Raw genomic sequence first — 88,577 nt, 5'->3', positions numbered from 1 at the left:
GCCACAGGCGAGCATGAGCGTGACCAAAGCCCCGCCCTCGTTCTCACCCTGGCCCAACCTGTGCCGCAGCACCGCGCGAGGGGCACGGTAGCTGCGCAGCATATCGGTGACGACACCCATGGTTAGCCCCGACGCCGGGCAAGCCAGCCCTCAAGACGGTTGAGAATATCGGCACTGATGGCCTCGTCCTCGATCTCGTCAATCGCTTCGGCCAAAAACGCCAGCGTCAAAAGATCGGTGGCCTCGGCATGAGGCACGCCACGCGATTGCAGGTAAAACAGCGCATCCTCATTGATCGCCCCCACAGTCGAGCCATGCGAACAGGCCACATCATCGGCGTAAATCTCAAGCTCAGGCTTGGCAAGGAATTGGCTGTCGTCATCAAGCAAAAGCCCCTGAGAGATTTGATAGCCATCGGTTTTCTGCGCCGCTTGTTTGACCAAAATCTTGCCTTGGAACACGCCTTTGGCGCCGTTGCGCAGCACCTTTTTAAACACCTGACGCGATTCACAGCGCAGGCCCGCATGGGTGATGAACACCGTGTCATCATGCAGGAAATCACCATCCCCCATCGCCGCCCCCGCGACATGGGCCACCGAGTCGTCGCCCACGATGTCGATGAAGACCTCGTTGCGGGTCAAGACGCCGTTGGCAGTCATGGTGAAGGATTTAAACGCCGCATCCGAGCCGACGGAGGCAAAGAGATGAGTCACAGCCCGGCGTTCATGGTCGCGGCCTTGGGCACGGACATGATGGAAGCGCGCGCCATCGGCGACCTCGATTTCCATCACCTTGTTGAACCGCGCCGCCGCCGGACCGTTTTCCAACAGCGTCAGCTCCGCGCCCGCATCGAGTTTGATCACATGGTGCAGGATCGCGTCCGAGCTCTCATCTTTGTGCAGATAAATCAGCGACACCGGGCGGCTCACCGGCCCCGTGGCGCGGATCACGATACCGTCGGTTGCAAAAGCGGTGTTGAGCGTGGCCAACGGCCGATCGACCGGATCTTGGGCACGCTTTTCAAGTGCGCCATACGCGTCTTTGACCCAATGGATGTCGCTGGACAGCGCATCGGTCAGTCGCATGACCTCAAGGTTCTCGCCTTCAAGCGCATCCGAGGCGGCTGCGTCAAACACACCATCGACAAAGACCAGTTTCAACCGCTCAAGTGCGGAGAAAATCGGTGTGTCATCGGAGTGGAACACCGCCGCTTGGGCCGGAGTTTCCGCCGTCAGACTGTCGGGTTTGGTCCAGCGCCAATATTCATCGCGGCCCTGCGGCAAGCCCATGGAGAGCAAGCGGTTCAAAGCGTCCTGACGCAGGTCATTGGCCCAAGGCGCGCCCTGCGGCATCACCATGCCCAAGACCCGCTCGGACGTGGCGTCGAGTTTGCGTTGTTTCATCTCTGCGCGTGTCATCAGGCTTGCTCCTGCTCCGCCAACAAATCGGCATAGCCATTATGTTCGACCTCAAGCGCCAATTCCGGCCCACCGGATTTGATGATGCGGCCTGCGGACATGATGTGAACGACATCGGGTTTGATGTGGTCCAAAAGACGTTGATAGTGGGTGATCACGACGAAAGACCGTTTGCCGTCGCGCAGCGCGTTGACGCCCTCGGAAACCAATTTCATCGCATCCACATCAAGACCGGAATCGGTTTCGTCCAGAATGCAAAGTTTTGGCTCAAGCATCGCCATCTGAAGGATTTCGTTGCGCTTTTTCTCGCCGCCGGAAAAACCGACATTGACCGGACGTTTCAACATATCGGCGTCGATTTTCAACGACTTGGCCTTTTCGCGTACGACTTTGAGAAACTCTGTGGCGGACAATTCATCTTCGCCGCGGGCTTTACGTTGGGCGTTTACGGCGGTGCGCAGGAAGGTCATGTTGCCCACGCCCGGAATTTCGACCGGGTATTGAAAAGCCAAAAACAGACCGGCAGCCGCGCGTTCTTCCGGCTCCATGTCCAGCAGGTTTTGCCCGTTCAAAAGTGCCTCACCTTCGGTGACCTCATAGCCATCGCGCCCCGCAAGCACATAGGAGGTGGTCGATTTGCCCGAGCCATTCGGCCCCATGATGGCATGCACTTCGCCTTCGCCGACCGTCAGGTTGACGCCTTTGAGAATTTGTTTGTCTTCTTCTTCAAGTTTGACGTGGAGGTTTTTGATTTCCAACATTTTATTGTCCTTTCACGAGGAATGACCCGCGCGCGGCAGAACCGCGGCAGGCACCAGTGTTTTATATGTGCGTTGTTGTGGTTTACCCCCCGAGCGCATCACAGAAGAGCACGCTTTGGGGAGGAATTGAGAGGCGGCTTTTACAGGCCGACGTAGCGCAGATAGAGCAGTAAAAACAGCCCGAGCGCTGCGGTTTGCATCAGCCCCGATTTGAGGCCCGCGCGCATCAAAACCCGCACCGAGGGACGGTCCGGGTCTGGCCGCGCCAGATGGGTGACACCAGAGACTTTTGCGCCCTTGGGCGTGTCTACGTCTTGCAGTCCGGTGTACACCGTCGAAAACGTATTGGGTCCGCCCCGTTCGATCCGACTGATCCGTGAGGCGAATTGCGCGTGCTGTGCATGCTGCATCTGATCCCTGCCCTTTTTTGTCTGCCTGCTTGTTGTAAGCCTCAGATTGGTTCGGGAATTGGATCAGATCATGGCATTCCTGCGGTAATCCTGCGCCTTTTGCGGCGGACGCAGGGTCATCTTGACAGGGTTCTCCGCAGTGGGTTTCCCCGACTAGATTTTGTAGCTTTGTCCACGGAAATTGAGCGTACCGGGTTCGGTGGTTTGCATCACATGCTCGACCCATTGCGTCGAGAACAGCCGCGCAAACATGTCCGGCATGTGATGGACGACATTGTGCATCGTCGCCATCGCCAAAAGAATCCCAGCACACTGTGCGCCCATCCGTTTGACCGCCGACAAAGACACCGCCTCGCGCAAAACAAAGGCGATCACGATGGCGAAAATCACGTCGAGCGCCAAATCGAAATCCGCGTTGGGGGTCACTGTGCCAGAGATTTGGCCGGAAATTTGATAGCGTAGCGCGCGCGCGATCACTGCCGCCATCCCGCCCATACCAAAGGCAATCACATAGGAGATCACTTGCGTGGCCATCAGCCGTGGCTCGCCCATCGGACGGCCGTGAACGCCCAGATTTTTGTGCCGTTGAAGCATCTGCGTCAGACGGTGATTGCGGCCAACATTTTGCGATTGCGCTGGCCCGATCATACTCACCCCGTTTTGCGGCGCGCGTGCGACACGGCCCAAACGATTGAGAAACTCCTGATGCTGATACGTCATAACCAAACCCTTCGATACGCCCCATACGCGTTCCGTTTACCACGCTAAAATGGCGAAATTCGGGCATATCCTGCGAAGCCGGAAACACTGTGTTTCGAAAAACATCGCTATGGTCACGCGCATACATCACAGTTTCACCTGAAAGGTTTTCAGCAGGGTATAAAGTTGGGCGGCGGGCAGCGTGTTGATCGGCTCAAGATCAAACTGCGCCATCCGGCCATGCAGGGCTGTGATCGTGGCAAAGTCCAAAATGGCACTGTATTTCTCTTCGCGCCCGACATAATCGTCCAAAAGCACGGTGGTCGGCTTTTGGATCGACGTCAGCGTGGCCAAGAAACACCCGGCCCGGAACCGTCCGTCGATCAGCACCAAATCCGGCGCAATCAAATCGTCGCGCTGCCACACACCGAAACAATAATCCGGGTAGCGGTGCCATTTGGCGTTGTTTTTCGGCCAGCTCCAATCGCCGGTGGGACCGATGTCGGCATAGATCAAATTCACCTCGGCCTTGGGCGGGTGCGCCGCAAAATGCGCCTGCATCGCGCCGTGCCAGTCCTTTGATCCCTCGACCGAATAGATCACCTTGCCGGGCTGCGCCGCCGCATAGGCGGTTGAGCCGCCGGAGCCGTATTCAAGGATCACGCCCGCCTGATCATATTGCCCACAGACAAAGCTCATGACCTCCAAAGGAAAGGTCAGCTCTGGCCCTTTTGGGTCAAATACATATGTCGGCGTGCTGCTCATCTCAGCCCTTGAACGTGATCAAACGGATCAGTGTCATCGCCGCAAAGGCCAGCATCGAAGCGAGAAAGGCGGTGGCATAGACGCTGTCTTTGTAAAGCCCCTTGGTGCCCGCACGTTTGGCGCGCACGGACAGGCCGATGATCGCCCCGATAAAGACACCGACGGCCACGCCGAGGCTTTGCTTGGCAAAGAGAGGAAGGAGTTCAAGGTGCATATCAGGTCCTATTCGAAAGAACGTGGAGGATGTGAGCGGGGAGGCGCGGCGTCATTTCTGGGACCGTTTCGCAAGGATCAGGCCAATAATCCGCCCAATCCCCCAATAGACGGCGGCGAAAAACACCATCGGCGTGAGAATTTCGGCGCGCGGCCAATCAAAGACCAACACCATGCCAAGGCCCCACAGGACCGTGGCAATCAGCGTTTGAATCAGAAGCCCGCGCGTCGACATCAGCCTACAGACCCCTCAAGCGAAATCGCCACCAATTGCTGCGCTTCCATGGCGAATTCCATCGGCAGAGCTTGCAACACGTCTTTGCAGAACCCGTTGACGACCAAGGCCACGGCCTCCTCTTCGTCCATGCCGCGTTGACGGCAGTAGAACAGTTGATCGTCATCGACTTTCGAGGTGGTGGCCTCATGTTCGACCCGCGACGAGTTGTTTTTGACCTCGATGTAAGGCACCGTATGAGCGCCACAGTTCGAACCGATCAACAAACTGTCGCATTGGGTGTAATTGCGCGAGTTTTTCGCTTTTGGGTGCATCGTCACCTGACCGCGATAGGTGTTTTGCGCCTTGCCCGCAGAGATGCCTTTCGACACGATCCGGCTCTTGGTGTTTTTGCCAAGGTGGATCATTTTCGTGCCAGTATCAGCCTGCTGCATGTTGTTGGTGATGGCGATGGAATAGAATTCGCCTTGAGAGTCATCGCCGCGCAGGATGCAAGATGGGTATTTCCACGTCACCGCCGAGCCGGTTTCGACCTGTGTCCACATCACTTTCGCCCGATCGCCACGGCAATCAGCACGTTTGGTCACAAAGTTGTAAATCCCGCCCTTGCCGTTCTCATCGCCCGGGAACCAGTTTTGCACGGTGGAATATTTCACCTCGGCGTCGTCCAGAATCACAATCTCGACCACGGCGGCGTGAAGTTGGGCCACGTCGCGTTGTGGTGCTGTGCAGCCTTCGAGGTAGGACACGTAGGAGCCCTTGTCGGCGATGATCAGCGTGCGCTCAAACTGGCCGGTGTTTTCGGCGTTGATGCGGAAATAGGTCGAGAGTTCCATCGGGCAACGGGTGTTTGGCGGGATGTAGACAAAGGACCCGTCCGAGAAGACCGCAGAATTCAAGGTGGCGTAATAGTTGTCCGAGACGGGCACCACGGAGGCCAGATATTTCTGAACCAACTCCGGGTGTTCCTTGATCGCTTCCGAGATCGAACAGAAAATCACCCCGGCTTTTTCAAGCTCTTTTTTAAAGGTCGTGCCGACAGAAACCGAGTCAAACACCGCGTCCACCGCCACTTTGCGCTCGGAATTGGCGCCGTCGGCAGGCACCTCGCCCGCGCCTTCGACACCGGCCAAAATCATCTGTTCTTTCAAAGAGATGCCGAGCTTTTCATAGGTCGCCAAAAGTTTCGGATCGACGTCGTCCAAAGACTTCGGCTTGTCTTCCATGCTTTTCGGGCGGGCGTAATAATACTGATCCTGAAAGTCGATTTCAGGATACTCGACCATGGCCCAATTCGGCTCTTCCATGGTCAGCCAACGACGATAGGCCTCAAGCCGCCAGTCCAGCATCCATTCCGGCTCTTCGTTTTTGGCCGAAATCAAACGCACGATGTCCTCGGACAGACCTTTGGGGGCGTAGTCCATTTCGATATCGGTGTCCCAGCCGTATTTATAGGTGCCAGCCAGCGCCTGAACGGCATCAACAGTGTCCTGTTCCACCCCGTCCTTGACTTGAACCGCGTCTTTAACCTGAACGTCATCCGTCATCGGATCACTCCTTCGTCTGTGCCAAATGGCATGTGCGTCTTATGGGGCTCTCGTGTCGGCCCCTCTTAATATAGGGTTAGGCCGCTCGTTTTTTCCAACGGCCATAGGCGGCAAGCCATGCTGTGGCAAACCGCTCAATCTCTTGTGTTGTCGTCTCGGGGCCGATGGACACGCGCAGCGCGCTCATCGCCTCAGTCTCATCATATCCCATGGCGCGCAGCACCTTTGAGGCTTTGACCTTGCCGCTCGAACAGGCCGATCCGGCACTCACCGCAAACCCCGCCAAATCCATTTGCATCACCTGTGTCTCGCCCTTCCAACCGGGCGTGATCAGGCACATCGTATTGGGCAGGCGCGCGTGCGGTTTGCCAACGAACATCGGCGTGTCAATCTCTTGTGCCAACAGATCTTCCAACAGATCGCGCTTTTGCGCCACCTCGTCCCAAACCCCGTTTGCCAGGGCCTTGGCCGCCGCTTGTGCCGCCGCCCCAAAGCCCGCAATGCCGATCAGGTTTTCCGTGCCCGAGCGACGTCCCATCTCTTGCCCGCCGCCGCGAATGCCCGCCACAACGTCCAACCCCTGACGCAGCACCAAAGCGCCGACACCTTTCGGCCCGCCGATCTTATGGCCCGAGATCAGCGCCATATCGCAGCCGATCCAATTGAACGCCACCGGCAGTTTGCCAAACCCCTGAGTCGCATCGCAAAGTGCCAATCCGTCCGGCAGCTCCTGCACGATGCCGGTCTCTGAATTCGCCAGTTGCAGCGCCGACATCGCAGGTTTCAAACAGATCACCGCACCGTCTGAGGTCACCGGAATCGACCCGCCCGACCAGGATGACACCGCCTCATGTTCCACATCGGCACAGTGCAACCCCCGTCCGGCCATCGCCAAAGCCGCCGCCTCAGTCGCCCCCGAGGTGAACACGATATCCGCGCCATCGGCCCCGAAAGCCTCGGCCACCTGCGCCCGCGCCCGCTCCATCAGGCCTTTGGCCGCACGGCCCTCGGCATGGACCGAAGACGGATTGCCGACCACATCCATCGCCGCCATCATCGCCTTTCGCGCCGCCGCACCAAGCGGTGCCGTTGCGTTGTAATCGAGATATGTGCGGCTCATGATGCCCCCTTGGCCGCGCCACGTTTGCCCGCCCACTTGAGAAGCGCCTTGCGCTGATCTTCGGAGGTGTTGCGCAGCGATCCAATCAGGCGCACCTTGGCCTTCATGCCGGTGAATTCAAGGATCGTGCGCTTCATCCGGTTGGGTCCGGCATTGCGGTTCATAATGCGGTAATACAGTGCGGGCGTGTCCATGGTGGTGATCGCCTCCGCGGTACGGCCTTTGAGGAGCTTGTCCCAAAACGGATCGTTTTCGTGATACTTAAACGCCGTTCCGGGCAAGAATGTGCGTTCAAAAAAGCCCTGCAACAGGGCGGGATGCCCGCCCCACCATGTGGGATAAAACAGGGCAAAATGATCGCACCATTCAATCGCCTCAAACGCGGCTTCAAGATCCGGCTCAAGGGGTTGCACCTGAGCGTACCCATTGTGCAAGATCGGGTCGAATGCCATGTCACGCAGCACAATCCGTCTGATGTCGGCCCCGGCCTCTTGTGCCGCGGTGGCATAGCTGTCCGCCAGCGCAGTACAAAACCGCCCCGCCCCCGGATGCGCATCAAGAATGGCGATACGTGGCATTGCCTTAGTCCTCATCCACAACGGCAAACAGGGTCGGCACCGCCGGACAGGGCCGCAATTCGTTGCGGATCACGTCCGAAAGCCGGGTTTGATGCAAGAACACATAGACATGCGCCGACAGGCCCTCCCACAACCGGTTGGTCATGCTCTGCGCCCGTGACCCGGAGACACCGCCCGAGGCCCCGGCCCCGGTGTGCATCGCCGACACGGTTTCATCCACCGCGCCCATGATGTCAGACACACGAATTTCCGAGGCCGGTCGCGCCAATTTATAACCGCCGCCCGGACCCCGCACCGAAATCACCAAATCGGCCCGGCGCAGCTTGACAAACAGTTGCTCCAGATAGGGCAACGAGATGTCCTGGCGTTTGGAAATCTCCGCCAGCGACAATAGCGCATTGTCCGGCTGCAACGCCAAATCCGCGAGCGCCACCATTGCATAACGTCCTTTGGTCGACAACTTCATGTCAGAGTCCCTCTTGATGCGATCCGAAACCATTTTGGCCCGATCATCGCGGCGTAATCCGCTTCTTAAACGCTCCAAACACCGCATCAATGACGACACGAGCGGTCACAGGGGCCGTTTTGGCGCATTTCCGCGCGTTTCCCCTTCGTAATGAGGCGAAAAACGGCGCAAATACATTGACGTATGCGGCGTGGAGCCTTACCTCCATACCACTCCCGCGCGGTCGCTCACGCAGATTTAGAATGTTTCTAAATTGCCCGAGAGATTTCGTCAACTATAAAGGCAGCGCGGTGGAAAAACGAGAGCAAAAGCGACAGCCCGACAGGGCTCGTTCCGCTCGGGCCCTCCTTGCGCGCCACATAATTCGGTGTGTGCAACGTAAGCTGGCCCGCGGAACGGAACAGGAGACAGGGACCCAATGCCCGAAGTGATTTTTCCCGGCCCAGAAGGCCGGCTTGAAGGCCGCTACCATCCGCAACGCGCTAAAGACGCCCCCATCGCCATCATTCTTCATCCCCATCCGCAATTCGGCGGCACGATGAACAATCGCGTGGTCTATAATCTGCATTATGCCTTCCACCAAATGGGCTTTACCGTTTTGCGGTTTAACTTCCGTGGCGTGGGCCGGTCGCAGGGCGAATATGATCAAGGTGTGGGTGAGTTGTCAGATGCCGCCTCCGCGCTCGATTATCTGCAATCCATGAACCCCAATGCCAAACATTGCTGGGTCGCGGGCTTTAGCTTTGGGGCCTGGATCGGGATGCAGCTTTTGATGCGCCGCCCGGAAATCTCCGGCTTTATCTCGGTCGCCCCGCCCGCCAATATGTATGATTTCTCCTTCCTCGCGCCCTGCCCGGCCTCGGGTCTGGTGATCAACGGCACGGCCGACCGCGTCGCCCCGCCAAAAGACACCCAGTCCCTGGTCGCCAAGTTGCATGAGCAAAAGGGCATTACCATCACCCATGAAGAGGTCGAAGGTGCGGGTCACTTCTTTGAAGATCCGCATATGGAACATATGATCAGCTCGGTCGACGCCTATGTCCGCCGCCGTCTGACCGAAACCAGCCGCTAATCCGCCGCCTTCAGAGGGTCCTACGATGAGCATCATGGAAGATCTGGCCGACGCCTTGGCCAAGGACACAATCGACGCCTTGGATATTGTCGGCACGGACGAACTTATTCAGGATGTGGCCCGCGTCATCGGCGCCTCCTCTGTCACCACACAGGAGGCGTTTTTGACCTCTGCCCGCGTGCGCCTGTCGGAAAAACGGGCGCGCGTTTACCTTGAAAAACGCATTGAAGAGGCGAAAAAGGGACTGGCTGCCTCCGTGCCCCCGCCCAGTGCCGAGGATGACATTGAATATTGACGCCACCCTGCCCGCTTTGCCCGAATTGACGGTGCAAGAGTCCACCCGACTGAATGCCCAATATGCATTTTTGCGGGAGGCGGATCGGCTTAAAACCGTGTTGCGCGCCAATCAATTGATGGATCGCTCGCGGTTTGAAAACTCCGCCGAACATTCCTGGCACGCCGCCCTTTTGGCGCTCCTGTGCGCGCCCATGGCCGGGCCGGATGTTGATATGTCCCGCGCCATCGAAATGCTGATGCTGCATGATATTGTTGAGGTCGATGCGGGCGATCATCCGATCCACATCACCCACAACCCCGCCTCTGTCGCCGCGTTGGAAGAGGCTGCCGCGGATCGCATTTACGGCCTTCTGCCCGAGGATCTGCGCCGCCGCTTTCGCGCCACCTGGGAAGAGTTCGAAGCGATGCAAAGCCCGACCGCGCGCTATGCCAAGGCAATTGATTTCCTCGCCCCCGCGTTACAATCCATCGGCGCGCCGGAACAGCAAGACGACGAACGTCACATCGTCGCGACCAACCTGACCCAAGGCCGCGCCACCAAGACCAAAGACATCCTGCCCGACCTGTTCGAATTCACCCGCGCCGGGTTTTATGGCGCGCCGGTGGACCCCGCCCTCGCCGCCCGCTTTGCCTTTTGGTGTGAGGCGGATCGGCTGAAATCGGTCTACCGCGCCACCCCCATCGCCGATGGCTCGCGCAAGGAAAACACCGGTGAACATTCGTGGCACATCATGCTCTACGCCCTGACGCTTGCGGATCAGGCGCAGGACGGCGTGGACATTGCTCTGGCGCTCAAGATGTTGTTGCTGCACGATATTGTCGAGATTGATGCAGGCGACACGCCGATCCATGGCGCGGTGACGCCCGAGGCGCAAAAGGCACAAGAGGAGGCCGAGATCAAAGCCGCAGACCGCCTGTTTGGCCTGTTGCCACCTGAGCAAGACGCCGAATTCCGCGCCATTTGGGAAGACTTCGAAGCCGCCCAAACCCCGACCGCGATCTTTGCCAAATCCATCGACCGGGTCCAACCCGTGCTGCACAATCTGGCCGATGACGGCGGCTCATGGCGCACCTATGACGTGAAACTGCACCAACTCGATGCCCGCGTCGGCGTCAAAATCGCCAAAGGCTGCCCCAAACTCTGGCCCTACATCCGCAGCCAATGCGAACCCTGGTTCGTGGCGCGGGGGGCGCTTTGAGGAGCATAACTGGGGGATTTCGTGCTGGGTGTGAAGGTCGGACGAAGCGGGCATTGGGGCTTAGGCTTGCCAAGTCCGCCTACGGCCCAAATGGACCATCCACCTGATGGCAGCAGGTGCCAGCTCCCAAGGTTGCCGCTGCTAACCTTCCCGACCAACCGTCTCAGATTCCAGCCCACGTTCGATATGCTCTGCGCATGGATCGATTATGTCGAGGAGAGGAACCCATTTAAAAAATGGACCAGGCTTCACTTCTCGCCTCTTTCCGTCAAACCAAGACTGGCTTTCTTGGTCAAAGGTCCATGAAACATCAATTACAACTTGATTTCCCCAGTGGGATGCCCCGGACCAATACCACAACCAACGGTCTATAGGTTCTGAAGCGACGCCTTTGGAGCTGGGAACATCTTCGTCCTTATTTCTTCTCACTGCATGCTTGGTTGCATTCGACGCCTGTCGGATGAGGCGAAATTTCCATGCATCATCATGTAGGTCATCTTGCAGCCGATCTTTAAATCTCTCTTCGATTTTGCCGCGTTGGGATTGAGTGAGTTTTTGCATATCACGACATTGGAATGCGCAGTGTGACGCGTAGGAATCCAGCGACCAAATGGCGCAAAACCCTTTGTGGAGCGAGTGGGGTTGTTCCCTAAACTCAGTAAGTATCGGCTCAAGAATTTCCGCTTTGAACGTAAGCGCATCAAGCATTCCTGAATTTCCTTTTGAACATAACAGGGGGGACGGTGACAGGTGCCTACACATAGCGGACATTTGTTGAACTTGCAGCATCCGTCAACTTGGCCTCAAACCGGACATTCTGCCCTCCAGAAACCAATCCCTCGCCCCCAACTCCACCTCACGCCCTGTTCGGCGGAATGGCATAGGTCAGTGACGCCTGCGCCAAGACCGCGTCCGAGCCGGGGTTGCGAATTGCAACCTGTCCCACGGCCAAGGTTCTGCCGAGTTTCAACAACCGCGCTTCGCCCAAAAGCGGCAGATCGGCGGCGGGTTTGCGCATGAAATCAATGTGGGCATTGGTGGTCACGGCCAAGGCGACCGGGCCGATTTTGGCGAGGATGGCAAAGTAAAGCGCCACGTCGGCCAGGAGGAACATCGTCGGCCCGGACAGTGTGCCGCCGGGCCGGACATGGCGCGCGTCGGGGGTGAGGCGCAGGGTCACGGCGTCGTCCGTGACGGTCTCGACGCTCAACACATCGCCCACTTCGGTGAACTCCCGCGCCAGAAAGGCCTCCAGCGCGGGTTTGTCCATCACATTCGCCATCAGAAACCGTAAATCCCGGCAAACTTTGCCTCAAGATAGTCCAAAAGCGGCGCTTCGGTCGGCTCAAAGCCACAGGCATGCACGATGGTGTCGCGCGGCTCGCGCAGACCGCCGAACTGTTGCAGATGCTCGGCCAACCACGCGGTCGCGGGCGCGGTGTCGCCTTTGACCAAGGCGCTGTCCAAATCCGGCACGTCGGCGCGCAGAGCTTGGTGCAGACAGCCGGCGTAGACATTGCCCAGCGAATAGGTCGGAAAATAGCCAAACAGGCCCACCGGCCAATGCACATCCTGAAGACAGCCATTTGATATTTTATCGACTTTGACGCCAAAATCCGCCTCAAATCGCGCATCCCATGCTGCGGGCAGATCGGCAATCTCCAAATCGCCACCGATGATCTGACGCTCCAAATCAAAGCGCAAAAGCACATGCAGGTTGTATTGCACCTCGTCGGATTCCGTGCGGATATAGCCCGGCAGGACGCGGTTGACGGCGGCATAGAACCCTTCGGCGCTGTCGATGCCGATGTCGCCAAAGCTGTCGCGCATCTGGCCATAAAGGTATTCGGTAAAGGCACGCGAACGGCCGAGTTGGTTCTCGTAAATCCGCGACTGGCTTTCGTGGACGCCCATAGAGACGCCCTCGCCCAGAGGCGTCAAAAGATAGTCGCCATTGATGTTTTGCTCATAGCACGCGTGGCCGACCTCGTGGATGGTTGAGTAGATCGAATTGAACGGGTCTTCGGGGTTGGTGCGGGTGGTGATGCGCACATCCTGGCCCGACCCCGACGAGAACGGATGCACCGCCTTATCAATCCGTCCGCGCGCGAAATCATAGCCAAAATTCACCGCCAGCGCCGTGGTCAGCGCCATTTGTTTGGCCTCATCAAAGGTCCCGGTGAGACCCTTGGGCTGATCCGCCCCCATGATTTTATCGCGCAGCGCCACCAATCGGGGCCGCAGCGCGCCGAACATGGCGTCCAATTCCGCCCCCGACGAGCCGGGTTCGTAATCTTGGTGCAACGCGTCCCAAAGATCATGATCCGTGCCCTGCTGCAACGCCGCCGCCTCTTCGCGGCGCAGCGCCACGACCTGTTCAAACATCGGGGCGAAATGGGCGAAATCATCGCGGGCGCGGGCCTCGGCCCAGACCCCTTGGGCCATGGACGTGACCTTGGCCAATTCCGCCGCCAAACGCGCCGGAATTTTGACCGCGCGCTCGTAAGACCGGCGGATGTGACGCAACTGCGCCTGAGACACCGCGTCCAAAGAGCTTGGATCAATCGAGGACAGCCAATCGCCCAAACGGGGATCGGATTTGCGGGTATGAAGCACGTTCTCTAGCGCTTCGAACTCCTCACCACGCTGCTCGGCGGCTCCTTTGGGCATCATGGTTTCCTGATCCCAATTCAACCGGCCCATAATGGCGCCAAGCGCACGGGTTTCACGGGTAAAACCCATCAGATCATCAAATGCGGACATGATTAAAGGCCCTCCCGGACCGATTGAGGTTTGGGATAAAAGCTCAGGAACCGGGCGCGCAAAATGGCGACAAACAGCGCCACCGCACCGATCTGATGCGCGATACCAAGGTGCAAAGGTGCGCCGTTGAGAACGGTCACGATGCCCAAGACCAATTGCAAAAACAGCACCGCTGCCATTAGGTTAAACGCCCCTGCCGTGGTGCGATTGGCGGATTTTCGGCCCTTGGACCACAAGACGATGCCGTAGATCACCAATAGATAGCCCATGACACGGTGGACAAATTGCACCAAAGCCGGGTTTTCAAAGAAATTGCGCCAGATCGGCGTGATGTAAAACGGGTCCGGTGGCAAGACCTGCCCGCCCATCAGCGGCCAATCGGTATAGCCTCGGCCCGCATCAATCCCGGCCACCAAAGCGCCCAGAATGATCTGAAGAAAGGCGAAATGCAGCATGCCGGTGGACATGCCAAAAAGCTTTTTATCGGTGGCGCGCCGGGCCTGCATCAAGTCGGGTTCGGTGCGCCCCAACAGGAAAACAAACCACGCGATAAAGCCCAGGATGATAAAGGCCAGCCCCAGATGGGTGGCGAGGCGATAAGAGGCGACATCAAGCCGCGTGCCCTCAAGCCCTGATGAGACCATCCACCAGCCAATCGCGCCCTGAAGCCCGCCCAAAGCGCCGATGAAAATCAGGCGTTTGTGCCATCCGGTCGGCACTTTGCGCGCCAAGGCAAAGCCCGCGTAGCCCAGAAACCAGACCATGCCGATCACCCGGCCAAGCTGACGATGGCCCCATTCCCACCAATAGATGCTCTTGAACTCGGACAGGCTCATGCCCTCGTTTTGCAACTGGTATTCGGGGATTTGTTGGTATTTTTCAAACTCGGCGGTCCAGGCGGCATCCCCCATCGGCGGCACAGCCCCGGTCACGGGTTTCCATTCGGTGATCGAGAGGCCGGAATCGGTCAGCCGGGTCAGCCCGCCGACCGCGATCATCATCATCACCAGCGCGAAAATCACCATGAGCCACGCTCGGATGCCTTTGCGTGCGCCCCGGCCCCGTTTTTCGATCAGCCCGGTTTTCGGGGCGGCTTTTGGTGTGTCATCAGAGGCCACCTCTTCGAAAATGCTGCGTTTTTGCGCCATGGTTTTCCCTTATCTTTGCGTGCACGAAACCTAGGAGCGTGGGCCACGAAGGGCAAGCGGTCTTGGCGAGGAAAATCATCGGGGTTTCTGGATTTTTTACTGAAATCGCGACGGAAAAACCGAGGAGCACCGTAGAATGATCAGATGCCCAAGAGGTGAGACAGGCCGACGGGCATGATAGGAGGTTCCGATGAAACACGGTCGCCATATTCTTTCAACATCCCTTTTGATCGCCGCCATGGTCGCCGCACCCTTTGCCGCAGTGGCTCAAAGTGCGCCGCGCCCGATCCAACAACAGCAGCAATTGAAGGTTCAAATCCAAGATCAGGTTTATGTCCGCAAAGGCGTGACCCTGAACGGACGCGCAGGACCGGGTACGCAGTATCACAAACTGCTGGCGTTGAAGTCTGGCACTCAACTCAAATTGCTCAATCAACAAGGCGGCTGGGCCGAGGTCCAAACCCCGCAAGGTCAAAAGGCTTGGGTCTCGAGCCGGTATTTGATGTGTGACGGCACATGTGGGTTGCACCTTGGCATGCAAACTGGCCCACAAACGGGCATGGGTCCGGGTGCCATGCGCTAAACCCGCCCGAAGAGCACCTAAGAACACCAAAGGCCCCCAATTTGGGGGCCTCTTCGTTGGGCGTTCTTTGCTGTTTACCCGCGCTCTTTCCACCGTTTCATTTGCCGCATCACCCCGTGCAACATCTGCACATCGGCACGCGTCATCGGCATCCGCGACCACAGGTTGCGCAGGTTGAGTTTCATGCTGTGGGCTTTGTCTTCGGGAAAAAAGAACCCGGAGGTCTCAAGAATCTCCTCATAGTGATCCCCGAGTTTTTCAACCTCAAGATGGCCCGCCCAGACCGTTTTGGCCAAATCGACCACTTCGGGGGCGACCTCGGTGGTTTGGCGGCCCCATTCATAGGCGTTGAGCAACACCGCCTGTGCGAGGTTGATCGAGGGAAAATCCGGGTTCACCGGCACGGTGATGATGGCATTGGCCTCCACCACGTCCTCATTTTCCAAACCCGCGCGCTCCGGCCCAAACATCACGCCAACCTTACCGCCGGATGCGGTGATGGCGCGGGCGTGTTCCATGGCGCGTTCGGGGGTCATCACCGGTTTGGTGATGCCGCGCATCCGCGCCGTGGTGGCAAAGACATAATCGCAATCGGCCAGCGCCTCACGCACCGTGCCAAACAGCTCCGCCTCATCCAAAAGCCGCCCCGCGCCCGAGGCCATGGCGACGGCATTGGGGTTAGGCCAGCCATCGCGCGGAGCGACGATGCGCATCCGGTCCAACCCGAAATTCCACATCGCCCGCGCCGCCGCCCCAATGTTTTCGCCCATCTGCGGACGCACAAGGACAAAGGCGGGGGTCGGCCCGCTTTGTGCGGCTTGCGGCGCATCTGACATGGGTGCATCTGACATGGAGGACCTCTAAATCTTGGATTTGGCGCGTGATAAGCGCATTTGCCCCCGCTCGCAAGACTTCCGCCCGCGCAAAGCTTGCGCTATAGGAGGCGAAACCCATTTTCGGAGACCAATATGTCCGACCCCGTCCAAGAGCGCCCGCAAATCTACCTGTTGACCCCGCCCGCCTTTGATCTCGACACCTTCCCGGCGCGTTTGGCCGCGGTGTTGGATACCCATGCGGTGGCCTGTGTGCGTTTGGCTTTGGCGTCCAAGGACGAGGATGTGTTGGGCCGGGCTGCGGATGCCTGTCGCGAAGTCTGTCATGCCCGCGATGTGGCGATCGTGATTGAGGCGCATGTCGCCTTGGCCGAACGTCACGGGTTGGACGGCGTGCATTTGACCGACGGATCGCGTTCCGTGCGCAAGGTCCGCAAGCTGTTGGGCGATGAAGCCATTGTCGGGGCCTTCTGTGGTGCCTCGCGCCATGACGGTTTGAACGCGGGCGAAAGCGGCGCGGATTACATCGCCTTTGGTCCGGTTGGTGACACCGATCTGGGCGACGGGACACAGGCCGAAAAAGACACGTTTCAGTGGTGGTCCGAAGTGGTCGAAGTGCCGGTGGTGGCCGAAGGCGCATTGACGGTTGAGATCGTCAAGGAGTTTGCCAAAATCACCGATTTCTTTGCCATTGGCGAAGAGATTTGGAACACCGAAGACCCGATCAAGAGCTTGGGGGCCTTCATCGCGGCGATGGACGACGGCCTAAGCGCCTAAATAGGCCTCAGGAACAGGCGGTAGCCCCGAACGCACCGCCTCTTCGCACAGGCGCGCCATCTCTTTGCGGTCTTTCACGTCTTTGACCGCAATCGGCGCGTGGAACATGACCTCGACCCGGCCTTGTGGCGAGGCTTTGAGCACCTGCACCAGTGAGGGGCCAAATTCCATATCGCCCCACCAGCCATAAAACCGCACATCTTGGCCCTCGGGCGCAATATAGCGGGCGGTGACGGGCTGAATCCAAACCTCATCACGCAGTTCAGGCGTAAAAAACGCCGCAAACAGCGTCGGCTTGAACGGCAAGACCCGCAGGCTGTCGCTCGACGTGCCCTCGGGGAAAAACAGAAGCTTATGCCCCATATGCAGCCGCTCTTCGAAGATCTGTTTTTGCAGCGCCGCCTCTGTGCGGTCGCGGTTGATAAACACCGTGCCCGTGGCCTTGGCCATGGTGCCGATGCCGGGCCAATTGGCCACTTCTGCCTTGGAGACAAAGAAAATCCGCTGCACCGCGTTGAGCACGAAAATATCAAGCCAAGTGGAATGATTGGCAACCACAGCGCCATGGTGGCGCATCGGCGTGCCGCGCACCGTCAAAGAGAGGCCCATCAGGCGCAGCGCCGTGCGTGACACGAAACGGGGGAATTGCGAGGACCACGGGCGGCGTTTGCCCTTGATCAGGCGCTCCACGCCGCGTGTGGCCAGCATCAGGACCATACAGATCGTGATCAGGCCAATCACCGGCGCGCCACGGCGCACCATCCGCCACGTTCCGCCCTGAACGGTCGCAGGCTTGGACGGCGGAATGCGGCTATCCCAAAGTGGCGCACTCACCCGCTGAGGCCCTTGGTGTACATCTCGCGTTGGCGTGGTGAAATTTCGGCGACATCCAGGATCAACAACACATCCACCGTGTCAAAGGCCAGATCGACATAGGCGCCCTCGCCGACTTTGCCGCCCATGCGCAGATAGGCTTTGATCAGCGGCGGGATCGCCAACATCGCGCGTTTGCGGTCGATCTGATCTTCGGGCACCAAATCCATCGTCTGAAAATGGGCGTCCACCGTGCGCGCGCGCAACTCAGACGGGGCCAGATGGCGGTGATGCAACAGAGACAGAGATTCGGCATGGCGCGCCACATCGGCATCAAAGAAAGAGGCCGTGCCAAACAGCACATCAAACCCTTCTTCGATCACATATTTCGCCAAGCCGGCCCACATGTGAAACAGCGCCGTGCCGCCGCGATACTCCTTGGCCACGCAGGAGCGCCCCAGTTCCAAAAGCCGCTTTCCCGTGACTTTCAACGGGGACAGATCATATTCGTCTTCGGAGTAAAACCGACCCAAAAGCGCCGCCTTTTCCCCGGACAAAAGCCGATACACCGCCACGCATTGCTCCAACGGATCGTCAGAACGGGTCACGTCGATCAACATCAAGTGGTCATAATCGGGATCAAACCGGTCGGCCTCAAGCATGGCCACATGGTCCACCATCGGCCCGTTTGAACCAAGCTCTTCGACAAATACGCGATAGCGCAGGCGTTGCGCTGCGCGTAGATCCGCCTCATTTCGGGCAAATCTCAATTGAAATCGCGGCTTTTGGGCGCTCATACGGGGGGGTGATCCTGCTCTCATCGGTGGACGGGTTTTAGGGTTTTGTTGGTTTCAATGCAACAGACGAGCGAAACAGGCGAAAAATCACTCTCTCTAAGGTTGATTAAACCTCAAGTCTCAGCGACCATAGCGGGAACAAGCCGTCAAATAAAGACGGGCAAATCGCATCTTATCACCCGTAGACAGGGAAAAGCGCCACATGTCGGCTGTCGATCACAACCTTACCCGCATGTTGAAACATGACGGTGACCTTGCCACCGATGTTCGATTGCACCTGACCGATGCCCCAGTCCGTTTGCACCGGGTGGCGCACCATTTGACCCGGTTCCAACATCGCATTGAGATCTTCCATTGCTGACGCGCTCCTCGCACAGACTGCCCCTAAAGGATAAAACATGACCCAAGACCTCGCCCGCGACATTGCCGCCATGATCGGTTCCCGCATTTGTCACGATATGATCAGCCCGGTGGGCGCGATCTCAAATGGCGTGGAACTTTTGAACATGTCGGGCGTCGGTGCAGGCCCTGAACTCAGCCTTATCTCTGAAAGTGTGGAAAATGCAAATGCTCGGGTGAAATTCTTTCGCGTGGCCTTTGGCGTGGCCTCCGCCGGCCAAATGTCCTCGCGCGCCGAAATGGTCACCATTCTCAAAGGCATTTCAACCACACGCCTCACCTATCATTGGGACGCGTCTGAGGACATGCCGCGCGAGGAGGTCAAACTCGCCTGTCTGATGATGATGTGCCTGGAAACCGCCCTGCCCCGTGGCGGCGAAATCCGCCTGTCCTGCTCCGGTGGACAATGGAGCGTGCGCGCCCGCGCAGATCGGCTTGAACCCGCACCCGACCTTTGGGCCCGCCTGGGCGCGCTGTCCAAGGCCGAGGGGCTAAAACCCTCCGATGTGCAATTCCTTTTGGCCCCGATGCAGGCCGCCGCTCTTGGTCGCCGCATCACCCATTCTTCCGGCGATGGGGTGATCACCCTAAACGCCTAACCACACTCCCAGCCGCCCCATGTGATCCTCGGGGTGGCACCTTGAAGGCGCGGGCCCCCTCTGACCCGCGCCTTCCTTTTGTCTTCCCGGCTCCTCAACGAAAAACGCGCGAAAGGCTCCCCTCCGCGCGTTTTTACCGTGATAAAACACTCAAATATCCGCGCGGTTACGCCCGCACAGACCCTTCAGAGGTCACCAGATATTTGAACGAGGTCAATTGCTCGGCCCCCACCGGCCCACGCGCATGCATTTTGCCCGTGGCGATGCCAATCTCGGCGCCCATGCCAAATTCGCCGCCATCGGCAAATTGGGTCGAGCTGTTGTGCATCAGGATCGCACTGTCGATCTCGGCAAAGAACCGCGCCACATGTTCAGGCGTCTCGGACAGGATGCAATCGGTGTGGTTCGACGAATACTGGTGAATGTGATCAATCGCGCCGTCGATCCCGTCCACCACTTTGGCGGCGACAATGCTGTCGAGATATTCGTGGCCCCAATCGTCTTCGGTCGCCGGGATCACCGCGCTGTTCATCGCCTGAACCGCCGCGTCTCCACGCACCTCAACGCCTTTGCCGATCAGTGCCGCAATCACATCCGCGCCCAAGCTGTCGGCCACTTGACGGTCAATCAACAGGCATTCCACCGAGCCGCAAATCCCGGTGCGCCGGGTTTTGGCGTTGATCACCACATTCATCGCTTTGACCGGATCAGCGGAGGCGTCGATAAAGATATGCACGATGCCTTCAAGATGGGCAAACACCGGCACCCGCGCCTCGCGTTGCACCAGCCCAACCAAGCCCTTGCCACCACGCGGCACGATCACGTCGATATAATCGGTCATGGTCAACATCTCGCTGACCGCTGCCCGGTCCCGCGTCGGCACACGCTGGATCGCATCTTCGGGCAGGCCCGCGGCCTTGAGCCCATCGACCAAACAGGCGTGGATCGCGCCGGAGCTGTGGAAACTCTCCGAACCACCGCGCAGGATCACCGCATTGCCCGCCTTAAGGCACAAAGCCCCGGCATCCGCGGTCACATTCGGGCGGCTCTCATAGATCACGCCAATGACGCCCAAAGGCGTGCGCACCCGTTTGATATGCAGGCCGGTGGGCTGGTCCCATTCGGCCATCACATCGCCAACCGGATCTTTTTGACCCGCAACCGCGCTCAAGCCCTCCACCATGCCCTGAATACGCGTCTCGTCCAGCATCAGCCGGTCCATCATCGCGTCGGTCAGACCCTTTTCGCGGCCAAAGGCCATGTCTTTTTCATTCGCCGCAATGATCTCCGCCCGTCGCGCCCAAATGGCATCGGCGGCCGCGTTCAATGCGGCCTGTTTTTGCGCGGATGTGGCCACGGCCAGCTTGGCACTCGCGGCTTTCGCGCGCGCGCCCAAATCCTGCATCATCGTCTTTACGTCTAACTCTGTCATAGCACCAAATCATCTCTGTGGATCAAAGCGGCCCGACCGGAATAGCCGAGGATCGCCTGTATGTCTTCGGAATGCGCGCCTTTGATCGCCTCGGATTCCTCTGAGGTATAGCGGGACAGGCCCAACCCAATGCGCGCGCCATTGGGTCCAAGGACCACCACTGGTTCGCCGCGGCCAAAATGGCCAACAACCTCCGAGACGCCGACGGGCAACAGGGAATTTCCATGCGCGAGCGCTCGTGCCGCCCCCGCATCAATGATGATTTCACCTTTCGGCTTCATCGCGCCGATCCAGCGTTTGCGGGCACGTTCCGGATCTTCATGCGCGATAAACCATGTGGCCCGCGCCCCCGCCTCAAGTGCCTGAATCGGCCGGTCTTTAAATCCTTCGGTGATTGCCATGGTGCAGCCACCGGCAATGGCGGTTTTGGCAGCCATGATTTTGGTTTTCATTCCGCCCTTGGACAGACCAGACACCGGATCACCAGCCATGGCTTCAATTTCTGGCGTGATGTGTTCGACAGTGGCGATATGGCGAGCGGAGGCGTCGATATTTGGGTTTGCGGTGTAAAGCCCGTCAATATCGGAGAGCAACACCAAGCGATCCGCGCCGACCGTGACCGCAATTTGCGCCGCCAGACGGTCGTTGTCGCCATAACGGATTTCATCGGTGGCCACCGTGTCGTTTTCATTGACGATCGGCACCGCGCCAAGGCCCAACAGCGCGTCCAAAGTGGCGCGCGAATTAAGATACCGGCGACGATCGGCGCTGTCTTCCAGCGTCAATAGAATCTGCGATGTGGTGATGCCGAGCGGCTCCAACACCTCTTGATAGGCCCGCGCCAGACGGATTTGCCCGACAGAGGCCGCTGCTTGTGAGTGCTCAAGCGGCAATTCTCCCGCGGGCAGGTGCAAAATCCCCCGCCCCAGCGCAATGGAGCCCGACGAGACCAAAATCACCGCCGCACCGCGGGCTTTGAGCATCGCCACGTCTTCGGCCAGGCCCTTGAGCCAGTCCGCGCGCAATTCCCCGCGCTCGACCAAGAGCGCCGAGCCGATTTTGATCACAACACGTTTTGCGCCGCTTAGGGTTGCCAATTCTGGTCTTCCTCTTCGTCCGATGCCTCGGCCTGTTTGGTCCGCAGACGGTCCATCGAAATCTCGGCCTTGAGCGCGCGCAACACGGTCTCAACCCCGGCCTTGGTCGCGCCGGACATGGTGTAAACCCGCCCGCCGGACGCCTCTTGCAGCGCCGCCAGTTTTTCCTCGATCTCCTCATCCATCAGGCTGTCAACCTTGTTGAGGACGGTGATCCGCGGCTTGTCGCCCAACACATCGGAATAGTTTTCGATCTCGGTGATAATGGTCTGATAATCCTTGACCACATCCTCGGCAGTGCCATCAACCAGATGCAACAACACAGCGCAGCGTTCGACGTGGCCCAAGAACAAATCGCCCAGGCCCCGGCCCTCAGACGCGCCTTCGATCAAGCCAGGAATATCAGCGACGACAAATTCGGCGCCATCAATGCCCACCACCCCGAGGTTCGGGTGCAGCGTGGTAAACGGATAGTCCGCGATTTTAGGCCGCGCATTCGAGGTCACACTCAAAAACGTCGATTTCCCGGCGTTGGGCAGGCCCAAAAGCCCGGCATCGGCGATCAGTTTCAGTCGCAGCCAAATCGTGCGATCAATCCCCGGCTGACCCGGATTGGCCGAGCGCGGCGCTTGGTTGGTCGAGCTTTTGAACCGCAGGTTGCCCCAGCCGCCATTGCCGCCCTTGGCCAAAACAAACCGCTGCCCGACCTCGGTCAGATCGGCGATCACCGTCTCTTCGTCTTCGTCCAGAATTTCAGTACCCGCCGGTACGCGCAACACGATGTCCTCGCCATCCTTGCCGGTGCGATTGTTGCCCATACCGCCTTGGCCGTTTTGAGCAAAAAAGTGCTGTTGATAGCGGAAATCAATCAGCGTGTTGAGCCCGTCCACCGTCTCGATGATCACAGAGCCGCCGCGCCCACCGTCGCCGCCGTTCGGGCCGCCGTATTCGATAAACTTTTCACGCCGAAACGACACGCAGCCGTTCCCGCCGGAGCCCGATCGAATGTAAACTTTGGCCAGATCGAGAAATTTCATGTCTTTGTCCTTCTGTGCCCCATGATCCTAGGGCTTTGGGCAGATGTATCGCGGCTCGCCGCCAAACTCAATGTGCGTTGTTATGTGCGGTGTTGTGGGGGGGCTGTGTCAGAGGATTTGCGCGACGCCCACACCTCTCGCGTCAAACTCATCGCTTGCGCCGCAACGGTTTGACCACGCGCCATACTATACTGTTGCAGAGGCTCGGTATCCTCAAACCCCAGCCCTTTCAAAATGGCCCGCGATTTGGCATTCGCAACAAAGTGGTATGAGGCAAGGCTCAGACCATCATGGGCAAACCAATGATCCACCACCGCCTGCGCCGCCTCCGACATATAGCCATGCCCCCAATAAGGCTGGCCAAGCCAATAGCCGAGATGTTCGGCGATACCGATCACCCCCATGATATGACCGCTGTCTTTATGAACAATCCCAAAGCGATAGGGGCTATTGAGCCGGGCAATGAACCACTGCATCTCAATGACGCCATAGGGGTATCTGATCCGGCTGAGCCATTTCGACACCTCAAAATCATTCAATAACCGCGTCAAAGGCGCCGCGTCCGCTTGGCTCAGCGGCCGCAGGATCAAACGGTCTGTTTCAAGAGAGAAGCTTTGGGAGTCTGTGGTCATCGGGGTCTGTCCTGGTGTGGGCGACCCCGATTTGGGGTCAGTCGAGTTTGCGCAGATAGGTCCAGGTCGGGACCAAGGTGTTGCGCGCAACCGAGAAGGTTTCCGCATCGCCGATATATTCAAAGCCCGCGGCGGTCACGACCCGGGCCGAAGCTGGGTTGTCCTGAAAAATCTCGGCAAACATGGTTTTAGAGCCCAACGGATTGGCCGCCACCATGGCGCCCAACGCCATGCGGGCCAATCCGGTGCCCCAAAACGAGGGCGCGACCCAAAAGGCCACTTCGCATTGATCGCGATCGAGCGGTTTCAGGGAAATCACCCCCAAAACCTCGGACAGCTCATGGTTGGAGCCATCGAGCACCCAAACTTTTTCCTCAGTGCCGGGTTTGAGTGCGCGGGCCACGAAAGCCTCGGTCGCGCCGGGAGGCAGGGGATGCGGCAAAGAACGCGAATTGCGCGCCACGCGCACATCGCCCGCATACATCGACAACAGCCCCGCATCCGAGCGGCGCGGTGGGCGCAGGACAAACCGTTCCGTTTCAATCACTGCCTGTGTGTTCGTCTCAACCGCGTTTTTCACGATCTCCATATTCATCTCTCTTCCTCCTGAAAGAGTTGGATTCTTATTGAATCCGATATAAGCACCTTTTCCTCCCCGAAAAGGTCCCTTCGAAAACCCCATCTCGGGGAAGCGACAAGATACACAGCACATACGACAGCAATGTTAACGTAGCCTTAGCCAAACTGTCCCGGTATCACGTTCCGTGCCGCTGATTCCGCCAAATCGCGCGGCATCATGCAAAAGGGGACCGGCTGCGCCGATCCCCTTGATTTTTTCAAACCCGTATCGGACGGCTTATTCAGCGGCCTCCGCCACTGGAAGAACCGATACAAAAGTGCGTTTTTTCAGGCCCTTGTGAAAGGTCACTTTGCCATCGGTGGTTGCAAAGATGGTGTGATCTTTGCCAAGACCCACGCCTTCGCCCGGCCAGAATTTGGTGCCGCGCTGACGCACGATGATGTTGCCCGAAATGGCCTCTTGGCCACCGTAAAGTTTGACGCCGAGACGGCGGCCAGCTGAGTCGCGACCGTTACGGGACGAACCGCCTGCTTTTTTATGTGCCATGGTGTTCTCTCCTTAACTACGCTTACTTCGCCAGTTCTTTGGCTTGTTCAACCCACTCGGGTTTGACTTTCACGGCGTCGAAAGTTTCGACGTCAACGGAAGCCAACTGAGCGAAAGTGGTGATGCCTGCTTCGACCAATTTCTTGGCAGCAGCGGGGCCAACACCGGTGATGGTGGTCAGATCGTCAGCGCCAGCAGCTGCAACCGGAGCCGCAGCTTTCGCGGCTTTCTTCGGAGCAGCAGCTTCGACAGCGGTTTTCGGAGCGGAACCCGCGCCGATCGCAGCTTTGACGCCGGTTGCATCCGCACCCGCTTCCAAAATGTCGGTGATGCGCAGCAGAGTCAGTTGCTGACGGTGGCCTTTTTTACGCTGCGACGAGTGCTTACGACGACGCTTGACGTAGTGGATGAGTTTCTCACCCTTGATTTGGTCGATGACTTCGGCTTGCACGCCGGCGCCGGCCACGAGGGGCGCGCCGATGGTGGAGCCAACCATCAAAATCTCGTTGAACTGGATTTTTTCACCAGCTGCGGCCGCAAGTTTCTCAACGCGCAAAACGTCACCGCTTTGCACTTTGTATTGCTTGCCACCAGTCTTCAGAACCGCAAACATGCAGTTATCCTTTCGATATACCCGCGTTTTGTGGCCCCGGAGCAAATCCCCGATGTTCATGCCGTCAAACAGCGCGCCCCTTGTTGGGGTCGAGATTGTCATTTTGCCAATTTGGACCTGTTTCACACCGTTTAAAAAAGACGTGAGGCCCAAAAGACATCACCCGGTCGCACCTTTGGGTCCGCCGGGTGGCGCGTGTATCGGGAATCGTGGGTGAAAAGTCAAGGCCGGATTATGGGACTCGCCGCCAAAACGGGGACATCCCACGCCGAACCTTAGAGTTGTTCCCCATCATACATTTGCATCAGCATCGAGGTCCCTGCCCCAAGCCCACGCGACAGGTCCGCATAAACCGCATCAAAGGCGGCGAACAGGGCAAAATTCAACTGCCGCCCGGCCTCACTGCGCGAAAACTCCACATAGCGTGCGAATTCTTCGTCGCTCAATGTATCATAGGCCAGCGTCGAAAACCCGTAGACCCATTCGGACACATCGGCGCGCACTTCGGGTTCCGTGGACCAAATCTCGCGCATCAGGTCGCCTTCGCTCATCGCGTCGGAACCCGCAACCGTCCAAAGCCCGCGGTAATAGGCGATGTCGCTGTTCATCGCGCCCACCACGTTCATTTCGACCAAGTCATTGGCCTGCACATAGTCTTCGATCAACTTGGCACGCCGGGAGTCGGGGTCGAGCGCCGCCCAAGCCTCGCCCGCGGCCGCCTGCGCCGCCTCCCCCGTCATCGCTTTGCGCGTGTCGAGTTCAAGCCGGGCGATGCGTTGCCCCAAATCGGTGGTGAAAAACGCCACCATTGGTGCAACATCCGCATCCTCAAGCGCCTTACCCATTTCAGACCGAAATGCATGTGCCATCGCCTCCGGATCATAGAGCCGATCAAGCATGTTTTGCCACGCGGGCTTTGGCACACCATAGCCCGCCTCAACGAAATCATCGGCCATCGCGCGGCCTTCGTCGGACAAGACTTCCGAGACATCGCGAAACAACAGGGCCTGCAACAGCGCATCAAGATCCTCGCCCTGCACCGCGCCAGTCCCCGCCTTGGCCGCGTAAGGTACAGACAGAGCCATTGTGACCGCCATCACCGTGACCGCGACAAAAGACATCGCTCGTGTCAGCCAAGCCCTACGAAAGCTGTGTGCATGTTCGATCATCAAAACCCTTTCCAAAACGGTCTATGGCCACGCCTCGCAGCCGCGGACATACCCGCCATGCCCCATGGCTATACGGCCAATTCAGTTACCGAATGGTAAGCAGAGACAAAGGTTTTTGCCAAGTCACCAAAGCGTTTTTGACAACAAAGGCGGAATTTGGCGCAGCTTTGCCAAAAAGAATGTCACGAAAGGGCTTGCGCCGCCCTCATAGCCCCGCTAAATCACCCGCCACCAGACCCCCGCGGAGAGGTGCCGGAGTGGTCGAACGGGGCGGTCTCGAAAACCGTTGTCCCTTTACGGGGACCCAGGGTTCGAATCCCTGTCTCTCCGCCACTTTACCATTTCTATTGATCCATATAGAACCGCTTAGTAGCGTATAAGTCACTGAACTTATGCGCTCATCTGCGTTCGTTGATCTTATTGGCTTCGTTTCGATTTCGCTCAGTTCTGTTCAATTGATGGTACGAAATGTTGTATTCTAAATGGCCTATACTTCTGGAAAGCTGACGAAGAATCTGGTCCGAACGCTTGGACCAGGACGACACTGCGATGGCCACGTGCCCTATCTGGTGGTTGATCCATCCTGCGCGCAGCGCTGGATTGTCCGCGCAAAGGTCAAAGGACAGCGAAATCGGCAGGGCAACCCGCTACGTACCGATTTTGGCCTCGGAGGCGTGGATGTCGTGACACTCAACGTGGCTCGCGGACGTGCCTTGTTTCGAAGAGTCGCTCGGCAGGTCCATATCGAACGCCTGCAGACTATGCTTTTCCCAAGATCGTTCGAATGCCGGTTTCGGATATCGACCAGCCTGAAATCTTCCATCTATCGCAGCGTTTTCTGCCTTTGCGTTGATCCTAACGCACACCCCGTCAATACATCACTGGCCGCTGGTCTTCCCATTCAGCGGCAGTGAATATCTCCGGCAGGGTGAGGCGCGAGCAGGCGAGGATGTCGTCTTCCGGCTTCGGCAGGCTCTGCGAAAACGGCCAATGCAGGGGGATACCTTCGGGCGTGTCTTCCGTGACGATCAATCCTGCCTCGTTCACCGTCCCACCGCCTGCACGGATCAGGTCAGCGATACACAGGTCTGCAACGTCGCTGCGCAGAATGTCGATCAGCGTGCCGAATTGCCCGGCGAACGCGCCATCGGTACACCAATAGACGTGGCCCGGCGTGACCTTGGAGCCGTGGAAGTCGAGGATCATGGTGGCGTCGATGAGCTTGGTGCGGGTCACCTTGCCCGGGACCAATTCGCCCTGCTCGTCGAAGGACAGCACCATGTCGCCGGGGAGGATATCTTCGATGGGCTTTTTGCTGCCGTCCGCCATGGTGATCAGGGTGCCGGGGAGGAAGCAACGGTCAGTAATTAGCGTCGATGTGGCGTCATCGGTTTTGAATACATAGTACGAATTGTATCCCGGATCCAATGGATAGCTCGCCGCCTCCAGAAAGGGCTTACCTTCAATTGGTGTTAAGCGATTTCCTTCGAGGTCCGTCGCATAACTGATCACCACCGTGTACCCAGATTCATTCCCCGAAATTTCAGAAACGATGATAACGCCATCGCCCTCAAACGAGCGGTCATATCTCGTTACGGAAAAATCTGTTTCAAATTCGCTACTGGCAGCTTCGTAAGAAAACCCTACTTCTAGGACGTCACTGTCTCCTCCACCCACAGTCACCATCATGTCGCCGGTTTGCATGTTTCTCTGCCCCGTCACCTGAAGAGGCAGACCAATGGGGGTCCCACCGCCGATGTATGTAGCACCAGAAGTATCAATAACAAATTCATCGTTTACATCAAAAAGATCGAAGCTAATGGTCGATGAAGCAGATCCTGCAGCCCCCATCGACGCGCCTGTGAAGAATGTCAGAGTCACGCCAGATTTATCATCGTATCCAACTCCGACTCCAAAACCGGCGACCTTCCCATATACTTGACTACTTGCCATCTATTCATCGTCCCCTTTGTATAGATCACTATAAAGCTTTATCGAACTGTTCCCGAATATTCGGTTCCTTGTTCTATTAATGGGTGTCAAAACATACTGCACAAACGACCATCCCAACCCCAAGACGGCAGCAATGCCAGTTGAAATCATCAGAAATTGGCCGGCATCGTTTTTTTGCACCCAGTAATTGAGCAGAACTCCAATGACAAAGAGTGCCAATGGAACAAGTTTCATAGACGTTTCTCCTTGTGAACTTGAAATGGGCCCGGGTTTAGGGCGGTTCGGCCGCTGTTCCATGACTGTATCCAAGTAAATCTCATGCCGCTCGTGTCTATCCTCGACTGGTCCAGCAGGTGTCCGTTGGCGTTCGAGCAATAGCTCCCAAACCCACACATATATTTGTATATTATGTATATATTGTCCGTCGTCAAAATATGGGGCTTCAGGACGGTTTGAGAATTTGAGGCCTTGGCTCGTTTGTGTGATTGATTGTGATGCCTGTTTTTGATGTTGCAAGCTGTGTCGGCCATACAGCCGATCGAGGATGGCACCGCCGACTACATGCGCCGCTTCATCCACAAAAGGATCGGCGTCCGACAGGAAATCGTTGCCGACGCGCTCGACGGGTTGAGCTATACAAGCAGCCCTATGCCTTTAACATCTGGCTCACCTTGCCGGATGGCATGAGCCGTGCGGACATCGTCGCGCATATGGCAGGTCGTAAGCTTGGCCTCATGCCTCAGACGCCTTTACCGGCCCCCTCCGCCCGAAGAGAAACTTTGTACCTGCCTTAGCGGCACAATCACCCGAGAGACCCTTAGGGAAAACCTCTAGTTCCTCACCAACACGCTCATCCCGAACGCCATCATGGGCTGATACTCTGGCCCGCAGCACGGTCAGGGCGCGTGAGGCTGGCGCGGGCCGTTCTGGTGCAGGCCTACGTTAAAACATTTCGTGTTAGACGTGGAGATTTGATGCCAAACGCTTTATTCTGTCGTTATGTCAACGCCGTCCAATTGACTTCAACACCCCCACCACAACACCCCGCCACGTCACACATCGAGCAAATTCATCTTTGCGGCAATTGCCACCGCTTCTGATGTGGTCAAGGCCGACAGTTTTTGCCGCAGGTTGCGACAGTGCATATCAACGGTCGGCAAAGAAATATTCAGCTCGTACGCAATCCGATCCCGCCGCTGGCCAGAGGCGGCCAGTCGCAACACCGACGTTTCCCGCGATGTGAGTTTTGGCAAGGCCACAGGCGTGGCCTCGCCCACCGCCTGTGGCAAAAACAAAACGATGCGGATGAGCTCGGGTTGGAACGGCAGAATGTTGATTTGCACCGGTGCCTGTCCCTCTACCCGCAAAATCGACGCCCTCGGCGGCATCTCTTTACAGGCCGCTCTCAAGGCATTTGAAAATCGCTTGGCGGGTTGGGCAGTGAAATATTCCTGCCTCTGCCCCCTCACAAAGCGCGGGTTTGCCTTGAGAAATCGCGCAGCGGCGTGATCGCGGCTCACGATCCGCGCGCTGGGAGTGACATCCAGACAGGCAAGCGCCGTTGTCTCTGCACCGGGGATCATCCGCGTGATGTAAGAGCTGTGCCTGTCCTGTGACATCTGCGCCGCCGGTCCCTGTAGGTGCATGGTCTGACGGAGGTGTCAGATCTTTAGCCAAAGATACGCGGCAGGGATTGGCGCAATCGCCCCCCTTTGGGGGGGCATGATCAAAAAAGACGCGCCATGTGCAAAAAAAACGACTTTTACCGTTTGTGAGGCCCGGTAGGTTTGAAATTTGAGGTCAGAAATGCTACGCAACCTCATATGGTTGGCTGGTTTTAGAGGCTGTGTGTTTGTGCACAACACCCTCACTCTCGAAGACACAGGACGGCACCAACACTGAACCTTGGAGAGATATCGTAGACGATGAGCCACGTATCGCAATTCATTGAAACCTTGGAGGCGGCGCTGCACACAGAGCGCAAGGTGGCCTTGCCCTCTGAGGATGCGATCTTGCTTCAGACGCAGGACAAGCCCGGCAGCGAACGGTTCTTTTTCCGCAATTTTGCCCGGTGCAGCTTCCCGGCCAATCTCTACGACCAACAAGGAATGTGCCAAATCGACACGTTTGGCGCCGCTCCCAAAGACGCCTTTCCCGCCCGGATGCGGATGCCACAAGAGGCGTCAACGGGATGTGCGTTTGTGGTGGCCGATGACCACCTCTATTTCCTCTATGATCGCATTGATCGGTGGAGCGACGCCCCGGATCATCTGGCCTTTGTCGCGGTGCGCATTGACGCGGAGCGGATTGCGGCGCTGGCGGATGACGCGCCCGATCTACGGCTGACCAAATCCGAATATCTGTTGCTGGCGCATTTGATGACCGGGCTGGATTTGAAAAACGCGGCAACGCTTTTGGGCGCGTCTTATGACACCAAACGCAAACAGGTGCAGGTCATTCAGGACAAGCTCGGGGTCAAAACCCAAACCGCCCTGCTCCGCGCCCTGTCGGTCGATCTCACCGCGCGTATTCTGGACGAGATTCTCCCCACCCAGCAGCGCAATTTTGAGACCGCTTTGGTCAAACGCCAATTCGGCAAAGACGTGATCGTCAATATGGTCACAATCGGCGAAGGGCTTGAGGTGCCGGTGTGGGAATTTGGCGCGCGCCGGGGCCGTCCGGTGTTGTATTTCCACTCGATGTTGGCACCCATCGCTTTTCACCCGGAGATGAGTTCCTGCCTGAACAAGCTTGGTTTGCGCCTGATGATTGTACCACGGCATTTCATGGGCTTTGACGGCCTTTTGGATGCCGAAACCCGCCTCAGAAAACTGACCCGAGCGCTGGCTGATACGATGGACTACCTGACCGATGAGCCGCTGATCTGTCTTGGCGAAAGCGCCGGAGTGCCGTGGCTGGCGCATTTTGCCCGGCACAATCCCGATCTGGTGTCGCATGTCATTTTGGCCGCCACGCCGCAACCCGCCGCCGCCCATCCGATGCCTGAACCAGACCACGCGCCCACGCTTTTCGTCGAAATCTCCAACCGTCTGCGCCGCGATGCGCGGGTGATTGCGGGACTGACGCGGGTCTATAACGCGATCAGCCGGGTGCCGATGTTTGCGCAAAAGGCGCTGGCGCATATGTACCGCAAATCTCCCGCAGATCTGGCCTGTCTTGAGGATTTGTTTCGCCACCCGCATCTGTGCGACTGGCTGCGTCTGATTGCCAATCATGCGACCTTGGCCTCTGTCGATGAATTGACCAACCTGCAACGCAATTGGCCAAAGGATTTGCGCGCATTGCAATGTGGCGTGACATTTGTACACGGCCTTGAGGACCCGATCAGCCCGATTGACGACATCCGGTCTGTTGCGCAAGCGCTGCCTGACGCCGCATTTCATGCGGTTGAGAATGCGGGGCACCTCATTTTCACTCAGCATTTTAAAGAATTCGTGGACCATATCGCCACACTGGCGCGCCCTGCCCCGTCCTCGTCGCCGGGCCGCGTCTGAGCGCCGCGCGGCCGCCACAGGTGGGTTAAAACCGATAGGACCATCCAAGGCGGCAATCCGTCGTGGAGCTGGTGTAAAGTGCAATATTTGAGGACTGCACCTTATAGCCGCAGGACAGTTTCGGCGTGCTGCCCAGCAGTTTGATCCGACTGTCCGAAAGAGAGACGCCAAAGCGGTAAATCTCATCGTGGCGGGCGTAATCCACCGCCGCGAAATCAACATCATAGAGTTTCAGCGTGGCACTCATCGTCACCCCGCCGCGCAGCGTATCGGTGAGGTTTTGCGCATAGCCGACGCGCGCCGACGCGCCCCAATAGCGGTGATAGTCAAGGCTGGGTTTTGAACGCTCCACCGATCCGCCCCAGGACAGGGTTGCCCCCTGCGGCGCACTTGGGCCAAGCGCTTTCGACCATCCCGCGCCAAGGGAGGCATAGGGGCCAGACAGGCTGTCCTTGTCCAAATAGTCGCGATATTCCGCCAAGGCCGACAGGGTGAGACGCGTGGTGTCATTCATCGAGTGCGACCAGGTCCCGTGTGCCCCCAAAGCGATCCGATCCGAGCTCTGGCCTGTGAGGGCGTCATAATAGATCCGATCCGCATGAATCCCACCGCGCCACTCCGCCGACGGATCGACCCCCACGACATCCGCCGTCACCCGCCCCCGCCAATAGCGCAACTCAGGGGCCTCATACCAAATCCGGTTCAGCCCGGCGCCGATCTCCAAAGACAGGCCCTCGCTTAGGGGCGTCCGATAAGTGCCGCGCGCGCCAAACTCGACCCCGACGCCAGTGGTTTCCTCGCCACCCCCGTCGATCTCAAACCGGCCCAACAGCGTATCAAACACCGTCTCCGACGAGGAATTTGCAATGTTGGTGCTCGGCAACAGCGCGACACTGGCCGAGGCGACGAAAGGGTAGCGTCGTTGCAGCTTGGACAGGGCTTTGAGATAGGCGTCAACATGGTCGCCCTGCGCCGGGTCTCGCAGCAAATGCTTGAGAAACGCCTCGGATCGGCCCACTTGCCCTTGCCGAGCATAGGCTTCGGCGAGCGACAACTGCGCGCGCAGGTCCGTGGGGGCAAATCTGCGCGCACGGGCAAACGCGCGCGCGGCTTTTTGCGGCGCATCCCTGACCAAGGCCACCTGCCCCAGATGCATGAGTTTACGATAGGCCTCGGCTGCGTTCGATACCGTGCGCGCCTCGTCTGCCTGTGCAGCTGCGCCCGATCCCAACAAGATCACAGCCAACACGCACAGCCGGATCAGCCGCGAAAAGAATAAAGACCGCCCCATGCTCACACCGATGTCATTGAAATTCAGGACTTGGACATTCAGGACGTACTGCGAGGTCCCCCCGCAGCACGTTTGAAACGATCACTCGTTACGGGAAATCAGTCGGCAATGGCACCATAGCCACCTTCTTCGTAGTCGCCATCAATCGTCCCGGTCACGTCGCCATAGACCGCAAGGTCGCCCTCGTAGTCATAGAAAGTGCCGTCCATGACGAGATCGACCAGGTGATCTTCGCCATCATTCAACGTCCCATCGGCATCTGCCGTCATGCCAGTGCCCGTGATCGAGCCGTTGATCGTCAGTGACCCGCTCAACTCTGCCTCTACGGCCTGCGTATCTTGATCGTAGAGTGCGAAATTATCTGCCGTTCCTGTGACTGTCCCGCCGGTGAAATCGGCGGTCAGGGCCAGATCGCCAAGGGCTTCAAGATTTCCATCATCCCCAAGATCGCCAACGCCCAATGCCCCCGACATTGTCGCGGTGCCCGTCATCATCGCCCCGGATGCCGGATCGAGATCCCCCGCTTCTGCACTGGCAACAAGGCCTTCGAGGCTGTCATATTTTGTCGGCAAGTCGGTGTCCGACATATCGCCATCGACGGAGGAGCCGCCACATGCGGCCAAGGAAAGAGAAGCCGCCGAAAGGGCCGCCAGTGTGAAGAGTTTCATGTGATTTGTCCTGTCTGTGTCTATGTTCTGAAGACGATCCCGCAAGATCTTGGACAAAGGTTCCACCGATGCAAAATCCAAACAACCTATAGGAAGTCATAGGTTTACAGCCCTGTGTCCGCCCTGTGTCATCCTCACTTTGGGGCCATAGGGGAGCCATAGGGGGCCATAGGCGGCACGATGCTATGCCCCTTTGCCCGCGAGACGCCATTGCACCAGCGCGTCGCCCGCTGATCCCACGCGATCATGACGACCATGCATGGGCCCGACCTCCTCAACTCGAATGGATCAAAACAGCACTGGTTATGCGGCAGATCGCTCAGCTGTCGCCCAAACAGACGGCGTTTATTCGCTTTTTCCGTCAAGATCACCGTCAAGATCACCGTGCCCCTTGCGCAGAGGCTGCCATCTGGTGCGAAATGGATGGGTATAAAAATAACAAACGATGAGAAACCTGATGACCCATATAAGCTCTGGCTCAACGCCAGTGCTGTCGGTGCGCGATCTCTCGATTGCGCTGCCCGGCAGCCACGACCGCCCCTTTGCGGTGCAAAATATCTCCTTCGATCTGAGGCCTGGCGAAATCCTGTGCATCATTGGCGAATCCGGCTCCGGTAAATCCGTGACCGCCAGTGCCGTGATGGGCCTTTTGCCCGCCGCGATGAAGATCGCGCGCGGCTCGATCCTGTTTCAGGACCGCGACATCACCACGCTCAGTGAACCCGAGATGCGCAAACTGCGCGGGCGCGCGGTGTCGATCATCTTTCAGGACCCGCTTTCGGCACTTAACCCGTTGATGACCATCGGCGATCAGATCCGCGAGGTTTTGGACACGCATTCGGTCGGCGAACCGGCCTCGCGCGCGGCCCGTGTGGTCGAAATGTTGACCGAGGTCGGCCTGCCCGACCCGTTGCTGATTCAATATCAATATCCGTTCCGCCTGTCCGGCGGCCAACGTCAGCGGGTGATGATCGCCATGGCTCTGGCCCTTGATCCCGACATTTTGATTGCCGACGAACCCACCACCGCGCTCGACGTAACGACACAGGCGCAAATCCTTGATCTGATAAGAAAAGTTCAAGAACGCAAAGGCATGAGCGTGATGTTCATCACCCATGATTTCGGCGTTGTTGCCGAGATTGCGGATCGGGTGATCGTGATGGAACAGGGCCATGTGGTCGAACAAGGTGACGCCAAACAGGTCCTGCGCGCACCTGAACACCCCTACACCCAAAAACTGATCGCCGCCGTGCCGAAAATGCGCCAAAAAGACCGTGTGCGCGACACCGAAAAGCCGGTGGTGATGCAGGTCCGTGGGTTGCAAAAAACCTATCGCACCCGCAGTGGCTTTCTGGGGCGGATGCGCGAGATCAAAGCGGTGAACAACATCAGCTTTACCCTACGCCGCGGAGAAACCCTTGGAATTGTGGGTGAATCTGGCTCTGGAAAATCCTCCATGGGCAAGGCTTTGATGAAATTGACCGAGGCCGACGGCGGCGAAATTCATTTTCAGGGCGAAGACACGCTAAAACTGAACGAGGAAAATTTTCGCCCGCTGCGCCCGCGCATTCAGATGATTTTCCAAGACCCCTATGCCTCGCTCAACCCGCGTTTCACCATCGGGCAGGCCCTGACTGTTGGCCCGATTGCCCATCGTTTGATGACTCATCGCGACGCCCGCACCCGCGCCGAAGACATCCTGCGCATGGTCGGCCTCGACGCCTCCGCCTATGATCGCTACCCGCATGAATTCTCCGGCGGCCAACGGCAACGCGTCGGCATTGCGCGCGCTTTGATGTTTGATCCCGAGGTGATCGTGGCCGACGAAGCCGTCTCTGCCCTCGATGTCTCGATCCAGGCGCAGGTGCTTGAACTGCTCGACAGCATTCGCAAAGAGCGCAAACTGGCCATGGTGTTCATCACCCATGATCTACGGGTCGCCAGTCAGATTTGCGATGAAATTCTGGTGATGCACCGGGGCGACATGGTGGAATTTGGCCCACCGTCACAGATTTTCCAAAACCCGCAACATGCCTACACGCGGGCGCTGGTGGAGGCGATCCCCGGCAGAAACGCCGCCTGACGTTCATGTTAAATCACCAAAGGTCAACACGGGGCGGCGCAAGTCGCCCCTTTTTATGATGCGCCATCTGACGCCAGTCACCGCATATCTTCCGTGAAAATTGATGAGAAATTGGGCATTAATTGTGTTTCACAATTATTTTGGTTGTTTTTCACAACTTTATTCTTGCCCAAGGCCCAATCCGGCAAAAAGCTACCCTCATACCCTTGGAAAAGCGCCTCATATGACTGACACACACCCCCACTCAAACGACCAGGACCCGCCGATCATGATCGGAGGTCTTCAGATCGACGTGCTCGAAGGGGCGTTCAGTTGGTACATCCGAACGCTTGACTCCTTCGTGTCGCGCGACCTCGACAGACGGATGAAAAATCTCGAAATCGCCCGCGGCAAAGGCAAAATCACCGCGCTGTTTTTGATCGACGATTATCCCGGCATCCGCCCCTCGCAAATTTCCGAAGTCCTGATGCGCGATCGTCCGGCCACCGGGCGGATCATCGACACTTTGGTCAACGCAGGCTTGGTGCAACGCGACATCGACCCCGACGATCAACGCGCCCAAGCGCTCTCGATCACCGAAAAAGGTCATGACGTGTCGCAACAGGTGCGCGAGATCATCCGCGCCCAAGAGGCTGAATTTTTTGACTTTATCGCGCCAGAAGACCGTGCGGACTTCATGCGGATGCTCAAACGCGCCTATCTGAACATGAGGAAAAAATGGGACTGACATCGACGAAAGTTGCGCTGATTTCCGGCGCCAGTCGCGGCATCGGGGCGGCCGTGGCCAAGCGGCTGTTTGACGCCGGTTGGGCCGTCTCCTTGGGGATGCGCCAGCCAAATCTGCCCGATTGGGCCACCTCAAACCCCGAGCGTGTGCATCTTTTTGCCTATGAGGCCGCCTCCCCCGACAGCGGCACAGAATGGTCCAGCGCTGTGATGACACAATTTGGCCGGATCGACGCGGTGGTGGCCAATGCCGGCATTTCCATCCCCAAAAGCGCGGTCGAGATCACGGATGCGGAGATGGCCGAAATGTTGGAGATCAACGTGCAAGCCCCGCGCCGTCTTGTCGCCGGATGTTGGGACGCCCTGGCCCAGTCCGGCCGTGGACGCGTGATCCTTTTGGCCTCGCTGTCGGGTCAGCGGGTCAAATCGGCGCGCTCGGGCGCCTATTCCGTGTCGAAATTCGCCGTCGTCGGACTGGCCCATGCCTTTCGCCACGCGGGCTTTGATCAGGGCATCCGCGCCACCGCGATCTGTCCCGGATTTGTCGCCACCGACATGGCCATCAGCCTTTCGGATCGCGCCCCCGATACGATGACCCAACCCGAAGATCTGGCGCGGGTGATCGACATGCTGATCGACCTGCCCAATGAGGCCAGCGTCGCGGAATTTTGTGTGAATTGCCAACTGGAGGAGTCATTTTAATGCCCGGTCCCTATGTTGTGCCCGTTTTTGGCGATGCGGCGTTGCCCAAGAAAGTCGATGTCGTCGTCATCGGCGGTGGGATCATCGGTTGTTCCACAGCCCTTGAATTGGTTGAGCGCGGCCTATCGGTGGCGCTGTGCGAAAAGGGCGGGATCGGCCATGAACAATCCAGCCGCAATTGGGGCTGGGTGCGCATCACCCGGCGCGATCCACGCGAAGTGCCGCTGATGGCGGAGGCGCTGCGGATCTGGTCGGGATTGGGAGAACGGACAGGCCGTGATCTGGGCTATACCCAATCGGGCATCGCTTTCGCCTGTGCCACGGATAAGGAATACAACGACCACGAGCGCTGGCTCGATGCGCTCAAGGATTACCAAATCGACAGCAGGATGCTGTCAGCGGCGGAATTTGCCCGGATGACGCCGGGCGGGCGGATGGACGTCAAAGGCGCGCTTTACACCTCTGTTGACGGTCGGGCCGAGCCGCAAAAAGCTGCCCCAGCCATTGCCGAGGCGGCGCGGGACCGGGGCGCGCATATCCTGACCGAATGCGCGGTGCGCGGGATTGAAACCTCCGGCGGGGCGGTGTCTGGCGTGGTGACGGAACGCGGTGAGATCGCGTGTGAACAGGTGGTTTTGGCGGGCGGCGCATGGTCGAGCCTGTTTGCCCGCAACACCGGGTTGCGCCTGCCACAGCTCAAGGTGAAAAACTCGGTGATCCGCACCAAACCACTTGAGGGCGGACCGGACTGTGCGATTTGGTCAGAGCATTTTTCCATCCGCAAACGTCAGGATGGCGGCTACACCATCGCTGACGGGTTCCGCAATATCGTCGATATCGTGCCCGACAGTTTTCGCTATATGCGCGACTTCCTGCCCGCACTTGGAGCAGAATGGAAATCCTTGATGCTGCGCTTTGGTGGCCGGTTTTACGACGAGGCCCGCATCCCCAACCGCTGGCGGATGGATGAGGCCAGCCCGTTTGAATATTGCCGCGTTTTGGACCCAAAACCGGCATTCTCCCTGCAAGACAAGGCGTTGGACAATCTGCGCCGGGCATTTCCGGTGTTTGAAAAGGCCGAAATCGCGCAACGCTGGGCCGGCGCGATTGATGTGACCCCCGATGCGATCCCGGTGATTTCCGGCGTCGATACCATCGCGGGATTCTACCTCGCCACCGGGTTTTCGGGCCATGGCTTTGGCATTGGACCTGCGGCGGGCAAACTGGCCGCCGATCTGGTCACGGGCCGCACCCCGGTGGTCGATCCGACCCCCTACCGTTTCAACCGTTTCACCGATGGCACCAAAATCGAGATCATCAGCGGTTTCTGATCTGTCCTGGCCTCTTCTGCCGGGGCCAGGGCCAAATGGGCGATGTGACAGACGCAAGGGCGCGTCGCCTTTATCAAACCTTGCGACACACACAGGGAAATTCACCATGACAGACACAGAGAAGACCACGTCTCATCTCACGCGCCGCCAAGCGCTCATGTTGATGGGAGCTGCCGGAGCAACAGGCCTGATGGGACCGATGGCGATTGGCCGCGACCGCGCCTTTGCCGCCAATGCCGATCCAAGCGGCCAACTGGTCCTGGCTTTTTCGCAAGAACCCACTGTTTTCAACCCGTTGATGCCGCATATTGAGGTGGACGAAGGCGTCTATTACGCCGTCTATGACCCGCTGTTCGATTTCGACCCAAGCGGTGAATTCTTTGCCATTCTGGCCGCCGACGTGCCCACCGTGGCCAATGGTGGCATCTCCGCCGATGGTCTCAACTGGGCCTTGACGCTCAAAGAGGGCGTGACATGGCATGACGGCACGCCGTTCACCGCCGAGGATGTGAAATTCTCGCTCGAACTGACCATGGACCCGGAATTCCGTTCTTTCCGCTCCACCGGCTATAAATTGATGAAAAACATCACCGTGGTGTCCGACACCGAGTTGACATGGGAGATGAGCGAACCCTTCGCGCCCATGGCCGCAATCCTGGCTTCGACCTATATCATCCCAAAACATGTGTTTGATGGCGTTGCTGACAAAAACGACAGCCCGCTCAACACCGCGCCCATCGGCACCGGCCCGTTCAAGTTCAAAAACCGCATGGCGGGCGATCACATCGAGCTTGAGGCCAATACCGATTACCACATGGATGGTCCCTATCTCAAAACGCTGATCATCAAATATGTGCCAGATCTCAATGTGATGTATACACAGTTCAAATCCGGCGACATCGACGTGATCGGCCTGCAATACATCACCCCGGACCATCTGGCCGAGGCGGAAACGCTGGAGGGTAAAGTCGTCAAAATCTCGGGTCAGGCGACATTTGAATCCATCGGCCTCAACACGACCCGACCGCAGTTTCAGGAACTGGCGGTGCGTCAGGCGCTCTACGCCGCGATCGACAAAACTTCGATCATCGACGCGCTCTATTACGGCGTGCCAACCCCGACCGAAACCTACATGCCGCAGCAGTCCTACTATTATAACCCGGACCTGCCCAAGCATGAGTTCAACATCGACAAAGCCAACGCTTTGCTGGATGAGGCCGGTTGGGTGCGCGGGGCCGATGGCATCCGCGAAAAAGACGGCGTGAAACTGGCCTTTTCCAACTCCACCACCGCGGGCAACCACCTGCGCGAACAGGCGCAGCAGTTCATCCAACAGACCTTCCTTGAAATCGGTGTGGCGATGGAGATCAAAAACCTGCCCCCCGCTGTCATGTGGGGCGATTACTGGATGAATTCCGAATTCGATTCCGTGGTTGTGGGTCTCAACACGCTCGCAGGGGCCGACCCGGACACATCGGATTACTTCATGTCCACCGCCTCTCCGGTGCTTGGTGGTGCGGGCCAAAACACCTTTGCCTATAACAGTGCCAAAGTGGATGAGCTGCTCACCAAGGGCGCTTTGAGCTTTGTCCCCGAAGACCGCAAAGCCATCTACCAGGAGATGCAGGCCGTGATCCGCCATGATCTGCCCTTCCTGCCTATGTTCCAATATTCGGTGATCAAAGGCTGGAAAGACGATGTGACCGGCCCGGCACCGAACGTGAACAACCGCATCGACAGTTGGAACGTGCGCGACTGGAAACGCAGCTAAACGCGCGTTCCCTTGGGCGCGGCAGTCCTCCCCCTGCCGCGCCCTCATCGGAACCGGCCCCACGCGAAAGAGGCCGGACCTCAACCCAAACCTCGCACAAAGAGGGCGCCCGCCATGCTGCGCTACATCTTATCCCGGCTCGGCCAGAGCCTTATTTTGTTGCTGATCGTGTCTTTCATTGGCTTTGCCGTTCTGACTCTGGCCCCCGGCGGGCCGTTGTCGCAATTCGCGCTCAGTCCCGGCATGACCCAAGAGCAGATCGACAAGATCGCCGAACAAATGGGCCTCAACCGCCCGCTTTGGGTGCAGTATATCGACTGGTTCACCCATATGATCACCGGCGATTGGGGCACCTCCTATCGCGATGGCCAACCCGTTTTGCATGTGATCGGCAGTCACCTTTTTGCCACGCTGTTGTTGATGGGCACCGCCACAACGCTTTCGGTCAGCATCGGCAGTTCCATCGGCATCCTCAGCGCGATCCGGCGCGGGTCCCTCTTTGACACCACAATGACCATTGCCGCGATGATCGCCCTCTCGATCCCGACCTTTTGGTTTGGCCTGATCGCCATCTATATTTTTTCGCTCAACCTCGGTTGGTTGCCAGCGGGAAATATGTACAACATCGGCGATCAATCGGTGCTCGATTACCTGCGCCACCTGATCCTGCCTGCCAGTGTTCTGGCCCTTGTCGATGTGGCGATCTGGAGCCGCTACATGCGCACCTCCACCCTCAATGTGATCAATCAGGATTTCGTCCGCACCGCCCGCGCCAAAGGCCTGAGCTCGCGCCGGGTTTTGCTCAAACACATCGTTGGCAACTCCTTGGTGCCGATGATCACCTTGGCCGGGCTTCAGGTGCCGATGGTCTTGGGCGGCGCTTTGGTGACGGAAACCGTGTTCACATGGCCCGGCATGGGGCGGCTGTTCCTCGATAGTCTGGGCTATTCCGATTACCCGGTGGTGATGGGGCTGCTGATGGCCTCCGCCTTGCTCGTTCTCATCGGCAATCTCGCCGCCGACCTCCTGATCGCCCAGATCGACCCGCGTGTCCGGCTGGACTAAGAAAGGCCACTCTCATGACCTCTGCCCCGCTCACGTCTCCCGTCCGCCGCCCGCTCATCCAATCGCGCGCGCTGCGTCGGTTTCTCTCGCATCGTCTGGCCCTGATCGGGGTGATCATGGTGCTGTCGCTGACACTGGCCTGTTTCATCGGGCCGCATCTGTTGCCCTATGACGAACTGCACATCGACCTGCGCGCCCGCTTCGCGCCGCCCGGCACCGGCGGCCATATTTTTGGCACCGATCCGCTGGGCCGCGACATTGCCGCGCGGCTGTTTCACGCGGGCCAGATCTCCATGGCCGTGGGGTTTGCGGTGATGATCATCGCCACTGCGTTCGGCTCCGTCGTTGGGGTGATCTCCGGCTATTACGGCGGGCGGGTCAGCGCGGTGCTGATGCGCATTGTTGATGCCTTCCTGTCTTTCCCTTCGGTGTTTTTGCTCTTGGCTCTGGCCGCGTTCATCCAACCCAGCCCGGTGATGATCGCCCTGATCATATCGGCGACAAGTTGGATGGAGGTCGCCCGGATCGTCGAGGCCGAGGTCAAATCCCTGCGCAATCAGGACTTTGTGCAGGCCGCGCATATGTTGGGCCTGTCCGGGCGCTGGATCATGTTCCGCGAGCTTTTGCCCAATGCCATCGGCCCGATCATTGTCGCCGCCAGTCTGACCGTGGCCCGCGCGATCTTGCTTGAGGCCTATATCAGCTTTCTCGGCTACGGCATCCAACCGCCGCTGCCAAGCTGGGGCAATATGCTCAACGGCGCGCAGCAATATCTGGCCTCCGCACCCTGGCTCGCCATCGTGCCGGGGGTGGCGATCACCATCGCTGTGACCGGGTTCAACTTTATCGGCGACGGGCTGCGCGATGCCTTTGACAGTCGCAGTGGTGGACGTTGAGATGAGCCGCAGATTTTCAAAATTCGAAGACACTCTATGGCATGCGACCGCGAGCGCCGCGCCCAAAACCGCGCCGCTTGCGGGCACGGTCACGGCCGATGTCTGCATCGTGGGGGCGGGATATTCCGGGTTGAGCACCGCCTTGGAACTGGCGCGGCAAGGCGTGTCTGTGGTGGTGCTGGAGCGCAAGGAGATCGGCTTTGGCGGCTCCGGGCGCAACGCCGGGCATTGCACCCCGACCTTCACCCATTACAGCCTGCCCGAGCTGCGCCGCGTGTTGGGCGCGCCTTGGGCCGAGCGCCTGATCCACCGCCAAACCCGCGCCAATGACAAGGTGAGCGAGATGATCGCGCGCTACGGCATCGACTGCGAATGGGAGCAAAACGGCTACGTTCAGGGCGCGCTCTATCCCAGTCATTTGAAAACACTGGAAAAACGCGCGCAGGAGTATAACAGCATCGGCGCGCGCACCCGGATGTTGGACCGCGATGAGACTCGCGCGATCACCGGATCGTCGCGGTTCTATGGCGGCTGGCTTCACGAGGAGGCGGGCGGGCTGAATGCACTTGGCTATGCCCGCGGCCTTGGCCGCGCGGTCCAAACAGAGGGCGGGTGCATTTTCACGGACACCGAAGTCACTGGCTGCGTGCGCGACAATGGCGCATGGGTCGTGCACACACCGCATGGCGCGGTGCGGGCCGAAAAAGTGATCTACACCACCGGCGCTTACACCGTGGCAGGCTGGCCGAAACTCGACCAGACCTTTCGCATCATGCGAGTGTTCGTGGCTGCAACCCAACCCCTGTCCGAGGCCGCTCAGGCGGTGGTTTTGCCCAAACGCACCACCATCCAGGACGGGCGCGGTGACATTTACGTCTATAAATACAATGCCCAAAACCGCATCGTCGCCTCGATGTTCCCGATGGGACAGCGCGGCCGCGATCCCAAATTCACCCGCCAAGTGCTCTCGGATCGGCTAAAATGGCTACACCCGGAGCTGCGCGAAGACCTCAGGTGGGAGTTCTTTTGGTATGGCGAATTGGACATGCAGCGCAAAACCATCCCCCGGCTTTACAGCCTCGCCCCCGGTGTCGTCGCCATGACCGGACTGTCCGGGCGCGGTGTGCCGACCGGGTCGATGATCGGCGGCATCCTGTCCGACTGGGCCATGGGCGTGGCGGAGGCCAATCTGGACCTCAAAATCGAACCGCTCCATGCCCAACCGCGGTATATGTCCATCGCCCCGCAGGCGGCGCTGCGCGGATACCGTTTGCGCGATTGGGCGCGCGCGAAAACACAAGGGGCGCCTTTGCCGCCTCATGCCTAGACCCCCGTTCAACTCAACCGAAATATCGCGGTGCCCGAGTGTACCGCAACAGGAGTGAAGACCCATGCCAGGACCTAAACTGGACCCCGTCGCCAGTGATCTAAGCCTCCCCGGAGCCGTTGATGTTGTGATCATCGGCGGTGGCATCGTTGGGGTCTGTACCGCGCTTGAGCTGGTTGAACGCGGTCTCAAGGTGGCGATTTGTGAAAAGGGCGAGATCGGCTGTGAGCAGTCGAGCCGCAATTGGGGTTGGGTCCGGCTGACCCATCGCGACCTGCGCGAAATGCCGTTGATGGTGGAATCGGTGCGGCTTTGGAAAGGCCTTGATGCGCGCATCGAAGGCGACACCGGCTATCGCCAATGCGGCGTCACTTTCACCTGTGCCACCGATGCGGCACTGGCCGAAGAACGCATCTGGCTTGAGCATCTCAAAGACTATCAAATCCCCGCCAAACTTCTCACCCGCGACGAGGCTTTGGCGCAATTTGACGGGCTCGACCTCGACATCAAAGGCGCGCTTTACAATCCGCATGATGGCCGCGCCGAGCCGCAAAAAGCCGCCCCTGCGATTGCCCGCGCGGTTCAGGCCCGTGGCGGCACGGTGCATCAAAACTGTGCCGTGCGTGTGGTTGAAACCGACGGGGGCAAGATCAGCGGCGTCGTCACCGAACAGGGCCGCATTGCCTGTTCCAAAGTCTTGGTGGCGGGCGGCGTCTGGTCGCGGCTGTTCCTTGGCAATCTGGGCATTGAGTTACCGCAACTGCGCACCAAAAGTACGGTTTTGGCGACAGAGCCGGTGCCAAATGGCCCCGATGGCACGGTCAAATTCAAAGATTTCGCCCTGCGCAAACGCCGCGATGGCGGCTATACTGTTGCCTCCGCCCTGCCCAGCAAATATCAATTGACGCCCGACAGTTTCCGCCTGTTCTCCGCCTTTCTGCCAACGCTGAAAAACGAATGGCGCAACATCAATCTGGGCATCGGCCCGGCATTTCTGGACGCGTTGCGCACCCGTCGCCATTGGGGGCCAAAGGATCGCACACCGTTTGAAGACACCCGCGTGCTCGACCCTGCCCCCGACCCCGCCGCAATTGACAAGGTGTTCGACATCATCAAAGCCGCCTACCCGCTGTTTCGCAACGTTGGCGTGGCACAGCGCTGGGCCGGGTATATCGACGTATTGCCCGACATCATCCCGGTGATTTCCCCCACCGAAGGTGTCAAAAACGGCCTGCCCGGCCTGTTTGTCGCCACCGGATTTTCCGGTCATGGCTTTGGCCTAGGCACCGGGGCGGGGCGTTTGGCGGCGGATTTGATCACCGATCACCCGCCCGTGGTCGACCCCACACCGTTTCGGTTGCATCGCTTCTCGGATGGCTCGAAAATCACCCCTCTGAGTGGTGTGACCAGCCGATAAGACAGACCCCGGTCAAACAGGACAACCGCATGACGCTTTTGCTCAACACCCGTGACACCGACCGCATCGACGCCTTTCGCGCGACCTTTGCCCGCGACCTGCCCGATGTCACGCTGGTGACCCCGGAGGAGGCCTTTGATCCGGCTCAGGTGCGCTATGTGTTTACATGGCTGCCGCTGCCGGATTGGTCGATGTTCCCGGCGCTTGAGATCGTCTTTTCGGTCAGCGCCGGAGTCGATCAATTCGCCACCCTGCCGCCGGACTTGGCCTTGATCAAAATGAGCGATCCAAACAACACGCGGATGGTGGTCGAATATGTGCTGAGCGGCTGTCTGGCCTGTCTGCGCGATCTGCCGTCATATGCTTGGGCACAGCGGCATCAGGACTGGAAGGCCGCCCCGGTGCGCTGCGCCGCCGACACCCATGTGGCCGTTCTCGGACTGGGCGAAATCGGCTGTCTGGCGGCCGAGGCGCTCAGGGATATCGGGTTTCAGGTCTCTGGCTGGTCGCGCTCACAAAAGTATCTGCCCGGTGTGACCTGTGTCACCGGAAACGAGGCGCGCGACCATCTGCTCTCGCAGGCGGATATCCTGGTCTGCCTGTTGCCTCTGACGCCTGAGACGCGCGGGATTTTGAACTGCGAGACCTTTGCCAGAATGAAACCCGGTGCCAACCTTGTCCATGTCGGGCGCGGCGCGCACTGTGACTTTGGCGATCTGGCTGAGGCGCTGGGGCGCGGCCATCTGCGCAATGCGGTGATTGATGTGTTTGACACCGAACCCCTGCCCGAGGGCGATGCAGTCTGGGCGCTGCCCCGAACCTTTCTGACCCCGCATATTGCCGGGCGCACCGATGCGCAGACCGGGGCGCAAAACGTTGCCACCAATATTGCCCGCCACAAGGGTGGGCTTGATCTGTTGTGGCAGGTGGACCGCCGCAAAGGCTACTGAAAACACAATACAAAAACCCCCGCAAGCGGAACGCAGCTTGCGGGGGGATTGGCATCACGGGAGGAGGATGTGATGCGGGAGGAGAGGTTTGATTTAAAGCCTTTTGCATTTTTCCTGAATCAGGACATGTGGCAAACGCTCACGAGCCGTCGATGGTGTGGGCGTTTCGCCTATGATCTGGCTCAGATCAAAGGCAAAACGCTTTAGACGCGGCGTCCCGCCTCGGCGGCGATGTCACGGATTGAGTGGCGGGAAATCCCGAGGTCGGTCAATTCATACTCCGTCATCATCGAGAGTTCGCGAAACACGCGATCTGCTTCGGCGCGTTGGGCACGGCGGTGGGAAAATTCGGCACGCAACGCAGCAAAACGATCCATAAACGGCTGCGTGACGGCGAGGTTTTGGGTCATATAGGCCATGGTAATCGCTCCTTTGGTCTGTCGCTCTGTTTTGGGATACATTGGCTTTCAAAGCGCTTCGATCCCCTGTCTTGCACCCTATATGCGCCTGTTAGCGCCCTCACACCAGAGACAAGGCGCGAAGGCCGTCATGCACAAGACGCATAGCAAACGCCGAAAGCCATGCATCAAACGAAGATACCCCCTGTCTCGCCCACACTTGCAAGACGCGCCCCCTTTATGATCTATGGGCACAGGCTTATCTATGGATCAGACAGGCCACGATCAAAGACATCAGGCCACGCACAAAGACATAAGGACCGCTCATGCCCCTCGCCCAAACGCTCGCCAAATCCGTCTCCGTCGGCCCAGAGGGGTTGAGCCGTCCGGTCACCCTGTCCAACGCCCTGCCCTTTGGACTGATCGCGGGCCCGTGCCAGTTGGAAAGCCTCGATCACGCCCGCATGTTGGCCGAACGGATCGCCGAGGCCTGTGATGCGACGGGCACGCCGTTCATTTTCAAAGGCTCCTATGACAAGGCCAACCGCAGTTCTCTGTCGGGCAAACGCGGCCTTGGCGCCGAGACGGGTCTCTCTATCCTGTCCAAGATCCGCGACGAATTTGGCTGCCCGGTGCTGACCGACGTGCATGAAACCCACCATTGCGCCATGGCCGCCGAGGCGGTGGATGTGTTGCAAATCCCGGCGTTTCTGTGCCGTCAGACCGATCTGTTGCTGGCCGCTGGCGAAACCGGCAAAACCATCAACATCAAAAAGGGGCAATTTCTGGCTCCTTGGGACATGGACAATGTGGCGGCGAAAATCGCCTCGACCGGCAATGACAAGATCATGCTCTGTGATCGCGGCACCTCCTTTGGCTACAACACGCTGGTGAGCGATTTCCGCGGCCTGCCCCGCATGGCCGAAACCGGCTATCCGGTCTGTTTTGACGCCACCCATTCGGTGCAACAACCGGGTGGCAATGGCACCTCGACGGGCGGCGATCGCACCATGGTGCCGCCTTTGGCACGCGCCGCCGTGGCTGTGGGCGTGGCTTGTTTGTTCATCGAGACCCACGAAGACCCGGACAATGCGCCCTCGGACGGGCCAAATATGGTGCGGATCGAAGACCTGGCCGGGCTGTTGTCCACCCTGCGCGCCTTGGATCAGGTCGTAAAACCCGGCACCTAAACCCGGACTGGTTAAGCGCGGGTGAAAGCTCAAATTTTCAGATAAGCGCCGCGCCCGTGCCGCAATTTGGTGCCGGACGTGGCCGCATTTGAAAACAATTCTGATGAGACCAACCATCAGGATGTTCCAAAGGGGTTTTCCAAATGCAAACAGTGCCACAAAAACCGCAAGCCAATCCGAAGCCGCAACAGGTGCCGCAGCCACAAGCCCGCGCGCCGCTGCCGTTTATTGTCAAACGCACCGTCAGCTACACCGATTGGGCCGCATTGTAACGCGAGGTAACGCGCGCCCAAAGAGACCATCAGATCGCTTGACGCCCGTAGCGTTGCCTTGGCACACTCACAGAACCGTTCCCTCCTGCTGTGCCAAGGCCCGTCATGCCCTCTCCCGTCTCTTCCATCCGCAACCTCGGCCCGACCTCGGACGCCTCATATGCCCGCGCCGGGATCACCTCCGCCGAGGCCCTGCGCGACCTCGGCCCGGATGCCGCCTATGCCCGGCTTTTGGCCCATGGCAGCCGGCCCCATTTCATCGGCTATTACGCATGGTGATGGGGCTTCAGGGGCGGCCTTGGAATGATTGCAAAGGGGCGGAGAAAACCGCCCTGCGCGCCCGGTTTGATGCGATTGTCAGTGCCGCCTTGGCCGATGACACGGCGCCGCCCATCGGGATCGAGGTGATTTTGGACACCATCGGCACAGGACTTAGACGTTGATCAGCCCCTGTTTTTACCGCGACCAAATCCGGATCAAACAAAAAGGCCGCCCCGAATGGAGCGGCCTTTCATAGTGTCAAATCAGAACGGTCTTAGCCAACCAGTTCGAGACCGGAGAAGAAATAAGCGATTTCTGCCGCGGCGGTTTCCGGAGCGTCGGAGCCGTGCACGGAGTTTTCGCCAACGGAAAGCGCGAATTCGGCGCGGATGGTGCCGGGAGCGGCGTCTGCCGGGTTGGTGGCGCCCATGATTTCGCGGTTTTTCGCGATGGCGTTTTCACCTTCGAGAACCTGAACCACAACCGGCTCGGAGATCATGAAGTCACACAGTTCGCCAAAGAAAGGCCGGTCTTTGTGCACGCCGTAGAACACCTGCGCCTGAGCCAGGGTCATTTGAATGCGCTTGGATGCGATCACGCGCAGGCCAGCTTCTTCGAATTTCGCGACGATGGCGCCGGTCAGGTTGCGTTTGGTGGCGTCGGGTTTGATGATGGAGAAGGTGCGCTGGATAGCCATGGGAGGAACCTCTTGGATCGGTTTTTAAGGAAACCGGGCACAAGCGAACCCGCACCCGAAGATTGCGCGCCGGATAGCACGGGTGGGCGGCTTTGAAAAGCAGAGTTTGAAAAGCGGTGATTGACCTTCGCCGCAGTCTCAGGCATGGCTCGCCACATGTTGAAAATTCGCGATATCACCTATTCCGTTGACGGCCGCACTCTGATCGAGAATGCCTCCGCCACCATTCCCACCGGCCACAAGGTCGGGATTGTCGGTCGCAATGGCGCCGGCAAGACCACCCTGTTTCGCATCATTCGGGGCGAATTGGTCCTTGAAGGTGGCGTGATCGAAATGCCCGCTCGCGCCCGCATCGGTGGCGTGGCCCAAGAGGTGCCGGGCAATGAGGTCTCACTGGTGAACACGGTGTTGGCGGCCGATGCCGAACGCGAAAGCCTGATGGCCGAATCCGAGACCGCAACCGACCCGCATCGGATTGCCGAAATTCAGACCCGTTTGGCCGATATTGACGCCTGGTCTGCCGAAGGCCGCGCCTCCAGCATTCTCAAAGGTCTGGGATTCACCGAAGAAGAAATTCACATGCCCTGCTCCGCCTTTTCCGGCGGCTGGCGGATGCGTGTGGCGCTGGCGGGCGTGTTGTTCTCACAGCCCGACCTTCTGCTTCTTGATGAGCCGACCAACTACCTCGATCTTGAGGGCGCTTTGTGGCTGGAAAGCTACCTTGGCCGCTACCCACATACGGTGTTGTTGATCTCCCACGACCGCGCACTTTTGAACCGCGCCGTGGGCGGCATTTTGCACCTCGAGAGCAAAAAACTGACGCTTTATACGGGCGGCTATGATGATTTCGCCAAAACCCGCGCCGCACAGCGCGCGGTTCAGGCGGCGGCGGCGAAAAAACAAGACGCGGCGCGTGAGCACCTGCAAAGTTTTGTCGATCGGTTCAAAGCCAAGGCCTCGAAAGCAAAACAGGCGCAGTCCCGCGTTAAGATGCTGGAAAAAATGGAGAAAATCACAGCACCCGAAGATGCGGCGCGGGTGGTGTTTTCCTTCCCTGAGCCCGAAGAACTGTCGCCGCCGATCATCAACATGGAAAACGCATCCGTGGGTTACGATGGCAAACAAATCCTCGGCAAGCTCGATCTGCGCATCGACCAAGACGACCGGATCGCGCTTTTGGGCCGCAACGGCGAGGGCAAATCGACGCTCTCGAAACTGCTGTCCAACCGCCTCGCGCCGATGGGCGGCAAGATGGTGCAGCACAACAAATTGCGCATCGGTTTCTTTGCACAGCATCAGGTCGATGAGCTCTATCTCGATGAGACGCCGCTGCAGCACCTTCAAAGCGCTATCCCCGGCATGTTGGGGCCAAAACTGCGCGCCAAACTGGCCGGATTTGGCCTTGGCGCGGATCAGGCGGACACCGAAGTCGGGCGCTTGTCCGGTGGGCAAAAAGCGCGTTTGTCGCTGCTTCTGGCCACGCTTGATGCGCCGCATTTGTTGATCCTCGATGAGCCGACCAACCACCTCGACATCGAAAGCCGCGAGGCGCTGGTTGAGGCGCTGACGGCCTATACGGGCGCGGTTGTCTTGGTCAGCCACGACATGCATTTGCTGTCGCTGGTGGCGGATCGGCTGTGGCTGGTGAAAGACGGTCGGGTCGCCCCCTATGAGGACGATCTGGACGCCTATCGCCGCCTGTTGTTGACGGGTGATGACAAACCGAAAGAGGCCAAAGCCAAGGCTGCCAAACAGGCCGCCCCGGCGAAAAAGGCCAGCCGCGAGGACATCCAAGCCTTTAAGGCCGAGATTCGCAAATGCGAAGAGCGCGTTGGCAAGCTCAACGACATGAGCAAGAAATTGCAGATCAAACTGGCCAACCCGGCGCTTTACGAAGACAAAGAGGCGGCGGTGATCTGGCAAAAGAAATATTCCGAAGTTGTGGACGCGCTGGAACGCGCGGAATCTCTTTGGATGGATGCGCTTGAAAAGCTAGAAAAAGCAACCAGTTAAGACAGGCCTTTGATGGAGCTTCAAACCCTCATCACCGCGTTTTTGACCCTGTTCGTGATCATTGATCCGATCGGGCTTGCACCGCTATTTGTCGCGCTCACCCCCGGCGCTTCTGCCGCGCATCGGCGGGCCGTCGGCCTGCGCGCGGTGACGATTGCCTTTGTGATCCTGACGGTGTTTGGCCTGTTTGGCGACCACGTCCTGACCTTTGTTGGCATCTCCATGCCGGCCTTTCGCATCGCGGGCGGGCTTTTGTTGTTTTTGACCGCCCTTGAGATGTTGTTTGAAAAACGTTCGAAACGGCGCGAAGAACATGCGCAGCACCCCGAACATCAACCGGTCGAAGACCCGTCGGTCTTTCCGCTGGCCACACCGCTTTTGGCGGGTCCGGGGGCGATCACGTCGATGATCTTGCTGATTGATCAATCCGAGGGTGTCAGTGGCGTGTTTTTCGTCCTTGGCGTCTTGTTGGCCGTGCTTTTGGTGGTGCTGTTTTTCTTTGTGATGAGCACCGCGATGGAGCGGATTTTGGGCGCGACGGGCATCAATGTGGTGACGCGGTTGATGGGGATGCTCTTGGCTGCGCTCTCCGTACAATTCGTCATTGACGGGCTCAAAGCGGTGTTTTTCTAACATTTACCTGATAGTTGCGTGACTGGCGCCTGTGTCACGCTGACAAATCCGAAAACACACCCTATCTATACCCCATGGACAGCTTTGACACCGCCCGCATTCTTTACCTGTCGCTCCTTCTGGGGGCGGTTGGATTTTATTACATCGTCGCCAACCGTCGCAATCTGGGGCAGCTGTTGCGCCATGCCGCGCTTTGGGCGCTGATTTTTATCGGCGCTTTGGCGGCGGTGGGACTGTGGCAAGACGTGCGACCGCGCCTTGCCCCGGCGCAAATCATCCGAGGCGATGGCGTGATTCAGGTCGATCGCGATCAAAGCGGGCATTTTTCACTCACCGCTATCGTCAACGGCGCACCCGTTGAGTTTTTGGTCGATACCGGCGCGTCCAATGTGGTGCTCTCGCTCAAAGACGCCGAACGCGCCGGGATCAATGTCGACGATCTGACCTTTACTGGCCGCGCTCAGACCGCCAATGGCACCGTGCGCACCGCCCCGGTCAAGATTGACACATTGAGTTTGGGCGGCATTCAGGACGACCGGGTCCGCGCCTATGTCACCGATGGCGATCTGTTTGGATCGCTCTTGGGGATGGATTACCTGCGCCGCTATGATCGCATTGAAATCAAACAGGATAAGTTGATTTTGACCCGCTGATTGGGACCGCGCAAACCGGTCAGGCGCTTTCGGCCTTCTTTTCCCATCTGCCGCTTTCCTCGGACCAGTATTGCGCCTGTGCCCCCGCGCCTGTCAGCGATTTCCATTGCACCCGCGCCTGTTGCACCGCCTCCGGGTCGTGACCGTCAAACAGGATACAGACCCGATCCGCGCGGGCGACCTCGTCGGCACTGATCTCGGCACCACCGACACTCATGATGCAGGAGGCCCGATTGGTCCCCGGCGCGAGCGTCAACAGAATGGGTTGATCGGCATCATGCGGCCCATTTGCCAAACCATGCGGTAAAAACCCGTCGCGCGCCCAAAGCGCGGTATCAAGCGCCGCAAGCGTCTGTTCCGAGCGCCCCCGGACCTCAACCCGCCAGCCTGCCGCGAGAGATTTCTCCGACAGGCTGGCCAGGGTCACGGCCAGAGGCGCTTGGGTCAAGTGATAGAAAAAGGCAGCGCCCATAAGGGATTAAGCCTCTTTATTCATGTCATCGACAAGGCGGTTGAGCGCCAAAACGCCCCAACCTGTCGCGCCTTTCGGGGCCAGAGTGGTCGGAGTTTTCGTCAAAGCCACGCCCGCGATGTCGAGGTGAATCCAAAGGGTTTCGTCTTTGACAAAGCGTTTGAGAAATTGCGCCGCAGTGATCGACCCGGCCGCCCGGTCGCCGACGTTTTTCATATCCGCAACATCGGATTTGAGCATCTTGTCGTAATTCGCGCCCATCGGCATCCGCCATGCGCCCTCGCCCTCCGCGCTGGCCGCTTTGAGAAACGCGTTGCAGAACGGATCATCGTTGGAGAAGACGCCCGCGTTCTCATGGCCGAGACCGATGATGATGGCGCCGGTGAGCGTGGCCAAATTGACCATGGCGCGGGGCGCAAAACGGTCTTGGGCATACCACAACACATCGGCCAGAACCAAACGGCCCTCGGCGTCGGTGTTGATGATCTCAACCGTGTCGCCTTTCATCGAACGGACCACATCGCCCGGACGGGTCGCGTTGCCATCGGGCATATTTTCAACGATGCCGACAATGCCCACCACATTGGCGGCGGCTTTGCGCAGGGCCAGCGACTTCATCACGCCCGCGACAACACCCGCGCCGCCCATGTCCATGGTCATGTCTTCCATGCCAGCCGCCGGTTTGATCGAAATCCCGCCAGTGTCAAACACCACGCCCTTGCCGACAAGAGCCAATGGAGCTTCGTCCTTGCCGCCCTTCCATTGCATCACAACCACTTTCGACGGGCTGGTCGACCCTTGGCCCACGGCCAAAAGCGTGCGCATCCCCAAGGCTTCGAGATCGGCCTCTTCCAGCACTTCAACCTCAAGACCCAAGGCCTCCAAGGCTTTGAGACGGTTGGCGAATTCGGTGGTATTGAGGATGTTGGATGGCTCCATCACCAGATCGCGGGTGAAGAACACGCCTTCGCTCAGCGCCTCGATGGTGGAGAGATCGACGGTCTCGGGTTTGGTCACGGCAATCGTCACCTCGGGGATGTCCTTGGCCGGGCCGTCGCCCATGTGATCGGAGAATTTGTAATGCTTGAGCGCCACGCCCAACGCCAGCTCTTCGACGCGTTTGACACTACCGGGCAGCACCAAAGCGCCCGCTTTTGTGACCGCATCCCCAATCGCAGCACCCGCCTTGCGCGCCAATTCAACAGAGGCCTGATTGGACAGTTTCACCACCTGAATCGCCTCGGCCGCCATGCCCGCCGGATAGGCCAAATCTTTGCCCTCGCCTTCGGCCATCTCCTCAAACGTATCGCTTTCCACGAACCGCGCCAGCGCGCCTTTGCTCAAACGGTTGATGCGGCGGGCGGCTTGGCTCAGCGTGCCCTCCGGGCTCACCACAACGGCGACACGCCCGCTTGCGGTGGCGATGGCATCAAGATCAAGGGCAGCAACTGTCGGCTTAACGGGTTGGGTCATCGGGAATCCTTTGTCGAATGTGTCGCGTCTGTGCCGATGGGACAGCTCACCGTCCCTTTGGCGCTCGCACTATAGGTAGACCTCAAAGGCGGTGGTGACCAGAGCGAGATTACGGGTTTCTCCCGTCCTCACGGCACGATAAAGTCCGCGCAATCTGTCAGTGGCCTTGGGGAACGCGTTTGGGAAGATTCGACAAATACATGCTTCAGCAATTGCTGATGCTGTTCGGGTTTTTCTCGCTCGTTCTGGCTTTGGTGTTCTGGGTCAACAAGGCGGTGAGCCTTTTGGATTGGCTGATGGGCGATGGTCAATCGGCCTCGGTGTTTTTGCAACTCACGCTGTTGTCCCTGCCAACGATCCTGGTCAATCTGTTACCGATCGCGGCCTTTGCCGCCACGGTCTACGTCACCAACCGTTTGTCGGCAGAATCGGAGTTGGTGGTAGTTCAGGCGGCGGGCTATTCGCCTTATCGCCTCGCGCGCCCGGTGTTTTTCTTTAGCCTTATCGTGGCCGCGATGGTGGCGATCTTGGCCCATGTGTTGGTGCCGCTTTCCGTGCAAGAACTGGACATGCGCCGCAGCGAGATTGCCCGCGATGTCACCGCGCGGCTGTTGACCGAGGGCACATTTGTCCACCCGACCAAGGGCATCACCTTTTATGTGCGCAACATTTCGGCGGCGGGCGAATTGGAAGATATCTACCTGTCCAACAGCCGTGATGCGAGCCAGCGCCAAAGCTTTATGGCGTCGCGCGCCCTGATCGTCAAAGGCGATGGCAGCACCGAAAACGGCGCGCCGATGTTGTTGATGTTTGATGGCATGGCGCAGACCTATGAGTTCAGCGGCAAACGTCTGTCCGTCACCCGTTTTGACAGTTTCGCCTATGGGCTTGGTGGCCTGATAAACACCGATGTGGCCGGGACACGTTCGATCCGCGCGACCACCACATTTGATCTGTTGCGCGCAAACCCCGCGCTTCAGGCCGACACCGGAGTCAGCAAAGATGGCATGATCGCCGAGGCCAATATGCGTATGAACAAAGCCCTTCAGAGCATAGCGATCAGCCTGATCGGCTTTGGCACGCTGATCGTCGGCGGATTTTCGCGCTTTGGCCTGTGGCGACAGATTTTGGTCGCCATCGTGCTTTTGGTGGTGGTCAAGTCCATCGACAACACGCTCGAAGGGATGATTGACAATGACGCGCGGCTTTGGCCGTTTCGATATTTCGCCACGCTTTTGGGACTTGGCATGTCATGGGCCTTGCTGTGGAAAGCCGCCCATCCGCGCCTGCGCCGCGCGCCCGGTTTGGGGAGCGCATCATGAGGCTTGATCTCTATTTCGCCCGCCGGTTTTTGCGGGCTTTGCTGATCGTCATGGCGATTTTCGCCGGGCTGATCGTGATGGTCGAAAGCCTCGATCAAATCCGCAATTTCTCTGGCCTCGACATTGGATCTATGGCGATTTTTTCCATGGCTTTGCTGCGCCTGCCGCGCACGATCTATGATATACTGCCAATCATCGTGGTGATTGCGACGCTGGTGTTGTTTCTCGGGCTGGCGCGCTCCTCGGAACTGGTCGTCTCTCGGGCCTCCGGGCGCTCGGCGTTGCGGTCCTTGCTGCCACTGGTGGTGGTGGTCTTTCTGTTTGGTCTCTTGTCGGTTGCGGTGTTGAACCCGGTGGCGTCGACCACCGCGCGCAGCTTTGAAACCCGCTCAGCGCTTTATCTCAAAGGCGAGCGTCAGGTGTTTTCGGTCTCGGACGAAGGGCTCTGGCTGCGGGAAGGCTCGCAAGACGGCCAAATGGTGATCCGCGCCACGCGGTCCAATCTGGATGGCTCCGAATTGTTCGACGTCAGCTTTATCGGCTTTGCCAAAGCGGGCCTGCCGCTCTATCGGATCGAGGCGGAAGAGGCGCGCATCAAAGGCGGACAATGGCAGCTTGTGAACGCCAAACGCTGGCCGCTTTTGGGGGCCGCCAACCCAGAGGCGGCGGCGACCTATCACGACACACTGACACTCAACACCACGCTGACCCTTGCGGAAATCCAGGACCGCTTTGGCACCCCGCAAGCCGTGTCGATCTGGGATATGTCGGGCTATATCAAAAAGTTGGAAACCGCAGGTTTTTCGGCGCGCAGCTATAAAATGTGGCTGCAAAGCGAATTGGCCCTGCCCTTTACCTTTGTCGCCATGCTGTTGATCGGGGCCGGGTTCACCATGCGTCACACCCGGCTGGGGCGGACCTCGACCTTGGTGGTGACAGCGATCATCCTGGCCTTTGCCTTTTTCTTTCTACGCTCTTTCGCAATCATTTTGGGGCAAAACGGGCTTTTGCCGATCTCTTTGGCGGCATGGGGCCCGCCGATGGCGGTGATTTTTGCCTCTCTTGCGCTGCTGCTGCATTTGGAGGATGGATAGGCCATGACTGTCTCACCTCTTCCTCCCGAGCGCCCGCTGCGCCCTGCCCGTTTGGCTCTGGCCTTGGCCCTGAGCTTTGGCTTTGGTCTGGCCCTGCCGGACGCGCAAATCGGCGCCGCCTTGGCCCAAGACAGTCAAGAGGACCAAGCCCTGCCCACAGCACTTTTGGCCGACAGCGTCAGCTTCGATGGCACTGTGCTGATCGCCACGGGCGCGGTCGAAGTGATCCAAGGCAACGTGCGTCTGACCGCCAGCCGGATCACCTTTAACCAAAGCACCGGGCAATTGCAGATCGACGGCCCGATCCGTCTGACTGAAAGCGGCGGTGACACGGTGATCTTGGCCTCAAGCGCCGATCTCGATACCGGGCTTAAAAACGGCATCATGACCTCGGCGCGGATGGTCGTCGACCGCCAATTGCAACTCGCCGCCGCCCGGCTTGATGTCGTGGACGGGCGCTATCTGCGGCTCTCAAAGACGGTCGCCTCGACCTGTGAAGTGTGCGCCGCCCATCCTGTGCCCTTGTGGGCAATCCGCGCCAGCGAGGTGATCCACGACAGTGAGGCGCATCAGCTTTATTTCACCAACGCGCAATTGCGCATCGCCGATGTCCCGGTGTTGTGGTTGCCACATCTGCGCGTTCCCGATCCCACTCTCAAACGCGCGCGCGGTTTTTTGATCCCAGAGCTGCGCACGGATTCCACCTTGGGCACCGGGATTGAAACCCCCTATTTCATCCCACTGGGCGACAGCCGCGATCTGACGATTTCGCCCTATATCGCCACCAAAACCACCACGCTGGGCCTGCGCTATCGCCAAGCCTTTGCCCGCGGCGAGATCGAAGTGAACGGCGCGGTGAGTGCGGACGACACCCGCGATGGCACCCGCGCCTATCTCTTTGCCGAAGGCACATGGCATCTGGGCAATGGGTTTGAATTCGGGGCCGATCTGCGCGCCGCCTCCGACATTGCCTATCTGGTGGATTACGGCATTTATGACGGCGATTTTTTGCCCTCCAAACTGACCCTCACGCGCTATTCCAAAGGCGAGGCCTTTGATGCGCAGTTGATCCATATGCGCACTTTGCGCGCTGCCGATTTGGGGATCGAAGACACGTTGCCGTTCTTTTTGGGCGAGGTCATGTATGAACGCCGGGTCGATCCGGGCGCCATTCCCGGTGCCTTGACCTTTGGCCTCTCCGCCTCCTCCTCCTATCGCGATTCAGAGGTCGATATTGACGGCTATGACGTCTTGCGCCTGGGTGCCGAGGCGGCCTGGATCACCAGCGCAGTGTTCGGGCCGGGGCTGAAATGGGACAGCACCGCCGCCGCCTATGTCGATGCCTATGCCATGCATCAAAATTCAACCTATGAAGACACCGTCGCGCGATTCACCGGGTCGTTTGAGAGCAAACTGAGCTGGCCCTTGACCCGCACCACGGCGACAGGGGCCTCCGAACTGATCGAACCGATGATCCAACTCGGGTGGTCTGACAGCATCGGCGGCGACGTCCCAAACACCGATTCGACCCTTGTGGAATTTGACGAGGGCAATCTGATGACCCTCGCCCGCTTTCCCGGCGCGGATCGCCGCGCCACCGGGGTTACGGCGGCGGCGGGTCTGCATTTTGCCCATTACGCCGAGACCACCCAATATGAGATCACCCTCGGTCGGGTGCTCTATCTCGATGACAGTGCCGAATATTCCGACGCCTCGGGGCTGTCCACCACGCAATCGGATTGGCTTTTGGGTGCCTCTATCGCCTTTGACGCGGGCTTTGATACCCGCCTCGCCTTTCAAACCCGGTCCTTGTTTGATGATGCGTTTGATTTGGCCAAATGGGAAACCCGTCTCGATTACATGCGGCCCCGCTACACTCTCGGCGCGTCTTACGCCTATGTGGTGGCCGATGCGATGGAACATCGCGACACGGCGCTCAATGAGTTCGGCTTCGATGGCTCCTTCCGATTGGCGAAAAACTGGTCCGCCAACCTCGAATATCTTTACGATTTCACCGAGGATGAGGCGACGCGCACCGGGCTTGGTCTTCAATTCGAAAATGAATGCGCCCGTGTCCGTTTCAAGGTCTCGCGGCGCTATTCCGACACCGAAGCCCTTGATCCCACCACCAGCTATTCCCTCTCCATCGGCTTTGGGGCCTATGGCGCGAACGGTAAAAAAGACACGAGCTGTGGCTTTGGGGCGCTCTAAATCCGCACGCATGGGCAGGCAGCGGCGGGCATATGCCACCGGGAGAAATGCCCGGGCAAAAGGGTGGGACAAACTGGGCCGCGCAATCCGCTTGGCCCGCGCGTCGAAACCTCTTAGAAAGAGGTCAGACGCCATAAGCAGGCAACACACGAGGGTGGGCATGAGACGTAAATTCGGGGCACTCGACACATCGCAGAGCAGAGCAATCAAGCGCCACGGCGCGCGTCGGATGTCTGCCGCGTTCCGCAGCATGGCGCGCGGCATGGTGCAGATGGCAGCCCTTGCGGCGCTGTCGCTTTCGGCCCTGTCTGTGACCCTCTCTCCCGTGCTGGCGCAAAACATGTTTGCCCCTGTCGCCTATGTGAATGACAAGGTGGTGACCCGCTATGAACTGACCCAACGCGTGGCACTTTTGCGCGTTTTGGGTGGGGCGGCCTCGGAAAAAGACGCGCTTGATGCGCTGATCGACGAACGTCTCAAGGCCGAAGCCGCAGCCCGCGTGGGGTTGCGCATCACCGACGAACAAATCGCCCAAGGCATTCAGGAATTCGCGGCGCGTGGCCAATTGAAGCCCGAACAATTCCTCAGCCTGATGGCCAAAAACGGCGTTTCGGCCCAGACCGTGCGTGATTTCCTCTCGACCGGGTTGATCTGGCGCGACTATGCCCGTGGCCGTTTTGGTGCCAAGGCACAGGTCTCAGACTCCGAGATCGACCGTGCCCTGCAAAACAATGGCCCCTCCGGCGGCCTGCGCGTGTTGTTGTCCGAACTGTTCCTGCCGGCGCGCACCCCGGAAGAGACGGCAAAATCGGAAGCTTTGGTCAAAGAAATCGCCGCCAACCCGACGATTTCAAACTTTGCCGCGGCGGCCGCAAAATATTCCGTTGCCCCGAGCCGTGAAAAATCCGGTCGCATGGATTGGGTCGCAGTTGGCGATTTGCCGCCCCCCCTGCGCGCCGCTGTGATCACGCTCAAACCGGGCGAAATGACCGCGCCCTTGTCAACAGGCAACGCCATTGGCGTGTTCCAACTGCGCCAAATCGCGGAGACCGATGTGGCAACGCCCAACGCCGACGCCATCGAATATGCCGCTTATTACATTGCCGGGGGCCGCTCTGAGGCGGCGCTCAAACGTGCGGCTCAGGTCAAGGCTTCAGTAGACACCTGTGATGATCTCTACGGCATCGCCAAAGACGAACCCGAAACTGTGTTGCAGATCGACACCCTGCCCGTCAAAGACATCCCCAATGATGTGGCGATTGAACTCTCAAAACTCGATCCGGGCGAAGTGTCCACCGCGCTGACCCGCGCGGATGGGCAAACTTTGGTGTTTTTGATGATGTGTGGCCGCAGCTATGAGGCCAACGACAGCGCCGACCGCGACCAAATCCGCCAACAGCTTTTGTCGCAACGCATCGGCGCCTTGGCCGACAGTTTCGTGGCCGAATTGCGCGCAGATGCGACGATTGTGATCCCATGAGCAAATCCGCCTCCACCGCACCAATCGTCCTGTCCTGTGGCGAACCTGCGGGGGTGGGGCCTGAGATTGCGGTGAAAGCGGCGCAGGCTTTGGACGGATCTGTGCCGTTTTTCTGGCTCGGCGATCCGCGCCATTTGCCCCATGGTGCCCGCTTTGCCGAAATTTCCGATCCCGCCGAGGCGCATCATGTTGCCAGTGGCAGTTTGGCGGTGTTGCGCCATGAGTTTCATGCCCTCGCCACGCCGGGGGTGCCCGATTTTGCCAATGCCCAAGGGGTGATCGACGTGCTGCGCCATGCTGTGGCTTTGGTGCAAACCGGCCAGGCTTCGGCGTTGTGCACCGCGCCGATCCATAAAAAAGTACTCAAAGACGGGGCCGGGTTTGCCTATCCGGGCCATACCGAATTTCTGGCCCATCTGGCCGGCGTCGAGCGGGTGGTGATGATGCTGGCCTGCCCCGAACTACGGGTGGTTCCGGTGACGATCCACATCGCGCTGCGCGATGTGCCTGAGGCGTTCACGCCCGAGCTTTTGGAAGAAACAATCCGCATCACTGCCGCCGATCTGGCCACATTTTGGGGCATTTCCGCCCCACGCATTGCCATTGCCGGGCTGAACCCCCATGCCGGCGAAGGCGGGGCGATGGGCGATGAGGAGCTTGAGTGGATGATCCCGCTGATCACCCGCCTCAAGGGCGAAGGCTTTGATCTCAAAGGCCCGATGCCGCCCGACACGATGTTTCACGCCGCTGCGCGGGCAAACTATGATGTGGCGCTCTGTGCCTATCACGATCAGGCGCTGATCCCGATCAAGACCATTGATTTCGCTGGTGGCGTCAATGTCACGCTGGGCCTGCCGTTTATCCGTACCTCGCCGGATCATGGCACCGCCTTTGACATCGCGGGCCGGGACAAAGCCGACCCAACCAGCCTGATTGCGGCGCTCAAGATGGCGCATGAAATGAGCCATGCCAAAAGGCAAAAGGACCACGGATGACAAGTTTTGATGGGCTGCCACCGCTGCGCGATGTGATCGAGCGGCACGGGTTGGTGGCTAAAAAGTCTTTGGGCCAAAACTTTTTGCTCGACCTCAACCTGACCTCGAAAATCGCCCGTTTGGCGGGGGATTTGTCAAAATGCGATGTCTTGGAGGTCGGCCCCGGCCCCGGCGGTTTGACCCGCGGGCTTTTGGCCGAAGGCGCGCGCAAAGTCTTGGCGGTGGAAAAAGACAGCCGCGCCATTGCAGCCCTCGATGAAATTTCCGCGATCTACCCCGGACGGTTGGAGGTTTTGAACGCCGATGCGCTTGAGATCGACCCGCTGGAGCGGCTGACGCCGCCGGTGCGCATCATCGCCAACCTGCCCTATAACATCGGCACCGAACTTTTGGTGCGCTGGCTGACCCCGCCAAGCTGGCCGCCCTATTGGTCCTCGCTGACCCTGATGTTTCAACGCGAAGTGGCCGAACGCATCGTGGCACAGCCAGGCAGCAAGAAATACGGACGCCTCGCAATCTTAAGCCAATGGCGCACGCGGGCCAATATCGTGATGGAATTGCCGCCCGAGGCCTTTACACCGCCGCCGAAAATCCATTCCGCCGTGGTGCATTTCGAAGCCCTGCCCAAAGCGCGGTTCGAGGCCGATCCGAAAGTCTTGGAACGCATCGTTGCCGCCGGGTTCAACCAGCGTCGCAAAATGCTGCGCGCCTCGTTGAAAGGCGCAGCCCCCGAGATCGAAGATCGCCTGAATGCCGCCGGGATCAAACCCACCGACCGCGCCGAACAAATCTCGGTCGAGGGGTGGTGTGCCTTGGCGCGCGAAGTGGCCAAGACCTAGACCGGAGAGCGCCATGTTTTCGCATGTGACAGTTGGAGCCGATGATTTGCCCCAAGCGGCGGCATTTTATGACGCGGTTTTGGGCGAAATCGGCATGACACAGCGGATGGTTGAGCCGGATGGCGGGCCTGACGCGCGCTGTTGGGTCCGGCCAGAGGCGCCCTATCCCCGGTTTTACGTCTATCAGCCGTTTGACGGTGCCCCCGCGCACGGCGGCAATGGCGCAATGTTGGCCTTTATCGCACCGTCACGCGTGGCGGTGGACGCGGCCCATGCCCAAGGACTTTTGCACGGCGGCACAGATGCTGGCGCGCCGGGGCCACGCCCACATTATGCGCCGGATTATTACGGTGCCTATCTGCGTGATCCTTCGGGCAATAAAATCCATATCGTGCATCGCGCCGAGTTTTGGGACGATCTGACGGATCGTTCAACCCGATAAGGCCCCGATACGCCTCCCGCCAAACGTTGCGCCTAAAGTGTTCCGCCATAAACCTGTTTCACGGGTTTATGGCAAAACGCCCACAACATTGATATGTCTGGCGGCGTCACCTCTTCCCCTCGAAAGGACCCGCCATGGCGCGTTTCACTTCGGCCAAAGCCCCGGCGGCGATGATCGCCCTGATTGCGATCCAGACCTTTTGTGCGGTTTTCTTTGTCTTCGATGTCTTCACCGATCTGCAAGAGGCCGGTGGCAAACCGACCACGCATCTCTTGATCGAAGCGGTGGCGGCGGCGGCCTTGGTTTTGGCGATCCTGCTGGAACTGGGCTATCTGATCGACCTGCAACAGCGCAAAGATCGGTTGGAACACAGCCTGCATGAGGCGTCACAGGCGGTGTTCGATGTGATCGAAAGCCATTTTGACTTGTGGAAACTGTCACCCTCTGAGCGCGATGTGGCGCGGTTTTTGGTCAAAGGCTTTACCATTGGTGAAATCGCCGCATTTCGCGGCAACAAAGAGGGCACGATCAAGGCCCATCTCAATGCGATTTATCGCAAATCCGCGACCCGCAACCGGGCCGAGATGATGTCGGCGTTGATTGATACGCTGATCGACACGGCCCCGCCCTCACACGCCCTCTCTGATCGGGCCTGATCGGCTTCGGACCGCACCAACCTCAAAGATAAAACCCGCACCACCAAGTGCGGGTTTTATCTTTGGTCATAAGCACCGCGCCCAAAGGCCCGTCACCTTATGCAATCACTCTGCGGCCTCGGAACTGTCGCCTGTGTCGGCACTGGCCGCCTCAGCTTTGCCCTTGCCAGTATCACCACCAGCATCACCGCCTGCATTGCCAGACGTCTCGTCCGTCGTTTTGGGTTTGCGCGGCGCGCGCGGTTTGCGCGGGGCACGGGGCTTTTTCGGCGCAGGTGCGGCACTTTCCGGTGTTTCCACCAGTCCGGTGTCATCGCTTGCAGGCTGATCTTGTGTGCTGTGATCGACAAAGACCACATCGGGCTGATCGCCCTCGCCGGCCACCGAAGAGGGCTGGGACGCCGGTTGCGGTGCGGTCTCTGCGGCCTGCTCTTCGCGTTTGCGATGACGCTCGGCACGTTCTGCACGCTCAAGACGTTCCGATTCCTGACGGTCCCGGCGCTCTTGTTGCTCGCGCTCTTGCTGTTCTCGCTGCGCATCCATTTCTTTTTGCGCCACGCTCAACAAGCGCAGGTAATGTTCCGCGTGTTGCTGAAAGTTTTCAGCCGCCACCCGGTCATTGGACAGCTGTGCGTCCCGCGCCAGCTGATTGTATTTGTCGATGATCTGTTGCGGCGTACCGCGCACCTTGCCCTCCGGGCCGGAACTGTCAAACACACGGTTGACGATATTGCCGACGGTACGGGGGCGATTGTTGGTCTTGGACCGCGAACGGTTTTTAGAGGATCTCATACAGTATTCTCTCGAGCCTTTGTCTTCCGGGTTCTTCGGACCGGCTTATGCTAGATCGGGCTTGTCTGTCCCATGCGCTCCCCGAAATGGGAGCCCTCAACGTCTAAGCTGTGTTGGGTAACGGCGCTGGGGACAGAAGTCCTGCCAAACGCTGTCCTCAGTAATCATGTCCCACCCCTGTTGACAAGCAGTTTTTGCGCTCTTCACGGGCTAAATGCGTCCGATGGCCCCTTTGCCGATGCTCCAGCGTCAGGTCAATGTCACAAGATCACGCCCCAGGATCACATCACAAGATCACGTCACAGCATGGCAACGTGGCACCACACTGCAAAGCCCGCGACAGATTTCCTGCGGGCATCATGGCGCATAAGAGTTACGACTTTCCTGACGCATGTCCGAAAGCATCGGCCCATGCTCGGCTCATGGATCGACCCCGGTGTCACTTACCCACGTTGCGCGGATGCGGATTGGGCCCTTGCCCGCACACCACGCGGTCCCGGCCATCGAGATCGGCAATCACCCGCACCGCCTTGAACCCTTGCGCCAGCAACAAATCGGACACGGCAGCGCCCTGCGTCGGGCCGATCTCCAACAGGATACGTCCGCGCGGAGCCAAATGCGCCCGCGCCTCGGCCACAATCGCACGGTAGGCCGTCAATCCATCCGCCTCATCGGTCAACGCCATGCGCGGCTCATAGGCCAGTTCCGGCGACAGATCCGGCATTTCAGAGGCGGCAATATAAGGCGGGTTGGAGACAATCAGATCAAAAGTCCCTTCGACCCCCTGCCACCAATTGGCCAGTTGAAACCGCGCCCGATTGCCAAGACCCAAGGCGGCGCAATTTTGACGCGCCACCGCCAAAGCCGCCTCGGACAAATCCGTGCCAATCCCTTTAGATATAGGGCTTTCCGCAAGCAATGTCAAAAGGATAGCACCCGATCCTGTGCCAAGATCAAGGGCCGAGGCAAAGGGCTGTGTCAGCGCCTCTTGGATCAATATCTCCGTCTCGGGACGCGGGTCCAACACATCGGCACTGACCAGAAACTCCCGACCATAAAAGGCACGGCGGCCCAGAATATGCGACACGGGTTCGCGCGCCACGCGCCGGGCAATGGCGGCGTCAAACGCGGCCTGTGCCCCAGGAGAAATCGCATCGGGCAGCACCAAAGTCAGCCGATCCAAAGCGATCCCCAGCACATGTGCCATCAACAGCCGCGCATCGCGTCCTGCGCCGTCAATCTCGGCCCTCGCCAGCGTGCGGGTGCCGATGACAAGCGCCTGCTGAACGGTAGTCGCCGTGCTCACACCCGATGTCACTGGCCCATCTCCGCCATCAACTGCGCCTGATGATCGGAAATCAGCGCATCAATCACCTCGTCCAAATCTCCGTTCATCACCGCGTCGAGCTTATACAGCGTCAGGTTGATGCGGTGGTCGGTCATCCGGCCTTGCGGAAAATTATAGGTGCGGATGCGCTCGGAGCGATCGCCGGAGCCGACCTGCGATTTGCGCTCGCTTGAGCGCGCATCATGCAGTTTTTGCCGTTCTGCGTCATAGAGCCGCGCGCGCAGCACATTCATCGCGATCTCTCGGTTGCGGTGTTGCGATTTTTCTGAGGAGGTGACGACGATCCCGGTTGGAATGTGGGTGATGCGCACGGCAGAATCGGTGGTGTTGACGTGTTGTCCGCCCGCGCCAGAGGATCGCATCGTGTCGATCCGGATGTCATTGGCGTTGATTTCGATGTCCACGTCCTGCGCTTCGGGCAGAACGGCGACGGTGGCCGCCGACGTATGCACCCGCCCGCCCGATTCCGTGGTCGGCACGCGCTGCACCCGGTGCACGCCGCTCTCGAATTTCATCCGGGCAAAGACGCCCTGCCCCGCGATATTGGCGATGACTTCTTTGACACCGCCCAATTCGCTTTCCTGCAGTTCGATGATCTCAAACCGCCAACCGCGCGCCTCGGCGTAGCGTTGATACATCCGCAACAAATCACCCGCGAACAGCGCGGCTTCATCCCCGCCGGTGCCGGGGCGAATTTCGACGATGGCCGAACCGGTGTCGGCGGAATCTTTCGGCAAAAGCGCGATTTGCAGCGCCTCTTCGGCCAGAGGAAGCCTGGCTTTGAGCACAGGGATTTCCTCAAGCGCCAAAGCCCGCATATCCGGGTCCAAGAGCATCTCTTCGGCCTCTGAGAGATCGGACAACAGGCTTTGATAGGCGTGGATTTGATCCACCACGGGTTTCAAATCGGAATATTCCCGCCCCAAAGCCGCAATATCGCCCGTTCCTTGCGCCATGGAGGCCTCAAGGAATTCAAAACGCTCAACGATCTGGTGCAAACGGTCCTGTGGTATCATGGGGTGATCTGTTGCCCTGCAAATGTCGCAGGGTCAAGAGAGGGCGGCACAGCGCGCCTCAAAATCCTGCAGCCGCCCGCCATGCTGCCACCCGGCGGCCATTGACGCCCATGTCGGAGCGGCCAAAGCGCAGCCGCGCCAAAATCGCCACCTCTGCCCCGGTCTCCGTGGATCGCGCGGCGATGGTGGTGAAATCCGGGAAGCCCCAAAACGCGCTCCGAGTGCGATAGGTCAACCGCCCCTCCTCCACCGATCCGGCCACATGGCGGGTGCGCAGTTCGGTTTCGGCGATGGCGGCAAGGCGCGCGAGGGCCTCATCCGCCTCCATCGGCACGGTAAAGATCGCCAACACCCCGCCCGGCGCCGGGTCTGTCGCCGCAAACGGGTCGATATGCCACCGCGACGGCACCGTCGGCACCAAACGCACCACGGCTTGCAACAGGGCAAAAAGGCCAATGAGGAGGAGGAGCGCGATTTTCACGTCAAACGCCCTTTCGCCGGGTCCAACCAAACAGGCTGATGATCTCCATCGCGACATGAGCGCCCGCGATCGCCGTGGCCCCGGTGGTGTCATAGGGCGGTGAGACTTCGACCACATCGCCGCCGGTTAGGGTCACGCCTGCGAGGTCGCGCAGTATGGCGGCCGCCTCCCAGGAACTCAAACCGCCCCACACCGGCGTACCGGTGCCCGGCGCAAAGGCCGGGTCCAGACAGTCGATGTCAAAGGTCAGATAACAGGCGCGCTCTCCGACGATCTTTTTGACCTCGGCGGCAACCCAGGCCGCCCCGCGTTCATGCACCATCCGCGCGTCGATGATATTAACGCCCATCGTATCCGGGTTGTCGGTGCGAATGCCGATTTGCACCGAGGTTTTCGGGTCAATCAATCCGGTTTTCACCGCCTTGTAGAACATCGTGCCGTGATCAATCCGGGTCAGGTCGTCATCGGCCCAGGTGTCGGAATGAGCATCGAAATGAATGAGGCTGAGGGGGCCGAATTTTTCCGCATGGGCTTTGAGGATCGGGTAGCTGATGTAATGATCGCCGCCCAAAACCAGACTGCCAGCCCCAGAGGCCAAAATCGTGCGGATGTGGTCGGTCAGCGCGTCGGGAAAATCGGAGACTTTGGCATAATCAAAGGCCAGATCGCCGTAATCCACCACGTTGAACTCATCAAAGGGCGAATAGCCCCAACCATAGGGCGCATCAAAGGCCTGCAACGCCGAAGCCTCACGAATCGCGCGCGGGCCAAGGCGGGTGCCGGGACGGTTGGTCACGGCCTGATCAAACGGCACGCCGGTGATGGCCAAATCCACCCCGCTCAGATCCTTGGTATAACGGCGGCGAAAGGCGGACAGCGCGCCGCCAAAGGCGTTTTCAAACGCCAGCCCGCGCCCGGAACCGGTGAAGGCCATGTCAATCTGAGTTTTTGCGTCTTCCAATGCCATTTTGCACGGGCCTCCCTTTGCTTTGCCCCACTGTAGCGTGGCGCGCGGGCTTGGCAATCGGATGCGACGAAATTCTGATCCGCCACAATAAAACCCCCGCCCTGAGATCGGGACGGGGGCTGTGACGAGAACAAGCGCGGGGAACACCTCTCGTCACTGGGGGAACTCTGGGGCCGCCCGAAAGCCGCCCCTCAATCCGAGGTTTAGAAACGGAACGAGACGCGTGCACCAAGCGTGGTGGCAGAAAGATCAGAGCCGCTGTCGTCGAACTCGTTGAAGTCGTTTTGCAACAGCTCGACACCGGCGTTCATGTTGTCGGTCACGGCGTAATCAACACCGACACCGTAGGTCACGCCCGTGTCGGAATAGGAGGTCCCGCCGATGTCAGCGTTGGCATAGGCCGCACCGACCACACCGTAGACAAGGGTAGACCCCAAGTCATAGCCGGCCCGCAATTTCAGACGGGTCATGTCGTCAAGCTTGGTGGTGCCATCTTCCATTTCGGATTTGAGATATTCAAGCTCGCCACCCAAAACGAACTGACCGAAGTCGTAATCGTAACCGCCAAACAGACCGTAGGTCATGTCATCGGCGTTATCGAGCACATCATTGCCCCAGCCGTAGCCGAGCGTACCACCGGCATAAGCGCCCGTCCAATCGGCCCCAACCGGAACAATCGGTGCCGGGGTATAAACAGTGGGCTCGGGGGTGGGGGCTGTCATGCCACCTGCAAATGCAGGGGCGGAAAGAGCCATGCTCGCGAGCACCAGAACGGAAGTTGTCATACGTTTCATAATAGTCTCCTTAACTGCCTCAGGATCGTCCAAAGGTGATGTCGTTTGCGACACCTCGATCAGGGAGATAATGGTTTTTTCCTAAACAAACAGAGGGGTTAAGGTCACGCCCGCGTGATGACTCTGTGATGGGACAAAAGACGCCGAAAAATTTGGGCGTTCTGGCAGGAAGCCGCCGAAATTGGCCCTTTCAAAGAAGAATCCCGACTTAAGCGCCGGAATTTTTCTCCTCAAGCGTAAGCCATTCTTCCTCAGCCAGCGCGAGCGCCTCCTGGCGTTCGGTCAGCATATCCGTGGCCTTTTTGAACTTCACCGGCTCGCGGGTGAACAGCTCGGGATCGGCCAAAAGCTCGGACAATTTGCCAATCTGCGCTTCGATCTGCGCCATCTCGTCGGGCAAAACCTCAAGACGGTGTTTTTCGGTGAAAGTCAGCGCGGTTTTCGCCTTGGCAGGCGCTTGCGATGCCGCTGCGGGCTTGGCATCCGCCGGTTTGCTCGCGGCGCGCTCCGCCGGTTTGGCGCTGTCGCGTTCCCGCGCCTTGGCCACAGCCCCGCGTTGCGATTGATAATCCGACCAGCCGCCGGGATAAGACGTGGCCCAGCCATCGCCCTCCATCGCCACGGTTTGCGTCGCCACCCGGTCAATGAAATCACGGTCGTGCGACACCAACAGAACCGTGCCCTCGAAATCGGTCAAAAGCTCCTGCAATAGGTCGAGCGTTTCGATATCGAGATCATTGGTCGGCTCATCGAGCACCAAAAGGTTCGAGGGGTGCGCCATGATTTTGGCCAGCAACAACCGCGCCTTTTCGCCGCCAGACAGCGAGCGCACGGGCGCGCGCGCTTGTGCATCGGTGAAGAGGAATTCTTTGAGATAGCCGACCACATGTTTCGGCACGCCGCGCACCATGACCTGATCGGCCTTGCCCGACACCCGCATGTCTTTGTCCGACGTCATCGCCTCCCAAAGGGTCAGGTCTTCGCGGATGTTGGAGCGGTTTTGGTCAAACACCGCCATGTCCAATTTTGTGCCAAGTTTGATCGTGCCGCTGTCCGGTTCCATCTCGCCGGTCAGCATTTTCAACAGCGTGGTTTTGCCCGCGCCATTGGGGCCGACAAAGGCAATCCGGTCGCCGCGGGCCACTTTGATCGAGAAATCGCGCAGGATCACCTTGTCGCCAAAGCTTTTGGAAATGCCTTCGGCCTCGACCACGCGTTTGCCGGATTTCTCCGCCACTTCAAGATCCATCGCCGCCGTGCCCTGACGGCGGATCTGGCTGGAACGTTCGGCGCGCAGGTCTTGCAAGGCCCGCACCCGGCCCTGATTGCGTTTGCGCCGGGCTGAAATGCCCTCAACCGCCCACCGCGCCTCGGCCTTGATCTTGCGATCCAACTTGTGGCGCTGCATGTCCTCGTCGTCCCAAATCTTGTCGCGCCATTCTTCAAAGGCTTCAAACCCTTGCTCTTGGCGCCGCACCTCACCCCGGTCGATCCAAAGCGTCGCGCGGGTCAGGTGATTGAGAAACGCCCGGTCGTGCGAAATCAGCACAAAGGCGGTTTTGGTGGATTTCAACTCGTCTTCAAGCCAGGCGATGGCCTCAATGTCCAAATGGTTGGTCGGCTCGTCGAGCAACATCAACCCCGGCGCTTCGGCCAATAGTTTGGCCAAGGCGGCGCGGCGTTTTTCGCCCCCCGAGGCGGTGTCCACCGGCGTCTCGGGATTAAATTTTAGGCCCTCTGCGACCATATCGACTTTATAGGTCTCGGCCGGATCAAGCTGTGAGGCGGCAAAGTCGCCCAAGGTGGCAAAACCCGACAGGTCCGGGTCCTGCTCCATATAGCCGACCGTGATCCCCGGCCCCAAAACCCGTGATCCCCGATCCGGCTCAACCAGCCCGGCCATGACCTTGAGCAAAGTCGATTTCCCCGACCCGTTGCGCCCCACAAGGGCGACACGGTCACCCTCCTGAACCACAAGGCCAAGGCCATCAAATACGGGATCTCCCCCAAAAGTGAGGGAAATGTCGGAGAGCTGTAAGACGGGTGCGCGTGCCATGCCGCACCGCTACTGTGCGCCGCACGAAAGGTCAACGGGGAACGGAGGGGATGGGGATGTGGCGCGGCGACTTAGGGCCGAAGTGAGTAACGAGCAGGCGTTGCAAACTGTGACCGTCGCACCAAAGCCGCCCTTGGGCAAAGGTGCGGCGTCTGGCCGTTGAGTGTCCATGTATCCGATGCTGCAAGGCGCGAGCGGCAGCTCCAGTTTGCAGACCATAAGCCGACCCGTTTCTTGCGATTTCGATTCAGTTGGCTCAACACGCGCAAGAAACGGGTCGAGTTGGCGGCACCTCTTTCCCTATTTGTTTGGCATGCAAATATAGAAAGGCATGACCATGGAACTGAAAGACAAGACAATTATCATCACAGGGGCGAGTAGCGGCATAGGTGCTGCTGCAGCGCTTTTGTTTGCCGCAGAGGGGGCAAATGTTGTGCTGGGCGCTCGCCGTGAGCCCGAACTGAATACACTCGTCGAACAAATTGCACAAAGCAATGGACGTGCCGTTTGCCTTGCGGGCGATGTGACGGACGAAACCTATTCCAGAGATCTTGTCGACCTGGCCGAAAAGCAGTTTGGCGGTCTTGATGGCGCATTTAACAATGCCGGCATTATGGGCGATATGGGGCCAATTCCAAAAATGGATTCAGGTACTTGGCAATCAGTTCTTGCGACAAACCTAACCAGCGCGTTCTTCGCGGCAAAGGCTCAGATTCCGGCAATTGAGAAACGTGGAGGAGGATCTATCGTATTCACGGGCACTTTTGTTGGTTTCAGCAATGGGGGTATGCCCGGCATGGGAGCCTATGCCGCTTCGAAGGCAGGCTTGATTGGGCTCATGCAATCTTTGGCATCAGATCATGCGGCAAATGGTGTTCGCATCAACACCATTCTACCGGGTGGCACAAAAACCGATATGGCTGGTGATAATCCTGAAACGCACGATTTCATCGCCAGTTTACACCCCATGAAACGTATGGCTCAACCTAAGGAAATTGCTCAATCTGCTTTATTCTTATTGTCCGACAGAGCCAGCTTTGTAACGGGCTCCCCGTTGGCCGTTGACGGCGGCATGGCGACCCGTTTGCTTTGAAAAGCTGCCGTTGGTTGCATCGTGACCAACGGCAACAAAATCTGCATTGCCGTCATCAAAGCGCAACACTGTGAAGCTCCGCTATCACTCTCTGATCGTAACGCCGTAACGCAAAGGGCTAAAATCAGCCCTTCAAACCGTCCCCCTCACCCCGCCACAGCCCGTAACAACTTCTTGCGCGCGGGTGGGATGGCGTTGATTTCCACCCCAGTGAACACATGCATCGTGCCAAGGTCACGGTCCACGACGGCGTGATCTGACACCCAGCCGCCCATCATCAGATAGGTTTTCAGCAAGGGCGGCATTTTCAACATGGCGCGGCGGGCGTCGGGTTTGCGGCGCAGGCGGGCGGCGAATTTGAACACGTTGGGGGCTTTGACCTTGGGCAGGAACCGTTTCGGCCCCAAATGGCGGTGTTTGAGCATGGCCAAAGCGTCGGCATGGTCCTTCCATTCGGTGCCGTGAAAGGACGAACAGCCAAACAGCAATGCGATCTCTTGTTCATCGACATAGCGGGTCATCGCCCCCCAGGCGACGCGCAAAATATCCGGGTCGCGCGCTTCTGGATGGATGCAGAACCGGCCCATCTCCAACATCCGGCCTTCGAAATCGGCCAGACCGTCGAGGCCGTAAAACTGCGCCGAATAGCTGCGGGCGATCTCGGCTCCTCCGGCCAGATCGAGGAAGCGATAGGTACAGACAAGCCGCCCGGTCTTGCGCTCTTCGATCAAGACGTGGCGACAGAGCGCATCGAAATCATCGGCCTCAAGCCCATCTTCGCGCAGACCCGCGCCCTGCGCACCCGATCCAACGATAAAGGCAAGGTAACGCAGGCGCTGTGCCGCTTCGATGTCGGGACGGGTCTCAGCAAAACGGGCGGTGTAACGGCCCTTGAGCAACGGGATCATGGCACTGGTCCTTTTTCAGCCTCACCATCGGCATAAGCCCCGAACAAGGGACCCTATAGACTATGGTGTCTCCCCTTCTTGCCCGCAAGACATGACGATTTTTTGAAACCCGGTTTGGCTTGCTTCACGCGGGCAATCCCCTATCTGCTATACCAAAGAGCAAAAGGAGTGCGCCAATGGCGAAGATTCAAAAAACAGAGGCCGAATGGCGCGACTCATTGGACCCGGAGACCTTTCGCGTGACGCGACTTGCGGGCACAGAGCGGCCATTTTCGCATCCCGGCTTTCCGAAATCGGCCGGGTCGTTTAAATGCGCCTGTTGCGGGGCCGAGCTGTTCACCCAAGAGACCAAATATGAAAGTCACTGCGGCTGGCCTGCGTTTTACGCCACCAAAGAGGGCGCGCCCGTGGCCGAAACCCGCGATCTGTCGCATGGCATGGTGCGGGTCGAGGTGCATTGCGACGATTGTGGCGCGCATCTGGGCCATGTGTTTCCCGACGGGCCTCAGGACAAAACCGGGATGCGCTATTGCATCAACGGCGTGTCGATCCGGTTTGAACCGAATGAGGGCGCCGAGGGATAAGGCAGGATAAGGCGAAAACGCCCGAACAGTCCGCCAAACAAAAAGCCGCCCAGAAGGCGGCTTTTTCATGCGGGATACGACAGCCCGTTATTGCAACAATTGATCGGCGGAAATCTGCCCCAAATTGCCAAACAACTGTTTGATAAAGGTGGTGCCCTTGGTGTTGGCCACGGTCACACGACGCGACAAGACCACGACGCGGCCCTGTTCCAACCCGAACCGTTCGATGTTGCTGACCGTACCACGCGAATCAAAGGAGATGGCAACGACCTGACGGTCCACCTCTTTGGGCTCAAACGCCCCCATGTGACGGAATTGCGAGCGGACATAATACCACCCGGAACTGTCCAAAATGCCCTCGGTGCCGGGGACGCCGATCACATCAGAGACGGTGTCCTTGGTGTCCACACCCACGACAACCTGCGCCAAAACCTCCTCAGAGGGGACATAGCCATGGTTGCGGTATTGCGCGACACAGCCGGACAAAACAACAGCAAAGACAACACCCAAAGAGAGCCCTAGAATGCGGTTCAATCTCATGGTCGGTCCTTTTGGGAAAATGCGTGTGGACATGTGCCCCCTCTTGCCTTGTGCGCGCGCGCCTCGTATCCGGCTTATAGAAACAGCGCCCGACGATCAAGGAGACATCCAACATGGGACACGACGGTTTGACAAGCTGGGGCACTGAGTTGCGCTTGCGCGATCTCTCAAATGCCCACGCTCACCCGTTCCGCCTCATCCCCACCTCGGAAGACATGGAGGTGCTGGCCACGGCACTCGGCCTGTCCGCGGTGAAAAAATTGCGATTTGAAGGCAAACTGACCCCCATCGGCAAACGCGACTGGCAATTGACCGGAACGCTGGGTGCGACGGTGGTTCAGCCCTGTGTGGCCACGCTTGCGCCGGTCACCACGCGGATTGATACGCCGCTCTCGCGCACCTATCTGGCCGATCACACAGATGAGATCGACGTGGCTGATGCAGAAATCGAAGCGCCTGAGGACGACACGATCGAACCTTTGCCCGCAACCTTGTTGCTGTCTTTGGTGGCCGAAGAGGCGCTTGCGCTTGCCGCGCCCGATTATCCCCGCGCCGAAGGGGTCGAAACCGTCAGTGCCCAGATCACCGAGCCGGGCAAAGCGCCTTTGCTCGATGAGGATACAAAGCCTTTTGCCAGCCTGAAGGCGCTGCGTGATATGCTTGGAAAAGACGACAGTTGAGCCCAGAAAAAGGCGCGTAAACCGAGACCAAACAAAAAGGTTGCACGCGTCAAGATTCCGAGTATGTTCCCGGCCTCGCTTCCCGTAACGGTTTTGCCTGTGGCATGTGTGGCGCATGAGATCGGTCCTGACAGTGTCATGGACCAAGACTATGCGCCTCTCCATGTGAAACGACAGGGTCAAACTGCATGGTTTACACTCTGCCCGCGAAGCCCTATGAAGCGCCGAGAATTGATCGGGATAACACCCGAATGTATATGGGGCCACGGCCCCGCCCACCTAGGGGCCCGCAGCAAAGGCGGATCAGATCCCCACGAACCCGAGGTCGAGACATGGCTGTTCCTCAGAATAAAGTCACCCGCTCCAAGCGGAACATGCGCCGCGCGCACGACGCATTGGTTGCTGGCAATCCGGCAGAATGCCCGAACTGTGGCGAATTGAAACGCCCGCACCACGTCTGTGGCGCATGTGGCCACTACGACGACCGCGAAGTCGTTGCACAAGCCGACGAGATTGATCTCGACGACGACGCAGCATAAGCGCGTTTGACTGCCCTGATGCCGCTAAGAGCATGAGCACACCCGTTCCCTCCTCTCCTATGACCGACTCGGATGTTCCGGGTCGGATTGATGAGACGAAAGGGCGGCTTGGTGCGCGCGGGGGCCTTCAGGTCACGCTTTCTATCGACGCCATGGGTGGCGATCGTGGGCCGGCGACCATTGTCGCCGGCATTGCACGTTCTGCGTCCAAAAACCCCCATTTGAATTTCATCCTGCACGGGCCCGGTGACGAGCTTGATAAACTTGTGCGCAAGCGCAAGATTTTGAAAGATCGTGTGGACATCCGCGATGTGCCCGGCGTTGTGCGCATGGATGAAAAGCCATCACAAGCGATGCGCCGCGCCGATACCTCGATGCGCTCCGCCATTGATGCCGTCAAAGACGGTGAAGCGCAGGCCTGTGTGTCCTGTGGCAACACCGGCGCGTTGATGGCCACCTCGATGATCCGCCTGCGCAAGCTCGACGGCATCAACCGCCCCGCCATTGCCTGCCTCTGGCCCTCGCGCAATCCGCAGGGCTTTAACGTCATGCTTGACGTCGGCGCGGATATTCGCGCCGATGAACGCGACCTTTTGCAATATGCGATGATGGGCGCGTCTTATGCCCGCAACGGTCTCAACCTCAATGTCCCGCGCGTCGGTCTTTTGAACGTCGGCACCGAAGAGCACAAAGGCCGCGCCGAATTGAAAGCGGCCCAGGATCTGATCGCCAACGCCTCTGGCATTGGTGGCTATGAATTCATGGGATTCATCGAAGGCGGCGATATTCCCGGCGATAAGGTCGATGTCATCGTCACCGACGGGTTCACCGGCAATGTCGCGTTGAAAACCGGCGAGGGCACGGCGAAACTCGTGGGTGATTTCCTCAAAGAAGCGTTCAAGGCCACGCCGCTGTCGCGCATCGCCGCCCTGCTCGCTTTGACCTCGCTCAAACGCCTGCAAAAGCGAATCGACCCGCGCCGCGTCAATGGCGGTGTGTTCCTTGGCCTCAGAGGCACCGTGGTCAAATCCCATGGCTCGGCGGACGCCACCGGCGTCTCTGCCGCGATCAAATTGGCCTATGAACTCTCCGCCTCGGGTTTTTCCGAACGTTTGGCGGCACGGGTTGCATCTGCCGTCGCCTCAGCGCAAAATGACGGAACGTCACAACCAAAATAAGGCGGCAAAGCCATGACTATCCGGGCAGTTATCACGGGGGTGGGCCACTACCTTCCCAAACGTGTGGTTGAGAACGCCGAGTTCGAAAAAACCCTCGACACTTCCGATGAATGGATTCGCTCGCGCTCCGGCATTGAACGCCGCCATTTTGCCGCCGAGGGGGAAACCACCTCGATGATGGGCACCACCGCCGCCAGAGCTGCGCTGGCCGATGCGGGCCTGACGGCCGCCGACATTGATGCGGTGATCGTGGCCACCTCGACCCCGGATCTGACCTTTCCCTCTGTGGCGACGATGATCCAAAAAGAACTGGGCATGACCTGCGGCTTTGCCTTTGACGTACAAGCGGTCTGTGCCGGGTTCATCTATGCCCTCTCCAACGCCAATGCCCAAATCGTTTCCGGTCAGGTCAAACGCGTTTTGGTGATCGGCGCCGAAACCTTTAGCCGGATCATGGATTGGACCGATCGCTCCACCTGTGTGCTGTTTGGCGATGGTGCGGGCGCTTTGGTGCTTGAGGCGCGTGAGAGTGCTGGCACCTCCGAAGATCGCGGCATCCTCTCCGTCGATCTCAATTCCGATGGTACTTATAAAGACATGCTCTATGTCGATGGCGGTGTCTCCACCACCGGCACCTCTGGCAAATTGCGGATGCAGGGCAATGCCTTGTTCCGCCAAGCCGTACAAAAACTGGCCGAAACGGCAGAAACCGCCATTGCCAAGGCCGGTTTGACCCCCGCCGATATTGATTGGATCATTCCGCATCAGGCCAATATCCGCATCATCGAAGGCACCGCGAAAAAGCTCGGTCATGCGATGGATCAGGTCGTTGTCACCGTTCAGGACCACGGCAACACCTCCGCCGCCTCGATTCCCCTGGCGATGTCTGTGGGCCGTGCCCGTGGTCAGATCAAGGACGGCGATCTCTGCGTGGCCGAGGCGATTGGCGGCGGTTTGGCCTGGGGCGCAGTGGTTCTGCGCTGGTAATCATGCGCGCTGTGGTTCTGCGCTGGTAAATTGGGGCAGATACAAGCGCATTTGCGACAAAATCCGCCCGTTCGCCTCTCTCAACACCCTGTGCCAAGTCATTGATATTGACGCCTGCTTTGCAAACTGCCACTCTCCTTGGCAACTCAATCCACCCGGGGGAGACCGATGAGCAAAACTTTGACACGTATGGATCTCAGCGAAGCCGTGTTTCGCGAGGTCGGCCTGAGCCGCAATGAATCCGCCGCCCTTGTTGAAAGCGTTCTGGCGCATGTGTCCGACGCGCTGATCGGCGGCGAGACGGTGAAAATCTCCTCTTTCGGCACCTTCTCTGTGCGCGCCAAATCCGAACGCGTGGGTCGGAATCCAAAGACCGGCGACGAGGCCCCGATCCCTGCGCGCCGGGTGTTGACCTTCCGCCCCTCGCATCTGATGAAAGATCGCGTGGCAGACGGCAACAAGGCCTGATCCGAGGCCTACAAACTCTTGTAAAGGTTTGTTTTAAATGGATAAATCACCGGACGCCTTTCGCACAATAAGCGAAGTCGCCGATTGGCTCGACACGCCTGCGCATGTGTTGCGCTTTTGGGAGAGCCGCTTTACCCAAGTCAAACCCGTGAAACGCGCGGGCGGGCGGCGCTATTACCGCCCTGCCGATATGGCACTTTTGGGCGGGATCAAAAAACTGTTGCACGACGATGGGATGACCATTCGGGGCGTGCAAAAACTGTTGCGCGAACATGGGGTGAAATACGTCGCCTCGCTGTCGCCGCATATTGAGGGGGTCGATCCGATCTCGGCACAGGCCAGCGGATCACCGAGTCCCCTCGCCCCACCGACGCATGACGCGATTCCCACGACGAATCCCTTTGTGACTCCCGCTGCGCCCACAGTGCCTCCCGCTGCGCCCACGGTGCCTCCCGTAGCCGACGCGCCCATGGCCGAAAACGTGCCGCATGATGCCTTTGACATCTCCCTCCCTGAGGCAGAGAAAATCGTGCATTTCTCGCGACCTTCTTCCCCTTCGCCGCACGCCCGGTCCGAACCAACCCCGGCTCCGACCCCGATGGCGCCCACCACGCCCGATCTGACGCCAGACGCGATCCCAGAAGCGCCCCATGAGTTCATGGCGGAATCGGAGTCCACAGCGGAATCGGTGTTTGACATGCGGGCCGAAGAGGCACTGACCGATCTGGCTGAGGCCGACGAACCACTGTCGCGTCAGGACAGCCCTGTCGCGGCAGACACGCCGGAGCTTCCCGCCGTACTGCAGACCACCGAACAGCGGACCTTTGACTTTGAACTGACACCGGCGGCCTCCGCGCCAGACCCCTTGACGCCAACCGCCGACCCGCGGCCGACGTTGACCGACGACTTTGCGGCAGACGAGGCGGCGGCGGATGAGGCGGATGAGCTGTCTGGGGATATGGCCGATTTGGCCCCGTCAGATGGCCCGGCCCTTTTCACCGAACCGGGCGAAGAGCCTGTCGCGGGGGCCGATCCAGACAGGTCCACAGATGTCAGCCCTGACATCGCAGCCGAGGCTCCTGCCCCCACTGCGCCCGTGCACCTCCCGCCGCTTGGGGTCGGGATGGACCTGCCGGACGACCCGGATGAGGCGGCGGCGGATTTGGTCGTCGGAGATGGTATTTTGGGCCGGCTCAATCATCGCGATCTGATCCGGATTCCGCCGCAAGACATCGCCACTCTTCTGGCGCGCACGCAAGCCCTGCGCGCGCGGCTGGTGTCCTGACCTGCCGCCATGCCCGGAGGTACGGTGGCGAAATCCTCTCTCATGCGGTTTCGCATCAGATTTGCCGAAATTCCACTTGCCCCTGCCCATAAAATCACTATGTAAGGCTCCAGTTCGGGCTATAGCGCAGCCTGGTAGCGCGTCCGTCTGGGGGACGGAAGGTCGCAGGTTCGAGTCCTGCTAGCCCGACCAAAACACCCTTAAAACCGCTCGTAAGCCTCTGGGCTTGCGGGCGGTTTTGCGTTAAGGGGGATAAACTGCGCCCAGTGGGGCCAAAGCGACGTGAGGGGATAAACATGGGTGTATTGGCTGATCACGCGATCCGCGACATGGTGGCACGAGGCGAAATCACCGCCACACCAGAGGTGATCGACGCACAGGTGCAACCTGCCTCTCTCGATCTGCGTCTTGGCACCCGTGCGTGGCGGGTGCGCGCGTCTTTTTTGGCGGGCGACGGGCGCAAAGTGGCGGATCGGTTGGCCGAATTCGAAATGCATCAGATTGATCTGAGCAACGGCGCGGTGCTGGAAAAGGGCTGTGTCTATGTTGTGCCCTTGATGGAATCTTTGGCCCTGCCGGAGGGCGTTCAGGCGGTGGCCAATGCCAAAAGCTCGACCGGGCGGTTGGATCTTTTGACCCGGCTGATCACCGATGAGGGCGTCGAATTTGACCGCATCGCCCCCGGCTATCACGGCCCGCTATTTGCCGAAATTTGCCCCCGCTCCTTCTCCGTTCTGGTGCGTCCCGGCATGCGGCTGAACCAAATCCGCTTTCGGGCCGGACAAGCGATCCTCAGTGACACGGAGTTGAAAGCGCTGCACAGTGAAAGCCCACTGGTCGATGGGACTGCGATGATTGATCAAGGGCTTGGCTTTTCGGTCGATCTCAAACCCGCGTCGGGTGATCTGGTGGGGTACCGCGCCAAACCGCACACCGGCGTGATTGATCTCGACAATATTGGCTATTACGAGCCCTCAGAATACTGGGAGCCGATCCACGCCAAAGACGGGCGGATCATTTTGGACCCCGGTGCGTTCTACATTTTGGTGAGCCGCGAGGCGGTGCATATCCCGCCCGATTATGCCGCCGAAATGGCGCCTTATCTGGCAATGGTCGGGGAATTCCGCGTCCATTATGCCGGGTTCTTTGATCCGGGCTTTGGTCACGCCAATGCCGGAGGCGCGGGCTCGCGCGGGGTATTGGAAGTCCGCTGTCACGAAGCGCCTTTCGTGTTGGAAGACGGGCAGATCGTCGGCCGTTTGGTCTATGAGCGGATGGACAGCCGTCCAGAGCGGCTTTATGGCGCGGATTTGGCGTCCAATTATCAGGGACAGGGCCTGAAACTGTCGAAACATTTCCGCGCGCAATAATCTATGCCGCCCTGCGTAGCGCTCCCCGGCTCTTGCTCAGTGAACCCTATCACGCGGTGGCAAAAGATCGGTGGAGCGCACCGTCTTACCGCGTTCTGATTTGAAACATTTGACCCGATTGCGCCCCTGCGTCTTGGCACTGTAAAGCGCTGTGTCGGCGTGTTGAATCGTCTGCTCCAACGACTCAGCCCCGTTGCGGCTGTCATAACAGGCCACGCCGATCGAAATGGTGATCGGTTCAACCTCCACCCCATTTTTCCAACTCACATGCGTCGCAATCGCTGTGCGCAAGACCTGCGCCGTGTTCATCGTCTGATCTAACGTGGCTTCGGGCAGCAGCATCAAAAATTCTTCGCCGCCCCAGCGCGCCACCATATCAGAAGACCGCAGCTTGCCCCGCAACACGCCCGCCACGCTTTGCAACACCCGATCCCCCACTTCATGGCCCAGCGTGTCATTCACCCGTTTGAACAAATCAATATCGGCCAAAATCACCCCCACCGTGATCTCGCCGTCATCACGGCGTCGACCACGGGCCATATGCTGCACCATGGCGACATAGTCGCCCACCGCATGGCGGTTCAAAAGCCCGGTCAGCGGATCATGGCGCGCCCGATGTTCGACCTCGCGCAACAACGCCCGCCTGTCGCGTTCGATCCGTTCAAACACAGAGCCGGACACCAAAATGATCATGCCAAAGAGCCACATGGCCGAGGCCAGAATAGCCTCAAACATCATGGCGGTTTCGGTCAGATGCGACACGGCGCCGACGATCCAAACCCCTACTATCGTGCCGAACAATTGTAGTCGCGCCATCCGTCCCCACGCCGATGTGGTGAGAAGCGGTCGCAAAATCACGCTGCGGCTAAAAGAAAAAATCGAGGAAAACCCAATCAGGATAAGCAAAGCCAGTGTCGCGGGAGACATGTCGACACTGGCCGCTGTCAGCCCATATGAGTAAATCAAAAAGACAAAACTCACGGGCACCAGGCCCGACAAGGTGATCACGAATCCTGACACCGGCGCGACGGGGCGCAGAAATGCACCCAAGCTGAACAACATCAATGAGATGGCCGTGCTCATGGTCATATCGTCGCGCGGGTATCTGTTGAACAGAAGCGCAGCCACATCAGACAGGGGCGTGACCGCAAAGAGGTAGGTCTCAGCCAAACGAAACAGCGCAAGGACGAAGACCAAAGCAAACAGCCCACGCCGCCAAGGGTGCACCACCGGAAACAGGGTTTTGTAGATCAAGGCGATGCTCAACAACAGGACACAGATCAGCGTCAGCGGGTTAGGACCATTTCCGGCCGGGTAGAGCAAATCGCCGCCATAGTGAAACAGTTCCATCCCGGCAATGATCACAGCCAGACAACCGGCAATAAGCGCCAGCAAGGATTGCAACCGAAACGCAATGAAGGCCGGGCCAAAAGACGGCCGCGTCTTGTCAGATTGAAAGCCGGAAGGTAGGATCAATGCCTCACTCTCCCCTTGTTTGCGGGAAACAACATACCCAAACACCTAAATTCATCACCAATATTCCTGTGACCGTAACAACATGAGTCCGCTCAGAGGAACTATGCAATGGTCTCTTAATTGTGGTAAATAAATCGTAAAAATATACCCGATGTCGCAGGACATAAGCACATTCCCGCCGATATTGGCGGGAAATCATGCGTTTGTACCCGTTGCCTCACCCGATCCTTTGTGACCTCACGTCACCCGGCCTTAGCGCCTCTTTGGCGCGCATCAGGTGCAGAGATGCTAACTCGGCATTAAAACCGACCGATGCGTTTGCTCATCCGCGCCATTTTGCGCGCGCGTTTGGCGGCTTGTTGCGCCTGAGCATTCAGCTGAGCGTCGCCTTGGCCGCCACTCTGGCCACCGCTTTGGCCTTGCCCTGGTTGAGCGCGGATGTTGCCGTAATCATCGACCTCACCCATCTGCACGCCACCGGATTTGCGCCGCGCCAAGGCGGAACTGCCCGCATCAATGCCCTTGTTGATCCCCTTGCTAATGAGAACCCGCATCACGCGGTTGATGATCATGTTGATCAGCCTGTCCAAATTCATCGTTACTCTGCTTTCCGGCCTCTGCTTTGGCCTGACTGCTGCGGTTTCGGTTCACTTTAACATAGATAGGCGCGCAATGCGCCTTTAACAGGGCTTGATCACGGCAAGGGGATGAAACCCTCGTGACAGCGACAACAGTCGCTTAGCTTTCATCCTCGAACAGATCGTCTTGATCCTCGCTGTCCTCATCGTCCAGCCCCGGCATCGGTCGGCTTTCCAAAAGGCCCGCCGCCCGAAGCTCCCGAACGCCCGGCAAATCGCGCGCGCTTTCCAGACCGAAATGGTCCAAAAATGACGGCGTCACCACATAGGTCACCGGACGCCCCGGCGTCATGCGGCGGCGGCCAAAGCGGATCCATTCCAGCTCCAAAAGCTGATCAATCGTGCCCTTGGACACCGACACCCCACGGATCTCTTCGATCTCGGCGCGGGTGCAGGGTTGGTGATAGGCCACAATCGCTAAGGTCTCGATCGCCGCGCGCGACAGTTTGCGGGTCTCGACCGTTTCCTTTTGCATCAAAAACCCAAGATCGGGCGCGGTGCGGATGGCCCAGGCCTCGCCGATTTTCACCACCCGCACGCCGCGGCCTTCATAACGCTTTTGCAACATCTCAAGCGCGGCTTTGGCGTTGCAGCCATGCGGCATCCGCCCGCTCATCTCGGCCACGCTCACGGGATTGGCGGAGGCAAACAGCACCGCCTCGACCATGCGCTCTTGCTCGGCCAAAGGCGGCGCCTCAAACAGGCTGGCCTCTGCGGGCGCGTCCAAATCCGTGTCGTCACTCGCAGCGTCACTCACAGGCTCACTCATCGTCCAGTCCTCGCCTTGATCTCGATACGGGCGAACGTCCCGCTTTGGCGGATTTCAATCTGGCCCTGTTTGGCCAATTCCAAAGAGGCCGCAAAGGTCGCCGCCGTGGCCGAACGCCGCTTTTTCGGGTCAAGCTCCCAGCCCTCGGGCAGGTAACTTGCCAAATCGGCCCATTCAACCGCATAGGGGATCAACCCGCGCAGCCGCTCCAACGCCTGTTCCATCGACAGGATCGCCTCGCGGTCCATGACAAAGGGGCGAAATTCGTCCTTGGTGCGCACGCGGGCATAGCCCTGCATCAGGTCCAACAGAGAGGCGCTATAGGTGACATTTCTGAGCCGTGCGACCTCTTCGGGAATGCCGCGCACAAAGAAATCCCGGCCCTTTTGATCGCGCGCCATCAATTTCGCCGCCGCCTCCCGCATCGCTTCCAAACGCTGCAACTGAAACGCCAAATGCGCCGCAAGCTCTGCGCCAGACGGGCCGTCATCGGTCGGATCGGGCGGCAGCAACAACCGCGACTTCAAAAACGCCAACCACGCCGCCATCACCAGATAATCGGCGGCCAATTCGATCCGAAGCTCAGTGGCTTTCTCGACAAAGATCAAATATTGCTGCGCCAGATGCAGGATCGAGATTTTCATCAAATCGACCTTTTGCGTGCGCGACAATTGCAACAAAAGGTCCAAAGGCCCCTCATAGCCCTCGACATCGACGATCAACGCCTCAGCCGCGAGCCTCTCCTCGACGCTGAGCAGATCGTTGATTTCAAATTGGTCCGGGTCGGCCATTTTGCCCCTATCGGTTCAACAGGCTTTGAAGTTCGGCATCCAAGGCTGCGATGTCAATGGGGTGATGCATGGGCTGATGTTTAGGGTGGGTACAAATGACCCGATCCGCACGAGCCTGTGCCGCCTGTGTCATCGGTCCAAGCGCGGCCAGCGCCTCCATCTCGGCCAGATCGCCGTTGCAGTGCAACACCATGTCACAGCCCGCAGAAAGCGCCAGCTCTGCCCGCTCCATGACCGTGCCCGCCAATGCGCCCATCGAAATATCGTCGGTCATCAACAGCCCGTCAAAGCCGATCTCCTTGCGGATCACTCGGATCGCGGCGGGGCTTTGGGTGGCGGGATGGTCCGGGTCGATTGCCTCCATCACGATATGCGCCGACATGCCCATGCTCAGGTCGTTCAGCACCTTAAACGGGGCAAAATCCACCGCCAACTCCGCCCGCGAGGCCGAAACACGCGGCAGGCCCTTGTGGCTGTCCACAGCCCCGCGCCCATGCCCCGGCAGGTGTTTCATCACCGGCGCGACACCGCCCGCCGCCATGCCATCGACCAAAGCGCGGCCCATTTGGGCGACCACCTCCGCGTCATCGGAAAAACAACGGTTCATCAAAAACGGATGGGTCTGTGCAGAGGCCACATCCAGCCCCGGCACGCAGTTCACATCAATGCCGACGCTGTGCAAATCCGCCGCCAACAACCGCCCGCGCAGCCACATGGCCCGCAGCGGATCGGAGGCGCGTTGCACCTGATCCAATGGTGGCAAAAATTCGCGCCAATGTGGCGCGCGCAGCCGTTGGACCCGCCCGCCTTCCTGATCTATCAGGATCGGCGCGTCACGGCCCACGGCGGCGCGCAGATTATCCGTCAAACGGCGCAGTTGGTCAGGGCTGTCCACATTGCGCGCAAACAGGATAAAGCCCCAAGGATTGGCCTCGCGAAAGAAATCAGCCTCCAAAGAGGTCAGCGCAAGCCCTTCACATCCAAAGATAAAAGCGCCCTGCCCCGAAACTTTACCCCCTGCGTGCTCCGGCCCCGTCACCATCACGACTTATCGCTGAACCGTGGGCACACAGGCCGCATTCATTGCGGTCAAAGCGGCACAGAACCGGTTGGCATCCGACGCATCGGCAAAACCATAGGCGCGCAGACGGTAAAAGGTCGTCCCGCCGCTTTCGGCCCGCTCGATCACCCGCGATTTGCCTTCCATCAGGTCCTCAAACCGGCCCGAAAGACGATCCCATTCGCTGCGCGCAATCTCTTCGTTTTGAAACGCGCCAAATTGCACCAAACGCGCGCCTGTCGGCACTTCGCTCGGGGCCAATTCATCGGTCGCCCCAATCGCCGCCAAAATATCGCCCGCTACGCCCTCAAGGCTGGCAGAAGACGTGCTTGGAACGCTGGCCAAAGACGCCAGCCGCACAGGGCGCGGTTTCGGACGCGGTGAATGGACGATACCCGAGGTCTCAGGCATCACATCGGCGGCAGAGGCCACCTCTTCGACAGAGTCCAGTTCAAGCGGATCGTCCTCAACCGCGACAGTGGTCATATCCGGGGCAACAACCGGCTCTTCCGGTTGCACCGTATAGGCGGTGTTTTCCGGCTCATAGGCCGAAGCCACGGTTTGGGTCGCGGACATCGGTTGATCTTCGTCGCTCAATGTCGCAATGCGCGGTGCCAAAATCAAACTGTCAGCAGGTGCTGCAGCGGAGCCATCGGCCGTGACGGAATTGACCGCCAAGCCTTGGTGCATCGCCAATTGGCCGCCCGGATCGTCGGGCACCATGCGCGCCGAGCCTTCGAGCGCACGAATGACCGGTACGCCGTTCACATCGCGCATCATCAACTGATAGCCCCAAACCCCAAGACCCAGCACCAGCGCCAGCGAGACCACCGCGCCAGCCCATTGCGCCTTGCCGAGTTTCGGACGCTCAAAACCTTCAGATGAGCCATCGTCGCCCGTGGTGTCATAGACATATGCTGGCCCGGTGTCTGGTCTTGGCGCGTATTGCGACTGCGGCGCGGCAAAGCCATGCGCGGCATAGGTTTGCGGCCCGGTCTGTGCCTCAGACGGATAGCCAGATTGCGCGCCAGACTGTGGCGCAAACCGCACATCCTGATCGGTGAAATATCGGTCCGGGTCAGTCGCCGCGCCAAAATTCTGCGCGCCTGAAGAGCGCGGCTGGCTCAGATGAGCTTCGCGGTAAGTATATGTCCCGTTCCTATCCGCGACATAGTTCCCGTTCACACGGGGGGAAGGATAGCCCGCATTGGGGCCGTTCCGGAAATCCTGCGCCATTTTCGCCTCATACCGATTCCCGCTTTGTTTTCTGCGGGTTATTGACTGCTCTTAAGGGGATGCATGAGGGTCTATGCCCTCATTTTGCACCAATCCCTCTCGGGGGTCCGACCTTGGGCGCTTTGACTTAACGCATCTCTTCCGCCGGAGTTACCCCCAGAATAGCAAGACCTGCAGAAATCACAACGGCCACGGCACGCGGTAGGGCAATTTTTGCCGCCGACAGCGCGGGGTCATCCTGCAAGAACCGCAAGGCACTATTGTCATTGCCCTTGTTCCACAGCGCGTGGAAATCGGATGCCAAATCATAAAGATAAAAGGCGATGCGGTGCGGCTCATGGCCCTTTGCGGCGATCTCGACCTGACGCGGCCAATCGGCCAATTTGCGCGCCACGGCGATCTCTGCCGGATCATCAAAGCGCGGCGTGTCGGTCAGGGTCACCCCCGCCTCCTCCGCCTTGCGCAGCACAGAGCGCACGCGGGCATGGGCGTATTGCACATAGAACACCGGGTTGTCTTTCGACTGTTCCAGCACCTTGTCGAAATCGAAATCCAAAGAGGCATCGTTTTTGCGGGTCAGCATGACGAACCGGGTGACATCCGCGCCCACTTCCTCAACCACATCGCGCAGGGTGACAAAATTGCCCGCACGTTTGGACATTTTCAACTCTTCGCCATTCTTGATCAGTTTGACCAATTGAATGAGCTTGATGTCACAGCCAACCTTGCCATCGGACAGGGCAGACACAGCCGCTTTCATCCGTTTGACATAGCCACCGTGATCGGCGCCGAACACGTCGATGATCTCGTCAAAGCCACGTTTCACCTTGTCATAGTGATAGGCGATGTCGGGGGCGAAATAGGTCCATGCGCCGTCGGATTTTTGGATCGGACGGTCCACATCATCGCCATGCGCAGTCGATTTGAACAAAAGCTGTTCGCGCGGCTCCCAATCCTCGGGCATCTTGCCCTTTGGCGGCTCCAACACACCGCGATAAATCAGGCCCTTTTCGTCCAGTTCCTTGATCGCGGCCTCGATCAGCCCGGTGTTGTACAAAGATTTCTCCGAGTAGAACACATCCATTTCAACGCCCAGGGCTTTGAGATCGCCCCGGATCATCTCCATCATCGCGTCGGTGGCAAAGACCCGCACATCGGCCAACCAGACCTCTTCGGGCTGGTCCAGCAACGTGTCGCCGTATTTGGCCTTCAAATCCTCGCCGACCTGCACAAGATAATCACCGGGGTACAGCCCTTCGGCGATTTCCGGGTTCAGGCCATTGGCTTCGCGGTAGCGTTGAAACACCGAACGCGCCAAAACATCGACCTGCGCGCCGCCATCGTTGATGTAATATTCGCGCGTCACGTCATAGCCCGCGTAATCCAACAAGGACGCCAAAGCATCGCCAAACACCGCGCCGCGGGTGTGGCCGACATGCATTGGTCCGGTCGGGTTGGCGGAGACATATTCGACGTTGACCTTGGTGCCCGTGCCCATCGGGGAACGGCCATAGCCTTTGGCCGCCAAAATGCCTTCGACCAGCCCGGACCATACGCCATCGGCGAGCCGCAGGTTGATAAACCCAGGCCCCGCCACATCCACAGCGGCAATACGCGGATCGGCGGCGAGTTTTTCGGCCAGCTTATCGGCAATGTCGCGCGGTTTCAGATTGGCCGGCTTGGCCAACACCATTGCCGCATTGGTGGCCATATCGCCATGCAGCGCATCGCGCGGCGGCTCGACCGCCACATTGGCAAACTCAAGCCCCTCGGGCAGGACGCCATCGGAGACAAGGCCAGTCAGGCTGTCGATCACAAGGGCGCGGATATCGGCGAACAGGTTCATCTTTGGTCTCTCCATCTCTTGCGGCGGGTTTACCACGCCCGCGCGGCGCGTCAACGGCATTGACCCACCATGCACAGCGCTATGCGGGTTTTGGCGGCGCTTTCGCGGCTGTTTTGGCCGCATTTGCACGCGCCGCTGTCGGCTTTTCGACTGTTTTCACGGTTTCGATCTCCGGCGCGGTGGGTACGGAGGCCTCGGGCGGCACCAAGGCGACAAGACGCGCCCCTGCCGCCACGCGCGCCCGCGATGCGGCCTCGCGCGCCTCTGTCATGCGGCGTTTG

General features: G+C 59.0%; 92 protein-coding genes, 2 tRNA genes and 1 pseudogene. 42 read left to right on the top strand and 53 right to left on the bottom strand.

Going from position 1 to position 88,577, the window contains the following annotated elements; all coding sequences use genetic code 11:
* Window positions 1–122: 122 nt before the first annotated feature.
* The 11 genes from C8029_RS17425 to iscR form a co-directional block, all read right to left on the bottom strand.
* Window positions 123–1,418, bottom strand: a complete 1,296-nt coding sequence (locus C8029_RS17425; RefSeq protein WP_152003388.1) for a SufB/SufD family protein — start codon at window positions 1,416–1,418, stop codon at window positions 123–125.
* Window positions 1,418–2,179, bottom strand: a complete 762-nt coding sequence (gene sufC, locus C8029_RS17420; protein WP_152003387.1) for a Fe-S cluster assembly ATPase SufC — start codon at window positions 2,177–2,179, stop codon at window positions 1,418–1,420. Before sufC ends, C8029_RS17425 begins: the two co-directional genes overlap by 1 nt.
* A 140-nt stretch (window positions 2,180–2,319) precedes the next feature.
* Window positions 2,320–2,589, bottom strand: a complete 270-nt coding sequence (locus C8029_RS17415) for a hypothetical protein (protein WP_152003386.1) — start codon at window positions 2,587–2,589, stop codon at window positions 2,320–2,322.
* A gap of 153 nt (window positions 2,590–2,742) precedes the next feature.
* On the bottom strand, window positions 2,743–3,309 hold the full coding sequence (locus C8029_RS17410; RefSeq protein WP_009571846.1) for a hypothetical protein: 567 nt from the start codon (window positions 3,307–3,309) through the stop codon (window positions 2,743–2,745).
* A 126-nt stretch (window positions 3,310–3,435) separates the two neighbouring features.
* The gene (locus C8029_RS17405; RefSeq protein WP_009571845.1) at window positions 3,436–4,053 is read right to left on the bottom strand and encodes a hypothetical protein; all 618 of its coding nucleotides are present in this window, start codon (window positions 4,051–4,053) and stop codon (window positions 3,436–3,438) included.
* Window position 4,054: 1 nt separating this feature from the next.
* A complete protein-coding gene (locus C8029_RS17400; protein ID WP_009571844.1) occupies window positions 4,055–4,267 on the bottom strand; it encodes a hypothetical protein in 213 nt (70 codons plus the stop codon).
* Between the two features lie 51 nt (window positions 4,268–4,318).
* The gene (locus tag C8029_RS17395; protein WP_009571843.1) at window positions 4,319–4,501 is read right to left on the bottom strand and encodes a hypothetical protein; all 183 of its coding nucleotides are present in this window, start codon (window positions 4,499–4,501) and stop codon (window positions 4,319–4,321) included.
* Window positions 4,501–6,048 (bottom strand): Fe-S cluster assembly protein SufB, encoded by a 1,548-nt coding sequence (sufB, locus tag C8029_RS17390; RefSeq protein ID WP_009571842.1) that lies wholly within the window; start codon window positions 6,046–6,048, stop codon window positions 4,501–4,503. Before sufB ends, C8029_RS17395 begins: the two co-directional genes overlap by 1 nt.
* Before the next feature lie 76 nt (window positions 6,049–6,124).
* Window positions 6,125–7,168 carry a cysteine desulfurase family protein gene (locus tag C8029_RS17385; RefSeq protein ID WP_152003385.1) on the bottom strand — a complete coding sequence of 348 codons (1,044 nt, stop codon included), beginning with the start codon at window positions 7,166–7,168 and terminating at the stop codon, window positions 6,125–6,127.
* Entirely contained in the window at window positions 7,165–7,746 is a 582-nt protein-coding gene (locus C8029_RS17380; protein ID WP_152003384.1) for an NAD(P)H-dependent oxidoreductase, read from the bottom strand. Before C8029_RS17380 ends, C8029_RS17385 begins: the two co-directional genes overlap by 4 nt.
* A 4-nt stretch (window positions 7,747–7,750) precedes the next feature.
* On the bottom strand, window positions 7,751–8,212 hold the full coding sequence (gene iscR, locus C8029_RS17375; RefSeq protein ID WP_009571839.1) for a Fe-S cluster assembly transcriptional regulator IscR: 462 nt from the start codon (window positions 8,210–8,212) through the stop codon (window positions 7,751–7,753).
* Between the two features lie 418 nt (window positions 8,213–8,630).
* Between iscR and C8029_RS17370 the strand changes: the two genes are divergently transcribed.
* From C8029_RS17370 to C8029_RS17360, 3 genes are read left to right on the top strand one after another with little or no spacing between them, the layout of a single operon-like run.
* Complete coding sequence (locus tag C8029_RS17370; protein WP_009571838.1) at window positions 8,631–9,284, top strand: alpha/beta hydrolase; 654 nt, start codon at window positions 8,631–8,633, stop codon at window positions 9,282–9,284.
* Window positions 9,285–9,309: 25 nt separating this feature from the next.
* Window positions 9,310–9,579 carry a hypothetical protein gene (locus C8029_RS17365; RefSeq protein WP_009571837.1) on the top strand — a complete coding sequence of 90 codons (270 nt, stop codon included), beginning with the start codon at window positions 9,310–9,312 and terminating at the stop codon, window positions 9,577–9,579.
* A complete protein-coding gene (locus C8029_RS17360) occupies window positions 9,563–10,780 on the top strand; it encodes an HD domain-containing protein (protein ID WP_226946384.1) in 1,218 nt (405 codons plus the stop codon). The genes C8029_RS17365 and C8029_RS17360 overlap by 17 nt, the downstream gene beginning before the upstream one ends.
* 141 nt (window positions 10,781–10,921) lie before the next feature.
* Here C8029_RS17360 and C8029_RS17355 read toward each other — a convergent pair whose 3' ends face one another.
* The 4 genes from C8029_RS17355 to ctaA form a co-directional block, all read right to left on the bottom strand.
* Window positions 10,922–11,488 (bottom strand): hypothetical protein, encoded by a 567-nt coding sequence (locus C8029_RS17355; protein WP_152003383.1) that lies wholly within the window; start codon window positions 11,486–11,488, stop codon window positions 10,922–10,924.
* 148 nt (window positions 11,489–11,636) lie between these two features.
* Entirely contained in the window at window positions 11,637–12,062 is a 426-nt protein-coding gene (locus C8029_RS17350) for a PaaI family thioesterase (protein WP_152003382.1), read from the bottom strand.
* The gene (locus tag C8029_RS17345; RefSeq protein ID WP_193217680.1) at window positions 12,062–13,543 is read right to left on the bottom strand and encodes a carboxypeptidase M32; all 1,482 of its coding nucleotides are present in this window, start codon (window positions 13,541–13,543) and stop codon (window positions 12,062–12,064) included. The genes C8029_RS17350 and C8029_RS17345 overlap by 1 nt, the downstream gene beginning before the upstream one ends.
* A gap of 2 nt (window positions 13,544–13,545) precedes the next feature.
* Window positions 13,546–14,691: a heme A synthase gene (ctaA, locus tag C8029_RS17340; protein ID WP_009571832.1), complete on the bottom strand. Its 1,146-nt coding sequence runs from the start codon at window positions 14,689–14,691 to the stop codon at window positions 13,546–13,548.
* Between the two features lie 190 nt (window positions 14,692–14,881).
* Between ctaA and C8029_RS17335 the strand changes: the two genes are divergently transcribed.
* A complete protein-coding gene (locus tag C8029_RS17335) occupies window positions 14,882–15,274 on the top strand; it encodes an SH3 domain-containing protein (RefSeq protein ID WP_009571831.1) in 393 nt (130 codons plus the stop codon).
* Window positions 15,275–15,348: 74 nt separating this feature from the next.
* Here C8029_RS17335 and C8029_RS17330 read toward each other — a convergent pair whose 3' ends face one another.
* Window positions 15,349–16,125: an RNA methyltransferase gene (locus tag C8029_RS17330; protein ID WP_009571830.1), complete on the bottom strand. Its 777-nt coding sequence runs from the start codon at window positions 16,123–16,125 to the stop codon at window positions 15,349–15,351.
* Window positions 16,126–16,242: 117 nt separating this feature from the next.
* On the opposite strand from C8029_RS17330, the gene C8029_RS17325 reads away from it, so the two are divergent.
* Window positions 16,243–16,884 carry a thiamine phosphate synthase gene (locus C8029_RS17325; protein WP_009571829.1) on the top strand — a complete coding sequence of 214 codons (642 nt, stop codon included), beginning with the start codon at window positions 16,243–16,245 and terminating at the stop codon, window positions 16,882–16,884.
* Here C8029_RS17325 and olsA read toward each other — a convergent pair.
* From olsA to C8029_RS17310, 3 genes are all read right to left on the bottom strand, one after another.
* A complete protein-coding gene (olsA, locus tag C8029_RS17320; protein WP_226946383.1) occupies window positions 16,873–17,718 on the bottom strand; it encodes a lyso-ornithine lipid O-acyltransferase in 846 nt (281 codons plus the stop codon). The two genes, C8029_RS17325 and olsA, sit on opposite strands and share 12 nt — an antisense overlap.
* Entirely contained in the window at window positions 17,715–18,494 is a 780-nt protein-coding gene (gene olsB / locus C8029_RS17315; protein WP_009571827.1) for an L-ornithine N(alpha)-acyltransferase, read from the bottom strand. The genes olsA and olsB overlap by 4 nt, the downstream gene beginning before the upstream one ends.
* 175 nt (window positions 18,495–18,669) lie before the next feature.
* Window positions 18,670–18,849, bottom strand: a complete 180-nt coding sequence (locus C8029_RS17310; protein ID WP_009571826.1) for a DUF3553 domain-containing protein — start codon at window positions 18,847–18,849, stop codon at window positions 18,670–18,672.
* A gap of 43 nt (window positions 18,850–18,892) precedes the next feature.
* Between C8029_RS17310 and C8029_RS17305 the strand changes: the two genes are divergently transcribed.
* The gene (locus C8029_RS17305) at window positions 18,893–19,492 is read left to right on the top strand and encodes a histidine phosphotransferase family protein (RefSeq protein WP_009571825.1); all 600 of its coding nucleotides are present in this window, start codon (window positions 18,893–18,895) and stop codon (window positions 19,490–19,492) included.
* Between the two features lie 166 nt (window positions 19,493–19,658).
* On the opposite strand, the gene C8029_RS17300 is transcribed toward C8029_RS17305, so the two are convergent.
* The 8 genes from C8029_RS17300 to C8029_RS17265 form a co-directional block, all read right to left on the bottom strand.
* Entirely contained in the window at window positions 19,659–20,924 is a 1,266-nt protein-coding gene (locus C8029_RS17300) for a glutamate-5-semialdehyde dehydrogenase (RefSeq protein WP_040402104.1), read from the bottom strand.
* Window positions 20,921–22,021 carry a glutamate 5-kinase gene (proB, locus tag C8029_RS17295; RefSeq protein WP_152003380.1) on the bottom strand — a complete coding sequence of 367 codons (1,101 nt, stop codon included), beginning with the start codon at window positions 22,019–22,021 and terminating at the stop codon, window positions 20,921–20,923. The genes C8029_RS17300 and proB overlap by 4 nt, the downstream gene beginning before the upstream one ends.
* Complete coding sequence (gene obgE, locus C8029_RS17290; protein WP_009571822.1) at window positions 22,009–23,058, bottom strand: GTPase ObgE; 1,050 nt, start codon at window positions 23,056–23,058, stop codon at window positions 22,009–22,011. Before obgE ends, proB begins: the two co-directional genes overlap by 13 nt.
* A gap of 80 nt (window positions 23,059–23,138) precedes the next feature.
* Entirely contained in the window at window positions 23,139–23,690 is a 552-nt protein-coding gene (locus tag C8029_RS17285; RefSeq protein WP_193217679.1) for a GNAT family N-acetyltransferase, read from the bottom strand.
* A gap of 37 nt (window positions 23,691–23,727) precedes the next feature.
* On the bottom strand, window positions 23,728–24,279 hold the full coding sequence (locus C8029_RS17280; protein WP_414632329.1) for a GNAT family N-acetyltransferase: 552 nt from the start codon (window positions 24,277–24,279) through the stop codon (window positions 23,728–23,730).
* A 267-nt stretch (window positions 24,280–24,546) separates the two neighbouring features.
* Complete coding sequence (gene rpmA / locus C8029_RS17275) at window positions 24,547–24,816, bottom strand: 50S ribosomal protein L27 (RefSeq protein ID WP_009571819.1); 270 nt, start codon at window positions 24,814–24,816, stop codon at window positions 24,547–24,549.
* A gap of 22 nt (window positions 24,817–24,838) precedes the next feature.
* Window positions 24,839–25,429, bottom strand: a complete 591-nt coding sequence (locus C8029_RS17270; RefSeq protein ID WP_152003390.1) for a 50S ribosomal protein L21 — start codon at window positions 25,427–25,429, stop codon at window positions 24,839–24,841.
* 275 nt (window positions 25,430–25,704) lie between these two features.
* Window positions 25,705–26,598 (bottom strand): DUF2059 domain-containing protein, encoded by an 894-nt coding sequence (locus C8029_RS17265; protein ID WP_009571817.1) that lies wholly within the window; start codon window positions 26,596–26,598, stop codon window positions 25,705–25,707.
* A 243-nt stretch (window positions 26,599–26,841) separates the two neighbouring features.
* On the opposite strand from C8029_RS17265, the gene C8029_RS17260 reads away from it, so the two are divergent.
* Window positions 26,842–26,931: transfer RNA gene (locus C8029_RS17260), tRNA-Ser, on the top strand.
* A 537-nt stretch (window positions 26,932–27,468) separates the two neighbouring features.
* On the opposite strand, the gene C8029_RS17250 is transcribed toward C8029_RS17260, so the two are convergent.
* From C8029_RS17250 to C8029_RS17240, 3 genes are all read right to left on the bottom strand, one after another.
* Window positions 27,469–28,479, bottom strand: a complete 1,011-nt coding sequence (locus C8029_RS17250; protein WP_152003378.1) for a Hint domain-containing protein — start codon at window positions 28,477–28,479, stop codon at window positions 27,469–27,471.
* A 72-nt stretch (window positions 28,480–28,551) separates the two neighbouring features.
* Complete coding sequence (locus tag C8029_RS17245) at window positions 28,552–28,785, bottom strand: hypothetical protein (protein ID WP_009571815.1); 234 nt, start codon at window positions 28,783–28,785, stop codon at window positions 28,552–28,554.
* Between the two features lie 818 nt (window positions 28,786–29,603).
* Window positions 29,604–30,170, bottom strand: coding sequence for a response regulator transcription factor (locus C8029_RS17240; protein ID WP_157789804.1), 567 nt, complete (start codon window positions 30,168–30,170; stop codon window positions 29,604–29,606).
* A 306-nt stretch (window positions 30,171–30,476) separates the two neighbouring features.
* Here C8029_RS17240 and C8029_RS17235 point away from each other — a divergent pair, with 306 nt between their 5' ends.
* Window positions 30,477–32,066 (top strand): alpha/beta fold hydrolase, encoded by a 1,590-nt coding sequence (locus C8029_RS17235; RefSeq protein ID WP_009571813.1) that lies wholly within the window; start codon window positions 30,477–30,479, stop codon window positions 32,064–32,066.
* Between the two features lie 25 nt (window positions 32,067–32,091).
* On the opposite strand, the gene C8029_RS17230 is transcribed toward C8029_RS17235, so the two are convergent.
* On the bottom strand, window positions 32,092–33,357 hold the full coding sequence (locus C8029_RS17230; protein WP_152003377.1) for a surface lipoprotein assembly modifier: 1,266 nt from the start codon (window positions 33,355–33,357) through the stop codon (window positions 32,092–32,094).
* 98 nt (window positions 33,358–33,455) lie between these two features.
* On the bottom strand, window positions 33,456–34,025 hold the full coding sequence (locus C8029_RS17225; RefSeq protein ID WP_009571811.1) for a hypothetical protein: 570 nt from the start codon (window positions 34,023–34,025) through the stop codon (window positions 33,456–33,458).
* Window positions 34,026–34,482: 457 nt separating this feature from the next.
* On the opposite strand from C8029_RS17225, the gene C8029_RS17220 reads away from it, so the two are divergent.
* From C8029_RS17220 to C8029_RS17175, 10 genes are all read left to right on the top strand, one after another.
* Window positions 34,483–36,108: an ABC transporter ATP-binding protein gene (locus C8029_RS17220; RefSeq protein WP_193217678.1), complete on the top strand. Its 1,626-nt coding sequence runs from the start codon at window positions 34,483–34,485 to the stop codon at window positions 36,106–36,108.
* A 223-nt stretch (window positions 36,109–36,331) separates the two neighbouring features.
* Entirely contained in the window at window positions 36,332–36,835 is a 504-nt protein-coding gene (locus tag C8029_RS17215; RefSeq protein WP_009571808.1) for a MarR family winged helix-turn-helix transcriptional regulator, read from the top strand.
* Window positions 36,826–37,536: an SDR family NAD(P)-dependent oxidoreductase gene (locus C8029_RS17210; protein ID WP_009571807.1), complete on the top strand. Its 711-nt coding sequence runs from the start codon at window positions 36,826–36,828 to the stop codon at window positions 37,534–37,536. The genes C8029_RS17215 and C8029_RS17210 overlap by 10 nt, the downstream gene beginning before the upstream one ends.
* Window positions 37,536–38,867, top strand: a complete 1,332-nt coding sequence (locus tag C8029_RS17205; protein WP_009571806.1) for an NAD(P)/FAD-dependent oxidoreductase — start codon at window positions 37,536–37,538, stop codon at window positions 38,865–38,867. Before C8029_RS17210 ends, C8029_RS17205 begins: the two co-directional genes overlap by 1 nt.
* 106 nt (window positions 38,868–38,973) lie before the next feature.
* On the top strand, window positions 38,974–40,638 hold the full coding sequence (locus C8029_RS17200; protein ID WP_152003375.1) for a peptide ABC transporter substrate-binding protein: 1,665 nt from the start codon (window positions 38,974–38,976) through the stop codon (window positions 40,636–40,638).
* 114 nt (window positions 40,639–40,752) lie between these two features.
* A complete protein-coding gene (locus C8029_RS17195; protein ID WP_009571804.1) occupies window positions 40,753–41,703 on the top strand; it encodes an ABC transporter permease in 951 nt (316 codons plus the stop codon).
* A gap of 14 nt (window positions 41,704–41,717) precedes the next feature.
* Window positions 41,718–42,599, top strand: coding sequence for an ABC transporter permease (locus tag C8029_RS17190; RefSeq protein WP_009571803.1), 882 nt, complete (start codon window positions 41,718–41,720; stop codon window positions 42,597–42,599).
* Between the two features lies 1 nt (window position 42,600).
* A complete protein-coding gene (locus C8029_RS17185) occupies window positions 42,601–43,926 on the top strand; it encodes an NAD(P)/FAD-dependent oxidoreductase (RefSeq protein WP_009571802.1) in 1,326 nt (441 codons plus the stop codon).
* A gap of 64 nt (window positions 43,927–43,990) precedes the next feature.
* Window positions 43,991–45,343, top strand: a complete 1,353-nt coding sequence (locus tag C8029_RS17180) for an NAD(P)/FAD-dependent oxidoreductase (RefSeq protein WP_152003374.1) — start codon at window positions 43,991–43,993, stop codon at window positions 45,341–45,343.
* Window positions 45,344–45,372: 29 nt separating this feature from the next.
* A complete protein-coding gene (locus tag C8029_RS17175; protein WP_152003373.1) occupies window positions 45,373–46,293 on the top strand; it encodes a 2-hydroxyacid dehydrogenase in 921 nt (306 codons plus the stop codon).
* Window positions 46,294–46,496: 203 nt separating this feature from the next.
* Here C8029_RS17175 and C8029_RS17170 read toward each other — a convergent pair whose 3' ends face one another.
* Window positions 46,497–46,712: a DUF1127 domain-containing protein gene (locus C8029_RS17170; RefSeq protein ID WP_009571799.1), complete on the bottom strand. Its 216-nt coding sequence runs from the start codon at window positions 46,710–46,712 to the stop codon at window positions 46,497–46,499.
* A gap of 305 nt (window positions 46,713–47,017) precedes the next feature.
* On the opposite strand from C8029_RS17170, the gene kdsA reads away from it, so the two are divergent.
* From kdsA to C8029_RS17160, 3 genes and pseudogenes are all read left to right on the top strand, one after another.
* Window positions 47,018–47,881, top strand: coding sequence for a 3-deoxy-8-phosphooctulonate synthase (gene kdsA / locus C8029_RS17165; RefSeq protein WP_152003372.1), 864 nt, complete (start codon window positions 47,018–47,020; stop codon window positions 47,879–47,881).
* Window positions 47,882–48,024: 143 nt separating this feature from the next.
* The gene (locus C8029_RS22815) at window positions 48,025–48,153 is read left to right on the top strand and encodes a hypothetical protein (protein ID WP_286189999.1); all 129 of its coding nucleotides are present in this window, start codon (window positions 48,025–48,027) and stop codon (window positions 48,151–48,153) included.
* Between the two features lie 105 nt (window positions 48,154–48,258).
* Window positions 48,259–48,596 (top strand): annotated as a pseudogene (locus C8029_RS17160) (TfoX/Sxy family DNA transformation protein).
* A 92-nt stretch (window positions 48,597–48,688) separates the two neighbouring features.
* Here the strand turns inward: C8029_RS17160 and ndk are convergent.
* On the bottom strand, window positions 48,689–49,111 hold the full coding sequence (gene ndk / locus C8029_RS17155) for a nucleoside-diphosphate kinase (RefSeq protein ID WP_009571796.1): 423 nt from the start codon (window positions 49,109–49,111) through the stop codon (window positions 48,689–48,691).
* 156 nt (window positions 49,112–49,267) lie between these two features.
* Here ndk and C8029_RS17150 point away from each other — a divergent pair, with 156 nt between their 5' ends.
* The 3 genes from C8029_RS17150 to C8029_RS17140 all read left to right on the top strand — a co-directional run bounded on the left by C8029_RS17150 (window position 49,268) and on the right by C8029_RS17140 (window position 52,410).
* Window positions 49,268–51,124: an ABC-F family ATP-binding cassette domain-containing protein gene (locus tag C8029_RS17150; RefSeq protein ID WP_152003371.1), complete on the top strand. Its 1,857-nt coding sequence runs from the start codon at window positions 49,268–49,270 to the stop codon at window positions 51,122–51,124.
* A gap of 12 nt (window positions 51,125–51,136) precedes the next feature.
* Entirely contained in the window at window positions 51,137–51,757 is a 621-nt protein-coding gene (locus tag C8029_RS17145) for a MarC family protein (RefSeq protein ID WP_009571794.1), read from the top strand.
* A gap of 74 nt (window positions 51,758–51,831) precedes the next feature.
* Complete coding sequence (locus C8029_RS17140) at window positions 51,832–52,410, top strand: retropepsin-like aspartic protease family protein (protein ID WP_152003370.1); 579 nt, start codon at window positions 51,832–51,834, stop codon at window positions 52,408–52,410.
* Between the two features lie 19 nt (window positions 52,411–52,429).
* On the opposite strand, the gene C8029_RS17135 is transcribed toward C8029_RS17140, so the two are convergent.
* Both C8029_RS17135 and C8029_RS17130 read right to left on the bottom strand, forming a co-directional pair.
* Window positions 52,430–52,882, bottom strand: a complete 453-nt coding sequence (locus C8029_RS17135; protein ID WP_009571792.1) for a DNA polymerase III subunit chi — start codon at window positions 52,880–52,882, stop codon at window positions 52,430–52,432.
* A 6-nt stretch (window positions 52,883–52,888) separates the two neighbouring features.
* On the bottom strand, window positions 52,889–54,355 hold the full coding sequence (locus C8029_RS17130) for a leucyl aminopeptidase (protein ID WP_152003369.1): 1,467 nt from the start codon (window positions 54,353–54,355) through the stop codon (window positions 52,889–52,891).
* Window positions 54,356–54,555: 200 nt separating this feature from the next.
* On the opposite strand from C8029_RS17130, the gene C8029_RS17125 reads away from it, so the two are divergent.
* The 8 genes from C8029_RS17125 (at window position 54,556) to C8029_RS17090 (ending at window position 63,394) form a co-directional block, all read left to right on the top strand.
* Window positions 54,556–55,677 carry an LptF/LptG family permease gene (locus C8029_RS17125; RefSeq protein ID WP_152003368.1) on the top strand — a complete coding sequence of 374 codons (1,122 nt, stop codon included), beginning with the start codon at window positions 54,556–54,558 and terminating at the stop codon, window positions 55,675–55,677.
* The gene (lptG, locus tag C8029_RS17120) at window positions 55,674–56,771 is read left to right on the top strand and encodes an LPS export ABC transporter permease LptG (protein ID WP_009571789.1); all 1,098 of its coding nucleotides are present in this window, start codon (window positions 55,674–55,676) and stop codon (window positions 56,769–56,771) included. Before C8029_RS17125 ends, lptG begins: the two co-directional genes overlap by 4 nt.
* 3 nt (window positions 56,772–56,774) lie before the next feature.
* The gene (locus C8029_RS17115; RefSeq protein ID WP_009571788.1) at window positions 56,775–58,982 is read left to right on the top strand and encodes an LPS-assembly protein LptD; all 2,208 of its coding nucleotides are present in this window, start codon (window positions 56,775–56,777) and stop codon (window positions 58,980–58,982) included.
* A 160-nt stretch (window positions 58,983–59,142) separates the two neighbouring features.
* Window positions 59,143–60,462 carry a SurA N-terminal domain-containing protein gene (locus tag C8029_RS17110; RefSeq protein ID WP_193217677.1) on the top strand — a complete coding sequence of 440 codons (1,320 nt, stop codon included), beginning with the start codon at window positions 59,143–59,145 and terminating at the stop codon, window positions 60,460–60,462.
* The gene (gene pdxA, locus C8029_RS17105; protein WP_009571786.1) at window positions 60,459–61,457 is read left to right on the top strand and encodes a 4-hydroxythreonine-4-phosphate dehydrogenase PdxA; all 999 of its coding nucleotides are present in this window, start codon (window positions 60,459–60,461) and stop codon (window positions 61,455–61,457) included. Before C8029_RS17110 ends, pdxA begins: the two co-directional genes overlap by 4 nt.
* Entirely contained in the window at window positions 61,454–62,296 is an 843-nt protein-coding gene (gene rsmA / locus C8029_RS17100) for a 16S rRNA (adenine(1518)-N(6)/adenine(1519)-N(6))-dimethyltransferase RsmA (protein ID WP_009571785.1), read from the top strand. The genes pdxA and rsmA overlap by 4 nt, the downstream gene beginning before the upstream one ends.
* Window positions 62,297–62,309: 13 nt before the next feature.
* Window positions 62,310–62,738 (top strand): VOC family protein, encoded by a 429-nt coding sequence (locus tag C8029_RS17095; protein WP_009571784.1) that lies wholly within the window; start codon window positions 62,310–62,312, stop codon window positions 62,736–62,738.
* A 134-nt stretch (window positions 62,739–62,872) separates the two neighbouring features.
* Entirely contained in the window at window positions 62,873–63,394 is a 522-nt protein-coding gene (locus C8029_RS17090; RefSeq protein WP_009571783.1) for a helix-turn-helix domain-containing protein, read from the top strand.
* Between the two features lie 105 nt (window positions 63,395–63,499).
* Here the strand turns inward: C8029_RS17090 and C8029_RS17085 are convergent, their stop codons facing one another.
* The 7 genes from C8029_RS17085 to C8029_RS17055 all read right to left on the bottom strand — a co-directional run bounded on the left by C8029_RS17085 (window position 63,500) and on the right by C8029_RS17055 (window position 70,848).
* Window positions 63,500–64,186 (bottom strand): DUF4167 domain-containing protein, encoded by a 687-nt coding sequence (locus C8029_RS17085; protein WP_009571782.1) that lies wholly within the window; start codon window positions 64,184–64,186, stop codon window positions 63,500–63,502.
* 439 nt (window positions 64,187–64,625) lie between these two features.
* Window positions 64,626–65,492, bottom strand: a complete 867-nt coding sequence (prmC, locus tag C8029_RS17080) for a peptide chain release factor N(5)-glutamine methyltransferase (protein WP_226946382.1) — start codon at window positions 65,490–65,492, stop codon at window positions 64,626–64,628.
* 8 nt (window positions 65,493–65,500) lie between these two features.
* Window positions 65,501–66,550, bottom strand: coding sequence for a peptide chain release factor 1 (prfA, locus tag C8029_RS17075; protein WP_009571780.1), 1,050 nt, complete (start codon window positions 66,548–66,550; stop codon window positions 65,501–65,503).
* Window positions 66,551–66,608: 58 nt separating this feature from the next.
* A complete protein-coding gene (locus C8029_RS17070; protein ID WP_226946381.1) occupies window positions 66,609–67,031 on the bottom strand; it encodes a DUF1499 domain-containing protein in 423 nt (140 codons plus the stop codon).
* Between the two features lies 1 nt (window position 67,032).
* On the bottom strand, window positions 67,033–67,998 hold the full coding sequence (speB, locus tag C8029_RS17065) for an agmatinase (protein ID WP_009571778.1): 966 nt from the start codon (window positions 67,996–67,998) through the stop codon (window positions 67,033–67,035).
* Between the two features lie 203 nt (window positions 67,999–68,201).
* Window positions 68,202–68,792, bottom strand: coding sequence for an outer membrane protein (locus C8029_RS17060; protein WP_152003366.1), 591 nt, complete (start codon window positions 68,790–68,792; stop codon window positions 68,202–68,204).
* Between the two features lie 208 nt (window positions 68,793–69,000).
* Window positions 69,001–70,848 carry an ABC-F family ATP-binding cassette domain-containing protein gene (locus C8029_RS17055; RefSeq protein ID WP_152003365.1) on the bottom strand — a complete coding sequence of 616 codons (1,848 nt, stop codon included), beginning with the start codon at window positions 70,846–70,848 and terminating at the stop codon, window positions 69,001–69,003.
* Between the two features lie 337 nt (window positions 70,849–71,185).
* On the opposite strand from C8029_RS17055, the gene C8029_RS17050 reads away from it, so the two are divergent.
* Window positions 71,186–71,941 (top strand): SDR family oxidoreductase, encoded by a 756-nt coding sequence (locus tag C8029_RS17050; RefSeq protein WP_152003364.1) that lies wholly within the window; start codon window positions 71,186–71,188, stop codon window positions 71,939–71,941.
* A 146-nt stretch (window positions 71,942–72,087) separates the two neighbouring features.
* Here the strand turns inward: C8029_RS17050 and C8029_RS17045 are convergent, their stop codons facing one another.
* Entirely contained in the window at window positions 72,088–72,849 is a 762-nt protein-coding gene (locus tag C8029_RS17045) for a GNAT family N-acetyltransferase (protein ID WP_152003363.1), read from the bottom strand.
* A 176-nt stretch (window positions 72,850–73,025) separates the two neighbouring features.
* Here C8029_RS17045 and msrB point away from each other — a divergent pair, with 176 nt between their 5' ends.
* Window positions 73,026–73,433: a peptide-methionine (R)-S-oxide reductase MsrB gene (gene msrB, locus C8029_RS17040; protein ID WP_152003362.1), complete on the top strand. Its 408-nt coding sequence runs from the start codon at window positions 73,026–73,028 to the stop codon at window positions 73,431–73,433.
* 87 nt (window positions 73,434–73,520) lie between these two features.
* On the opposite strand, the gene C8029_RS17035 is transcribed toward msrB, so the two are convergent.
* Window positions 73,521–73,973 carry an outer membrane protein assembly factor BamE gene (locus C8029_RS17035; protein ID WP_152003361.1) on the bottom strand — a complete coding sequence of 151 codons (453 nt, stop codon included), beginning with the start codon at window positions 73,971–73,973 and terminating at the stop codon, window positions 73,521–73,523.
* 113 nt (window positions 73,974–74,086) lie between these two features.
* On the opposite strand from C8029_RS17035, the gene C8029_RS17030 reads away from it, so the two are divergent.
* The 8 genes from C8029_RS17030 to C8029_RS16995 all read left to right on the top strand — a co-directional run bounded on the left by C8029_RS17030 (window position 74,087) and on the right by C8029_RS16995 (window position 80,480).
* Complete coding sequence (locus C8029_RS17030; RefSeq protein ID WP_009571771.1) at window positions 74,087–74,653, top strand: YceD family protein; 567 nt, start codon at window positions 74,087–74,089, stop codon at window positions 74,651–74,653.
* A 332-nt stretch (window positions 74,654–74,985) separates the two neighbouring features.
* A complete protein-coding gene (gene rpmF, locus C8029_RS17025) occupies window positions 74,986–75,192 on the top strand; it encodes a 50S ribosomal protein L32 (protein ID WP_009571770.1) in 207 nt (68 codons plus the stop codon).
* Between the two features lie 32 nt (window positions 75,193–75,224).
* Window positions 75,225–76,370, top strand: coding sequence for a phosphate acyltransferase PlsX (plsX, locus tag C8029_RS17020; protein WP_226946380.1), 1,146 nt, complete (start codon window positions 75,225–75,227; stop codon window positions 76,368–76,370).
* A 12-nt stretch (window positions 76,371–76,382) separates the two neighbouring features.
* Window positions 76,383–77,357: a beta-ketoacyl-ACP synthase III gene (locus C8029_RS17015; protein ID WP_009571768.1), complete on the top strand. Its 975-nt coding sequence runs from the start codon at window positions 76,383–76,385 to the stop codon at window positions 77,355–77,357.
* 168 nt (window positions 77,358–77,525) lie between these two features.
* Window positions 77,526–77,825 (top strand): integration host factor subunit alpha, encoded by a 300-nt coding sequence (ihfA, locus tag C8029_RS17010; RefSeq protein WP_009571767.1) that lies wholly within the window; start codon window positions 77,526–77,528, stop codon window positions 77,823–77,825.
* 37 nt (window positions 77,826–77,862) lie between these two features.
* Window positions 77,863–79,110: a MerR family transcriptional regulator gene (locus tag C8029_RS22525; protein ID WP_009571766.1), complete on the top strand. Its 1,248-nt coding sequence runs from the start codon at window positions 77,863–77,865 to the stop codon at window positions 79,108–79,110.
* A 115-nt stretch (window positions 79,111–79,225) separates the two neighbouring features.
* Window positions 79,226–79,302, top strand: a tRNA-Pro gene (locus tag C8029_RS17000).
* 104 nt (window positions 79,303–79,406) lie between these two features.
* A complete protein-coding gene (locus tag C8029_RS16995; protein ID WP_009571765.1) occupies window positions 79,407–80,480 on the top strand; it encodes a 2'-deoxycytidine 5'-triphosphate deaminase in 1,074 nt (357 codons plus the stop codon).
* Window positions 80,481–80,516: 36 nt separating this feature from the next.
* Here C8029_RS16995 and C8029_RS16990 read toward each other — a convergent pair whose 3' ends face one another.
* From C8029_RS16990 to C8029_RS16955, 8 genes are all read right to left on the bottom strand, one after another.
* A complete protein-coding gene (locus tag C8029_RS16990; protein WP_152003360.1) occupies window positions 80,517–81,956 on the bottom strand; it encodes a GGDEF domain-containing protein in 1,440 nt (479 codons plus the stop codon).
* A 299-nt stretch (window positions 81,957–82,255) separates the two neighbouring features.
* Window positions 82,256–82,552, bottom strand: a complete 297-nt coding sequence (locus C8029_RS16985; RefSeq protein WP_009571763.1) for a hypothetical protein — start codon at window positions 82,550–82,552, stop codon at window positions 82,256–82,258.
* A gap of 142 nt (window positions 82,553–82,694) precedes the next feature.
* Complete coding sequence (gene scpB, locus C8029_RS16980; protein WP_009571762.1) at window positions 82,695–83,363, bottom strand: SMC-Scp complex subunit ScpB; 669 nt, start codon at window positions 83,361–83,363, stop codon at window positions 82,695–82,697.
* Window positions 83,360–84,154: a segregation and condensation protein A gene (locus C8029_RS16975; protein ID WP_009571761.1), complete on the bottom strand. Its 795-nt coding sequence runs from the start codon at window positions 84,152–84,154 to the stop codon at window positions 83,360–83,362. Before C8029_RS16975 ends, scpB begins: the two co-directional genes overlap by 4 nt.
* Before the next feature lie 7 nt (window positions 84,155–84,161).
* Window positions 84,162–85,196: a beta-N-acetylhexosaminidase gene (nagZ, locus tag C8029_RS16970; RefSeq protein WP_152003359.1), complete on the bottom strand. Its 1,035-nt coding sequence runs from the start codon at window positions 85,194–85,196 to the stop codon at window positions 84,162–84,164.
* Between the two features lie 6 nt (window positions 85,197–85,202).
* Window positions 85,203–86,450, bottom strand: coding sequence for an SPOR domain-containing protein (locus C8029_RS22520; RefSeq protein ID WP_226946379.1), 1,248 nt, complete (start codon window positions 86,448–86,450; stop codon window positions 85,203–85,205).
* A 127-nt stretch (window positions 86,451–86,577) separates the two neighbouring features.
* Window positions 86,578–88,296, bottom strand: coding sequence for an arginine--tRNA ligase (gene argS / locus C8029_RS16960; RefSeq protein WP_009571758.1), 1,719 nt, complete (start codon window positions 88,294–88,296; stop codon window positions 86,578–86,580).
* Between the two features lie 79 nt (window positions 88,297–88,375).
* A partial coding sequence (locus C8029_RS16955) for a hypothetical protein (protein WP_226946378.1) occupies window positions 88,376–88,577 on the bottom strand: 202 nt, incomplete at its 5' end.

This window comes from Roseobacter sp. TSBP12 (assembly GCF_009129705.1).
Taxonomy (GTDB): domain Bacteria; phylum Pseudomonadota; class Alphaproteobacteria; order Rhodobacterales; family Rhodobacteraceae; genus Celeribacter; species Celeribacter baekdonensis_A.
The sequence above is the reverse complement of the archived record's forward strand: the minus strand, read 5'-3'. Positions and strand labels throughout refer to the sequence as shown.

What these genes read in the sequence shown, in the direction of transcription:
- C8029_RS17030 (WP_009571771.1), top strand. Translation starts at nt 74,087, where the DNA reads ATGGGACACGACGGTTTGACAAGCTGGGGCACTGAGTTGCGCTTGCGC.
- C8029_RS17110 (WP_193217677.1), top strand. Translation starts at nt 59,143, where the DNA reads ATGAGACGTAAATTCGGGGCACTCGACACATCGCAGAGCAGAGCAATC.
- C8029_RS17300 (WP_040402104.1), bottom strand. Translation starts at nt 20,924, where the DNA reads ATGACAGAGTTAGACGTAAAGACGATGATGCAGGATTTGGGCGCGCGC.
- C8029_RS17130 (WP_152003369.1), bottom strand. Translation starts at nt 54,355, where the DNA reads ATGACCCAACCCGTTAAGCCGACAGTTGCTGCCCTTGATCTTGATGCC.
- rsmA (WP_009571785.1), top strand. Translation starts at nt 61,454, where the DNA reads ATGACAAGTTTTGATGGGCTGCCACCGCTGCGCGATGTGATCGAGCGG.
- sufB (WP_009571842.1), bottom strand. Translation starts at nt 6,048, where the DNA reads ATGACGGATGACGTTCAGGTTAAAGACGCGGTTCAAGTCAAGGACGGG.
- C8029_RS17395 (WP_009571843.1), bottom strand. Translation starts at nt 4,501, where the DNA reads ATGTCGACGCGCGGGCTTCTGATTCAAACGCTGATTGCCACGGTCCTG.
- C8029_RS17145 (WP_009571794.1), top strand. Translation starts at nt 51,137, where the DNA reads ATGGAGCTTCAAACCCTCATCACCGCGTTTTTGACCCTGTTCGTGATC.
- ihfA (WP_009571767.1), top strand. Translation starts at nt 77,526, where the DNA reads ATGAGCAAAACTTTGACACGTATGGATCTCAGCGAAGCCGTGTTTCGC.
- C8029_RS17035 (WP_152003361.1), bottom strand. Translation starts at nt 73,973, where the DNA reads ATGAGATTGAACCGCATTCTAGGGCTCTCTTTGGGTGTTGTCTTTGCT.
- prfA (WP_009571780.1), bottom strand. Translation starts at nt 66,550, where the DNA reads ATGATACCACAGGACCGTTTGCACCAGATCGTTGAGCGTTTTGAATTC.
- C8029_RS17270 (WP_152003390.1), bottom strand. Translation starts at nt 25,429, where the DNA reads ATGTTTGCGGTTCTGAAGACTGGTGGCAAGCAATACAAAGTGCAAAGC.
- C8029_RS17170 (WP_009571799.1), bottom strand. Translation starts at nt 46,712, where the DNA reads ATGGCCTATATGACCCAAAACCTCGCCGTCACGCAGCCGTTTATGGAT.
- C8029_RS17240 (WP_157789804.1), bottom strand. Translation starts at nt 30,170, where the DNA reads ATGTCACAGGACAGGCACAGCTCTTACATCACGCGGATGATCCCCGGT.
- C8029_RS17425 (WP_152003388.1), bottom strand. Translation starts at nt 1,418, where the DNA reads ATGACACGCGCAGAGATGAAACAACGCAAACTCGACGCCACGTCCGAG.
- C8029_RS17190 (WP_009571803.1), top strand. Translation starts at nt 41,718, where the DNA reads ATGACCTCTGCCCCGCTCACGTCTCCCGTCCGCCGCCCGCTCATCCAA.
- C8029_RS22525 (WP_009571766.1), top strand. Translation starts at nt 77,863, where the DNA reads ATGGATAAATCACCGGACGCCTTTCGCACAATAAGCGAAGTCGCCGAT.
- C8029_RS17095 (WP_009571784.1), top strand. Translation starts at nt 62,310, where the DNA reads ATGTTTTCGCATGTGACAGTTGGAGCCGATGATTTGCCCCAAGCGGCG.
- C8029_RS17235 (WP_009571813.1), top strand. Translation starts at nt 30,477, where the DNA reads ATGAGCCACGTATCGCAATTCATTGAAACCTTGGAGGCGGCGCTGCAC.
- iscR (WP_009571839.1), bottom strand. Translation starts at nt 8,212, where the DNA reads ATGAAGTTGTCGACCAAAGGACGTTATGCAATGGTGGCGCTCGCGGAT.
- kdsA (WP_152003372.1), top strand. Translation starts at nt 47,018, where the DNA reads ATGCCCCTCGCCCAAACGCTCGCCAAATCCGTCTCCGTCGGCCCAGAG.
- C8029_RS17400 (WP_009571844.1), bottom strand. Translation starts at nt 4,267, where the DNA reads ATGCACCTTGAACTCCTTCCTCTCTTTGCCAAGCAAAGCCTCGGCGTG.
- C8029_RS17085 (WP_009571782.1), bottom strand. Translation starts at nt 64,186, where the DNA reads ATGAGATCCTCTAAAAACCGTTCGCGGTCCAAGACCAACAATCGCCCC.
- C8029_RS17060 (WP_152003366.1), bottom strand. Translation starts at nt 68,792, where the DNA reads ATGAAACGTATGACAACTTCCGTTCTGGTGCTCGCGAGCATGGCTCTT.
- C8029_RS17405 (WP_009571845.1), bottom strand. Translation starts at nt 4,053, where the DNA reads ATGAGCAGCACGCCGACATATGTATTTGACCCAAAAGGGCCAGAGCTG.
- C8029_RS16975 (WP_009571761.1), bottom strand. Translation starts at nt 84,154, where the DNA reads ATGGCCGACCCGGACCAATTTGAAATCAACGATCTGCTCAGCGTCGAG.
- C8029_RS17150 (WP_152003371.1), top strand. Translation starts at nt 49,268, where the DNA reads ATGTTGAAAATTCGCGATATCACCTATTCCGTTGACGGCCGCACTCTG.
- C8029_RS17325 (WP_009571829.1), top strand. Translation starts at nt 16,243, where the DNA reads ATGTCCGACCCCGTCCAAGAGCGCCCGCAAATCTACCTGTTGACCCCG.
- C8029_RS17280 (WP_414632329.1), bottom strand. Translation starts at nt 24,279, where the DNA reads ATGGAGATCGTGAAAAACGCGGTTGAGACGAACACACAGGCAGTGATT.
- C8029_RS17050 (WP_152003364.1), top strand. Translation starts at nt 71,186, where the DNA reads ATGGAACTGAAAGACAAGACAATTATCATCACAGGGGCGAGTAGCGGC.
- rpmF (WP_009571770.1), top strand. Translation starts at nt 74,986, where the DNA reads ATGGCTGTTCCTCAGAATAAAGTCACCCGCTCCAAGCGGAACATGCGC.
- C8029_RS17225 (WP_009571811.1), bottom strand. Translation starts at nt 34,025, where the DNA reads ATGAAACTCTTCACACTGGCGGCCCTTTCGGCGGCTTCTCTTTCCTTG.
- argS (WP_009571758.1), bottom strand. Translation starts at nt 88,296, where the DNA reads ATGAACCTGTTCGCCGATATCCGCGCCCTTGTGATCGACAGCCTGACT.
- obgE (WP_009571822.1), bottom strand. Translation starts at nt 23,058, where the DNA reads ATGAAATTTCTCGATCTGGCCAAAGTTTACATTCGATCGGGCTCCGGC.
- C8029_RS17055 (WP_152003365.1), bottom strand. Translation starts at nt 70,848, where the DNA reads ATGGCACGCGCACCCGTCTTACAGCTCTCCGACATTTCCCTCACTTTT.
- ndk (WP_009571796.1), bottom strand. Translation starts at nt 49,111, where the DNA reads ATGGCTATCCAGCGCACCTTCTCCATCATCAAACCCGACGCCACCAAA.
- lptG (WP_009571789.1), top strand. Translation starts at nt 55,674, where the DNA reads ATGAGGCTTGATCTCTATTTCGCCCGCCGGTTTTTGCGGGCTTTGCTG.
- msrB (WP_152003362.1), top strand. Translation starts at nt 73,026, where the DNA reads ATGGCGAAGATTCAAAAAACAGAGGCCGAATGGCGCGACTCATTGGAC.
- C8029_RS17245 (WP_009571815.1), bottom strand. Translation starts at nt 28,785, where the DNA reads ATGAAACTTGTTCCATTGGCACTCTTTGTCATTGGAGTTCTGCTCAAT.
- C8029_RS17195 (WP_009571804.1), top strand. Translation starts at nt 40,753, where the DNA reads ATGCTGCGCTACATCTTATCCCGGCTCGGCCAGAGCCTTATTTTGTTG.
- C8029_RS17305 (WP_009571825.1), top strand. Translation starts at nt 18,893, where the DNA reads ATGACCCAAGACCTCGCCCGCGACATTGCCGCCATGATCGGTTCCCGC.
- C8029_RS17345 (WP_193217680.1), bottom strand. Translation starts at nt 13,543, where the DNA reads ATGTCCGCATTTGATGATCTGATGGGTTTTACCCGTGAAACCCGTGCG.
- C8029_RS17365 (WP_009571837.1), top strand. Translation starts at nt 9,310, where the DNA reads ATGAGCATCATGGAAGATCTGGCCGACGCCTTGGCCAAGGACACAATC.
- C8029_RS17385 (WP_152003385.1), bottom strand. Translation starts at nt 7,168, where the DNA reads ATGAGCCGCACATATCTCGATTACAACGCAACGGCACCGCTTGGTGCG.
- C8029_RS17135 (WP_009571792.1), bottom strand. Translation starts at nt 52,882, where the DNA reads ATGGGCGCTGCCTTTTTCTATCACTTGACCCAAGCGCCTCTGGCCGTG.
- C8029_RS17200 (WP_152003375.1), top strand. Translation starts at nt 38,974, where the DNA reads ATGACAGACACAGAGAAGACCACGTCTCATCTCACGCGCCGCCAAGCG.
- C8029_RS17360 (WP_226946384.1), top strand. Translation starts at nt 9,563, where the DNA reads ATGACATTGAATATTGACGCCACCCTGCCCGCTTTGCCCGAATTGACG.
- speB (WP_009571778.1), bottom strand. Translation starts at nt 67,998, where the DNA reads ATGGCATTGGAAGACGCAAAAACTCAGATTGACATGGCCTTCACCGGT.
- rpmA (WP_009571819.1), bottom strand. Translation starts at nt 24,816, where the DNA reads ATGGCACATAAAAAAGCAGGCGGTTCGTCCCGTAACGGTCGCGACTCA.
- C8029_RS17175 (WP_152003373.1), top strand. Translation starts at nt 45,373, where the DNA reads ATGACGCTTTTGCTCAACACCCGTGACACCGACCGCATCGACGCCTTT.
- C8029_RS17185 (WP_009571802.1), top strand. Translation starts at nt 42,601, where the DNA reads ATGAGCCGCAGATTTTCAAAATTCGAAGACACTCTATGGCATGCGACC.
- C8029_RS22815 (WP_286189999.1), top strand. Translation starts at nt 48,025, where the DNA reads ATGCAAACAGTGCCACAAAAACCGCAAGCCAATCCGAAGCCGCAACAG.
- C8029_RS17125 (WP_152003368.1), top strand. Translation starts at nt 54,556, where the DNA reads ATGCTTCAGCAATTGCTGATGCTGTTCGGGTTTTTCTCGCTCGTTCTG.
- C8029_RS17115 (WP_009571788.1), top strand. Translation starts at nt 56,775, where the DNA reads ATGACTGTCTCACCTCTTCCTCCCGAGCGCCCGCTGCGCCCTGCCCGT.
- C8029_RS17230 (WP_152003377.1), bottom strand. Translation starts at nt 33,357, where the DNA reads ATGGGGCGGTCTTTATTCTTTTCGCGGCTGATCCGGCTGTGCGTGTTG.
- C8029_RS17370 (WP_009571838.1), top strand. Translation starts at nt 8,631, where the DNA reads ATGCCCGAAGTGATTTTTCCCGGCCCAGAAGGCCGGCTTGAAGGCCGC.
- C8029_RS17285 (WP_193217679.1), bottom strand. Translation starts at nt 23,690, where the DNA reads ATGACCACAGACTCCCAAAGCTTCTCTCTTGAAACAGACCGTTTGATC.
- olsB (WP_009571827.1), bottom strand. Translation starts at nt 18,494, where the DNA reads ATGAGCGCCCAAAAGCCGCGATTTCAATTGAGATTTGCCCGAAATGAG.
- nagZ (WP_152003359.1), bottom strand. Translation starts at nt 85,196, where the DNA reads ATGGTGACGGGGCCGGAGCACGCAGGGGGTAAAGTTTCGGGGCAGGGC.
- C8029_RS17415 (WP_152003386.1), bottom strand. Translation starts at nt 2,589, where the DNA reads ATGCAGCATGCACAGCACGCGCAATTCGCCTCACGGATCAGTCGGATC.
- ctaA (WP_009571832.1), bottom strand. Translation starts at nt 14,691, where the DNA reads ATGGCGCAAAAACGCAGCATTTTCGAAGAGGTGGCCTCTGATGACACA.
- pdxA (WP_009571786.1), top strand. Translation starts at nt 60,459, where the DNA reads ATGAGCAAATCCGCCTCCACCGCACCAATCGTCCTGTCCTGTGGCGAA.
- C8029_RS17045 (WP_152003363.1), bottom strand. Translation starts at nt 72,849, where the DNA reads ATGATCCCGTTGCTCAAGGGCCGTTACACCGCCCGTTTTGCTGAGACC.
- C8029_RS17330 (WP_009571830.1), bottom strand. Translation starts at nt 16,125, where the DNA reads ATGTCAGATGCACCCATGTCAGATGCGCCGCAAGCCGCACAAAGCGGG.
- C8029_RS17090 (WP_009571783.1), top strand. Translation starts at nt 62,873, where the DNA reads ATGGCGCGTTTCACTTCGGCCAAAGCCCCGGCGGCGATGATCGCCCTG.
- C8029_RS17180 (WP_152003374.1), top strand. Translation starts at nt 43,991, where the DNA reads ATGCCAGGACCTAAACTGGACCCCGTCGCCAGTGATCTAAGCCTCCCC.
- C8029_RS17215 (WP_009571808.1), top strand. Translation starts at nt 36,332, where the DNA reads ATGACTGACACACACCCCCACTCAAACGACCAGGACCCGCCGATCATG.
- C8029_RS17220 (WP_193217678.1), top strand. Translation starts at nt 34,483, where the DNA reads ATGACCCATATAAGCTCTGGCTCAACGCCAGTGCTGTCGGTGCGCGAT.
- C8029_RS17310 (WP_009571826.1), bottom strand. Translation starts at nt 18,849, where the DNA reads ATGGAAGATCTCAATGCGATGTTGGAACCGGGTCAAATGGTGCGCCAC.
- C8029_RS16985 (WP_009571763.1), bottom strand. Translation starts at nt 82,552, where the DNA reads ATGAATTTGGACAGGCTGATCAACATGATCATCAACCGCGTGATGCGG.
- C8029_RS17015 (WP_009571768.1), top strand. Translation starts at nt 76,383, where the DNA reads ATGACTATCCGGGCAGTTATCACGGGGGTGGGCCACTACCTTCCCAAA.
- C8029_RS17350 (WP_152003382.1), bottom strand. Translation starts at nt 12,062, where the DNA reads ATGGCGAATGTGATGGACAAACCCGCGCTGGAGGCCTTTCTGGCGCGG.
- C8029_RS17335 (WP_009571831.1), top strand. Translation starts at nt 14,882, where the DNA reads ATGAAACACGGTCGCCATATTCTTTCAACATCCCTTTTGATCGCCGCC.
- C8029_RS17410 (WP_009571846.1), bottom strand. Translation starts at nt 3,309, where the DNA reads ATGACGTATCAGCATCAGGAGTTTCTCAATCGTTTGGGCCGTGTCGCA.
- C8029_RS22520 (WP_226946379.1), bottom strand. Translation starts at nt 86,450, where the DNA reads ATGGCGCAGGATTTCCGGAACGGCCCCAATGCGGGCTATCCTTCCCCC.
- C8029_RS17205 (WP_009571806.1), top strand. Translation starts at nt 37,536, where the DNA reads ATGCCCGGTCCCTATGTTGTGCCCGTTTTTGGCGATGCGGCGTTGCCC.
- C8029_RS17265 (WP_009571817.1), bottom strand. Translation starts at nt 26,598, where the DNA reads ATGATCGAACATGCACACAGCTTTCGTAGGGCTTGGCTGACACGAGCG.
- plsX (WP_226946380.1), top strand. Translation starts at nt 75,225, where the DNA reads ATGAGCACACCCGTTCCCTCCTCTCCTATGACCGACTCGGATGTTCCG.
- C8029_RS16995 (WP_009571765.1), top strand. Translation starts at nt 79,407, where the DNA reads ATGGGTGTATTGGCTGATCACGCGATCCGCGACATGGTGGCACGAGGC.
- C8029_RS17140 (WP_152003370.1), top strand. Translation starts at nt 51,832, where the DNA reads ATGGACAGCTTTGACACCGCCCGCATTCTTTACCTGTCGCTCCTTCTG.
- scpB (WP_009571762.1), bottom strand. Translation starts at nt 83,363, where the DNA reads ATGAGTGAGCCTGTGAGTGACGCTGCGAGTGACGACACGGATTTGGAC.
- C8029_RS17355 (WP_152003383.1), bottom strand. Translation starts at nt 11,488, where the DNA reads ATGCTTGATGCGCTTACGTTCAAAGCGGAAATTCTTGAGCCGATACTT.
- C8029_RS17380 (WP_152003384.1), bottom strand. Translation starts at nt 7,746, where the DNA reads ATGCCACGTATCGCCATTCTTGATGCGCATCCGGGGGCGGGGCGGTTT.
- C8029_RS17210 (WP_009571807.1), top strand. Translation starts at nt 36,826, where the DNA reads ATGGGACTGACATCGACGAAAGTTGCGCTGATTTCCGGCGCCAGTCGC.
- sufC (WP_152003387.1), bottom strand. Translation starts at nt 2,179, where the DNA reads ATGTTGGAAATCAAAAACCTCCACGTCAAACTTGAAGAAGAAGACAAA.